Origin of the sequence: Pseudomonas sp. D2002 (genome assembly GCF_013385735.1) — a bacterium.
In the GTDB taxonomy this organism is placed as follows: domain Bacteria; phylum Pseudomonadota; class Gammaproteobacteria; order Pseudomonadales; family Pseudomonadaceae; genus Aquipseudomonas.
In genome coordinates this window covers 1-114507 of the sequence record NZ_JACAPL010000004.1, presented here as the reverse complement: position 1 = coordinate 114507, position 114507 = coordinate 1, and the positions used below count along the sequence as shown (strand labels likewise).

Annotated in this window: 103 protein-coding genes and 2 pseudogenes (1 of these 105 only partly in view); 50 read left to right on the top strand and 55 right to left on the bottom strand. The window is 61.1% G+C overall.

The window, feature by feature from the left end:
* From HX783_RS09370 to tssA, 13 genes and pseudogenes are all read right to left on the bottom strand, one after another.
* Positions 1 to 74, bottom strand: a pseudogene (locus HX783_RS09370) (RHS repeat-associated core domain-containing protein) (its annotated part extends 1393 nt beyond the left edge of the window); the annotation flags it as partial.
* Between the two features lie 153 nt (positions 75 to 227).
* Positions 228 to 893: a hypothetical protein gene (locus HX783_RS09365; RefSeq protein WP_177016715.1), complete on the bottom strand. Its 666-nt coding sequence runs from the start codon at positions 891 to 893 to the stop codon at positions 228 to 230.
* Positions 890 to 5221 carry an RHS repeat-associated core domain-containing protein gene (locus HX783_RS09360; RefSeq protein WP_177016714.1) on the bottom strand — a complete coding sequence of 1444 codons (4332 nt, stop codon included), beginning with the start codon at positions 5219 to 5221 and terminating at the stop codon, positions 890 to 892. The genes HX783_RS09365 and HX783_RS09360 overlap by 4 nt, the downstream gene beginning before the upstream one ends.
* Positions 5222 to 5233: 12 nt before the next feature.
* Positions 5234 to 5668, bottom strand: a complete 435-nt coding sequence (locus HX783_RS09355; protein ID WP_159961080.1) for a DcrB-related protein — start codon at positions 5666 to 5668, stop codon at positions 5234 to 5236.
* A gap of 15 nt (positions 5669 to 5683) precedes the next feature.
* Positions 5684 to 7624, bottom strand: coding sequence for a type VI secretion system Vgr family protein (locus tag HX783_RS09350; RefSeq protein ID WP_177016713.1), 1941 nt, complete (start codon positions 7622 to 7624; stop codon positions 5684 to 5686).
* A gap of 148 nt (positions 7625 to 7772) precedes the next feature.
* Positions 7773 to 10430: a type VI secretion system ATPase TssH gene (gene tssH, locus HX783_RS09345; RefSeq protein ID WP_177016712.1), complete on the bottom strand. Its 2658-nt coding sequence runs from the start codon at positions 10428 to 10430 to the stop codon at positions 7773 to 7775.
* Positions 10423 to 11466, bottom strand: a complete 1044-nt coding sequence (gene tssG, locus HX783_RS09340) for a type VI secretion system baseplate subunit TssG (RefSeq protein ID WP_159961074.1) — start codon at positions 11464 to 11466, stop codon at positions 10423 to 10425. The genes tssH and tssG overlap by 8 nt, the downstream gene beginning before the upstream one ends.
* Positions 11430 to 13289, bottom strand: coding sequence for a type VI secretion system baseplate subunit TssF (tssF, locus tag HX783_RS09335; RefSeq protein WP_159961072.1), 1860 nt, complete (start codon positions 13287 to 13289; stop codon positions 11430 to 11432). The genes tssG and tssF overlap by 37 nt, the downstream gene beginning before the upstream one ends.
* Positions 13286 to 13801, bottom strand: a complete 516-nt coding sequence (gene tssE, locus HX783_RS09330) for a type VI secretion system baseplate subunit TssE (protein ID WP_005792513.1) — start codon at positions 13799 to 13801, stop codon at positions 13286 to 13288. The genes tssF and tssE overlap by 4 nt, the downstream gene beginning before the upstream one ends.
* Positions 13802 to 13894: 93 nt before the next feature.
* Positions 13895 to 14383: a type VI secretion system tube protein Hcp gene (locus HX783_RS09325; protein ID WP_005792512.1), complete on the bottom strand. Its 489-nt coding sequence runs from the start codon at positions 14381 to 14383 to the stop codon at positions 13895 to 13897.
* Positions 14384 to 14535: 152 nt separating this feature from the next.
* The gene (gene tssC, locus HX783_RS09320; protein ID WP_177016711.1) at positions 14536 to 16032 is read right to left on the bottom strand and encodes a type VI secretion system contractile sheath large subunit; all 1497 of its coding nucleotides are present in this window, start codon (positions 16030 to 16032) and stop codon (positions 14536 to 14538) included.
* A gap of 2 nt (positions 16033 to 16034) precedes the next feature.
* A complete protein-coding gene (tssB, locus tag HX783_RS09315; protein ID WP_010207547.1) occupies positions 16035 to 16541 on the bottom strand; it encodes a type VI secretion system contractile sheath small subunit in 507 nt (168 codons plus the stop codon).
* A 54-nt stretch (positions 16542 to 16595) separates the two neighbouring features.
* On the bottom strand, positions 16596 to 17615 hold the full coding sequence (gene tssA, locus HX783_RS09310) for a type VI secretion system protein TssA (RefSeq protein WP_177016710.1): 1020 nt from the start codon (positions 17613 to 17615) through the stop codon (positions 16596 to 16598).
* A 393-nt stretch (positions 17616 to 18008) separates the two neighbouring features.
* Here tssA and tagH point away from each other — a divergent pair, with 393 nt between their 5' ends.
* The 13 genes from tagH (at position 18009) to HX783_RS09245 (ending at position 35524) form a co-directional block, all read left to right on the top strand.
* Positions 18009 to 19352, top strand: a complete 1344-nt coding sequence (gene tagH / locus HX783_RS09305; RefSeq protein WP_177016709.1) for a type VI secretion system-associated FHA domain protein TagH — start codon at positions 18009 to 18011, stop codon at positions 19350 to 19352.
* A gap of 56 nt (positions 19353 to 19408) precedes the next feature.
* Positions 19409 to 19918, top strand: coding sequence for a type VI secretion system lipoprotein TssJ (gene tssJ, locus HX783_RS09300; RefSeq protein WP_177016708.1), 510 nt, complete (start codon positions 19409 to 19411; stop codon positions 19916 to 19918).
* Positions 19919 to 19936: 18 nt separating this feature from the next.
* The gene (tssK, locus tag HX783_RS09295; protein ID WP_159961062.1) at positions 19937 to 21271 is read left to right on the top strand and encodes a type VI secretion system baseplate subunit TssK; all 1335 of its coding nucleotides are present in this window, start codon (positions 19937 to 19939) and stop codon (positions 21269 to 21271) included.
* A gap of 6 nt (positions 21272 to 21277) precedes the next feature.
* Positions 21278 to 22567, top strand: a complete 1290-nt coding sequence (locus HX783_RS09290; protein WP_159961059.1) for a DotU family type VI secretion system protein — start codon at positions 21278 to 21280, stop codon at positions 22565 to 22567.
* Positions 22564 to 26064, top strand: coding sequence for a type VI secretion system membrane subunit TssM (gene tssM, locus HX783_RS09285; protein ID WP_177016707.1), 3501 nt, complete (start codon positions 22564 to 22566; stop codon positions 26062 to 26064). Before HX783_RS09290 ends, tssM begins: the two co-directional genes overlap by 4 nt.
* Complete coding sequence (tagF, locus tag HX783_RS09280) at positions 26061 to 26714, top strand: type VI secretion system-associated protein TagF (RefSeq protein ID WP_177016706.1); 654 nt, start codon at positions 26061 to 26063, stop codon at positions 26712 to 26714. The genes tssM and tagF overlap by 4 nt, the downstream gene beginning before the upstream one ends.
* Complete coding sequence (locus HX783_RS09275; protein WP_159961053.1) at positions 26715 to 27434, top strand: PP2C family serine/threonine-protein phosphatase; 720 nt, start codon at positions 26715 to 26717, stop codon at positions 27432 to 27434.
* Positions 27431 to 30418 (top strand): serine/threonine-protein kinase, encoded by a 2988-nt coding sequence (locus tag HX783_RS09270; RefSeq protein WP_177016705.1) that lies wholly within the window; start codon positions 27431 to 27433, stop codon positions 30416 to 30418. Before HX783_RS09275 ends, HX783_RS09270 begins: the two co-directional genes overlap by 4 nt.
* Entirely contained in the window at positions 30418 to 31122 is a 705-nt protein-coding gene (locus HX783_RS09265; RefSeq protein ID WP_177016704.1) for an ABC transporter ATP-binding protein, read from the top strand. Before HX783_RS09270 ends, HX783_RS09265 begins: the two co-directional genes overlap by 1 nt.
* Complete coding sequence (locus HX783_RS09260) at positions 31122 to 32306, top strand: ABC transporter permease (protein WP_177016703.1); 1185 nt, start codon at positions 31122 to 31124, stop codon at positions 32304 to 32306. The genes HX783_RS09265 and HX783_RS09260 overlap by 1 nt, the downstream gene beginning before the upstream one ends.
* The gene (locus tag HX783_RS09255; RefSeq protein ID WP_177016702.1) at positions 32299 to 34011 is read left to right on the top strand and encodes an SUMF1/EgtB/PvdO family nonheme iron enzyme; all 1713 of its coding nucleotides are present in this window, start codon (positions 32299 to 32301) and stop codon (positions 34009 to 34011) included. Before HX783_RS09260 ends, HX783_RS09255 begins: the two co-directional genes overlap by 8 nt.
* A gap of 84 nt (positions 34012 to 34095) precedes the next feature.
* Positions 34096 to 35019, top strand: coding sequence for a type VI secretion system-associated lipoprotein TagQ (gene tagQ, locus HX783_RS09250; RefSeq protein WP_177016701.1), 924 nt, complete (start codon positions 34096 to 34098; stop codon positions 35017 to 35019).
* Positions 35020 to 35143: 124 nt separating this feature from the next.
* Positions 35144 to 35524 carry a helicase gene (locus tag HX783_RS09245; protein WP_177016700.1) on the top strand — a complete coding sequence of 127 codons (381 nt, stop codon included), beginning with the start codon at positions 35144 to 35146 and terminating at the stop codon, positions 35522 to 35524.
* A gap of 60 nt (positions 35525 to 35584) precedes the next feature.
* On the opposite strand, the gene HX783_RS09240 is transcribed toward HX783_RS09245, so the two are convergent.
* The 8 genes from HX783_RS09240 to exbB form a co-directional block, all read right to left on the bottom strand.
* Positions 35585 to 36352: a hypothetical protein gene (locus HX783_RS09240; protein ID WP_177016699.1), complete on the bottom strand. Its 768-nt coding sequence runs from the start codon at positions 36350 to 36352 to the stop codon at positions 35585 to 35587.
* Positions 36353 to 36540: 188 nt separating this feature from the next.
* The gene (locus HX783_RS09235) at positions 36541 to 37386 is read right to left on the bottom strand and encodes a calcium-binding protein (RefSeq protein ID WP_177016698.1); all 846 of its coding nucleotides are present in this window, start codon (positions 37384 to 37386) and stop codon (positions 36541 to 36543) included.
* A 417-nt stretch (positions 37387 to 37803) separates the two neighbouring features.
* Positions 37804 to 39204 (bottom strand): aminoacyl-tRNA deacylase and HDOD domain-containing protein, encoded by a 1401-nt coding sequence (locus HX783_RS09230; protein ID WP_177016697.1) that lies wholly within the window; start codon positions 39202 to 39204, stop codon positions 37804 to 37806.
* Between the two features lie 77 nt (positions 39205 to 39281).
* A complete protein-coding gene (gene recG, locus HX783_RS09225) occupies positions 39282 to 41357 on the bottom strand; it encodes an ATP-dependent DNA helicase RecG (protein WP_177016696.1) in 2076 nt (691 codons plus the stop codon).
* An 8-nt stretch (positions 41358 to 41365) separates the two neighbouring features.
* Complete coding sequence (locus HX783_RS09220; protein ID WP_015886540.1) at positions 41366 to 42286, bottom strand: hydrogen peroxide-inducible genes activator; 921 nt, start codon at positions 42284 to 42286, stop codon at positions 41366 to 41368.
* Between the two features lie 264 nt (positions 42287 to 42550).
* Entirely contained in the window at positions 42551 to 43300 is a 750-nt protein-coding gene (locus HX783_RS09215; protein WP_159961024.1) for an energy transducer TonB, read from the bottom strand.
* Entirely contained in the window at positions 43297 to 43722 is a 426-nt protein-coding gene (gene exbD / locus HX783_RS09210; RefSeq protein ID WP_083356107.1) for a TonB system transport protein ExbD, read from the bottom strand. Before exbD ends, HX783_RS09215 begins: the two co-directional genes overlap by 4 nt.
* Positions 43723 to 43728: 6 nt before the next feature.
* Entirely contained in the window at positions 43729 to 44709 is a 981-nt protein-coding gene (gene exbB, locus HX783_RS09205; RefSeq protein WP_177016695.1) for a tonB-system energizer ExbB, read from the bottom strand.
* Between the two features lie 189 nt (positions 44710 to 44898).
* Between exbB and HX783_RS09200 the strand changes: the two genes are divergently transcribed.
* Positions 44899 to 45750, top strand: a complete 852-nt coding sequence (locus tag HX783_RS09200; protein ID WP_177016694.1) for an SDR family oxidoreductase — start codon at positions 44899 to 44901, stop codon at positions 45748 to 45750.
* A 66-nt stretch (positions 45751 to 45816) separates the two neighbouring features.
* Here the strand turns inward: HX783_RS09200 and HX783_RS09195 are convergent, their stop codons facing one another.
* The 6 genes from HX783_RS09195 to HX783_RS09170 form a co-directional block, all read right to left on the bottom strand.
* Positions 45817 to 46560: a hypothetical protein gene (locus HX783_RS09195; protein WP_177016693.1), complete on the bottom strand. Its 744-nt coding sequence runs from the start codon at positions 46558 to 46560 to the stop codon at positions 45817 to 45819.
* 56 nt (positions 46561 to 46616) lie between these two features.
* A complete protein-coding gene (locus HX783_RS09190) occupies positions 46617 to 46997 on the bottom strand; it encodes a RidA family protein (RefSeq protein WP_003176922.1) in 381 nt (126 codons plus the stop codon).
* Positions 46998 to 47021: 24 nt separating this feature from the next.
* Positions 47022 to 49127: a bifunctional GTP diphosphokinase/guanosine-3',5'-bis pyrophosphate 3'-pyrophosphohydrolase gene (gene spoT / locus HX783_RS09185; RefSeq protein ID WP_177016692.1), complete on the bottom strand. Its 2106-nt coding sequence runs from the start codon at positions 49125 to 49127 to the stop codon at positions 47022 to 47024.
* A gap of 60 nt (positions 49128 to 49187) precedes the next feature.
* Positions 49188 to 49451: a DNA-directed RNA polymerase subunit omega gene (gene rpoZ / locus HX783_RS09180; protein WP_003176920.1), complete on the bottom strand. Its 264-nt coding sequence runs from the start codon at positions 49449 to 49451 to the stop codon at positions 49188 to 49190.
* 167 nt (positions 49452 to 49618) lie between these two features.
* A complete protein-coding gene (gene gmk / locus HX783_RS09175; RefSeq protein ID WP_010168203.1) occupies positions 49619 to 50239 on the bottom strand; it encodes a guanylate kinase in 621 nt (206 codons plus the stop codon).
* 10 nt (positions 50240 to 50249) lie between these two features.
* The gene (locus tag HX783_RS09170) at positions 50250 to 51113 is read right to left on the bottom strand and encodes a YicC/YloC family endoribonuclease (protein ID WP_159961014.1); all 864 of its coding nucleotides are present in this window, start codon (positions 51111 to 51113) and stop codon (positions 50250 to 50252) included.
* A gap of 217 nt (positions 51114 to 51330) precedes the next feature.
* Between HX783_RS09170 and rph the strand changes: the two genes are divergently transcribed.
* Entirely contained in the window at positions 51331 to 52053 is a 723-nt protein-coding gene (gene rph, locus HX783_RS09165; protein WP_177016691.1) for a ribonuclease PH, read from the top strand.
* 22 nt (positions 52054 to 52075) lie between these two features.
* Positions 52076 to 52444: a DUF4870 domain-containing protein gene (locus HX783_RS09160; RefSeq protein WP_177016690.1), complete on the top strand. Its 369-nt coding sequence runs from the start codon at positions 52076 to 52078 to the stop codon at positions 52442 to 52444.
* Between the two features lie 58 nt (positions 52445 to 52502).
* On the opposite strand, the gene HX783_RS09155 is transcribed toward HX783_RS09160, so the two are convergent.
* On the bottom strand, positions 52503 to 53282 hold the full coding sequence (locus HX783_RS09155; RefSeq protein WP_003176915.1) for an exodeoxyribonuclease III: 780 nt from the start codon (positions 53280 to 53282) through the stop codon (positions 52503 to 52505).
* Between the two features lie 82 nt (positions 53283 to 53364).
* On the opposite strand from HX783_RS09155, the gene pyrE reads away from it, so the two are divergent.
* Entirely contained in the window at positions 53365 to 54009 is a 645-nt protein-coding gene (gene pyrE / locus HX783_RS09150; protein WP_177016689.1) for an orotate phosphoribosyltransferase, read from the top strand.
* A gap of 184 nt (positions 54010 to 54193) precedes the next feature.
* Here the strand turns inward: pyrE and argB are convergent, their stop codons facing one another.
* The 4 genes and pseudogenes from argB to coaBC form a co-directional block, all read right to left on the bottom strand.
* Positions 54194 to 55099, bottom strand: a complete 906-nt coding sequence (argB, locus tag HX783_RS09145; protein WP_015886532.1) for an acetylglutamate kinase — start codon at positions 55097 to 55099, stop codon at positions 54194 to 54196.
* A 19-nt stretch (positions 55100 to 55118) separates the two neighbouring features.
* Positions 55119 to 56516 (bottom strand): annotated as a pseudogene (locus tag HX783_RS09140) (phosphomannomutase/phosphoglucomutase); the annotation flags it as partial.
* A 264-nt stretch (positions 56517 to 56780) separates the two neighbouring features.
* Positions 56781 to 57236 (bottom strand): dUTP diphosphatase, encoded by a 456-nt coding sequence (gene dut, locus HX783_RS09135; RefSeq protein ID WP_110620471.1) that lies wholly within the window; start codon positions 57234 to 57236, stop codon positions 56781 to 56783.
* Between the two features lie 5 nt (positions 57237 to 57241).
* A complete protein-coding gene (gene coaBC / locus HX783_RS09130; protein WP_159961004.1) occupies positions 57242 to 58450 on the bottom strand; it encodes a bifunctional phosphopantothenoylcysteine decarboxylase/phosphopantothenate--cysteine ligase CoaBC in 1209 nt (402 codons plus the stop codon).
* Positions 58451 to 58605: 155 nt separating this feature from the next.
* On the opposite strand from coaBC, the gene radC reads away from it, so the two are divergent.
* The gene (gene radC, locus HX783_RS09125) at positions 58606 to 59280 is read left to right on the top strand and encodes a DNA repair protein RadC (RefSeq protein ID WP_159961002.1); all 675 of its coding nucleotides are present in this window, start codon (positions 58606 to 58608) and stop codon (positions 59278 to 59280) included.
* Positions 59281 to 59308: 28 nt separating this feature from the next.
* Here radC and HX783_RS09120 read toward each other — a convergent pair whose 3' ends face one another.
* Positions 59309 to 60901 (bottom strand): ABC transporter substrate-binding protein, encoded by a 1593-nt coding sequence (locus HX783_RS09120; protein WP_177016688.1) that lies wholly within the window; start codon positions 60899 to 60901, stop codon positions 59309 to 59311.
* 457 nt (positions 60902 to 61358) lie between these two features.
* On the opposite strand from HX783_RS09120, the gene rpmB reads away from it, so the two are divergent.
* Complete coding sequence (gene rpmB / locus HX783_RS09115; protein WP_003176907.1) at positions 61359 to 61592, top strand: 50S ribosomal protein L28; 234 nt, start codon at positions 61359 to 61361, stop codon at positions 61590 to 61592.
* Between the two features lie 11 nt (positions 61593 to 61603).
* Positions 61604 to 61759, top strand: coding sequence for a 50S ribosomal protein L33 (gene rpmG, locus HX783_RS09110; RefSeq protein ID WP_003176906.1), 156 nt, complete (start codon positions 61604 to 61606; stop codon positions 61757 to 61759).
* Positions 61760 to 61941: 182 nt separating this feature from the next.
* Here rpmG and HX783_RS09105 read toward each other — a convergent pair whose 3' ends face one another.
* Positions 61942 to 62304 carry a cupin domain-containing protein gene (locus HX783_RS09105; RefSeq protein ID WP_015886527.1) on the bottom strand — a complete coding sequence of 121 codons (363 nt, stop codon included), beginning with the start codon at positions 62302 to 62304 and terminating at the stop codon, positions 61942 to 61944.
* Between the two features lie 230 nt (positions 62305 to 62534).
* On the opposite strand from HX783_RS09105, the gene HX783_RS09100 reads away from it, so the two are divergent.
* Complete coding sequence (locus HX783_RS09100; protein WP_177016687.1) at positions 62535 to 64028, top strand: aldehyde dehydrogenase; 1494 nt, start codon at positions 62535 to 62537, stop codon at positions 64026 to 64028.
* A 187-nt stretch (positions 64029 to 64215) separates the two neighbouring features.
* The gene (locus HX783_RS09095; protein WP_177016686.1) at positions 64216 to 65358 is read left to right on the top strand and encodes an MFS transporter; all 1143 of its coding nucleotides are present in this window, start codon (positions 64216 to 64218) and stop codon (positions 65356 to 65358) included.
* 125 nt (positions 65359 to 65483) lie between these two features.
* On the opposite strand, the gene HX783_RS09090 is transcribed toward HX783_RS09095, so the two are convergent.
* On the bottom strand, positions 65484 to 67052 hold the full coding sequence (locus HX783_RS09090; protein WP_177016685.1) for a phospholipase D family protein: 1569 nt from the start codon (positions 67050 to 67052) through the stop codon (positions 65484 to 65486).
* 62 nt (positions 67053 to 67114) lie between these two features.
* Entirely contained in the window at positions 67115 to 68539 is a 1425-nt protein-coding gene (locus HX783_RS09085) for a PLP-dependent aminotransferase family protein (protein WP_159960992.1), read from the bottom strand.
* Positions 68540 to 68704: 165 nt separating this feature from the next.
* Here HX783_RS09085 and HX783_RS09080 point away from each other — a divergent pair, with 165 nt between their 5' ends.
* Positions 68705 to 68929 (top strand): DUF1127 domain-containing protein, encoded by a 225-nt coding sequence (locus HX783_RS09080; RefSeq protein WP_177016684.1) that lies wholly within the window; start codon positions 68705 to 68707, stop codon positions 68927 to 68929.
* Here the strand turns inward: HX783_RS09080 and HX783_RS09075 are convergent, their stop codons facing one another.
* Positions 68930 to 70222, bottom strand: coding sequence for an FAD-binding oxidoreductase (locus HX783_RS09075; RefSeq protein ID WP_177016683.1), 1293 nt, complete (start codon positions 70220 to 70222; stop codon positions 68930 to 68932). It lies immediately after the preceding gene.
* Between the two features lie 115 nt (positions 70223 to 70337).
* Between HX783_RS09075 and HX783_RS09070 the strand changes: the two genes are divergently transcribed.
* Positions 70338 to 70691: a YkgJ family cysteine cluster protein gene (locus tag HX783_RS09070; protein WP_003176897.1), complete on the top strand. Its 354-nt coding sequence runs from the start codon at positions 70338 to 70340 to the stop codon at positions 70689 to 70691.
* A gap of 143 nt (positions 70692 to 70834) precedes the next feature.
* Here the strand turns inward: HX783_RS09070 and HX783_RS09065 are convergent, their stop codons facing one another.
* Positions 70835 to 71323 (bottom strand): Lrp/AsnC ligand binding domain-containing protein, encoded by a 489-nt coding sequence (locus tag HX783_RS09065; protein WP_003176896.1) that lies wholly within the window; start codon positions 71321 to 71323, stop codon positions 70835 to 70837.
* Positions 71324 to 71479: 156 nt separating this feature from the next.
* Here HX783_RS09065 and dadA point away from each other — a divergent pair, with 156 nt between their 5' ends.
* The 6 genes from dadA (at position 71480) to HX783_RS09035 (ending at position 77580) form a co-directional block, all read left to right on the top strand.
* Positions 71480 to 72781, top strand: a complete 1302-nt coding sequence (gene dadA, locus HX783_RS09060; protein ID WP_177016682.1) for a D-amino acid dehydrogenase — start codon at positions 71480 to 71482, stop codon at positions 72779 to 72781.
* Positions 72753 to 73106 (top strand): RidA family protein, encoded by a 354-nt coding sequence (locus HX783_RS09055; RefSeq protein WP_177016681.1) that lies wholly within the window; start codon positions 72753 to 72755, stop codon positions 73104 to 73106. The genes dadA and HX783_RS09055 overlap by 29 nt, the downstream gene beginning before the upstream one ends.
* Before the next feature lie 80 nt (positions 73107 to 73186).
* Positions 73187 to 74260, top strand: a complete 1074-nt coding sequence (gene alr / locus HX783_RS09050) for an alanine racemase (RefSeq protein WP_177016680.1) — start codon at positions 73187 to 73189, stop codon at positions 74258 to 74260.
* Between the two features lie 116 nt (positions 74261 to 74376).
* Entirely contained in the window at positions 74377 to 74925 is a 549-nt protein-coding gene (locus tag HX783_RS09045) for a cupin domain-containing protein (RefSeq protein ID WP_017135864.1), read from the top strand.
* Positions 74926 to 75107: 182 nt separating this feature from the next.
* On the top strand, positions 75108 to 75524 hold the full coding sequence (locus tag HX783_RS09040; protein ID WP_099488297.1) for a cytochrome c5 family protein: 417 nt from the start codon (positions 75108 to 75110) through the stop codon (positions 75522 to 75524).
* A gap of 133 nt (positions 75525 to 75657) precedes the next feature.
* Positions 75658 to 77580, top strand: coding sequence for an acetyl-CoA hydrolase/transferase C-terminal domain-containing protein (locus HX783_RS09035; protein ID WP_159960978.1), 1923 nt, complete (start codon positions 75658 to 75660; stop codon positions 77578 to 77580).
* 149 nt (positions 77581 to 77729) lie between these two features.
* Here HX783_RS09035 and HX783_RS09030 read toward each other — a convergent pair whose 3' ends face one another.
* Positions 77730 to 78302 (bottom strand): xanthine phosphoribosyltransferase, encoded by a 573-nt coding sequence (locus tag HX783_RS09030; RefSeq protein WP_010207474.1) that lies wholly within the window; start codon positions 78300 to 78302, stop codon positions 77730 to 77732.
* Positions 78303 to 78360: 58 nt separating this feature from the next.
* A complete protein-coding gene (gene rep / locus HX783_RS09025) occupies positions 78361 to 80370 on the bottom strand; it encodes a DNA helicase Rep (RefSeq protein ID WP_177016679.1) in 2010 nt (669 codons plus the stop codon).
* Positions 80371 to 80638: 268 nt separating this feature from the next.
* On the opposite strand from rep, the gene HX783_RS09020 reads away from it, so the two are divergent.
* The gene (locus HX783_RS09020) at positions 80639 to 82303 is read left to right on the top strand and encodes a bifunctional diguanylate cyclase/phosphodiesterase (protein WP_159960974.1); all 1665 of its coding nucleotides are present in this window, start codon (positions 80639 to 80641) and stop codon (positions 82301 to 82303) included.
* Between the two features lie 129 nt (positions 82304 to 82432).
* On the opposite strand, the gene HX783_RS09015 is transcribed toward HX783_RS09020, so the two are convergent.
* Positions 82433 to 83836 carry a NorM family multidrug efflux MATE transporter gene (locus HX783_RS09015; RefSeq protein WP_177016678.1) on the bottom strand — a complete coding sequence of 468 codons (1404 nt, stop codon included), beginning with the start codon at positions 83834 to 83836 and terminating at the stop codon, positions 82433 to 82435.
* A gap of 137 nt (positions 83837 to 83973) precedes the next feature.
* Here HX783_RS09015 and HX783_RS09010 point away from each other — a divergent pair, with 137 nt between their 5' ends.
* The gene (locus HX783_RS09010) at positions 83974 to 84912 is read left to right on the top strand and encodes a LysR substrate-binding domain-containing protein (RefSeq protein WP_159960970.1); all 939 of its coding nucleotides are present in this window, start codon (positions 83974 to 83976) and stop codon (positions 84910 to 84912) included.
* Between the two features lie 159 nt (positions 84913 to 85071).
* A complete protein-coding gene (locus HX783_RS09005; protein ID WP_159960968.1) occupies positions 85072 to 87048 on the top strand; it encodes a methyl-accepting chemotaxis protein in 1977 nt (658 codons plus the stop codon).
* A gap of 3 nt (positions 87049 to 87051) precedes the next feature.
* On the opposite strand, the gene HX783_RS09000 is transcribed toward HX783_RS09005, so the two are convergent.
* Positions 87052 to 87966, bottom strand: coding sequence for an ABC transporter six-transmembrane domain-containing protein (locus HX783_RS09000; protein ID WP_159960966.1), 915 nt, complete (start codon positions 87964 to 87966; stop codon positions 87052 to 87054).
* 112 nt (positions 87967 to 88078) lie between these two features.
* Between HX783_RS09000 and HX783_RS08995 the strand changes: the two genes are divergently transcribed.
* Positions 88079 to 88657 carry a TetR/AcrR family transcriptional regulator gene (locus HX783_RS08995; protein ID WP_177016677.1) on the top strand — a complete coding sequence of 193 codons (579 nt, stop codon included), beginning with the start codon at positions 88079 to 88081 and terminating at the stop codon, positions 88655 to 88657.
* A gap of 241 nt (positions 88658 to 88898) precedes the next feature.
* Here HX783_RS08995 and HX783_RS08990 read toward each other — a convergent pair whose 3' ends face one another.
* Both HX783_RS08990 and HX783_RS08985 read right to left on the bottom strand, forming a co-directional pair.
* Positions 88899 to 90395 (bottom strand): YifB family Mg chelatase-like AAA ATPase, encoded by a 1497-nt coding sequence (locus HX783_RS08990; RefSeq protein ID WP_177016676.1) that lies wholly within the window; start codon positions 90393 to 90395, stop codon positions 88899 to 88901.
* 225 nt (positions 90396 to 90620) lie between these two features.
* A complete protein-coding gene (locus HX783_RS08985) occupies positions 90621 to 90881 on the bottom strand; it encodes an accessory factor UbiK family protein (RefSeq protein ID WP_177016675.1) in 261 nt (86 codons plus the stop codon).
* A 422-nt stretch (positions 90882 to 91303) separates the two neighbouring features.
* Between HX783_RS08985 and glnK the strand changes: the two genes are divergently transcribed.
* The 4 genes from glnK to sutA all read left to right on the top strand — a co-directional run bounded on the left by glnK (position 91304) and on the right by sutA (position 94084).
* A complete protein-coding gene (glnK, locus tag HX783_RS08980) occupies positions 91304 to 91642 on the top strand; it encodes a P-II family nitrogen regulator (RefSeq protein WP_002555808.1) in 339 nt (112 codons plus the stop codon).
* Between the two features lie 35 nt (positions 91643 to 91677).
* Positions 91678 to 93018 (top strand): ammonium transporter, encoded by a 1341-nt coding sequence (locus HX783_RS08975; protein WP_053258635.1) that lies wholly within the window; start codon positions 91678 to 91680, stop codon positions 93016 to 93018.
* 210 nt (positions 93019 to 93228) lie between these two features.
* Positions 93229 to 93654 carry a secondary thiamine-phosphate synthase enzyme YjbQ gene (locus HX783_RS08970; protein ID WP_159960928.1) on the top strand — a complete coding sequence of 142 codons (426 nt, stop codon included), beginning with the start codon at positions 93229 to 93231 and terminating at the stop codon, positions 93652 to 93654.
* A 100-nt stretch (positions 93655 to 93754) separates the two neighbouring features.
* Positions 93755 to 94084 (top strand): transcriptional regulator SutA, encoded by a 330-nt coding sequence (sutA, locus tag HX783_RS08965; protein WP_159960926.1) that lies wholly within the window; start codon positions 93755 to 93757, stop codon positions 94082 to 94084.
* 206 nt (positions 94085 to 94290) lie between these two features.
* Here sutA and HX783_RS08960 read toward each other — a convergent pair whose 3' ends face one another.
* The 6 genes from HX783_RS08960 to HX783_RS08935 are packed head-to-tail and all read right to left on the bottom strand — an operon-like array spanning position 94291 to position 98876.
* Complete coding sequence (locus HX783_RS08960) at positions 94291 to 94986, bottom strand: HAD family hydrolase (protein ID WP_177016674.1); 696 nt, start codon at positions 94984 to 94986, stop codon at positions 94291 to 94293.
* Positions 94983 to 95882 (bottom strand): tyrosine recombinase XerC, encoded by a 900-nt coding sequence (xerC, locus tag HX783_RS08955; protein WP_177016673.1) that lies wholly within the window; start codon positions 95880 to 95882, stop codon positions 94983 to 94985. Before xerC ends, HX783_RS08960 begins: the two co-directional genes overlap by 4 nt.
* A 2-nt stretch (positions 95883 to 95884) precedes the next feature.
* Complete coding sequence (locus HX783_RS08950) at positions 95885 to 96601, bottom strand: DUF484 family protein (RefSeq protein ID WP_159960920.1); 717 nt, start codon at positions 96599 to 96601, stop codon at positions 95885 to 95887.
* Between the two features lie 13 nt (positions 96602 to 96614).
* Positions 96615 to 97445 carry a diaminopimelate epimerase gene (gene dapF, locus HX783_RS08945; protein ID WP_159960918.1) on the bottom strand — a complete coding sequence of 277 codons (831 nt, stop codon included), beginning with the start codon at positions 97443 to 97445 and terminating at the stop codon, positions 96615 to 96617.
* Positions 97446 to 97448: 3 nt separating this feature from the next.
* The gene (gene lysA, locus HX783_RS08940; protein ID WP_177016672.1) at positions 97449 to 98696 is read right to left on the bottom strand and encodes a diaminopimelate decarboxylase; all 1248 of its coding nucleotides are present in this window, start codon (positions 98694 to 98696) and stop codon (positions 97449 to 97451) included.
* 9 nt (positions 98697 to 98705) lie between these two features.
* Entirely contained in the window at positions 98706 to 98876 is a 171-nt protein-coding gene (locus HX783_RS08935; protein WP_106575828.1) for a lipoprotein, read from the bottom strand.
* Positions 98877 to 99114: 238 nt separating this feature from the next.
* Here HX783_RS08935 and cyaY point away from each other — a divergent pair, with 238 nt between their 5' ends.
* From cyaY to rnk, 3 genes are all read left to right on the top strand, one after another.
* A complete protein-coding gene (gene cyaY / locus HX783_RS08930) occupies positions 99115 to 99447 on the top strand; it encodes an iron donor protein CyaY (protein WP_159960914.1) in 333 nt (110 codons plus the stop codon).
* Positions 99448 to 99449: 2 nt separating this feature from the next.
* Entirely contained in the window at positions 99450 to 99668 is a 219-nt protein-coding gene (locus HX783_RS08925) for a DUF1289 domain-containing protein (RefSeq protein WP_177016671.1), read from the top strand.
* A 131-nt stretch (positions 99669 to 99799) separates the two neighbouring features.
* Complete coding sequence (gene rnk / locus HX783_RS08920; protein WP_159960910.1) at positions 99800 to 100210, top strand: nucleoside diphosphate kinase regulator; 411 nt, start codon at positions 99800 to 99802, stop codon at positions 100208 to 100210.
* Here the strand turns inward: rnk and HX783_RS08915 are convergent.
* From HX783_RS08915 to HX783_RS08905, 3 genes are all read right to left on the bottom strand, one after another.
* The gene (locus tag HX783_RS08915; RefSeq protein ID WP_177016670.1) at positions 100207 to 103047 is read right to left on the bottom strand and encodes a class I adenylate cyclase; all 2841 of its coding nucleotides are present in this window, start codon (positions 103045 to 103047) and stop codon (positions 100207 to 100209) included. The two genes, rnk and HX783_RS08915, sit on opposite strands and share 4 nt — an antisense overlap.
* Positions 103048 to 103215: 168 nt before the next feature.
* Complete coding sequence (locus tag HX783_RS08910) at positions 103216 to 103470, bottom strand: TIGR02647 family protein (RefSeq protein ID WP_010207442.1); 255 nt, start codon at positions 103468 to 103470, stop codon at positions 103216 to 103218.
* Positions 103471 to 103621: 151 nt separating this feature from the next.
* Positions 103622 to 103906, bottom strand: coding sequence for a hypothetical protein (locus HX783_RS08905; protein WP_177016669.1), 285 nt, complete (start codon positions 103904 to 103906; stop codon positions 103622 to 103624).
* 127 nt (positions 103907 to 104033) lie between these two features.
* Here HX783_RS08905 and HX783_RS08900 point away from each other — a divergent pair, with 127 nt between their 5' ends.
* Positions 104034 to 104693 carry a glutathione S-transferase family protein gene (locus HX783_RS08900; protein WP_177016668.1) on the top strand — a complete coding sequence of 220 codons (660 nt, stop codon included), beginning with the start codon at positions 104034 to 104036 and terminating at the stop codon, positions 104691 to 104693.
* A 137-nt stretch (positions 104694 to 104830) separates the two neighbouring features.
* On the opposite strand, the gene argH is transcribed toward HX783_RS08900, so the two are convergent.
* Positions 104831 to 106225: an argininosuccinate lyase gene (gene argH / locus HX783_RS08895; RefSeq protein ID WP_119737267.1), complete on the bottom strand. Its 1395-nt coding sequence runs from the start codon at positions 106223 to 106225 to the stop codon at positions 104831 to 104833.
* A 503-nt stretch (positions 106226 to 106728) separates the two neighbouring features.
* Between argH and HX783_RS08890 the strand changes: the two genes are divergently transcribed.
* The 7 genes from HX783_RS08890 (at position 106729) to rsd (ending at position 113133) form a co-directional block, all read left to right on the top strand.
* Entirely contained in the window at positions 106729 to 107475 is a 747-nt protein-coding gene (locus HX783_RS08890) for a LytTR family DNA-binding domain-containing protein (protein ID WP_177016667.1), read from the top strand.
* 138 nt (positions 107476 to 107613) lie between these two features.
* Positions 107614 to 108555, top strand: a complete 942-nt coding sequence (gene hemC, locus HX783_RS08885; protein WP_177016666.1) for a hydroxymethylbilane synthase — start codon at positions 107614 to 107616, stop codon at positions 108553 to 108555.
* On the top strand, positions 108552 to 109301 hold the full coding sequence (locus tag HX783_RS08880; protein WP_177016665.1) for a uroporphyrinogen-III synthase: 750 nt from the start codon (positions 108552 to 108554) through the stop codon (positions 109299 to 109301). Before hemC ends, HX783_RS08880 begins: the two co-directional genes overlap by 4 nt.
* Before the next feature lie 41 nt (positions 109302 to 109342).
* The gene (locus HX783_RS08875) at positions 109343 to 110458 is read left to right on the top strand and encodes a uroporphyrinogen-III C-methyltransferase (RefSeq protein WP_177016664.1); all 1116 of its coding nucleotides are present in this window, start codon (positions 109343 to 109345) and stop codon (positions 110456 to 110458) included.
* Between the two features lie 5 nt (positions 110459 to 110463).
* Positions 110464 to 111705, top strand: a complete 1242-nt coding sequence (locus HX783_RS08870) for a heme biosynthesis protein HemY (RefSeq protein ID WP_159960896.1) — start codon at positions 110464 to 110466, stop codon at positions 111703 to 111705.
* A 236-nt stretch (positions 111706 to 111941) separates the two neighbouring features.
* Positions 111942 to 112463: a disulfide bond formation protein B gene (locus tag HX783_RS08865; RefSeq protein WP_177016837.1), complete on the top strand. Its 522-nt coding sequence runs from the start codon at positions 111942 to 111944 to the stop codon at positions 112461 to 112463.
* Between the two features lie 211 nt (positions 112464 to 112674).
* Positions 112675 to 113133, top strand: a complete 459-nt coding sequence (gene rsd / locus HX783_RS08860; RefSeq protein ID WP_177016663.1) for a sigma D regulator — start codon at positions 112675 to 112677, stop codon at positions 113131 to 113133.
* A gap of 54 nt (positions 113134 to 113187) precedes the next feature.
* On the opposite strand, the gene HX783_RS08855 is transcribed toward rsd, so the two are convergent.
* Positions 113188 to 113865 carry an FKBP-type peptidyl-prolyl cis-trans isomerase gene (locus tag HX783_RS08855; RefSeq protein ID WP_177016662.1) on the bottom strand — a complete coding sequence of 226 codons (678 nt, stop codon included), beginning with the start codon at positions 113863 to 113865 and terminating at the stop codon, positions 113188 to 113190.
* Between the two features lie 192 nt (positions 113866 to 114057).
* On the opposite strand from HX783_RS08855, the gene HX783_RS08850 reads away from it, so the two are divergent.
* Positions 114058 to 114507 (top strand): AlgP family protein (locus tag HX783_RS08850; RefSeq protein ID WP_218175189.1); only part of this gene is annotated, 450 nt, incomplete at its 3' end.

Below are 114507 nucleotides of genomic sequence, written 5' to 3'. Positions count from 1 at the left end.
CTCCGTTCGGCAAGCAACTGGCCGACAGCGTCGTAGGCCAAACCCAGAGCCTGGGCGTTGCCTTGCAGATCAGTGGACGGAAAAGAAGGCGCTTTTGTTTAGGCGCGAGATGGTAAATAAACTCGTCCCATTTTTCTGCTTGTTTTATTGGGCGAATATCGGTGTGTGCTGACGCTTTAGTGCTTGATCGAGCTCTGAGTTAAACATGATGTTGCCGACTGCGCTCATCATAGCTTATCGAGGCTGGCAGCGGTGGTGGTGTAAAACGCCATACCTGACTTGTCGATGACTTTTATTCTTCCGTTTTCTTCCTTGATATCTTTTAGGTAAGGAAGGAAGACTACTTCATCAGGAGCTGTTCGCAAAATCTCTTTGTCGAGCACACAGGTGTTGTTCTTCAAAACTTTAAAATTCAATAAGAAAACATCGATTGTCAGGCGACATTCAAGTACGCAGGTACACGCAGGGTTTTTTATTTTTTTACTCTTGAAAACCCACTCGTTTTTAAAGTGGTTACGGCGAAACTCATCAAGGGTGTCTTTGAATAGGGCGACAGGAAGCGCTATGTGTTTTATCGCTTTTGCCAACCCATTCAACAACAAGCTTATAAAAAACTCATTGAGTTCGTCTGACGTTACGCAGTTTTTATAGGCGACCTCGTCCATCGTGACCGGCACAATGAGTGCGCCGCTGGAGTTCACGTATATCTCCTGCGTAGTGTGCTTGGTTCCGACAAAGCAAATTTTTTTGAAGCCCTCCGTCTCGAATTTTTGGGCGCTCAAATGGCGCTCCAGAAAATTGCAGACAGATCGGCTTTGATCGCGGAATGGATGAATGATCTCGTCGCTGTATTCGGTCAAGTCCGGGTACAGGTACACTTCTTTTAAAATCATGGCCTTGAATGCCTCGCTGGGTCTAATTCCTGCCTGCGGCGGTTCGCATTTCGTTGCTCCCAACGCTCGATTTTCCACCGAGCGCCGGGGCCCGCCGGCACCTTCTTGATTACTCTGGACTCATACCGTCCTGTATTACCCGGTTCTGCGTTCCAGTCTCTAACCTGTTTTTCGGCTCGCGCCGATTTTCCATTTTTCTTTATTTTGCCGCCGCTCACACCGGTCTTCGCAACTTTTCCGGTGCGCGTGTCTACGACTTCATAGCCGTGTTGTGCCTTGCGGCTTTTTCTCGAGTTGCCGTGGCATGACCAGCCCCAAGGATCTATCCACCCTAAAGGGTTGGGAGCGTACTGGTAAAGGTTGATTCCCCCCAATAGCTCGATGGGGTCTGGTGTGGTGAATCGCCCAATATCCGGATCATAGAAGCGAAAGGTATTGAAGTGCAGGCCAGTCTCGCGATCCAAATATTGGCCCTGGAATCGCAGATTCTGCTCTTCGATGTAGTGAGGCTCACGAACCTCTTCAATGGTATTGCCCCAGACCCGATAACGAGCGTGCCAGACGATATTACCCGTGGCATCCGATAGTTGTTCGGGCAGTCCGTTCTGATCATTGTGGTAATACCGAATTTTTTGTTGGGCGCCCACACCATCCACACGTGAAAGCGGCTCGTGGCTGTCTGTTCCATAGAGGTACAGGCTAATCAGACTGTTCTTTTGCTCTTGAAGCAGCCGCAATCCGTCCCAGATGAAATGTGTTTCGCCTAGTGGAAACCCGCGGATGTCATGTTCAGTTTTTAGTGTCCTTCGACCTAGCGGGTCGTAGCACATTTTGACGACAGTTTCTTGAACTCCGTTGGTGTTGTGAACTTCAATCAAACGATGCTCTGCATCATAAAAGAAGCGTTGTACTCGATGACTACCGGTACGCTTCTCTACCATTCGACCGAAGGCATCGTAGCGATATCGTTTGTCCTGATAGGTCAGTAGTTTGTTATGTACCACCAGTCCTGCACCGGGCTGGGGACCGTCCAGCAAGTTGGCGGCAGCGTCGTAGGCAAACGTTTCGCTCAGCCCCTGAAGGTTGTCTTGGTTGGCGACAATACGTCCCGTCGCATCGTAGTGGAGCAATTGTTGACGACTGGCAACCGGCGTACGGTCAATGCGGGTGATCAGATTGTCGTTGGCGTCGTAATTGAAATGCTTCTGTACTCTAGGCGGTAGCAGTGTTGGCTGGTCGGCATTACGCAGTATGCGCGAACGCAGGCGCCCACCACGGTCATACTCGCTCCGCGTAGTAATGTGTCCTTGAGTACGCAGGACCTCACGGTGCAGCCGGTCCCGCTCGAAATCACTGATCAACTGACCATCGAGGTTCAGTTGATGCAGATGACCACTTCCGTAGTAGAGACGGTTGATATGGCGCCCATCGGGCAATTGCGTTTGTATCAGGTTACCCAGTTCGTCGTAGTGATGACGCAGGCTGCCTGCTGAGCTTTGTTCTTCCAGCAATTGGCCGACAGCATCGTAAGTAAATGACAGGCTTTGCTCGCAGCCTCGGGTATCTGTGAATGTGGCAACGGTAAGTTGGTTGACGCTGTCGTAGGTGTAGTCGGTTCGACCATCGGCCGTTACTTTTCCGATCAATCTGCCAGCGGCGTCCCGTTCCAAATGATGAGTGATGGGATCTACTGGTGTGTCGGGTACAAGTGCCAGTCCAGAACCATAGGGGGCGGGTATATGGGACTCGAGAATGGCATTGTCCAATCCGTCATAGGCATAGCGTCGGGCGCTGCCATCCAAGTCTTGTTGCTCGACGATTCGGTCGACCGCATCCCAGATAAATCGATACTGTTCACCGTTTTCATTGGTCAGTGCCTGGAGACGACCATAGGCATCATAGTTAAATTGAACGTGGCGCCCGTGGGCGTCGATGCGTTGGCGAACTTGCCCACGTCCATCGTATTGATAGGCAGTGGTGTTGCCGGCTGCATCGATGTGTTGGGTGAGCTGGCCACTTGTGTCACGCAGGTATTCTTCAACGCGGCCATCTGGCAGCTGGTAATGCAGCAGACGCCCGCGAGCGTCATGCAGGTAAGTCGTGCGCTCGCCGAGCGCATCGGTGATGGTCTGTAAATAACCGCGATGGTCGTAGCTGAATTTTGTTGAGTAACCTGAGCAGTCGATATGCTCTGACAGCTGCCCGTATTTATTCCAGCGCAAGGTGTTGCTTTTACCTGCGGGGTCGACAATCTCTACGATCTGGCCACCAGCGTTATAACGGTAGCGAGTGACGAGACCCAGCGGATCTGTTTCGCGGACACAATTGCCGCTGGCGTTATATTCGTATTGCCAACTGCTGCCGGCACTATCGGTTTCAACCAGTGGAAGAGACCAATGTTCCAGCCATAAAACGGATTCAATACGACCCAATGGGTCACTGGATGTACTGAGGTTGCCGCTCTCATCGTAGCTATATTCATAGCGCCCACCCAGCGGATCAGTCGCGCTGAGCAACTGACGTTCGTCATTCCACTCAAATAGCCAGGTCTGGCCGAGGTTATCGCTGTATTGAATGATCTGGTGCTGAGTGTTCCAGTACCGCGTACTCACGCGCTGCAGGCCATCGGTGATGCGCGTTAAGCCATCCTGCAGGTCATAGTCGAACTGGTAAGCGTCGCCCTCATCGGTCCAATGCCTGACCACGCGCCATTCCAGGCCTTCAACCAGTGCCCACTCATAGAAACAGCGCAATCCGGTGGGCAATTGATGTTCCACCATTCGGCGCCCGGCATCGTAGACGAAGCGCCGCTGGACTTGATCTGTTGCATCACGCACTTGCGCGAGATTGCCCGCCGCGTCGTAGCCGTAGCTCACGAGCACTTCGCGACGTTGATCCGGGTAGAGGCGCTCAATATGAGCCACATGACCCTGATCACGAATCAGCTCAACCTGAACCAGATCGAACGTATCGCGCAGTCGCACCAAGTGGCCGGTTTCGTCATAGTCGAGGTAGATGCGGTTGTCGTTACGATCACCCAGTTGGGTCAGACGCAGTCGCGACGGGTCTGCTGGAGCAGCTTCGAACAAACGGTACATGCCGTCGTCGCTTTCGATCAGCAATTGCCCGTTGAGGTGTCGCCGCACCGCAAGCCCTTCACCGGCGCTGAACACCGCGCCGCCCAACGGAATCGAGCCCATGTCGATGGGCCGGCCCTGCTCGTCGGTATACACGAGCGTTTCGCCGCCCTCGGGATGCGGCTGAATGTCGACGCACACTTCGTAGGCCACGCTCCAGCCGACGCCAAACAGGCTGCCCTGGCGTTCATCGCGGCTGTTGTAGAAGCGCTGCCAGTCAATCGGGAGGATACCCGGCAGCACAAAATCCAGGTCGTCGACACCGCCCAATACCTTTGCGCCCGTCGCAGCATGCACCGGATTCGACGAGCCCATCGCGGCGTTGGCCGCAGCGTCCATCGCGCTGCTGATGGCCATCGAGGTCGCGCCGCTGACCAACATGCACGGCAACTTGCTGAAGAACTTGCCCTTGCCACCCTTGAGCATCAACAGCGCTGTAACCGCCAGCCCGACTCCGGGCGTCTTGCCGCTGCGAATTTCACGCACCACCACCGAACCGCCACCAATGGTCACGTTGGAGGAAATCAGCCCGGACGACACCACCGTCGCATCGCAGGTACTGCGATCACCACTGCGCACGGCGGGTTGGCCGTTGATAGTGACCTTTTCCGAACCCTCGGCCAGAAACTGCGGCGGCATTGGCGGGTGCTTCATGCACACCACCAGGTCCAGCGGTTTTGGCACGGCGCCCGGCGCGGGCGTCGCGACGGTGGGGCGCCACATCTGCGAGAAGAAACCTGCGGCCATATCCAGGTAACTGGCTTCCGGCTCGGGCTTGGCTTCTTCCAGCTCAGTGCCGGCCGGGGTGACATGGGAGCTGATCGCCCCAGCCGCGCGGGCGGCGGGAATGTTGTTGGTCAGCGTATTGGTGGAACCGGTGAGAATATTCGCCTGCACCGTGGGCGGAAACAGGGCGTTACTGAAGGCATCGCATATCTTGGTCAGCCCTTTGTCCGCGCCACTTTTGCTCATGGCCAGGCCAACAATCGTGCCCACCACCGCACCCAGCAGAAAGCAGCCGAGGCCACCGGTGACCACGGTAATGCCGGTGGCAGCAACCACGGCAGCCGTCGCCACCGCCGTGATCGCGATATTGGCCGCCACTTCCAGCACACCGCCAAGGATGTCCGCCATCATCGAAGTGTGGGAGAGCGCATCGCCCATCCGGGCTGCCCATAACGCGTCAGACATGCAGGCAGCTCATCAAGAAATAGCGTCAAACGACAGCGAATTTTTAATCGTCGCCCAGTGCGCTGCCTCGGCTTCCCCGAGTTTTTCGGCCTTTACATAACTCAAGGCGAGCATCTTGCGCGTACCCGGCAACACCAGCGCCAACTGATACTGGAACACCTTGTCATTGCCCTTGTTGAACTGGCTGCGCAACTCGATACCTTCCACCTCTTGAGCCGCGCCCAAGCGCACGGTAACGCTCGGTTGGCAACGCAAGTCCTGCACCTGTTTTTCCAGACGCTTGAGCTGGTCGTCGAAGTTGCTGTGCAGGGTTTCGCCTTCGGCGAGCAGGCTGCGGCTGATGATCAGGGAGGTGCCCAGTTCCGGGAACTTGAGGATATTGATCGTTGCGTCCTGCAACTCTGCGGCCGGCAGCTGGAACTGAAATTCGTTGATTCGGTACGTCATGGCAAACAGGTCTCGTCAGGAGCTTTTAGGCGTGGGGAACGCGGCTTTGATGTTGGCGTCGATGCTGGCTTTCTGGCCTTGACCATCGGGTGTGGCGCCCGGGCCACCGCCGTTGTTCAGGTGCAGGAGGCCGCCGGTATTAAACTCGGCATCGCCGCTGGCATAGAAACTGATGTTCACACCCGTGAGGTTGATCTGCCCGCTGGCATTCAACTCCAGAATGCTTTCGCCGCAGACCAGCCGCAGGTTCTCGCCCACTTCAATCACGTAGCTCTGGCTGATGCTGTCGGTCTTCCTTAGGCCCACCGAGAGAATGTCCTCCTGCTTGACGATGCGCAGGCGATTATTCCCAATCGTCACCGTCTCGTTGTGCCCAATGCTCTTGTTGCGGTCATGCCCCACCGAGTGGCTTTCATCCACCTCGACCACGATGTCCTGATTCCTCTCGGCATGGATGTACAACTGCTCCAACCCCTTCTTGTCCTCCATGCGGATTTCATTGAAGTTCGCCGGCGTGCCACCCTTGCTCGAGCGGCTTTTCATGCCGCTCTGGGTGGCGTTTTCCGGCAGGTCGTAAGGCACCGTTTGCTCGGCGTTGTAGACGCGGCCGGTAATGATTGGCCGGTCCGGGTCACCCTCAAGGAAGCTCACAATCACTTCCTGGCCGATGCGTGGTATCTGCATCGAGCCCCAATTTTTACCGGCCCAGGATTGCGACACACGAATCCAGCACGAGCTGTTTTCGTTGGATTGGTCGTGGCGGTCCCAGTAGAAGTGCACCTTGACGCGGCCGTACTGGTCGGTCCAGATTTCTTCGCCTTTGGGGCCGACCACCAATGCGGTCTGCGGGCCTTTGACGATGGGCCTGTGTGTGTTCGCCAGCGGGCGGAAGCTCTGTTGGGCGTCGATGCAGGTCAGGCTGCTTTCAAACTGCGCCGAACCCGAACCGCCGCCGCTCTCCAGGCTTTCCTGGGTGATGTAATAGCGGCAGCCGACGATCAGGTATTCGCGGTTCTGGTCCTGGCGACTGAAGCCGGTGAGGCTGAATAAATGACCCGAGCCCAGGCCACGGGCGTTGCCGCTGAACTCGATTTGCTCATGCAGGGTTTGCAAGGCTTCGATGCGCGTGCGCGCGTAGTGTTCGCCGTCTTCACTTTGCACGTAGGTGCCGGGGTAGTCGTACAGCGGGTAGTCGCCAGCGGTGTGCGGGCGTGGCATGGCTGAACGCACATCGATGCTGGCACTGGGGCGTTGGAAGTCGTAGTCATTGAGCTCCAGCGAGCCCGGCTGTACCTCGTGCGCCAGGTGCCAGTTGTGCATATGGTCGCGTTCGCGCTGCTGCTCGTCCTTGGGGTAGTACGGAATCGACGCATAGCCCGGCACCGTGGTGTGGGCGCCATAGGCGTCGGCCAGCACCAGCACATGGCGGTCCTGTTCATGGCGGAAGAAGTAGTAAATGCCTTCCTGTTCCATCAAGCGGCTGACGAAATCGAAGCTGGTCTCGCGGTACTGCACGCAGTATTCCCACTCGCGGTACGGGCGGCTCAGGGCATCTTCGAAGTCGGAAAAGCCCAGGTCGCGGAACACCTGCTTGATGATCTGCGGGATGCTCAGGTTCTGGAAAATCCGGCAATCGGAGGTGCGGCTGAGCAGCCAGAACCACGGGCGCAGCGTCACCTGATAACTGGCGAACTGGCCCTGGTCGATGTTCTGGCTGCAACGGGCGACGATACCGTGGAAGTGCCGCTCGCCACCGTCCGCCAGTTGCAGGCCGACGCTCATGGGCTTGCCGAGCAACTGGTTGAGGTCAATGTTGGCGTCCAGCGAGGTCAGTTGCAGCTCATAGTTGAACAGCCTGCCCAGCTCTTCGCCGCCGCCCATTTCATTGAGCAACAGCACATCCGGCCCGAGCGGGCTGGTGATCTTGGCCAGGCGTGAGGCTTGGTTGAATAGCATCGGTTAACCCTAATAACTGAAGGAACTCAATCCAAATGTGGGAGCGGGCTTGCTCGCGAAGGCGGTGTGTCAGTTGATGCATTCGGTGACTGATTTACCGCCTTCGCGAGCAAGCCCGCTCCCACAGTTTTGACTGTGATCCGTCAGTTCAATCGCTGAAGTCGTAGTGCAATTCATTATCCCGGCTGCTGATCCGCACGCCCGCCAGTGCCTTGCCTTCGAGCATGCGCGTGAGGAATTCACGGCTCATGTCCGGCAGCAGGCTGTTGGTCAGGATGGTGTCGATCATGCGGCCGCCGCTTTCGGTTTCGGTGCAGCGCGAAACGATTAAATCGACCACAGCATCGTCGTAGTCGAAAGCGACTTTGTGGGTATTCTCCACGCGTTTTTTGATGCGGTTCAGTTGCAGGCGCGTGATCGCCTTGAGCATCTCATCGCTGAGCGGGTAGTACGGAATCGTCACCAGGCGACCAAGCAATGCCGGTGGGAAAATCTCCAACAGCGGCTGGCGCAACGCCTTGGCGATTTCTTCCGGCTCGGGAATGTTCGCCGTGTCTTTGCAGACCTGGGAAATCAGCTCGGTGCCGGCGTTGGTGGTCAGCAGAATCAGCGTGTTCTTGAAGTCGATCACCCGGCCTTCGCCGTCTTCCATCACGCCCTTGTCGAACACCTGGAAGAAGATTTCATGCACGTCCGGGTGGGCTTTTTCCACCTCGTCCAGCAGCACCACGCTGTAGGGTTTGCGCCGTACCGCTTCGGTCAGCACACCGCCTTCGCCGTAGCCGATATAGCCCGGTGGTGCGCCCTTGAGCGTCGACACGGTATGGGCTTCCTGGAACTCGCTCATGTTGATGGTGATCACGTTCTGCTCACCGCCGTACATCGCTTCGGCCAGGGCCAGGGCGGTTTCGGTCTTGCCCACACCCGAGGTGCCGGCGAGCATGAACACACCAATCGGCTTGCTCGGGTTGTCGAGGCCTGCACGCGAAGTCTGGATACGCTTGGCGATCATCTGCAGGGCGTGGTCCTGGCCGATGATGCGTTTTTTCAGGTGCTGGTCGAGGTTGAGCACCGTCTCCAGTTCGTTGCGCGCCATGCGGCCCACCGGAATGCCGGTCCAATCGGCGACCACCGAGGCCACGGCCTGGTAATCCACGGTCGGCAGAATCAGTGGGGTTTCGCCTTGCAGGGTGGTGAGGCGTTGTTGCAGGTCCACAAGCTGTGCGCGTAACTCATCGTTGCCGCTGTCCACCACGCCTGCTTTTTCACGCAAGGTTGCGCGAGTGGCCAACAGTTCGTCGACGAGGGTTTTTTCTTCGGCCCAGCGGCTTTCCAAGGTTGCCAGGCGCTCGCGTTCGGCCGTCAGCAAGGCTTCGCTGTTGGTTTGGCGGGCACCAATCGCGATGCCGATGGCATGCTCGCGGGCGATGATTTGCAGCTCGGTTTCCAGCGCTTCGATACGCCGGCGGCTGTCGTCCACTTCGGCTGGCACCGCGTGCAGGCTGATGGCGACGCGGGCGCAGGCGGTGTCCAGCAAACTCACGGATTTATCCGGCAGCTGGCGCGCCGGAATGTAGCGGTGCGACAGCTTCACCGAGGCTTCCAGGGCTTCATCAAGGATCTGCACCTGGTGGTGTTTTTCCATGGTCGAGGCCACGCCGCGCATCATCAGCAGCGCTTTGTCTTCCGACGGTTCGGCAACTTGCACCACCTGGAAGCGGCGAGTCAGGGCCGGGTCTTTTTCGATGTGCTTTTTATACTCGGCCCAGGTGGTCGCGGCCACGGTGCGCAAGGTGCCACGTGCCAGAGCCGGCTTGAGCAAGTTGGCCGCATCCCCCGTCCCGGCGGCGCCACCGGCACCCACCAGCGTGTGGGCCTCGTCGATAAACAGGATGATCGGCTTGGGCGAGGCCTGCACGTCTTCAATGACCTGGCGCAGACGTTGCTCGAACTCGCCTTTCATGCTGGCGCCGGCTTGCAGCAGGCCCACGTCAAGGCTGCGCAGCTCCACGTCTTTGAGCGCAGGCGGCACGTCACCGGCGACGATGCGCAGGGCGAAACCTTCGACCACAGCGGTCTTGCCCACACCGGCTTCACCGGTGAGGATCGGGTTGTTCTGGCGTCGACGCATCAGGATATCCACCAGTTGGCGGATCTCTTCATCACGGCCAACGATGGGGTCGAGCTTGCCGCTGCGCGCCTGTTCGGTCAGGTCGACCGTAAAGCGCTTGAGCGCTTCCTGCTTGCCCATCGCGCTCGGCGCCATCGCCCCGCTGGCTTCGCCTGGAACGGCGCCCGCGTTGAAACCATCGCTGGCACTCAAGGCATTCTCGGGCGAATCACCGACGTATTCATCAAAGCGTTCGCTCAAGGCCTCAGCTTTGATTTTGTCGAACTCGGACGACAATCCCAGCAATGCATGACGCAGGCTTGGGGTCTTCAAAATGCCCAACACCAGATAACCGGTGCGCACCTGGCTCTCGCCAAACATCAGGCTGCCGTAGACCCAGCCGCGTTCCACGGCTTCTTCCACATGGGAGGACAGGTCGGTGATCGAGGTCGAGCCGCGCGGCAGGCGGTCCAGCGCTTCGGTCAGGTCACGGGCCAGGCGTGCGGGCTCGACGTTGAACTGGCGGATGATGCGGTGCAGGTCCGAGTCCTGCAGTTGCAGCAACTGGTGAAACCAGTGGGCCAGTTCCACATACGGGTTGCCCCGCAGTTTGCAGAACACGGTGGCGGCTTCGATGGCCTTGTAGGCCACGCTGTTGAGTTTGCCGAACAGTGCGGCGCGACTGATTTCACCCATGCTCTGGATTCCTTGAGGTGGTGGCGTGATCGGCGTAATGCCGGGCCAGGATTAGGTCGTTGGCGTCGTGCGCAGGTTGGCCGAGCCAGGTGTTGAAGCCCAGGCGGAACTGGCCATTGAGTTGCAGCGCCGGTACTTCGGGTTGTTGCAAAACCAGGTTCAGGTCCCAGTCCAATTCATGGCCCAGGTACTCGGCCACCCACGCCACCAGCTCGTTGAACGGCTGGCTGCCGGGTAGCATGCCCATGTAGTCATCGAGCGTGAGCGGGCCGAGGCGGATGCGGAATTTATGCTGGCGGTCCCACACATGGCTGCCCAGGCAAAAGTCCACGCCCAGCCTGTTGGCGCTGACGCTTACGCGGCTGCGCTCGGGCAGCTCCAGCCATTGGCCGACGTATTCTTCGATCTCCACCGGCAGGCCGAAGTACTCGCTGAGAATCGCCTTCAAGCCGTCCGGGTAGCGGGTTTGCGCCGACAGGTGGCCGCTGTAATGCAGCTTCGCCGTGTCGGGGATCAACCCCTGATTGAGCAGGCTCGGCATGCCCCGGCCACTCAGCGCCGCCAGGCGTGCGGACCAGTAATCGTCGTCCGGGCGGTCGTGGCTGACTGTCGGCCGCGCCTCGGCCCAGGCCCGGTAAAACAGGCTAAGCAGCCGATGGTGGAACACATCCAAAAACTGTTTGCTGGTGCTGTCGGCGTTATTGCGCTGACGCTCGCGCACGTACTCGGTGATGTGCAGCGGCAACGGGCCGTTGGGGCCGCCGAGGCCGAAGAAAAACTGCTCCAGGCGCGCGGGCTTGCCGTCGCCGCCGGGGTCGACCGAAGCCAAGGTCGCCGGCGCGAAGGTGCAATCCGCCTGTTGCCCCAGGCGCAGCGGGTCATCCGCCAGGCGCAGGGAATGGCCCAGGCGCGGCAGTTCCGGCGATTCGCACTCGATACGCCGCAACGCCTGGAAGAAATCGTATTCCCAGGGCTCCTGATGCATCGCATCCAGTGTGTTCACAGGGTCGGACGCCGCCCGGGCTTGGCTTTCCATCGCATGATCTCGCCGCGTTCGGTGGTACGGATCACCGTCTCGGTAAAGCTGTTGATCGACACGTAACGTGCCAGGAAGCGTTCCAGCACCGCACCGAGCAGAAACACGCCGGTGCCACGAAACGCGTTTTCATCGAATTCCAGGGTAATTTCCAAACCACGGCCAAACACGATCGGGCCAGGCATCGGCAGACGCCGGGTTACGGCTTTGCTGCTGACTTCGCGCAGGCCTTCGATCTGCAATTGCAGCGCCGCGTCGTTGCTGTCGCCGTACAGGCGCAGCAGTTCACGCAAGGCGCCGGCGCCCTGGCCCTGTTCGCTCAGCGACAGGTAATTGAGCGACAACTGGCTGATCAGGCGCCAGGCCTTGGCATCATGCGCATGGCTGGCGCGCGGGCGGCTCGGCCCGGCGACGCAGCGCACCGACAACACCGGCGCGCTGTCGGCCAGGGTGAAGTCAGTCTTGCCGTTGCCCACACTCATAAACAACGGCAAATCGCGATTGGTGCACAGCGCGGTCACGCCGAGTTGGCGCAGGTCATGGCGGTACGGCGCTTGCTGGCTGTCGACCAGGCTGACGAAGGTTTCACTGCCCACATACGTAGAGCGCGGGCCGTTGCGGCGCTGGTCGCTGGACAACACGCGCGGCTCGCGGCGCAGCGTGTAGTAAGCCTGGTCGCGGCCATAGCGCGAAGGATCACGCACTGCGTAGAACGGCAGGAACGGCTGCTCCGGCCCGGTGCCATGGCCGGTGATGCCGTTCAGCGAATGAATCTCGAAATCCATCGGCCGCGTGCGGTCGGCGATCACATGGTGTTCGTTGACGCGGTCCGACAGGTGGATACGGTCCACGCGCTTGGGGAACAGGTTGATCGCCGGCGTGCAGAACGGCATGAACTGCGCCGCGCCGACACTGCCTTCCAGGCTCGGCTCATGGCGGTCGAACAGCACGATCAGCTCCAGTTCCTGGCCGTCGCAGCGTTTGACCGCGCGGCTCAGTTCGGCGAATTCGACGAACAGGAAACGGTGGGGCAGGGCGAAGTATTCCTGCAACAGCCGATAGCCCTGAAACGCACGGGCCACCACCGGCATGGCGGCATCGGCGTCGTCAAAACCACGGGAGCGCAACGCGTCTTGCGGCAGGCGCTCGACCCAATCGCCACCGGGCTTGCGTGCAAACACCGCGCAGGCATTGCCGAGCAATTGTTCGTAAAGACGGAACGGCTGCTCGTCGGCGCCGCTGAGGTACAGCGGCAGGCTGTCGAGGTCGAGGCTGTTGAACGGCAATTCGGCGCCGGTGCGCAAGGTCAGGCGCAAACCGGCCTTGGCTTTCGGCTCGCTGGCGGCCAGGCGCCCGAGCACGGCGGCGGGGTTGCCGAAGTACTCGGCGCCACTGACCTGCAACGGCCACAGCGTCACCGGGTGCGCGGTGCGGTACTCGCAGCAGGTTTGGGTTTCGCGGCCCAGGGCGGCGCGCAACACGGTGTCGCGCGGCAGCGCAAAACCGCTGGCCAGTGAGCCTTCGTCGGGGTCGGTCTGCAGTTGCACCACGGTCATCGACGGCGTTGGTGCCAGGTAGTGCGGGTAGGCGATTTCCAGCAGGTTGTGGGTGAAGGTCGGGTACTCGGCGTCGAGCTTGAGCTGCACGCGGGCAGTCAGGTAGGCAAAACCTTCGAGCAAGCGTTCGACGTACGGGTCGGCGCAGTCCATACCGGACAGGGTCAGCCGACTGGCGATCTTCGGGTATTCCTTGGCGAACTCGGCAGCGCTTTCGCGCACGTGGTGCAGTTCCTGGTTGTACAGCTCCAGCAGGCGCGGGTTCATGGGCGCCTCCGCTGGTCGGCATTTACCACACGAACGTGGCCGGATTCCAGGTCGAGGTCGGTTTGCAGCAACAGGCGCAACGGCACCGGCTGCGCCCACAGGTCGCCTTCGATCTCGAAACTCAGCGCGTTGTGGTTCATCTCGCCATGGCCGACGCGGGCTTTGACGCGCAAGGTGTGGCGCAAAATGCGTGGCTCAAAGGTGGCGATAGCCTGGTAGATCAACGCTTCCAGCGCCTTGATATCGACACTGGAAACACTGTTGCCCGCCAGTGCCGGCAGGCCGTAATTGACCACCGACGTACCGGCCGGGGTGTGCAGCGTGGCATCGGCATCCAGCAACGACGTGGTGTTGAGCAGCCACGCCAGGTCGCGCAGAACCGAGGCTTTCAATTGGGTCAGGGACAGCACGCGTTTGTCGGCGCTTTCCTTGGGGTTGGTTGGGTCGTCGTCGGTCAACCGGTCCAACAGGGACGGTTGCAGACGGTCGCGGGAAGCGATTTCAGTTACCACCAAAGCAGCTCCACGGACGGGTTGTGAGGGGGACGGTTTTTGCGAGGGGCCGATACCTGGGGCCGTGGCGGAGAGCCACGGCCACCGGGTTTATCAGCGCTTGGTGTTGGAACGGATGTTCCAGCCAAACTTGATCGCGCCGCCGTCTTTGGTGCCGTCGGCTTTCTGCGGCTGGTAGTCGACCATCACTTGGGCAAAGTTCAGGGTGACGTTTTCGGTCAGGCGATCATCAGTGCCCGAGCCGCCGGTGCTCAGGGACGTGACCAGCACTTCTTCCAGGTTGATCACCATGTACTCGACCTGGCTTTCGCCACCGGCCTTGCGCACGGTCAGCTTGACCTTGTCGATGTGCTTGCCGCTGGCGCAGTGCATCATCAGGTTCGGCGAGGCTTTGTCGACGTACTTGGTCAGCGACAGGTCCTGGATATTCACCTTGCCCGCGCCGCCACCACCGCCAACGTGCATGTTGCCGGACTGAGCCATGCCCCAGCTCCAGTTCAGCACGTCGATTTCGTCCTTGTGGGCCTTGTCCATGGACTCGCCCTTGATGTCGCCGATCTTGATGAAAATATCAACAGCCATGTTTTCTCCCTGTGTGGACTCAGCCACAGAATTTATTAACGCTGATCGTTCCCACGCGGAGCAAAGGAACGCATCCTGTGACGCTCTGCGTCACTGGGACGCGGAGCGTCCCGGGCGGCATCCCACGCGGAGCGTGGGAACGAGCTACGGTGTTATGCGCTTTTCGCCGAAGGCAGCTTCGATACCAGGCGCAGCGACACGGTCAGCCCTTCGAGCTGATAGTGCGGGCGCAGGTAGAACTTGGAGTTGTAGTAACCCGGGTTGCCTTCGACGTCTTCCACGATCACTTCGGCAGCCGCCAACGGGTGCTGGGCCTTGGTGGTTTCGGTGGAGTGCGCCGGGTCGCCGTCGACGTAGTTGAGGATCCAGTCCTGCAACCAGCGCTGCATCTCGTCCTTCTCTTTGAAGGAACCGATCTTGTCGCGCACGATGCACTTCAAGTAATGCGCGAAACGGCAGGTGGCGAACAGGTACGGCAGGCGTGCGGCCAGGTTGGCGTTGGCGGTGGCGTCCGGGTCGTCGTATTCGGCCGGTTTCTGCAACGACTGGGCGCCGATGAAGGCCGCGAAGTCGGTGTTTTTCTTGTGCAGCAGCGGCATGAAGCCGTTTTTCGCCAGCTCCGCTTCACGGCGGTCGCTGATGGCGATTTCGGTCGGGCACTTCATGTCCACGCCGCCGTCATCGGTCGGGAACGTGTGGGCAGGCAGGTTTTCCACTTCACCGCCGGATTCCACGCCACGGATGCGCGAGCACCAGCCGTAGTGTTTGAACGAACGGTTGATGTTCACCGCCATCGCGTACGCGGCGTTGGCCCAGGTGTACTTGGAGCTGTCGGCACCGTCGGTGTTTTCTTCGAAGGCGAAGGCTTCCACCGGGTCGGTCTTGGCGCCATACGGCAGGCGCGCCAGGAAGCGCGGCATGGTCAGGCCGATGTAGCGCGAGTCTTCCGATTCACGCAGCGAACGCCAGCCGGCGTATTCCGGGGTGGTGAAGATCTTGGTCAGGTCGCGCGGGTTCGACAGTTCCTGCCACGAGCCCATGCCCATCACGGTCGGCGAGGCCGCAGCGATGAATGGGGAGTGCATGGCGGCGCAGACTTTCGACAGCTCGCCCAGCAGCTCCACGTCGGGTGGCGACTGGTCGAAGTAGTAATCGCCGACCAGGCAGCCGTACGGTTCGCCGCCGAACTGGCCGTATTCTTCTTCGTACATCTTCTTGAAGATCGGGCTCTGATCCCACGCGGTGCCCTTGAATTTCTTCAGGGTCTTGTGCAGGTCCGGCTTGGAGATGTTGAGCACGCGAATCTTCAGCTGCTCATCGCTCTCGGTGTTGTTGACCAGGTAGTGCAGGCCACGCCAGGCGCTTTCCAGCTGCTGGAAATCCTGGTGATGGATGATCTGGTTGACCTGGGCGGTGAGCTTGGCGTCGATGGCGGCGATGATCGATTCAATCGACTTGATCGCGTCATTCGAGACCAGATCCGTCTGTGCCAAAGCCTGTTCGGCCAGGGTGCGCACGGCGGTTTCCACGGCTTCGCGGGCACGCTCGGTCTTGGGTTTGAATTCTTGCAGCAGCAGGTTCGCGAACTCGCTGGCTTCTTGGGTGGCACCCAGGTTCTGTGCGCCTTCGCGGGCGGTATTGTCGGTCATGATTATTGATCCCCAGCAGGCTTCGGCGCGCTCGCAAGGGCCTGCAGCAGTGCCGGGTCCTTGATCGCTTTCATGATGATTTCTTCAGCGCCGGTCTTGCCGTCCATGTAGGTCAGCAGGTTGGCCAGCTGGGTGCGGGCTTCGAGCAGCTGGTTCAGCGAGTCGACCTTGCGGGCCACGGCGGCCGGGCTGAAGTCGTCCATGCTTTCGAAGGTGATGTCCAGGCTCAGGTTGCCTTCGCCGGTCAGCTCGTTCGGTACGTGGAAGGCCACGCGCGGCTGCATGGCCTTGAGGCGCGAGTCGAAGTTGTCGACGTCCACTTCAAGGAACTTGCGGTCGGCCACGGGCGCCAGAGGCTCGGCAGGCTTACCGGCGAGGTCGGCCATCACACCCATTACGAAGGGCAGCTGGACCTTTTTCTCGGCGCCGTAAAGCTCGACGTCGTACTCGATCTGCACTCGAGGCGCACGGTTGCGCGCGATGAATTTCTGAGAACTTTGCTTCGCCACGTTGCTGCTCCTGGTCGCTTGAGCGACGGTGTTGTTACTGCACAGTCCGGCGGCTTACTCGTCGTCCGGGCCGCGCAGGTTTTCAAATTGGGACATGCCGTCGGGAATCAGATTGCGCACGATGGCCGCGAAGTCGGCGTGCACCAGATTCTTCGCCCGGTTCAACAGCACCGGCAGCGGGCTCGAAGGCTCGTGCCGGGTGTAGTACGCAAGGATTTTGTCGAGGCTGCGCAGCACGTCATCGCGACTGGCGATGTCGCCCGTCGGGCGTGGTGCGGCAGGGGCAGCAGCGTATTCAACCGAGGGGGCATTGTCGTCACTGACGGCCTCGGGCTCGCTGCTGGTATCGCTGTTCGGTACGCATTGGTTGAGGACTTGCAGCGCCTGCTTGAGCGGTTGCTTCAACAGGCTGAGGTCCACGCCCTGGGCCGAGCCGACCTGGTCGCTGACCTGTTGTTCGATGGCTTCGCAGGCGGCACGCGCGGCGCTCAAGGCGTCGCGGGTGGCTTGCAGTTGTTCGGAGTCGCTGTCGAGGAACGCGGCGTTGAGTTGCTGGGCGCCGAGCTGTTCATCGGGGAAACTCATCAAGCCGCTGGCGTTCAGCGCGGCGCGCAGGCTCACCGGCCCGAACGTGCGCGAGCGCGTAAGAATACTTTCGCGCAGCAGGCGAATGGTCGCGTCGCTGGTCAGGCCGGACAGGGCATTGATGCGTACGGTAGGGTCGTTATCGTCGTCGGCATCCAGGCGCGGGTGCAGGTCGGCCCAGTATTCGCGCAGCAGCGCGTTGATCAGCGTCAGAACTTCGGCCAGCCCGGCCACGCCTTGCAGGGCGAGGGAGCTTTGCAACAGGAAATGGGTGATGCGCAGGTCTTTGCTGCGCTGCAACAGGTCGAGGCTCTGCTGCTGGATGCTGCGCCATTCCGGCGGTTCAGCGGGCAAGATCGAGTCGCCCATGCTGCGCTCGGGTTGGCCTTTGGCGTCACGCTCCAATTGGAGAAATTGCGCGTCATATTCCATATCTTCGCCACACGGCGAAGTCGCGGAAACGGCGGCGAGCAGCAACGGCACATCCACTTGATTTGATCTCCCTATCCGCCCGTTAGATACCGGGCAATGCATGCATTAGTTGCGCAATGAACTTTGCATGTTTTCTTGGTCATATAGTCAGAGTGCCACTAATGTGACATCACTGATGTTCAAGAAGTTGTGCATTTTTGGTGTAGTAGTTACGCGTTGTCAAGGTAAGCTATTCGCCCTCTGTGACAGATGTGCGGTGCTTAACAACCTGCGCGACTGGTGGGTCGAGTGGCGCACCGGGACAGGATTTTTGTCATGGAGCCCCGTTAAGATCAGCGATCATGCTGACAAAAGCAGGTTGTGAAGGTCGATTGCACGACCTGGTGGGGATCTCTCGGGCACTGTCGTCCCGGGAGTCGACTGCGCGCGAAGTATCAGCAAGGAGGCAAGATGTCGCTGTGTTTGACTATCACTAGTTATCACAAGATTACCCCTGGGCAGTGCCCCGAAAAGTCCATGAATCAGGGCTCGATGGCTATCGGCCGCAGCTCGGATAATGACTGGGTGTTGCCTGATCCGGAGCGCCTGGTTTCTTCGCAACACTGTGTTATTCAATACAAAGATGGCCGTTATTATTTAACCGATAACAGCACCAACGGCGTGGAACTGGTTAACGCCGGCATTCGTATGCGCCGAGGCAACAGCGAGCTGCTGCAAGATGGCGAGCTGATCCGCATCGGCGATTACGAAATCCAGGCGCGCATCGACTTCAACGTGCAAGCCGTTGATAGCCAGCCGTTTACCGGTGATTCGCCGAACAGTTTTGAAGCGCTGATGGGCGCAGTGGCGAACACGCCAGCGCCAGCGCCTGTGCCGGTGATCGCGCCGCAGTTTCAGGGTGCTTCGTCGATGGACACGCTGCCCGACCTGTTCGACTTCCTCACGCCGACAGCCGTGCCACCACCGACCGTGGCAGACCACGTGCCCTCCGAGCAGCACGACTTCCGCCCGCCAACCCCGGTCGCCGTGCCCGTAGTCGAGAATCCGGTGGTGTCGGGCTCAGTCATTCCTGAAGACTGGGACCTGTTTGGCGACACGCCTGCGCCCGTTGTCAGCATTCCGACACCCGTCGCACCGCCGCCTGCGCCGCCCGTCGTCCAGCCGCCACCGGTGGTCGAGCCCGTGCCCCCCGTGGTCGACAGCCAACAGCCCGACCTCTTGCAAGCCTTCCTGCGCGGCGCCGGCCTCGACCAACTGCGCCTCGACAAAGCCGACGCTTGCGCGCAGATGGAAAGCATCGGCCGCAGCTACCGGCTGATGGTCGAAGGCCTGATCGACGTATTGCGTGCCCGCGCCAGCCTCAAGGGCGAGTTCCGCATGCAGCAGACGATGATCCAGCCTGCCGAAAACAACCCGTTGAAATTCGCACCGAATGCCGACGAAGCCTTACTGCTGTTGCTTCGTCATGGAAACCAAGCGTTTATGGCGCCGGACATCGCCGTGCGCGACAGTTTCGACGACCTGCGCGCCCATCAGTTGGCGGTAATGGCTGGTGTGGAGGCGGCGATCAAACACCTGCTCACGCGCTTTGAGCCGGCACAGTTGGAAGAGCGCATGGGCAAGCCCGCCGGGCTGTCGAGCCTGTTCAACGGCTCGCGCCAGGCCCAGTATTGGCAGCAGTTCACCGAGCTTTACAGCAATATTTCCCGCGAAGCCCAAGAGGACTTCCAGGACTTGTTTGGTCGCGAATTCAGTCGCGCCTACGAAGAACACAGCGCACGACAGCGTCGTTAAAGCGCGACGCAGTAATGGATAAAACGGATAGCTAAGTACGTCATTGAGGACGCAGGATGATTCCCAGGTTTTTACTCGCAGCCGCCACCGCGCTGCTGCTGACGGCGTGTGCCAAGGATGCCGTCAAACCCGAGGCCGCCGCGCAAGCCGAGGCGGACACCGCCGCCGTCGAGCTGCACTTTCACGCCATTGCCGGGCTCAACCCCGGCGCCAACGGCCAGGCCGCCCCGGTGCGGGTGCGCATCTTCGAGCTGAAAAACGCCGCCACCTTCAGCCGCTCCGACTACTTCGCACTGGCTGATCGCGCGCAATCCACCCTCGGCCTGGACCTGCTCGACCAGGACGAAGTGATGGTCCAGCCCGGCCAGCAACTGAGTATCAAACGCGACCTCGACCCGTCCACGCGCCAAATCGGCTTGCTGGTGGGCTACCGCGAGCTGGACCGCGCGCAATGGCGCACGGTGCTCACCGTACCGGCGCGCCAATACACCGAATACCAGATCAGCCTCGATGTGCGCGCGGTGCGCGCTGACGTCGTGGTTCCCCCATCCAGCCCTGCCCAATAAGAAGCAATCGGAGCCCCCATGTCCTGGAACAATCGCGTGGTCTGGTCGGAAGGCATGTTCATCGGAACGCAGCACTTCCAGCAGCATGACCGTTACCTGGAAAACCTGATCGACGCCCGCAGCCGCCCGTTGTCTGCCGGCGCGTGGGGTTTTTCCGAGCTGTTGATTGACCAGGGCCTGCTGGCCCAGGGCAAGCTGGCCATCGTGTCGGCGCGCGGCCTGTTGCCGGATGGCACGCCGTTCAATATTCCCCAGGATGACCTGGCGCCGAGCCCGCTGAATATCGACGACAACCTGCGCGACGGCCTGGTCTACCTGGCCTTGCCGCTCAAGCGTGCAGGCGCGCGTGACACGGTAGACGACGGCGAAGACCTCGGCGCCGCACGTTATGTCAGCCAGGTGCGCGAAGTCCGTGATGACAATGCCCCCTTCGAAAACCGCGCGCCGGTAGCCGTGGGCTCGCGCGCGCTGCGCCTGTTGACGGCACAAGATGGCATCAGCGATTACGCCGCCATTGGCCTGGTGCGCATCAAGGAAAAACGCGCCGACCGCGCGCTGGTGCTCGACGACACTTACATTCCACCGGTACTCGACGTGGCCGCCAGCAAACCGCTGACCGCCTTTCGCAGCGAACTGCTCGGCCTGCTGCACCAGCGTGGCGAAGCCCTGGCCGGTCGTGTGGTCGCCTCGGGTGCCGGTGGTGCGTCGGAGATTGCCGACTTCATGCTGCTGCAACTGGTCAACCGCGCGCAGCCGCTGCTCCAGCATTTCAGCCAGTTGAGCCCGCTGCACCCGGAGCGTTTCTTCAGTGAGCTGGTGAGCCTGGCCGGCGAGTTTTCCACCTTCTCGACTTCGGGTCGGCGCCCCCAGGAATACCCGCACTACCAGCACGACGACCTGGCCTTGAGTTTCGCCCCGGTGATGGCGGCCTTGCGTGAAGCGCTGTCGATGCTGATCGACAGCAAAGCCACGCCGATCCCGATTGTGGAGAAAGCCTACGGCATCCACGTGGCGATGCTCGCCGACAAAACCCTGCTCGACAGCGCCAGTTTCATCCTCGTGGTGCGCGCCGATGTGCCCGGCGAAACCCTGCGCGCGCGCTTCGGCCAACAGAGCAAAGTCGGTTCGGTGGAACACATCCGCGACATGGTCAACCTGCAACTGCCGGGTATTGGCCTGTTGCCGTTGCCGGTGGCGCCACGCCAGATCCCGTACCACGCGGGCAGCACCTATTACGAACTGGACCGTGGCAGCGAGTACTGGCAACAGCTGAACAACTCCGGTGGCTTTGCCTTCCACATCGCCGGGCAGTTCCCGGGCTTGAACCTGGCCTTCTGGGCGATCCGAGGATAATCCGCGATGCATCCCAATGATGATGACCGCACCCAGTTCATGCCGCGCCCGGGTGGCCGTGCGCCGGAACCTGCGCGTGCAGAACCGGCGCCTTTATCGATGCCGGCCGCGCCGATCCTGACCGGCAAAAGCCAAGGCCTCAACCCGTTGGAAAGCGCCGCCGGCCCGCTGTTGGCACTGTTGACGCGCCTGCGCAACACCATCGCGCACCCGGCACCGGCCAGCCTGCGCGCGCAGTTGCTGGCTTACTTGCGCCAGTTCGAAGAGCGCGCCGAAGCCGCTGGCGTGGCGCGCAATGAAGTGCTGCTGGCGCGTTACGCGCTGTGCACCGCGCTCGATGAAGCGGTGCTCAGTACGCCGTGGGGCAGCACCAGCGACTGGGGCAAGCAGAGCCTGTTGATCACCGTGCACAACGAAGCCTGGGGCGGCGAAAAAGTCTTCCAGTTGCTCGACCACTGCCTGCAAAGCCCGCGCGAGCGTTTGTATTTGCTGGAGCTGTTGTACCTGTGCATGTGCCTGGGTTTCGAGGGCCGTTACCGCGTGATGAATGACGGTCGCAGCCAGTTGGAAGCCTTGCGTGAACGCACCGCCGCCGCCATTCGCAGTGCGCGTGGCGAACACGAGCGCGAGCTGTCGCCGCACTGGCGCGGCGTGACCGTGGCGCGTGATCGCCTGGCGCAATTCATGCCGCCGTGGATCGCCGTGGCCATCGGCCTGGCGTTGCTGCTGGCGTTGCTGTTCGGCTTGCGCATGAAGCTGGCCTCGGACGCCGAGCCGGTGTTCAAGAACATCCATGCCCTGGGCGAGATTCCGGTGCAGGCCATCGACCGGCCGGTGGCGCAGCCGAAAGTCATAGAGCGGCCACGCCTGGCCGGTTTCCTGGTGGAAGACATCAAGGCAGGCCGCGTGGCCGTGGAAGACAAGGTCGACCGCTCTGTGGTGACGATCCGCGGCGATGAGCTGTTCGCGTCCGCCAGCTCCAGCATCGTCGATGACTACCAGCCGTTGATGCTGCGCATCGCTGACGCCATCCGCAAGGTCAAGGGCCAGGTGCGCGTCACTGGGCACAGTGACAACCGCCCGATTGCCACGCTGCGCTTCCCGTCCAACTGGGCGCTGTCCGAAGCCCGCGCCAAGTCGGTTCTGGAGATTCTGGCAGCCAAGACCGGCCAGGCGGAGCGCTTCAGCGCCGAAGGCCGAAGCGACACCGAGCCTGTGGCCACCAACGCCACTGCCGAAGGCCGTGCCCGCAATCGTCGGGTTGAAATCACCGTATTGGCGGAGGGCGTCGAGTGAAGGCGTTTTTCAGTTTCATGATTCGCTGGGTGATCCCCGTGCTGGGCCTGATTGCCCTGAGCCTGATCATCTGGTTTGTCGGGCCGTTGCTCGACTTTCTGGTGCCGGAAGGGCGCCGTTGGGCGCTGATCATCCTGGTATTTGCGGTGTGGATCGCTTACCGCGTGTTCCGCATTATCCAGGCCCGGCGCCAGGCTGCCGAAGTGATGCGCAGCCTGGCGGCCGAAACCCCGGTCGATCCCAACAGCGTCGCCACTGCCGAAGAGTTATCGACCCTGCGCCAGCGCATGGACGAAGCCCTGGCATTGCTGAAAAAGGCCAAGCTCGGCGGTGATGAGCGTCGCAACCTCTACGAGCTGCCGTGGTACGTGATCATCGGCCCGCCGGGTTCGGGCAAGACCACCGCGCTGGTCAATTCCGGCCTGCACTTCCCACTGGCCGCGCAGCTGGGCGCCGGTGCGGTGCGCGGCGTCGGCGGCACGCGCAACTGCGATTGGTGGTTTACCGACCAAGCCGTTTTGCTCGACACCGCGGGCCGCTATACCACGCAAGACAGCAACTCCACGGTGGATAAAGCCGCGTGGCTGGGCTTCCTTGACCTGCTGAAAAAGCAGCGTTCGCGCCGCCCGATCGATGGCGCGTTTATCGCCATTAGCCTGTCGGATCTGCTGCTCGGCACGGATGCCGAGCGCGCCGCCCATGCCGCTGCGATTCGCCTGCGTATCCAGGAGCTGTACACCCAGCTGGGCGTGCGTTTCCCGATCTACCTGATGCTGACCAAGCTCGACCTGGTGCCGGGCTTCATGGAGTACTTCGACAACCTGAGCAAGGAAGACCGCGCCCAGGTATGGGGCATGACCTTTGCCCTGGACGACGGCAAAAACAGCGACAGCCCGTTGGCGACGCTGCAAAGCGAATTCGCCGGCCTGGAGCAGCGCCTCAACGAACGCTTGGTGGAGCGCCTGCAACAGGAGCGCGACCCGGCCCGGCGCGACCTGATCTACGGTTTCCCGCAGCAATTCGGCGCCTTGAAGGATTGCCTGCAAGGCTTCCTCGAAGGTGTGTTCAAACCCAACGCCTTTGAAGAGCGCGTGTTGCTGCGCGGCGTGTACTTCACCAGTGGCACCCAGGAAGGCAGCCCGATTGATCGCCTGATCGGCGCCATGGCCCAGAGCATGAATCTGGACCGCCAGCACCTGGCGCGCCAGAGCGGCACCGGGCGCAGTTATTTCATCGAAAAACTGTTCACCGCCGTGGCCTTTGCCGAACGTGGGCTGGTGGGTGTGAACCCGAAGGTCGAGCGTCGGCGCAAATGGATCGCACGCGGCGTGCTGGCCGCGACCGTGGCGTTGGTGGTGGTGGTCAGCGGTTTATGGTGGGTGAGTTACCGCGCCAACCAGGCGTACATCGCCCAGGTCGATCAGAAGGTCGCGCCGCTGGGCCAGACCGTGCAGAACCTCAGCCCGGCGCAGCGCGAAGTACTGGCTGTGCTGCCGTTGCTGAATGCGGTGAAGAACCTCGCGGGTGATTCGCCGAGCTGGTCAGAAGGCCTGGGCCTGTACCAAGGCGACATGCTTGAAGCCGAGTCCGCCAGCGTCTACCGCAAGCTGTTGATCGCCGTATTCGCGCCACGCCTGGTGACGCGCATCGAGGAACAACTGCACGGCGGCGGCAATTCCGACTTCCTGTACGAAGGTCTCAAGGCCTACCTGATGCTCGCCGACGCCGAGCATTACGACCCGGACTTCATCAAGGCCTGGATCGCCCTGGACTGGGACCGCAACCTGCCGCGCGACCTGCCGGCCGATCAGCGCCAGGCGTTGAGCGGGCACTTGCAGGCGCTGTTCGAACGCCACCCGCCGAACGCACGCCTCGACCCACGGCTGATCGACGACCTGCGTCGGCAGCTGCAACAACTGCCGGTGGCCCAGCGCGTCTACGACCGGGTAAAACGCCAGAAACTGCCCGAAGGTGTCCCGGACTTCCGCATTAACGAAGCTGCCGGCCGCGACGCTGCGCTGGTGTTCAGCCGCAAAAGTGGCAAGCCGTTGGGCGAGCCACTGAGTGGGTTCTTCACCGCCAAGGGTTATCGCCAGGCATTCCTGCTCAGCAGCCTGAACCAGACCGGCACCCTCGCCGAAGAGCAATGGGTGCTGGGCCGTGAGCAGGCCGACCAGCAGAACGTGGTCAGCCTCGCCGCCGATGTGCGCCGCCTGTACTTCCAGGATTACCAGCGCCAGTGGGACGCGCTGCTTGCCGACATCGACTTCGTGCCGATCACCAGCGTGGCTCAGGCGGCGGATGTGCTGCGGGTGATTTCCGGACCTACGTCGCCGCTGAAAAAGCTGCTGGTGGCCGTCTCCAAGGAAACCGATCTGCAAGCCGAAGAACGCCAATTGGCCGCCAAAGGTGTGCCGGTGGAAGGGGGTGTCGACAAACTCAAGGAGCGCCTTGGCAGCCTGCTTGGCCAGGAGCAACCGACCGCCAACGCACCGCAGGCGGCAGACGATCCGGTGACCGCGCACTTCGCCGAACTCAACAGCATCGTCAGCAAGAATGAAGGCGAACCGGCTGCCATCGATGGCCTGCTGGCGGACATGAACGCGCTGTATGTGCAGGTCAGCGCCATGGTCGGCGCCAGTGGCGATGCCTTGCTCGGCGAGGCGAAGAACCAGGCAGCGGCGGCGGCCACGCGGGTCAGCCTGAACGCCGAACGCCAGCCGCCGCTGGTGCAGGGCATGGTCAAGTCGGTGGTCAATTCCACCACCAACAGCATGATGGGCGGCGTGCGCAACCAACTCAACGCGGCGTGGGTCAGCGAAGTGGTCAACGTGTACCGTCAGTCCCTGGCCGGGCGTTACCCGATGGCGCCGGGCAGCGCGCGTGACGCCACGCTGGACGACTTTGGTCAGTTCTTCGGCGTCGGCGGGGTGATGGACAACTACTTCCGCAAGTACTTGCAGCCTTACGTCGACACCTCCGCGCAGACCTGGCGCTGGCAGCCGGGCGCTGCGCAGAAGCTCGGGATTGCGCCGGGCGTGTTGCAAACCTTTCAGCGCGCGGCGGCGATTCGTGACGCGTTCTTTCGATCGGGCGGGACTCAGCCGATTGTGCGTTTCGAGCTTAAACCGGTGTCGATGGACCCGACCATCACCCAGTTCCTGCTCGACCTGGACGGCCAGCAAATCAGCTACGACCACGGCCCAAGCCGCCCGGTGGCCATGCAATGGCCGAACCCCGGCAGCATCGGCGTGGTGCGCATTTCGATCATGCCGCCATCGGCCAGTGGCCGTTCCGGCGTGACCCTGGACGGCCCGTGGGCCTGGTTCCGCTTGCTGGAACAGTCGGACCTCACCGCCGGCAACTCGCCGGACCGCTTCAACCTGCGCCTGCGGGTCGACGGCGCGAGCATCGCCTACGAGTTGCGCGCCAACAGCGCCTTCAACCCGTTCAAGAGCCGTGTGCTCAGCGGCTTCAGCCTGCCGGAGCGGTTATGACCACGCTGGGTTTCTACGGCAAGTTGGCCAGCCGCGGTGACTTTGTCAGCCGCGCCTTGCCCCAGAGCTTTATCGGCCCGTGGGACAGCTGGCTGGCGGCGGGCTTGCTTGCCAGCCAGAACAGCCTCGGCGGTGACTGGCTCAACGTGTATTTGGTCAGCCCGTTGTGGCGCTTCGTGCTGGCGCCGGGTGTGTGCGGGCCGGATGCGGCGGCGGGTGTGGTGATGCCGAGCATTGACCGGGTCGGGCGGTATTTCCCGCTGGCGGTGGTGGCGTTGCTCGATCACGACACCAACCCGGCGTCGCTGGTCGGCGGGCCGGACACTTGGTTCGAGCAGGCCGAAGAGCTGCTGCTCAGCACCCTGGATGCCGGCGCGACCTTTGAAGGCTTCAACGATGGCGTCGACAAACTCGGCATTCCGGCCAGTGAGCAACGCGCGGTGGACAGCCGTTTTGCTGGCCTGCAGCGGGTGGCCGCCACCGTGCCCCACAGCCGCATGACCGCGCTCGCCGAACAGGCCTGCGAGGGCGCGAGCCTGTGGTGGGGCCGTGGCTCGCAGGTGATTTCCCCTGGTTTATTGCGGTGTCAGGGCTTGCCTGCCGCCGGCGATTTTGCGCAGTTTTTGCTCGGACAAGAAGGTATGATGTAGATGGGGTCGACGTTCAAATCCGCGAGCAAAAGCCATGTGGGCATGGTCCGTCAGGTCAATGAAGACGCGTGCCTGGACCTGCCGGAGAACCGCCTGTGGGTGGTGGCCGACGGCATGGGCGGGCATGCGGCGGGGGACTACGTCAGCAGTTTGATCGTCGACAGCCTGCGCAATGTGCCGGTGGGGCGTTCCCTCGACGAATACTCGGCGGCCTTGCGCAATGACCTGTTGCGCATCAACGCGGCCGTGCGCGAAGAAACCGCCAACCGTGGCGTGACCATGATGGGCAGTACGGTTGTGGTATTGGCCGCACGCGGCCTGCGTGGCGTGTGTTTGTGGGCTGGCGACAGCCGCCTGTACCGCCTGCGCGACGGCGTGCTCGAAGGCATTTCCCGCGACCACAGCTACGTGCAGGACCTGCAAGACAGCGGCCTGCTCAGCGAGGCCGATGCCCGCGTGCACCCGCGCGCCAATATCGTCACCCGCGCGATAGGCGTGGAAGCCCAGTTGGAACTGTCGGTGGTCGATTTGCTGATCGCCCCCGGTGACAGCTATCTGCTGTGCAGCGATGGCCTGAACAAAACCGTCGAAGACCATGAAATCCGCGAGGTGCTGGGCCATGACGCGCCGGACGAAATCGTGCGCAGCCTGGTGCACCTGGGCCTCAACCGAGGTGCGCCGGACAACATCACCGCCATTGTCGTGAAGGTTTCGCCATGAACATCGTGATTCCGGGTTATGACATCGAAGGCGAGATCGGCGAAGGCGCCATGGCCAGCGTGTACCTGGCGACCCAGCGCTCGCTGGAGCGCAAGGTGGCCTTGAAAGTGATGGCTGCCGCGCTGGCGGCCGACCCGAGTTTTTGCGAGCGCTTCCTGCGTGAGGGCAAGACCCTGGCGCGCTTGTCGCACCCGCACACGGTGACCATCCATGACATCGGCAATGTCGGTGAGCTGTATTACATGGCCATGGAATACCTGCCCAACGGCACGCTCAAAGAGCGCATTGCCGCCGGGCTGACGCCGGAGCAGGGCGTGACGCTGATCCGCCAGATCGCTTCGGCCCTGGGCTATGCGCATGCCCAAGGCTTGGTGCACCGTGACGTCAAGCCGGCGAACATTCTGTTCCGCGCCGACGGCACCGCCGTGTTGTCGGACTTCGGCATCGCCAAGTCCCTGGATGACCGCACCCAGTTCACCCAGGCCGGATTTGCCGTGGGCACGCCGAGCTACATGAGCCCGGAACAGGCGCGGGGCCAGGAGATTGATGGCCGCGCCGACCTCTACGCATTGGGCGTGGTGCTGTATGAAATTCTCGTCGGCAAGCTGCCTTACACCGGCACCGATGCGCTTTCCACGGCGCTTGCGCACTTGACCGAACCCCTGCCCGAATTGCCGGTGCACCACGGCCGTTATCAGGACGTGCTGCGCAAGCTGTTGGCCAAAGACCCGGCGGAACGTTTCCCGGATGCGGCGGCGTTGCTGCGCGCGCTGGACCAACTGCCGGCGGAGTCGCCGGAAGCTACGCTGGTGCGGCCGTTGCCGATTCCGCTGAGTTTTGACCTGGCGGGCATGACGCCGGTGTCTATCGAGATTCCGACCGATAAGCCCCAGCCGCAACCGGTGCGCCAGCCGGTGGTGACGCCAACCCAACACAACGCCGTATCGGAGCAGCGTCGTGGGCCGGTGTTGGCTCTGGCTGCGGTCGCGGTGGCTGTCGCGCTGGCCATTGGTGGTGCGAGTTATTGGTGGCTGAGCGGTAGCGATACGCCGGCGGCACCGCCCGCTGCGGTGGTGCCAAAAACGCCCGCGCCCCCTGAAGTAAAAACGGCTGTGGCCGATGCGGACGGCGGCCAGCGGCCCTTGCTGATGGCGGGCAAGAAAACTCTGTTCCAGCGCGTGCTCAGCAAGCCGGGCGCCAAGCTGTCCCATGACGCCGGTGGTGCCTCCGGCGAAGCGCTGCCAGCGTTTTCGGTGCTCTACGTGTACCAGCGCAAAGACGTCGATGGCAGCCCCTGGGTGCGTGTCGGCGCCGCCACCGATGGGCGCAGTGATGGCTGGCTGCCGGCCGCCCAGGTCAGCGACTGGAAGCAGAGTTTGGTGCTCAAGTTCACCGAGCGCTCGGGCCGCGCGCCGGTGATGTTCCTGCGCCAATCCAGCGAGGTGGAAAAGCTGTTGGCTGATCCTGCGGCGGCCAAAGGCGTGCTGGCCAAGGCGCAGAAGAACAGCGAAGACAATCAGCAAGTGCTGGCGCTGGAACCGACGGCCAGCGCCGTGCCGCAGAACCAGTTTTACCTGCTGCCGATCTTCGACTCCAAAGAGAGCTTCGACGAAAACGGCCAACCGGTGCAGTTGCTGAATGTGGCCTCTATCGATCCCGGCAGCAGCGCTGCTGCGAAGCCGACTGCCCGCGCGACCAACACCAGCGCCGACGCCTTCCGCACTGCCGTGGTGCTGGTGGTCGACACCACCGTGTCGATGCAGCCTTACATCGACCAGGTCCGCGATGTGGTGCACGAGTTGCAGACCCGCATCGCCGAGCGCGGCGAGTTGGACAGCGTCAGTTTCGGCCTGGTGGGCTTTCGCAACAGCATCAAGAAAACCCCCGGCCTGGAATACGTCGCCAAGACGCTGATCACCCTGGATCAAGGCCGCGATCCGCAACGCTTCCTCGACATGGCACGCCAGGTCAAAGCCTCCACCGTGTCCAGCCACTCGTTCAACGAAGACGCGTTTGCCGGGGTGATGCAGGCGGTGGATGGCATGGATTGGTCCGGCTACGGCGGGCGCATTATTCTGCTGGTCACCGACGCGGGGGCGCTGCGCAAGAACGACCCGTTCGCCGCCACGCAAATGAACGAAGCCGAAGTGCGCCAAGCCGCCTTGGGCAAGCAGATCAAGATCTACGCCTTGCACCTGCGCACCGACGCCGGCAAGAAAACCCACGCCGGTGCCGAAACCCAGTACCGCGTGCTGACTGCCGACACCAACCCGCAGATCGGCGACCTCTACACGCCGGTGCCGGGTGGCGACGTGCGCAAGCTGGGTGAGCGTGTCGACGAGATCGGCAGCGTGTTCGCCAACCTCGTGCACCAGGTGCGCAGCAACACGCCACAGCCGGTGCCGCTGTTGAGCGCCGCGCCGACCTTGGCCGACAAGTCCGCCGCCGTCGGTTACGCCATGCACATGGACTTCCTCGGCCGCAAAACCGCCAGCCAGGCGCCGCAACTGGTCAGCGCCTGGACCGCCGACCGCGACCTGACCAACCCGGCACTGCCGGCGTTTCAGGTGTGCGTGATGCTGACTAAATTGCAGCTCAACGATCTGCAGCAGTCGCTGAAGCTGATCGTCGACGCCGCACGCAAAACCCAGACCTCGCCCAAGGACTTCTTCCAGGAAATCGCCAGCGCCTCGGCGTACATGAGCCGCGACCCGCAAGCACTGCGCAAGGGCGGCAACCTCGCCGATGGCGGCATCCTCGGCGAATACCTGGAAGGCCTGCCGTACCGCAGCAAGTCGCTGAACATGACCCAGGACTTGTGGTTGTCGTTGAGCGTGGCCGAGCAGGAAGACTTTATCGACGAGCTGGATTCGAAAATTCGTCTCTACGAAACCTTCCACAATGACGTGGCCAACTGGGTCCGATTCGGCGATGCCGAGCCGGGCGATGCGTTGTACCGCGTGCCTTTGTCGACGCTGCCGTAATGCTGAACCTGAGCGCAGTGCACAAAAGCCGCGGCGTCGGCGGCCAGCGCTACAGCCTGGTGATTCCGGCGCTGCAACTGCGCGCGGGTGAACAATTGGCGATTGTCGGGCCCAGTGGCTGCGGCAAAAGTACTTTGCTCGATGTGCTGGCGCTGGTGCTGGCGCCGGATCAGGTTGGCCAGTTTGAGTTTGATCAGGTTGATATCGGCGGGCTGTGGCGTGCTGATCGGCAATCCACCTTGGCCGAGTTGCGCAGCAAAAACCTGGGCTATGTGCTGCAAACCGGCGGCCTGCTGGGGTTTCTTGATGTGCGCAGCAATATCGCATTGTCCCGGCAGTTGTTGGGTTTGAAGGACGACGGCAGCGTGGCGCGCCTGGCCGAGCAGTTGGAAATCAGCGATCAGTTGGCCAAGAAACCGGCGGCGCTGTCGGTGGGCCAACGCCAACGCGTGAGCTGCGCCCGCGCCTTGGCCCATGCGCCGCAATTGGTATTGGCGGATGAACCGACCGCGTCGCTGGACCCGCTGAATGCTGAGCGCGTGATGCAGGCGCTGTTGGCCCAGGCCCGTGAGCACCGCGCGGCCTGTGTGATCGCCACCCATGACGAACCCTTGGCCCGCGCCAGTGGCTTGCAGGTGCGGCGCATCAGTTGCCGGCGCGACGCCGATGGCGGCGTCACCGCTACGCTCGGGGAGGTGTGCTGATGCGTATCGGCCTGGTGGCGTCGCTGGCCTGGCAGGATTACCGCAACGATGCGTGGCTGTCGGCCTGTTCGGTGCTGGCGCTGGTGGCCGTCATCGCGCCATTGCTGGTGTTATTCGGGCTGAAATTTGGACTGGTTAGCAGTTTGACCGAACGCTTGGAGACCGACCCGGCCACCCGTGAAATTATTCCGTTGGGCGGTGGTCGATTCAACGCGGCGTTTATCGAGCAGCTTGCCCAGCGTAGCGATGTAGCCTTTGCCGTGCCGCGTACACGGCAAATTGCGGCGACGGCGCAAGTGGGCACGCTGACTCTGGAAATGCTACCAACGGCGCCGGGTGATCCGTTGCTCGTGGATTTGCCGATGCCTCGCGGCCTGGACCAGATCGTGCTGAGCCACACCGCCGCGGAAAAGCTCGCGGCGCGGCCGGGCGATTGGCTGGAGACCCACTTTGCGCGGCAAGTGGCGGGGCGCGTCGAAGCCCAGCGCACGCGGTTGCAGGTGATGGCGGTGCTGCCACTGGAAGCGTTTGCGCGTGACGGTTTGTTTGCTGATTTGGGCTTGCTGGAAGCGGCGGAAGATTATCGCGATGGCCGTGCAGTGCCGGCGTTGGGTTGGGAAGGTGAGGCGGTCGGCGCGACAGAGCAGCGGGTGTACCCGGCGTTTCGTCTGTACGCCCGCAGCCTCGCCGATGTGGAACCGTTGCGGGTGTTTTTTGCCGGGCAGAACCTGTTGGTGTCGACCCAGGCCAACACCATCGCCCAGGTGCAGTCGTTGAGCCGCAACCTGTCGATCGTGTTCTGGATCATCGCCGGGTTGGCCTTGGCGGGCGCGTTTGCGGCGATCTTCGCGGGGGCGTTGGCGGCCGTGGCGCGCAAGCGCCGAGAGTTGTCGGTGTTGCGGTTGTTGGGGTTTTCCACCGCCGGGCTGTTGCTGTTTGTGGTGCTGCAAGCGCTTTACAGCGCAGGCGTTGCCGCCGTGCTCAGTGCCGGGTTGTATGGCGTGGCCGAGGCGGGTTTGAATAAATTATTTGTGCAGGTGCCGGGTGAATACGCCAGCCACCTGCTGGCACGTCACTACGGCCTGGCCCTGGTTGCAATCCTTGGCGTCAGCGCCGTGGCGGCGGCTTGTGGCGGTTGGCGAGTGGCGCGTATCCAGGCTTCTGAAGGAATCAGAGATGTATAAGTTACTGGGCGCCTGCGTGGCGCTGAGCTTGGCTTCGCTGGCGTGGGCGGATGAGGCGAGCGACAAACTCGACAACCCCAAACCGTTGCCGGATGACGTGAGCCTGCCGCTGCCGTGCGACGGCAACATGGTGTTCCGCTACGCTTACGTGCTGGCTCAAGGCACCCTGGATGACCGCGAGATCAGCCTCGGCTACCCGTTCAGCGAAGGCGAGGCCGGTTATCAGCAGTCGTTTATTTCCGGCTACCGCCGCGACTTTATCAACGGCCAGTTCACCCTCAAGGATTTGCCCAAAGACTGGAACACCGTCATCGCGCCCTTGATGCCGAAGACCGACGCCAAAACCCCGCTCAAGCCGATGCTGTATTTCATCGGCAAGTACGAAGTGACCGCACGCCAGTACGCCCAGGTGATGTCCCAGGCGCAGTCGCTGGCCAGTGGCGAGCCGGCGCCGGCGTGCGATGCGCCCACCGGCATGGCCGCGCGTTTGCCCAAGGTGAAACTGTCGCGCTTTGAGGCCGAGCGCTTCTCGGCGGTGTACAGCGCCTGGTTGATGAAATATCACCGCGACTTGCTGCCAGTGAGTGGTCGCGGTTCTTCGGCGGAAGACGGCGGCCTGGGCTTTGTGCGCTTGCCGACGGAAGTGGAATGGGAGTTCGCCGCGCGCGGTGGCCAGGCGGTGAGCCGTCAGGACCTCGAAGGGCGGCTGTTTCCACGCCGCGTCGAAGGCAGCGAAAGCGACGGCCCGTTGAGTGATTACGCGGTGTTCAACCAGGTCGCTGGCGGCACCGGACAGGCGGCACGGCTGATGCCGATTGGTACCAAACTGCCCAACCCGATTGGCATGTTCGACGTGATCGGAAACGCGGCGGAAATGGTTCAGGAGTCGTTCCAACTGGTGCACGCCGGGCGTCGCCAGGGCACCTATGGCGGCTTTGTGGTCAAGGGCGGCAACTACCTGGAAGGCGAGGGCACGCTGTTTACCGGCATGCGCCGTGAGTACCCGTTGTTCGCCGCCGACGGCACCGAGCAAAGCAACGAGACCACCGGTTTTCGCGTGGCGATTGGCGCGCTGTCGGCGCCGCGCTCGCGCTACAAGGAATTGTTCGCGCAGTGGCAGAAAGAAGGCCGCCTGGCCTCGCTGACCGACGCCATCGACGACGCCCAGGACCCGACCAAGCGCCTGGACAGCATCATCGCCGCCAGTGTCGATCCCAAGTTGCAAGCCGAGCTGGGGCTGGTCAACGAAGAGCTCAAGCGCAACGTTTCGCTGATCGCCCAGCAACGCGAAGAAGCGGCGGGCAACCTGATTCAGTCGGCCGCGTTGGTGGCCGAGACCATCGCCAACTACAACATCCGCCTGGCCAACTTGCAGAAAAGTCGTCAGCAAGCCCTGGACAACAAGGACGCGGCCAGCGCGCAGCTGTTTGACATGGCCATCGCCAATGGCCGTAGCGCGCTGGATGGCGCGGTGGCGATCTATATCGACAACCTGGCCACCGGCACGCGCTACACCGATGCGGTGATCCAGGCGCAGTTTCAACGAATCAAGGAAGAGTTGGATCGCAAGCCTGTGCTCGGCAAGAGCCTGGTGACGCGCGCAACACTGTTCGTTCGCCATGTCGGCAACTACCGCAAGCAACAGCGGGCCGACCCGGCAACGATCTTGAAGGAATTGCTCGCAGCGAGCGGTCAGCGGTCTTGATCGCTGGTTGTATAGCGAGCTTGGAAGGGACTCAGGCGGCGGTGGGCCGTGCTGGGCAAGTCAAACTTAAAAGAGAACACACCTATGCTTTTTTCCCGTAAGACGGTTTCCAAGCGTCACCTGCTGCTGATCGCGGCCGGTTTCAGCACCGTGTTGACCGGTTGCGCCACGTCGCCGTCCTCCAAGGTCGCGTCGAGCACCAAGGTCGAGTACTACCCGAACTGCTACGAGCCGGTGCAGCACCTGCGCGCGACGGATTCGGACATGACCAAGTCGGTCGTCACCGGCGCGGCCCTCGGCGCTGCCGGCGGTGCACTGCTGGGCGCGCTGACCGGCGACTCCGACAAGCGCGGCCGTAACGCCGCCATCGGTGCTGCGGGCGGTGCCCTGGCCGGCGGCGCGGCGGGTTACTACACCGAGCGTCAAAAGCAGATCACCGATGACAACCAGCGCATCGCGTCGTACTCCACCGACTTCAACAAAAGCGCCGCCGACATCGACCGCAGCACCGCGTACGCCAAGGCGTCCCAGCAGTGCTACCAGAGCGCATTCACCAAGCTGGTGAATGATCGCAAGGCCAAGACCGTCAACGACACCGAAGGCCGCAAGCGCCTGGCGGAAATCGTAGCGGGCTTGAAGGAGTCGAATGACCTGATCGTCGCGGTCAACGGCAAAGCCAGCGAAGACCTGAACAACTACACCCAGGCTTACGAGAAAGACCTGCAACAAGTGGGTGTGCAGCGCAACGACGTGGTGACGGTAGCGACCGCCGACACGACGTCGCCAGTGGTGCCGGCCAAAGGCAAGAAAGCCGTGAAACCGGCGAAGAAGCCCGTGTTGCCAACCGTGCCGAAAGAAGCGGTGACCACCGAGAAGAGCATCCAGACCGTGCAGGCCAAGCAAGCTGAAAGCAAGCAGGTCGCCAGCGCCGGTAAGGCGCAGATCGAAGGCACTTGCCGCGATCCAAACCTCGCCGACTGGGCGCCGGTACCTTGCCCTAACGTTTAAGTAACATGTTGCTATAAGCGTTAAACGCCAGCCGATCTCCTGCTAAAGCGCGAGATCGGTGGCGTTCTTTAAGCAAATCGTTACACTGCTGCGGCCACTTAATAATTACACCGAGGCCGTGTGCATGAAATTTCGTCTTCTGCTGTGGGTGCTGGGCCTGATGATGGGCAAAGCCAGCCGCACCAATCCTGCCTTTCAGCAACAGCTGGGTGACAAAGACCTGGCGTTCCAGTTGCAGACCCTCGACGGCAAGGTTGCCCGTCACTTCATCGTCAAAGACCAGCGCATCACCAGCCGCTCGGGTATTCACCCAGCGCCCGCATTTGCTATCGCCTTCAAGGATGCCGCCTACGGCTTCGCCACGATGCAGGCGAAAAACAAGCAACTGGCGTTCATGACGGGGATTCAGGACAAGTCGATCCAGATCAAGGGCAACCCGGCGCTGGTGATCTGGTTTCAGGGGCTGACCAAGTATTTGAAGCCGCGCAAGAAGAAGGTGGGTTAGTTGTTCTCGGTGCTCGGGGCATCGCGTGCCCCGGGCGCCTGATATCAAGGAAGTGCATTTTTATTTATAAATCATATTAGCGTTGTTCCATTCTCCCTGGACTCTGACCTTTTTCTCTTCAGGCTGGCTCTCGATGGTGATGTTGCTACGCTTAGAGCTTCCATGAAGGCGAACGCTGGCCCATACAGTTTTATCTACTTGAATGTTGGTCTTGCCAGTGTAAACCGTAATATCCACGTCGCCAGCGGCAGCACGTATCGTGTCCTCGGTTCCTGATGAGTATATTACAGTCCGTTTGGGGGAGTATTTGGGGATGTCGGTGGAAAAAAAGTTATTTCCGTCGCCGCCATGAAGCGTGCTCTCGCCAGTGCCTCCGAACATTTTATCGTTGCCGAGTCCGCCGCGTACGAGCCCTCCACCCGTGCCGAGTTGTACGTGGTCATCACCAGGGCCTGCTTCCACATTAGCCGCGCCGCCTCCCGTTTGTACAAAATCGTCACCGGGTCCTGTTTCTATGCTGGCAAAGACTTTAACGTTGTCATCAATCCTTACATCATCCCGGTAGCGGCCTGTAGTGATCTCGAGCGTACTCAGCTCGGAGTTTGGGATATTTAACGGATACGGTTTGCCGTTAATAAACGCGACTACGTTGTTATTATCGTCTTTTTTAATCCTGATGTCGGCCCGTTGATGGATAACGCTAATGCTGACGACAGGGCCTTTTAAATTACGACCGTGGACAATCTTAACGGCAGGTTTCTGCTTGGGTGTAGGCGGGTTGTACGGTGTAGGAACAGGTGCGGGAATCGAAGGCGAAATAAGCGTCATACGAGGGCTCCAAGTAGGAAAAGGGTAAGTACCCAGTGAAGAAAGGGTTTGGCAATGAGCGACTGAAGTCATACGCACTCTGTGTGTCTGAGTGCAGGGCGGTAGTTCCGGTTTATTCATTTCCGGATGTTGTATTTCTTGTAATCTCGGGGCAGTGAAGGCCCCGAGGGTCTGTCGCGCCGGGGTGTTTAGCCTGGTGCGTTTGCGCGTATTCGACGGTCCTTAGTGGGGTCCTTCCGAAGTGCGTAATCCACATATCCAGTGGAACCCTTGTCCTCGATGAGTTCAGTATTGCCGGCACTTTCATAAATTTCGAGTCGGACATCTAACTCGCGGTGTAACCGTATTGATGTAAATTGGGCCTTGATCTGAATCCACGTTTCGCTGGAGCGAACCTCGATATTGTCCCTTGTTCCATCGGCGGCTATCCCGGTATGAGTTGAATCGCTTGGTGTACCGCCTTTTATAGTATTGGTCCCCGCGCCACCTAGAAGATAGTTAAGGCCAGTCCCGCCCTCTATCGTGTCGTCACCGTCTTCACCGTATAAGACACCCCCGCCGGGGCCCAGACTGCCTTTATCGTTTCCTTCGCCTAGATGTACCTCAGTGTAGCCACCTCCCGTATTAACGGTGTCTTGACCGGGCCCGGTATCAACATTTACAGCCACTTTTACGTTAGGGGCTATCGTTACTTTATCATTGCCGCCGCCGGTTTCTATATGCAGTTTACCCAGGGAAGACGCATCCATGTCCAACTTGACCGAGATGCCATTGATGACGGCAACAACTCGGTTGTTTATAACTTTTATGTCGATCGTATCATCCGCGTGCCCTGTATAAATTTTTATGTCGGAAGCAGGATGGTAATCACGCCCTTCAGCGTTAACTGGCGCTTTCGGATCCGGAGTCGTTATCACCAGTACAGACCAATATTCGTCTCTTCTAGGGGTGAGGGTGCCGTTCACATTTATAGACGGTGCGGTGGCTGTTGGTGGCGGATATATACTTACGCCTAAGTTGGAAATAGAGTTCATTTTAGCGATTCCGGAACTGTGTTAGTAGGAAAGTTTACTTGCATTCCTTATGTGGGTAGATAACTTCCGAGCGTTCCGCGCTATATGCTTCTCATTGTTTCAAAGGTATGTAGGTTTAATGACTTTCATTGCAGTATGTGTGTCAAAGTTGCTTTCGCCTACCTTGTAGGCGACTAATAATTAGCGGGTGTTCTTGGTGCGATTCAGGACAAATCGATCCAGCTCCAAGGCAGCCCGGTGCTGACCACGTATCTGAAGTCGGAGAAAAAGAAGAAGGTTTGAGGGGGTTATTCAGGTGTACCGAGTTGAATTCATCGCAGGCAAGCCAGCTCCCACATATGACTGCATTCCAAAGGCGGAACTCGGTCGAATGTGGGAGCTGGTTTGCCTGCGATAACGGTTTATCAGGCGAAACAGTTAGCCCTGGCTGAACTGCGAGGCCAGCTCACGCAACAGCACCTCGGCATCCAACACCTTGCCGACCACTTCGTCAGCCTTGTCACGGCTCAAGCCCAAACGCTCAAGCAGTGCGTCCGGGATCGCTTCATCCGGCCCGGAGCCGATGCCACGGCTGCGCAGCAGGCGCACGGCCAGGCACACCAGGTTCGGGTACTCGGCATATTGCCCGTCGTAGGTCGGATCGTGCTGGAAGCGCAGGGCGGTGGACAGTTCGTCCGGCATGTCCCAGTAGCGCATCAGCCAGGCGCCGATCTGTTCGCGGCTGATGCCCAGCAAGTGTTGCTCGACATAGCTGTGGCACAGGTGCGGGTTGACCTCCAGGTGGCGGCAGATCAGCGAGAAGTGCGGCGGGAACACGTGGGCCAGCAGCAGGTAACCGAAGTTGTGCAGCAGGCCGGCCAGGTAAGTCAGGCCGGCTTCCGGGCGCTGGGCGCGCGGCATGGCGCGGGTCAGGCCTTCGATCACGGCGGCGGTGTAGATCGACTGGTGCCAGTAAGGCGTGGACTGGTGCGGATGGTCTTTGGGCAGGCTCAGGGTTTTACCCAGGGCCAGGCCCAGCGCCAAATTGATCACCAGGTCAAAGCCCAGCACACGCACGATGGCGTCTTCCACTGAACGAATTTTGCCGGGCGAGGCGTAGTACGGCGACGCGGCCCAACTCACCACCTGGGCGGCCAGGGCCGGGTCGGTTTCCACCACGCCGGTGATGTCATCGATGGTGGCGTTGGGGTCGACGCGCAGCTTAATGATCTTCTGCGCGGTGTCGGCCAGCGGCGGAATCTCGATGGTCGCTTCCAGACGTTGCTGGATGCGGCGGGCGGTAAAGGCCTGCATCGCCTGGGTGATTTCCTCGCGGTCATCATTCGGGCGGTCGAGGTTGGGACGGATGTTGCTCAAGGGCTCGCCGAAGTGACCGGCGCTGGCCTTGGTGAGCATGGTCTTGAAGTCGTCGCTGGCGATTTCGAGCAGCAGCCCGGCTTCACCCGAATGCACCAGCAGGCTCGGCTCGCTGAGCAGGCTGCCTTCGTACAGGCACGGCGAGCTGGTCAGCGCGGGCAGGCCCGGCAGCAGGCTCAGGTCATGCTTGGCCAGCATGCGCTCGACGCGGTCCGGTGACACCGCTGTGAGGCGGCGGCCGGTCAGTTCGGCGAGGCGGTTGAGGTCGAGCAACTGGCTCTGCGGGAACAGCACCATGAGTGCGCCAACGGCATCTTCCAGCAGCACCGCCTGGACCTTTTGCGCGGGATTCAGGCCAGCCTGTTCGGCGACTTCCGTGTAGGGGATGGCGAGCTTTGCGAGCAGAGCCCGAATGACCGGCGGGGCGGTCAGTGGGGCTGTGGCGAGGGCTACTTCTGACATGGCCTGATCCAATTGCGTACAGTCAACGAAGTATAACCAGCTTGATACAACTGTTGGTCGACTAAGTGAGTCAGGCGTCACACTTGGCCGTATTGCTGCCCATGCCGTAGCCAGCGATCCAGTAACGGGCTGACATGTTCCGGCCAGCGTTCGAGCAGTGCTTGCGCCGCGTCACGCACGGCGGGCAACAGGTCGGCGTCGCGCATCAGGTCGGCAACCTTGAACTGCAGCAGCCCGGTCTGGCGAGTGCCGAGCATTTCGCCGGGGCCGCGCAGCTCCAGGTCCTTTTCGGCGATGACAAAACCGTCGTTGGTTTCACGCATGATGCCCAGGCGCTGACGGCCAATCTGTGACAGCGGCGGGTGGTAGAGCAGCACGCAGTGGCTGGCGGCACTGCCCCGGCCGACGCGGCCGCGCAATTGGTGCAGCTGGGCGAGGCCCAGGCGCTCGGGGTTTTCGATAATCATCAGGCTGGCATTCGGCACGTCCACGCCGACTTCGATCACCGTGGTGGCCACCAGCAGCTGCAAGTTGCCGGCCTTGAACTCGGCCATGACGGCGGCTTTTTCTGCGGGCTTCATGCGGCCGTGGATCAGCCCTACCTTGAGCTCACCCAGCGCACTGGTGAGGTCTTCAAAGGTGGTTTCGGCGGCCTGGCAGGTCAGCTCTTCGGACTCTTCAATCAGCGTGCACACCCAGTAGGCCTGGCGGCCTTCCGCGCAGGCGCCACGCACGCGCTCGATCACTTCCACGCGCCGGGTGTCGGTGACCAGCACGGTGTTGACCGGGGTACGACCCGGCGGCAGTTCATCGAGGATCGAGGTATCGAGGTCGGCATAGGCGCTCATCGCCAGGGTGCGCGGGATCGGCGTGGCGGTCATGATCAACTGGTGCGGGTTCATCCGGCCGCCTACGCCTTTCTGGCGCAGGGCCAAACGTTGCTGCACGCCGAAACGGTGCTGTTCGTCGATGATCACGAGTGCGAGGTTCTTGAACTGCACTTCGTCCTGGAACAGTGCGTGGGTGCCGACCACCATCGGTGCGCCACCGGCGATTTGTTCCAGCGCTGCCGCGCGGACCTTGCCCTTGAGCTTGCCGGCCAGCCACGCCACTTCCAGGCCCAAGGGTTCGAGCCAGCGCTTGAAGGTGATGAAGTGCTGTTCGGCAAGAATCTCGGTGGGCGCCATCAGCGCCACTTGGTAGCCGGCTTCCAGTGCTTGCAAGGCGGCGAGGGCGGCGACCACGGTCTTGCCCGCGCCCACGTCGCCCTGGATCAGGCGCAGCATCGGTTCGTGCTGGCTCAGGTCATAGGCGATTTCATTGCCAACCCGCTGCTGGGCGCCGGTCGGCGCGAAGCCGAGGTTGGCCAGGTATTGCGCAGGCAGGCGCGTGGCCTTGGGCATCGCCGGTGCGCGCAGGGAGCGCATGCTTTCACGCAGGCGCTGTTGGGACAGTTGATGTGTCAGCAGTTCTTCGAAGGCCAGGCGATGCTGTGCCCAGTGATGACCCAGTGCGAGTTCGTCGACATCGGCGTCGGCGGGCGGGTGATGCAGGTAGCGGATTGCATCGTCCAGCGGCGCCAGCTGGTAGTCGCGGGCCAGTTCCACCGGCAGCCAGTCGGGCAGGCTTTTCGGGCCGAGCATCGTCAGGGTCTGCATGCACAATTGGCGCAGGCGTTGTTGGGTCAGGCCTTCGGTCAGCGGGTAGATCGGTGTGAGGGTGGTGTCCACCGGCGGCGGCTCGTCGCCGGTAATGGCGCGGTATTCCGGGTGGTAAATCTCCAGGCCCGACGCGCCAGGCCGGGCCTCACCGTAGCAGCGCACGCGAGTGCCGCGCTTGAGGCCTTCCTTTTGTGCGTTGCTGAAATGATAGAAGCGCAGGCTCAGGCCTCCGGTGCCGTCCTGCAGGCGCACGACCAGGCTGCGGCGCTTGCCCATCACTACGTCAGCGCCACTGACGGTGCCTTCGACCACCGCGTCTTGCCCAGGGCGCAACTGGCCGATGGGCACTACGCGGGTGCGGTCCTGATAGCGCAGGGGCAGGTGAAACAGTACATCCTGGAGGTTCTCCAGGCCGACCTTGGCCAATTTCTCGGCCATGGCCTCACCGACACCCTTGAGTGCGGTTACCGACACCTGCGACAACTCGGTCATACGTTTACTTAGCTCGCAGCAGGCGGCTTGGCCACCGAACACAGGCGGATCGAGTCGGCCAGGATTTCAATGGCTTTCGGGCGTGGGAAGCTGGCGCGCCAGGCGATGGCCACGGTGCGGAACGGCACCGGTGGCGTGAGTGGGCGCACTTCGATCACGCCGGGGGCGTAGTGATGGCTGTCCACTGCCGACAGCGGCAGTATCGAAATACCCAGGCCGGAAGCCACCATGTGGCGAATGGTTTCCAGGGAGCTGGATTCCACGGTGGTGTGCTTGGCGCCGTCATTGCCCTTGGTCAGCGTCGGGCAGGCTTCGAGTACCTGGTCGCGGAAGCAATGGCCTTCGCCGAGCAGCAGCAGGCTCTTGTCGTTGAGCAGGCCGGCGTCGATGGTGTCTTTTTGCGTCCACGGGTGGGAGGCCGGCATCAACACGTAGAACGGCTCGTCGTAGAGCGGCAGGGTCAGCACGTCCGCCTCGTTGAACGGCAGGGCGATGATGATCGCGTCCAGCTCACCGTTGCGCAGTTTGTCGCGCAGTACGTGGGTGAAGTTTTCTTCGATATACAGCGGCATCTGCGGCGCGACGCGGTGCAGTTGCGGAATCAAGTGCGGGAACAGGTACGGGCCGACGGTGTAGATGGCGCCGACTTTGAGCGGTGCGGTCAGCTGGTTCTTGCCGGCCTGGGCCAGCTCGCGAATGCTTTGGGCTTGTTCCAGCACCTTTTGGGCCTGGGCGACAATGCCTTCGCCCACTGGCGTGAGGCGCACGGCGCTCTTGCTGCGCTCGAAAATCAGCACACCGAGTTCGTCTTCAAGCTTTTTCACACCCACCGACAGCGTCGGCTGGCTGACGTGGCAACGCTCGGCCGCGTGGCCGAAGTGCTGCTCTTGGGCGAGGGTCACGATGTAGCGTAATTCTGTAAGAGTCATAGCGGGCGTCCATGAGGTTGCGAGCCAAGCATACCGGCTGCAATCGATAGACGCACGTTATCAGAACTTTGGTGGGGATTGAGCGGGGAGTGCGGAGGATTTAGCTGAAAGATGGGTTTTTAGAGGCAATTAAATCAAATGTGGGAGCGGGCTTGCCCGCGATACAGACACCTCGATCTATCCATCAGACCGTGGTGATGCTATCGCAGGCAAGCCAGCTCCCACACAATCCAGCTGCTACACGAGCCAGCTCCCGTTTGCCGCTTAGCGGCGGCGCTTCTCGATGTTGTAAACGAATGGCGCGACGATTTCGACGCTGCCGCCTTTCAACATGTCGGCCGGTGGCTTGGGCAGTGGCTGGGCACGACGAATCATGTCCAGGGTTGCACGGTCCAGGTCGGCGTTGCCGGAGCGGCCCACCAGCTCGTAGGACAGCACGTTGCCTTCAGCATCGACCACAAAGCGCAGGCGGTTCAAGCCTTCCTTGCCACGCTGTTGGGCGCCTGGCGGGTACTTTTTGTACTTCTGCAAGTGCGCCAGCAAGGTGCCTTCCCAGGACGCTTTGGCTGCGACCTGTGCTGGCGACGGGCCGGGCACCGGTTGAGCGGATTTTTCTGCTGGTGCGTTGGTCTGCGGGGTTTCGCTCGGCGGGTCCTCGGAAGGTTTTTCCTTGGGCGGCTCGGGCTTTTTCTCCACAGGCTTTGGCGGCTGAGGTTTGGGCTTGGGCTTGACCGGCTTGGGCACCTGGATCGTTGGCTTGGGCGCCTCGGCCAGTTTCGGCAGGGGCAGCTCTTCCACCGGGGCAGGCGGCTGCGGCGGCGTGACCACCTTTGGCGGCGCCGGAGGCGGCGGTGCCGGCAGCGGCGCCAGGTCGATGACCATGGCGGCCGGTGGCAACGTCACCTGGTGCGGCGCGGACCATTGAAGCGCGATGATGATCGCGACGGCATGCACGCCCAGCACGACGGCGAGGCTGGTGCCATAACGCGTCAGTTTGTGGCGCGTCGTGATCATTTCTTGGCTGCCGTCTCAAGTCCGACCAGGCCGACCTTGAGGTAGCCGGCTGCCCGCAGGGCATCCATCACGCTCATCAGGTCGCCGTAGTCCACGCCTTTATCGGCCTGGAAGAAGATCGTCGTGTCTTTCTTGCCTTGGGTCTTGGCATCGAGCACCGGCCCCAGGGTTTCAGCTTTGACTTCTTCTTCGCCCAGGAACAGGCGTTGGTCCGCCTTGACGCTGAGGAAGATCGGTTTCTCTGGCCGCGGCGCAGGCTTGGCGCTGGACGCGGGCAGGTCGACCTTGATGTCCACGGTCGCCAGCGGTGCCGCCACCATGAAGATGATCAGCAGCACCAGCATCACGTCGATAAACGGCGTGACGTTGATTTCGTGGTTCTCGACGAGGTCGTCGTCGCCTTGATTCAAATGCAGGCCCATGGCCGATTACCCCACTTTCACCATGTGCGGTTGCGAGCTGCGCTCGGTAGGCAGGTGATCGAGGTCGCGGCTGACCAGCAGCAGGACTTCTGCCGACGCGTCCGATACCTGAGCCTTGTAGCCGGCAATCGAACGGGCGAAGACGTTGTAGATCACCACCGCAGGAATGGCGGCAACCAGGCCCAGGGCGGTTGCCAGCAGGGCTTCGGCGATGCCTGGGGCAACGACGGCGAGGTTGGTGGTCTGGGTTTTGGCGATGCCGATGAAGCTGTTCATGATGCCCCACACGGTGCCGAACAGGCCGACGAAAGGCGCGGTGGAACCGATAGTGGCGAGTACGCCGGTGCCGCTGCTCATGTTACGACCGCAGGCCGCAACCAGGCGCTCCAGGCGGAAGCTGACACGTTCCTTGATGCCTTCTTTTTCGCGGGTGTTGACCGACAGGCGCATTTCTTCCAGCGCGTCGTGTACCAGCAGGTTGGCCAGGGTGCCCTTCTTGGTCGCAGTGTCGCTGGCTTCCTTGAGGGTGGTGGCTTTTTTCAGATGGACGATTTCAGTGCGCAGGCGACGCTTGGCGCCCAGCAGCTCGAAGCCCTTGGCGATCCAGATGGTCCAGGTGATGATCGAGGCGATGGCCAGGCCGATCATCACGGCTTTCACCACCACGTCAGCATTCTGGTACATGCCCCACGGCGACAGGTCATGGGCCATGCCCAGGCTGTTGTCTTCTTCCAGCACCACGCCGGAGTCGTCGGCAGGTGCTGGCGTTGCAGCCTGGGCCGGGTCGGTAGCGACGGGCGCGGCAGCAGGCGCAGCGGGGGTTGCTGCATTGTGCTCGGCGGCAGCCGGAGCGGCTGGGGCAGTAGCGTCAGCGAACGCAGCGGTCGGTGCCAGCATTACGCTGAACAGCAACGCAGCAATCGCACGCCAGGCGCGGGATGGGCTGTGAGGCTTGGTTGGCGAAGCGGGGTTTGTATTACGTGTCATGCTGGCCGGACCTGAGAGAAAAAAATGAGTGATCGTCCTGCCAGACCCTGATGGGTCGAGGACAAATGGGCGGTTATTATTGCAAGTAATTCTTGTTAACAAAAGTAATACAGTTACTTAATTTGTCCTTTTGCTGGTCGCTGGTCCTCTTCGGCGGCTAATCTGCGCCTTTAAGAATGGAGTTTTATGATGTCTGCGCCTTCTGTTGTGATTGCCGGTTGCGGCGATGTGGGTAGTCGGCTGGCTAGCCAATTGCTGGCCTCGGGCTGGGAGGTTCATGGCCTGCGCCGCGACGTTTCGCGGCTTCCCGAGGGTGTCATCGGCATCGCCGGCGACCTGTTCAAAAAGGATTGCCCGGACACCTGGCCGATCGGCGGGGTGGATTACCTGGTGTATTGCGCCGCTGCCACCGACCACGATGAGGCCGGCTATCGCGCGGCGTACGTGCAAGGGTTGCAGCATGTGTTGGAGTGGCTGGGCGACTACGGTCAGGCGCCCAAGCATTTACTGTTTGTGTCCAGCAGCAGCGTGTATGGCCAGCAAAACGGTGAGTGGGTCGACGAAACGTCCGACACGCAGGCGAAGGGCTATTCCGGCCTAGTCATGCTGGAAGCCGAGCAAGTGGCGCTTAATAGTGGCATCCCGGCAAGTATCGTGCGGTTGACCGGAATCTACGGCCCCGGCCGCGAAAGGCTGCTGACCCAAGTGCGCCAAGGCTATCGCGTGGCGGTTGATCCACCTTTATATGGCAACCGGATTCATGCGGATGACGCGGCGGGCCTGTTGGCGTTTTTGTTGCGGCATGTGGAGCAGGGCGGCTCGTTGGATAAGATCTACATCGGTGTAGACGACGCGCCCGCGCCATTGGCGGAGGTCGTGGCTTGGTTACACGATTATCTGGGCGTGACCGAGTGGGACGACGACGCCAGTGTGCGTCGTGCGGGCAGCAAGCAATGCAGCAATGCCCGAGCCAAGGCGCTGGGCTGGGTGCCGACGTATCCGAGTTATCGCGAAGGGTATGCAGCGATTCTGAAGGGCTGAAGCGCGGCCAAAAAAAATGTGGGAGCTGGCTTGCCAGCTCCCACATTCAGTTTAGCGTGAGGCTGTTTATTTCTTTTCCAGCAGCCACTGACGTGGGCCAGGCGTAAACGAAGGCACTTCATCCGTTTGCGCCGTGTTCACTGCCTGGAAAATTTCCAGCTGCTTGCCCTTGCGCACAAAGATCCACGGGTTGCCCTGGCCGTTCAGTTGCAGCCAGATGCTGTCGTAGCCGCCGCTCATGGAGGCGCAGTCACCCGCCAGGCACAGCGAGTACCGATCGACGCCTGGCAAACCGGCGACCTTGCCGTCAGCCTGGAACTGTACCGTGGCGCCATCACCATTGCCGTCGGTGATTTTCCAGTCGCCGCCCATGTAGGCTGCGTACAGTGCGCGCTCGAAGTTGGCACCCAGTGGCGCACCTTCGGGGGCTGGGTCTTTGGCGCGGGCGAAGAGTTGCTCAGGCTCGTTGTCGTTGGCCACTTGCAGCAGTTGTTTGCCTTTACGCTTGAGTTCGGTGGCGGAGCTGCCGTAAAAATCGACACTCCAGGCGCCGGGCTTTTCACTCAGCAGCTTGCCTTCGGCGACTTCAAAACCATTGTAGTAGCGCGCCTGCGAAGCCTTGGTGTTGACCTCCCATTCGAGGTTCGGGCCATAGGTTTGCAGGGCTTCACGCAAAGGGCCGCCCTTGGCTGCCGCATTGATGGCGGCCTGGTTGATCCAGGTGCCGCTCACGTCCAGGTCGGCGGGGTTGCTGGCACAGCCGCCGAGCAACAGGGCAAGCGTTGATAAGGCAACTAGCGCTTTGCGCATTACGAAATCCTTCTGAAACGAAGTCGACGCAGCCTGTGAAGGCTGCGCCGGGTGTTTTACTCGATGACCAGAATCGCGTCCATCTCAACCTGTGCGCCCTTTGGCAGGGCGGCCACGCCGATGGCGGCGCGGGCTGGGTACGGCTGTTCGAAGTACTTGCCCATGATCTCGTTGACCTTGGCGAAGTGGCTCAGGTCGGTGAGGAAGATGTTCAGCTTGACGATGTCCTTGAACGAACCGCCGGCCGCTTCGGCAACCGACTTGAGGTTTTCGAAGACCTGGACGGTTTGTGCTTCAAAGCCTTCAACCAGTTCCATGGTCTTTGGGTCGAGCGGGATCTGGCCGGACATGTAGACGGTATTGCCCGCCTTGATCGCCTGGGAGTAAGTACCGATGGCGGCAGGGGCCTTGTCGCTGGTGATAACAGTCTTGGTCATGAGTGACTCCTTGTAAGAGATCGGCTATGCACGCATGCGGGTGATGCGAATCACCCCGGTCAGGGCGCGCAGTTTCTTGATCACGCGAGCCAGGTGCACGCGGTCGTGCACGCTGACGACCAGCTGGACCACGCTGATGCGGCCATCGCGCTCATCCATGCTGATCTTCTCGATATTGCCGTCGGCCGCGTTGACGCTGCTGGCCAGCAGGGCGATCAGGCCGCGCTGGTGCTCCAGCTCGACGCGCAGCTCGACGTTGAATTCGCCGGTCACATCCTTGGCCCAGGAGAGCTGGATGCATTTCTCGGGGTTGTGACGGATTTCAGTGATATTGCGGCAGTTGTCCAAGTGCACAACCATGCCCTTGCCGGCAGACAGGTGCCCAACAATCGGGTCGCCCGGGATCGGCGTGCAGCACTTGGCGTAGCTGAGCACCAGGCCCTCGGTGCCGCGAATTGCCAGCGGGCCTTCGGGGCTTGGCAATTGTTCGCCTTCGCCGAGCAGGCGACGGGCGACCACGTAGGCCATGCGGTTGCCCAGGCCGATATCTTCCAGCAGGTCTTCGATGGTTTCCTGGCGATACTCGTGGAGCATCGCTTGCACGCGCTCGGCCGGGATTTTCTCCAGGGCGCTGTCGAAACCGTTGAGCACCTTGTTCAGCAGGCGTTCGCCGAGGCTGATGGATTCGGAGCGACGTTGCAATTTGAGCGCATGGCGGATGTGTGTGCGCGCCTTGCCGGTGACCACAAAGTTGAGCCAGGCCGGGTTGGGGCGTGCGCCGGGCGCGCTGACGATCTCGACCGTGGACCCGCTTTGCAGCGGTTCGGACAGCGGCGCGAGACGACGGTTGATCCGGCAGGCAATGCAGCTGTTGCCGACGTCGGTGTGTACCGCGTAGGCAAAGTCGACCGCCGTGGAGCCCTTGGGCAACTCCATGATCCGGCCTTTGGGCGTGAACACATAGACCTCGTCCGGGAACAGGTCGATCTTCACGCTTTCGATAAATTCCAGGGAGTTGCCGGCACGTTGCTGCATTTCCAGCACGCCTTTGACCCACTGACGGGCGCGGGCATGCGTGCCCTTCGGCTGTTCGTCGCTGCTGGATTTGTACAGCCAATGGGCGGCAATGCCGTTGTTGGCCATCTCTTCCATTTCGCGAGTACGAATCTGGATCTCGATCGGCACCCCGTGCATACCGAACAGCGTGGTATGCAGCGACTGATAGCCGTTGGCCTTGGGAATCGCGATGTAGTCCTTGAAGCGGCCGGGCAGGGGTTTGTACAAATTATGTACAGCGCCCAGCACGCGGTAGCAGGTGTCGACCTTGTCGACGATGATGCGGAACGCGTACACGTCCATGATCTCGTTGAAGGCGCGACGCTTGCCGCGCATCTTCTTGTAGATGCCATAGATGTGTTTTTGCCGGCCACTGACTTCGCCTTCAATCTCGTCGATCGCCAGGCAATGGCTCAGCGACTCTTCGATCTTGTTGACGATTTCCTTGCGGTTGCCCCGCGCACGCTTGACCGCCTGGTAGATGCGCGCCGAACGCATCGGGTGCATGGCCTTGAAGCCGAGGTCTTCGAATTCGATACGAATGGCATGCATGCCCAGCCGGTTGGCGATGGGCGCGTAGATTTCCAGGGTTTCCTTGGCGATGCGCCGACGTTTTTCGCCGGACAGCACTTCCAGCGTACGCATGTTGTGCAGCCGGTCGGCCAGTTTGACCAGGATCACCCGAATGTCTCGGGCCATGGCCATGGCCATCTTCTGGAAGTTTTCCGCCTGGGCTTCGGCCTTGGTCTCGAAGTTCATCTGGGTCAGTTTGCTGACCCCATCGACCAGTTCGGCCACGGTTTCGCCAAATTGTGCGCTGAGCGCTTCCTTGGCAATGCCGGTGTCTTCGATCACGTCATGCAGCATCGCGGCCATCAAGCTCTGATGGTCCATGTGCATGTCGGCAAGAATATTTGCCACGGCAAGAGGATGCGTGACATACGCCTCGCCGCTGCGGCGGCGTTGACCGTCGTGGGCTTGTTCGGCGTAGAAATACGCTCGGCGGACCAGGTTGACCTGGTCTGGGCCGAGGTAGGTCGATAAGCGATCGGCGAGGGCGTCTATGCTCGGCAAAGTGTTAACTCCTGCCGTTGGCTGTGACCCCGCGCCGTGCTACGTCGACCAGGCATAGGCTTAGACGGCCTCGTTGGACTCGTCCTCGAACGCTGCAAACAGCGGTTCGTCTTCAACGATTTCGGCGTTGGCGATGAACTCGTAGCTCATCAGGCCTTCAGCGATTTCACGCAGGGCGACAACGGTAGGCTTGTCGTTTTCCCACTGGACCAGGGGCTCTTTGCCGCCAGTGGCCAGTTGACGGGCACGCTTGGTAGAGAGCATGACCAGCTCAAAGCGGTTATCCACGTGTTCTAGGCAGTCTTCAACGGTTACGCGGGCCATGGTATTCCTCGGAGCGAATGCAAGATGCGCGCTGCCCGGTTGGGCGAGCGGACTGAACAGTTTAAAAAATCACCAGCGTTTAGGGAAGCGCTGATTTTTCCCGCGCCCTCGCAAAACTGCTACAAGTGCCAATGTAAAGCCCTTGCAGCGGTTTTGGGAAGGGCCAATCAGCCAAGCAGTTCGGCGAGTAATTTGCCAAAACGCTGCTGTTGGCGCTTTTGCTGGAGCTGATTGGTGCGGAAAATCGCCTTCAAATCGTCCAGGGCGTGGGCGAAATCGTCGTTGATGATCAGGTAGTCGTAGTCGACGTAGTGGCTCATCTCGCTGACGGCTTCACGCATGCGGCCTTCGATGATTTCGTCGCTGTCCTGGCCGCGATTGGTCAGGCGCTGGTGCAAGGCTTCAAGCGAAGGCGGCAGGATGAAGATCGAGCGCGCTTTGGGCATCAGCTGACGCACTTGCTCGGCGCCCTGCCAGTCGATTTCCAGGATCAGGTCGTGGCCTTCGTCCAGGGTCTGCTGCAGGTGGCTTTGCGAGGTGCCGTAAAGGTTGCCGAACACTTCGGCACGCTCCAGGAAGTCGCCGTGTTCGATCATCTTCACGAACTCGGTGCGCTCGACGAAGTGATAGTGCACGCCGTTCACCTCGCCCGGGCGCATGGCGCGGGTGGTGTGCGAGACCGAGATGCGGATCTGCTCGTCAGCGTCGGTCAACGCCTTGACCAGGCTGCTCTTGCCCGCGCCCGAGGGGGCGGAAATGATGTAAAGGGTGCCGGTGCTGTGGGTCATGAAAGTTGCCTTACTCTATATTCTGTACTTGTTCGCGCATCTGCTCGATCAACACTTTGAGGTTGACCGCAGCCGTGGTGCTGCGCGGGTCAAATGCCTTGGAGCCGAGTGTATTGGCTTCGCGGTTGAGTTCCTGCATCAGGAAGTCCAGGCGCCGACCAGCGGCACCGGCGGACTTGAGCACGCGGCGCACTTCGAGGATGTGGGTACTCAGGCGGTCGAGCTCTTCGGCCACGTCGCTCTTCTGCGCCAGCAGGACCATTTCCTGCTCCAGGCGCGTCGGGTCGAGGTCGGCCTTCATGTCGGTGAAGCGATCGAGGACCTTTTGACGTTGGGTAGCGAGCATCTGCGGCACCAACTCGCGCAGAGTGACCACGTCGGCTTCGATCGACGTCAGGCGTTCATTGATCAGGCGCGCCAGTTCGGCGCCTTCACGTTCGCGGCCGGCCTTTAGCTCCTTCAAACCCTGGGTGAACAGGGCCAGGGCTTCGGCATTCAGCGCTTGCGGGTCGGTGGCGTCGGCCACCAGCACGCCGGGCCAGGCCAGCACTTCCAGCGGGTTCAGCGCGGCAGGTTGTTTGATCAGGCCGGCGATGGTTTCGGCGGCGGCGACCAGTTGCGCGGCGCGGTCGCGGTCGACCTGCAGCGGCTTGCCGGTGGTTTCCTCGGTAAAACGCAGGGTGCATTCCAGCTTGCCGCGGGAAATGCCCTGGCGCAGTGCTTCACGCACGGCGCCTTCGAGGTCGCGGAAGGATTCCGGCAAGCGCAGGTGCGGCTCCAGGTAGCGGCTGTTGACCGAGCGCAGTTCCCAGCTCAGGGTGCCTTGGGCGCCGGCTTTTTCGACGCGGGCGAAGGCGGTCATGCTGTGCACCATGGAGGTACCTCGCGATGCAGTCCCGTAAATACGGGCTGATGGGTAAATTGAAGCCGACAGGCTGCGAAGGCGCAGGATTGTAGCGCAGTGAGACGAGCGCGCCCAAACAATGGGCGCCAGGCTAGTCATTCGTAACCGAATTTTTTAGAAGTGCCCCGAATCGGTTCACGGCTCTATAATGCTCGGCAGTTTTTCGTCCTCCGTACAGGTATCCCCTATGAAACGTCCAAGTGGTCGCGCTGCCGATCAGCTCCGCTCGATCCGCATCACCCGCAACTACACCAAACACGCCGAGGGATCTGTACTGGTCGAGTTTGGCGATACCAAGGTGATCTGCACCGTCAGCGTCGAAAACGGCGTGCCGCGCTTCCTCAAGGGCCAGGGCCAGGGTTGGTTGACCGCCGAATACGGCATGCTGCCGCGCGCCACCGGCGAGCGTAACCAGCGTGAAGCCAGCCGCGGCAAACAAGGCGGCCGCACCCTGGAAATCCAGCGCCTGATCGGTCGTTCCCTGCGCGCAGCGCTGGACATGTCCAAGCTGGGCGACGTGACCCTGTATGTCGACTGCGACGTGATCCAGGCTGACGGCGGCACCCGCACCGCTTCCATCACCGGCGCCATGGTGGCCCTGGTGGACGCACTCAAAGTGATCAAGAAACGCGGCGGCCTTAAAGCCGGCGACCCGCTCAAGCAGATGATTGCTGCCGTGTCGGTCGGCATGTACCAGGGCGAGCCTGTGCTGGACCTGGACTACCTGGAAGACTCGGCTGCCGAGACCGACCTGAACGTGGTAATGACCAACACCGGCGGTTTCATCGAAGTGCAGGGCACCGCTGAAGGCGCGCCATTCCAGCCGGCCGACCTGAACGCTATGCTGGCCCTGGCTCAGAAAGGCATGACCGAAATCTTTGAACTGCAGAAGGCCGCATTGGCTGACTGAACCCGCCTCAAGGAGAAACGCCATGAATGACAGCCAGCAACCCGTGCCGACGCCTTCCTACGAAGTGCGTCAAGGCGCAATGTTGTGCCATCTCGCGGCGTTTCTGGGGTTTGTGTTCCCCTTCGGCAGTGTCATCGGGCCGCTGATCCTGTGGCAAATGAAGAGGGAAGTGGACCCGTTCATTGACGATCAGGGCAAGGAAGCCTTGAACTTCCAGATCACCGTGGCCATTGCCTGGATGGTGTGCTTCGTGCTGGCCTTCGCGATTATGGGTCTTTTCCTGATGACTGCTTTGGTAATCGCGACAGTGGTGCTGACCATCATCGGTTCGGTCAAGGCCAACAAGGGCATCGCTTATCGCTATCCCTTTGCCTGGCGGCTGGTCAAATAATGAGCGCCCACAAAAAAACCGACAGCGATGTCGGTTTTTTTGTGCCTGGAAAAAGACCTTAGATGGTCAGTGTCCAGTCGTAGTCCACGATCAGCGGCGCATGCTGCGAGAAGCGCGGCTGACGTGGCAGGCGTGCGCTGCGAACAAAGCGGCGCAGGCCCGGCGTCAGCAGCTGGTAGTCGAAACGCCAGCCCAGGTTGAGCATCTCAGCCTGTTCGTTATCCGGCCACCAGCTGTACTGGTCGCCTTCACGGCTGACTTCGCGCAAGGCATCGACATAACCCATGTTGCCGACAATCTCGTCCATCCAGGCCCGTTCCGGCGCCAGGAAGCCCGGGGATTGCTGGCTGTCGCGCCAGTTCTTGATATCCAGCTTCTGTTGCGCCACGTACAGCGAGCCACAGTAAATGTACTCGCGACGTTTACGCCGCTGTTTATCCAGATAACGGGCGAAGTCGTCCATTAGCTTGAACTTCTGGTTCAAGTCTTCATCGCCGTTCTGCCCCGAAGGGAGCAGCAAGGTCGCGATGCTGACCTTGTCGAAATCGGCTTGCAGGTAGCGCCCGTAGCGGTCGGCTGTCTCGAAGCCGAGGCCGCTGATGACCGCCTTGGGTTGCAACCGTGAGTACAGAGCCACGCCACCTTGGGCAGGGACTTCGGCATCACAGGCATAAAGGAAGTAGCCATCCAGTTGGAAGGCTGGGTCGTCCAGTTCAAAGGCGGAGGCGCGGGTGTCCTGCAGGCAGATGACGTCGGCATTCTGTGCTTGCAGCCAACTGAGCAAACCACGCTCGACTGCAGCCTGAATACCATTGACGTTCACACTGATGATCCGCATAAATGGCCCCAAAAATCGCGTGCGTGTATGATACACGCCGTCTACCTAATTAGCTAAATCCGTGGTATCTGAGGCTTTTTTCATGCAGGCGTATCAACGCGATTTCATTCGTTTTGCCATCGATCGCGGCGTTTTACGCTTCGGTGAGTTCACCTTGAAGTCCGGGCGCACCAGCCCGTACTTCTTCAATGCTGGCTTGTTCAACTCGGGTTCGGCCCTGGCTCAGCTGGGTCGTTTCTACGCGGCAGCCATCGTCGAAAGCGGCATTTCCTTCGACGTGCTGTTCGGCCCGGCCTATAAGGGCATCCCTTTGGCGGCCGCTACCGCCGTGGCCCTGGCTGAACATCATGAGCTGGACTTGCCATGGTGCTTCAACCGCAAAGAGGCCAAGGCCCATGGCGAAGGCGGCAGCCTGGTGGGGGCTCCGCTCAAAGGTGACGTGCTGATCATCGACGACGTGATCACCGCCGGCACTGCTATCCGCGAAGTGATGCAGATCATCGCTTCCCAGGACGGCGCCAAGGCCGCCGGCGTGCTGATCGCCCTGAACCGCCAGGAGCGCGGCAACGGTGAGTTGTCGGCGATCCAGGAAGTGGAGCGTGATTTCGGCATTCCGGTGGTGAGCATTGTTTCGTTGAACCAGGTGTTGCAGTTCCTGGAAGATGACCCGCAGCTCAAGCAGCATTTGCCAGCGGTGCGTGCTTACCGTGAGCAGTTCGGCGTCTGACACGCAAATTCATCTGGGACGTGGACCAATGTGGGAGCTGGCTTGCCTGCGATAGCATCACCTCGGTACAACTGATTTACCGAGGTGTCAGCATCGCAGGCAAGCCAGCTCCCACATTTGGATCGAGTTCAAATAAAAAGGCCCCGCTCAATTGGATTGAGCGGGGCCTTTTTATTGACAGCGATTAAGGACGCTTGCGGTTACTGATCAGCGTGCCCACACCGGTATCGGTGAAGATTTCCAACAGGATCGCATTCGGCACGCGACCATCCAGGATCAGCGAACTACCCACGCCGCCTTGCACTGCTTCCAGTGCGCAACGGATCTTGGGCAGCATGCCGCCGTAGATGGTGCCGTCGGCGATCAGCTCGTCCACTTGCTGGGTGGTCAGGCCGGTCAACACCTTGCCTTCCTTGTCCATCAAGCCGGCGATGTTGGTCAGCAGCATCAGCTTTTCAGCTTTCAGTGCCTCGGCCACCTTGCCGGCTACCAAGTCAGCGTTGATGTTGTAGGACTCACCATTGGCACCCACACCAATTGGCGCGATCACCGGGATGAAATCACCCTTGACCAGCAGGTTCAGCAGGTCGGTGTTGATGCCGATCACTTCGCCTACCTGGCCGATGTCGATGATTTCCGGCTGGGTCATCTCCGGCGTCTGACGGGTAACGGTCAGTTTTTTCGCGCGGATCAGCTCCGCGTCCTTGCCGGTCAGGCCGATGGCGCTGCCGCCATGACGGTTGATCAGGTTGACGATGTCTTTGTTGACCTGGCCGCCGAGGACCATCTCCACCACGTCCATGGTCTGCGCGTCAGTGACGCGCATGCCATCGATGAAGTGACTCTCGATCGACAAACGCTTGAGCAGGTCGCCGATTTGCGGGCCGCCACCGTGCACCACCACCGGGTTGATCCCGACGGCTTTCATCAACACGATGTCGCGGGCAAAGCCGGTTTTCAGCTCGTCGCTTTCCATGGCATTGCCGCCGTACTTGATCACCAGCGTCTTGCCGACGTAGCGTCGAATGTAAGGCAACGCTTCGGACAGGACCTTGGCAGTATTGGCAGCGGCTTCGCGTTCGAGGGTCATTCAGGGCTCCGGTAAAAAATCAGAACGGTAATTGGAGATCAGGGGCAACACGTTTCAACTGGGCGTGGAACACGTCCTTGATGCGCTGCAACTCAGCCTCGGTATCCGCCTCGAAACGCAGGACCAGCACCGGTGTGGTATTGGACGCGCGAACCAGGCCCCAGCCTTTGGCGTAATCGACTCGCACACCATCAATGGTGGTCAGGTTGGCGCCTTCGCCCCATTGCGCATCGTGCAGTGCGTCAATGATGCTGAATTTGCTCTCCTCGGTCACATGGATATTGATCTCTGGCGTAGAAATATCATTCGGGAAGGTCTGAAACAGCTCCTGCGCCGTCGATTTTTCCTTGCTGAGGATCTCCAGCAGACGAGCGGCACTGTAAATGCCGTCGTCAAACCCGAACCAGCGCTCTTTGAAAAACACATGGCCGCTCATTTCGCCGGCCAACAGCGCGCCGGTTTCTTTCATTTTCTTTTTGATCAACGAGTGACCGGTCTTCCACATTAGTGGGCGACCGCCGTATTCCTTGATCAGCGGCGTGAGGCGGCGGGTGCATTTCACGTCGAAGATGATTTCGGCGTTGGCGTTGCGTGCCACCACGTCGCGGGCAAACAGCATCAGCAGACGGTCGGCGAATACGTTCTCGCCGGTGTCTGTCACCACACCAACGCGGTCGCCGTCACCGTCGAAGGCCAGGCCCACGTCGGCGCCGGTTTCCTTGACCTTGGCGATCAGGTCTACCAGGTTTTCAGGCTTGCCCGGGTCCGGATGGTGGTTGGGGAAGTTGCCATCGACGTCGCAGAACAGCGGGATCACTTCGCAGTTCAGCGCTTCGAGCAGTTGCGGGGCGATCACGCCGGCCGCGCCGTTGCCACAGTCCACAACCACTTTGAGGCGGCGGGCAAGTTTGACGTCGCCGGTGATCTGGTCGGAGTAGCGCTGAAGAATGTCGACCTTGGTGACGCTGCCGGTGCCGCTGGTCAAGTCGTTGGTCTTCAGGCGGTCGTGCAGGGCCTGGATCTGTTCGTTGGCCAGGGTGTCGCCGGCGATAACGATCTTGAAACCGTTGTAGTCCGAAGGGTTGTGGCTGCCGGTGAGCATCACCCCGGACTTGCCGGCCAGTACGTTGGCGGCGTAGTACAGCGCAGGCGTCGGCACCAGGCCGACATCACTGACGTGGCAGCCGCTGTCGGCCAGGCCCTGGATCAGTTGCTCGACCAGCTCGGGGCCGGACAAGCGGCCATCACGGCCGACCGAGACGTTGGGTTCGCCCTGGGCCAGGCTCTGGGAGCCGATGGCGCGGCCGATCCAGTAGGCGGTTTCGGCAGTCAGGGTTTTGGGCACCACGCCACGAATGTCGTAGGCGCGAAAAATGCTGTCGGGGAATGTCGGGGCTACTCGGGCTGCGGTACTCATCGCGTGGGGAAACTCCATCTGAAAGGGGCAAAGCTGGCCTGAATGTGGCTGACCGGCGGGCGCAAACTGAAGGGTATGACGGCTTTTTCGGCAGAGAGTTCGTGGTGCAAAAGTGCCACCGGAGTCGGTACTCCATGTTTGTGGTCGCGTAATGCATTGATTTCAATGGTGAAATCTCGCTGAATAAATCCGCGCATTCTCCGTCCTGAAAAGCCCTGCGGTGGCATGGGGCCGGGCAAGCGTGCCCGGCCTGATTCAGCTTAGTCAGTGGCTGCCGGAATGCCCGAAACCGCCAGCACCGCGTTGGGTCTCGTCGAATTCCTGTACCAGTTCGAAGTGCGCCTGCACCACCGGCACCAGTACCAGCTGGGCGATGCGCTCGCCGACGGCAATGTTGAAGGCGGTTTGGCCACGGTTCCAGCACGACACCATCAGCTCGCCCTGGTAATCGGAGTCGATCAGACCTACCAGGTTGCCCAGCACGATGCCGTGCTTATGGCCGAGGCCCGAGCGTGGCAGGATCAATGCGGCCAGGCCCGGGTCGCCGACATAGATCGACAGGCCGGTCGGAATCAGAAGGGTCTGGCCCGGCTCAAGGACAGTGTCCTCTTTGAGCATGGCGCGCAGGTCCAGCCCGGCGGAGCCTGGGGTGGCGTAGGCCGGCAGTGGGAATTCGTTGCCGATGCGTGGGTCGAGGATCTTGGCTTGCAAAGCGTGCATGTAAATTAAACCTGGTTCAGCCGTTGGGCGATAAATGAGATCAGTTGGCGGGCAATCTTGCCTTTGCTGGTCTGGGCGAAAACGGTGGCGTGCAACTCGCGGTCGATCACGCTGATGGCATTTTCCTCACTGTTGAAGCCAATGCTCGGGTTGGCGACATCATTGGCAACGATCAGGTCGAGGTTTTTGTCTTTCAATTTGCGTGCGGCGTAGTCCAGCAGGTGTTCGGTCTCGGCGGCAAAACCGACGCTGAACGGGCGGTCTGCGCGCGTGGCGATGGATGCCAGAATGTCCGGGTTGCGCACCATTTGCAGGAGCAGGCCATCGCCACTTGTAGGGTCTTTCTTGAGTTTTTGCGGGGCGACGACTTCAGGGCGGTAGTCCGCAACCGCAGCCGAGGCGATAAAGAGGTCGCAGGGAATCGCGGCCTCACAGGCCGCCAACATGTCCCGGGCGCTGACTACGTCGATGCGCGTGACCCGATCAGGGGTCGGCAAATGCACCGGGCCGGTGATCAAGGTGACGCGCGCGCCTGCCTCAACCGCCGCTTCCGCCAAGGCAAAGCCCATTTTCCCTGAGCTATGGTTGGTGATGTAGCGCACCGGGTCGATGTTTTCCTGGGTCGGGCCGGCGGTGATCAGCACGTGCTTGCCGGTCAGGGCCAGGTGCTGGAAGCACTCGGCGGCGCACAGTGCCAGGTCGGTGGCTTCGAGCATGCGGCCCATGCCGACGTCGCCGCAGGCCTGGCTGCCGGACGCCGGGCCGAACACCTTGAGGCCACGGCTTTGCAGGAGCTGGGTGTTGGCTTGGGTGGCCGGGTCGCGCCACATGGCCTGGTTCATGGCCGGGGCAATGGCGACGGTGGCGTCGGTGGCCAGTACCAAAGTGGTCAGCAGGTCATCGGCGATGCCTTGGGCCAGGCGGGCGATCAGGTCGGCAGTTGCCGGGGCGATCAGCACCAGGTCAGCCCACTTGGCCAGCTCGATATGGCCCATGGCGGCCTCGGCTGCCGGGTCCAGCAGGTCGAGGTGAACCGGGTGGCCGGACAAGGCTTGCATGGTCAGTGGGGTGATGAACTCACTGCCACCGCGGGTCATGACCACGCGCACTTCGGCGCCTTGGTCCAGGAGCCTGCGAACCAGCTCTGCGCTCTTGTAGGCGGCAATGCCGCCGCCGACGCCGAGAACGATGCGTTTCCGATACAGACGCTGCATTGGTTTGCCTTTCCAGTTCAGTGATGCCAGTTCAGTGACGCCTGCGATGCCCCCTCCCCAGGAGAAATCGCACGCAAAAAAGAGGGCTTAAGATAACACAGCGTCCGCTGGGCAACAGCGGCGCACCTGGCCCATATCAATGGAAGGGAGATGGGATGAGTATTCGCGATTGGCCTGTGGCGGAACGTCCACGGGAAAAGCTGTTGGAATGGGGCGCGGCGAGCCTGTCGGATGCCGAGCTGTTGGCGATCTTCCTGCGCACCGGTGTGTCTGGCCGCAGCGCGGTCGACCTGGCGCGGTATTTGTTGGCGCAATTCGGTGGCCTTCGACCGTTGCTGGAGGCCAGCCAGACGGTGTTCAGCCAGCATTTGGGGTTGGGCCCGGCGAAATTTGCCCAGTTGCAGGCGGTGCTGGAAATGTCCCGGCGCCATTTGGCCGAGCGCCTGCGCGCTGACTCGGTGCTGGAGAGCCCGTTGGCCGTGCGCGATTACCTCAAGGCGTTGTTGCGGCATGAGCCCCACGAGATCTTCGGTTGCCTGTTTCTCGACTCAAAACATCGCGTTCTGGGCTTTGAGGCGTTGTTCCACGGCACCATCGACGCCGCCATCGTTTACCCCCGGCAAGTGGTCAAGCGCGCCCTGGCGTACAACGCGGCGGCTTTGATTTTGTGTCACAACCATCCTTCCGGGAGCGTCGAGCCGAGTGCGGCTGATCGAAAATTGACCAAGTTGCTGCAAAAGGCGCTGGAAGTGGTGGATGTGCGGGTGTTGGATCACATCATCGTGGGCGATGGCGACCCGCTGTCGATGGCGGAATACGGGTGGATGTAGCCCCGCCCCAGTGGGGCGGGGCCGTTTGTCAGGGCTTGACGCTGACTTTGGAAAAGTCCTGCCGCCCGAACGGGCTCACTTGATAGCCCTCGACATTCTTGCGAGCCAAGGCAAAGGCGGTTGGGTGCGCCAGTGGCAGCCACAGTGCCTGCTGCTGGATCTGCGCCTGGGCCTGTTGATACAGCTTGCTGCGCACGCCTTGCTCACTGGTGGTCTTGCCGGCGCTGATCAGTTTGTCCAGCGCGGGGTCGCAGTAGCGGGCGAAGTTGGTGCCGGATTTCACCGCCGCGCAGGAGAATTGCGGGGTCAGGAAGTTGTCCGGGTCGCCATTGTCGCCGGCCCAGCCCATGAACAGCAGGTCGTGTTCACCGGCCTTGGCGCGGCGAATCAGCTCGCCCCACTCGATCACGCGGATCTCAGCCTGGATGCCGATCTTGGCCAGGTCGGCCTGCAACAGCTGTGCGCCGAGGTTAGGGTTGGGGTTCAGCAGGCTGCCGGTGGGGCGCGTCCAAATAGTGGTCTTGAAACCGTCCTTGAGCCCGGCGCGGTCGAGCAGCGTCTTGGCCTTGGCGATGTCCTGTGGATAACCTGGCAAGTCCTTGGCATAGCTCCAGGTATTGGGCGGATAAATGCCATTCGCTGCCTCGGCGGTGCCCTCAAACACGGCCTTGAGGTAGCTGTTCTTGTCGAAGGCCAAGTTGATCGCCTGGCGCACTTCCGGCTTGTCCAGCGGCGGGTGCTGGCTGTTGATGGCTACGAATGCGGTCATGAACGCGGCGGTTTTTTCCACCTTCAACGCCGGGTCTTTTTCGGCTTCGCCCACGTCCAGCGGCTTGGGTGACAGGGCAATCTGGCATTCGTCGCGATGCAGTTTCTGCAGGCGCACGTTGGCGTCCGGGGTAATGGCGAAGAGCAAGTTATCCACAGCCGGTTTGCCGGCGAAGTAATCCGGGTTGGCTTTGTAGCGAACCACGGCATCTTTCTGGAAGCGCACAAAAACGAACGGCCCGGTGCCGATCGGTTGGCTGTTGAGTTTCTCCGGTGTGCCGGCTTTCAACAGTTTGTCGGCGTACTCAGCCGGGTAGATCGAGGCAAAGCCCATGCTCAGGGCGGCGAGGAAGGTCGAGTCGGCGTGGTCGAGGGTGAAGCGTACGGTCAGCGGGTCGAGCGCATCGATCTTCTTCACCAGTGTCGGCAATTGCAGCGACTGCGCATGCGGGAAGCCGCTCTGGGCGATCTTGTGCCATGGGTTGGCCGGGTCGAGCATGCGTTCGAAGCTGAAACGCACGTCTTCGGCCGTCAGGGTGCGGCTTGGAGTGAAGTAGTCGGTGCGGTGGAATTTCACCTGCGGGTGCAGCTTGAAGGTGTAGGTCAGGCCGTCCGGCGAAACGTCCCAGCTGTCCGCGAGGCTCGGCACCAGCTTGCCGCTGGTGGCGTCGTAGTCCACCAGGCGGTTCATCAATACGTCTGCAGAGGCGTTGGTGGTGGTCAGCGAGTTGTATTGCACCACGTCGAACCCTTCTGGGCTGGCTTCGGTGCAAACGCTCAAGCTGGTGGCAGCCAGGGCCGCGGGCGCGATAAATAGAGGGGCTAGCAATAGCGGTAGGGCAGCGAGGCGCATATTCGGTTTCCTTTGCAGATCGAAGGCCCATCTGCGAGTGCAGTCTGGAAAAAGCCTACCGTAGTGGGCCGACGGATAAATGACCAGTCCATTTTTGCCTGTGCTTTTGGCGCAAATGCTGTTTTGATGGCGCCTCAGCGCGTTTCGCCGTGCACTTCATCGTGCGGGCGGGCGCTGTAAATCATTCTGTGCGACGAGCGGTCGGCCGTGACAGCGGCCCCTCCTGGCAACGGTTCAGGCGTCTGTCGCCGAGATTTATGCCGGTAAAAATACACGGGCTGTTGTTGCACTGGGGTCTTTCTGGTATAAAGCAGCGCTCTTTTCTAGGGGCCCGGTTCCTTCACTGTAGGTGTAGCCGGTAAGACCCTAAAGAAACGCGGCGCCTGGCGCCAAATGACTGAGAGATTAAGCGGCCAACCCATGCCGGGTTGGGCATGTGGTTTTAGAGGGCTGAGGCATGTCGAGAGTCTGTCAAGTTACCGGTAAGGGTCCGGTGACTGGGAATAACATTTCCCACGCAAATAACAAAACCCGTCGTCGTTTCCTGCCGAACCTGCAGCATCACCGCTTCTGGGTTGAAGAAGAGAAACGTTTTGTTCGCCTGCGTGTATCTGCTAAAGGCATGCGTATCATCGACAAGCGTGGCATCACTGTCGTGCTGGCCGAAATCCGTGCCGCTGGCAAGATCTAAGGAGCTCTATCATGCGTGAATTGATTCGAATGATCTCTAGCGCCGGTACTGGTCACTTCTACACTACCGACAAGAACAAGCGTACTACCCCGGACAAGCTCGAAAAGAAAATGTTCGACCCGCGCGTTCGCAAGCACGTGATCTACAAAGAAGGCAAAATCAAGTAATTGATTTTCTTCCTTGTGAAAAAAAGCCCGTCTCTCACGAGTCGGGCTTTTTTTTGCCTGAAATGATCGTTCCCACGCTCTGCGTGGTAACGCCTCCTGTGACGCTCCGCGTCACGCGTTCAAGAGCAGGCGCGGAGCGCCTTGGGCTGCATTCCCACGCGGAGCATGGGTACGATCGCTGATCAGGCTTTCTGTTCGAACACCACGTAGATCTTGCGGCAGGGCTCCAGCACTTCCCAGGTGCCGCTGAACCCGGCCGGGATGACAAAGCGGTCGCCGGCACGCAGAGTCTTGGCGTTGCCGTCGGCATCGCGCAATACCGACACACCTTGCACAATCTCGCAGTACTCATGCTCGGTGTAATTGACCTTCCACTGCCCGACTTCACCTTCCCAGACCCCGGCGCTCATCTGGCCGCATGGGCTGTTGTAGTGGTTGTAAATGGTTTGCTCGGGGTCGCCCTTGAGGATTTTTTCGGCAGCCGGGCGGTAGCGGTCTGGGGCGGTGCTGGCTTGGCTGAAGTCGACGATGTCCTGGATGCTCATGTGCGTGTCCCGTCTGGCCTGCGGTTGGAGAGCCCAAAGTCTATGTTTATTAAAATGAACATCGCAAGGGCGTTTACCGGGCTTGTGTCAAATATATTGAAACACCCCCAGCCGCTGGTTTAGGGTGGCAGCTGCCTTGAGCCGAACAGCAGGCTGGCCGGGCAAGAATTCTTTGAGGCTGCCGGGGGACATCACCTGGCCCTTGTATTCAACAAGAGGAGGACACTCGCATGACCACCCTGACCCGTGCCGACTGGGAACAACGCGCCAAGGATCTGAAGATCGAAGGCCGCGCCTATATCAATGGTGAATACACCGCTGCTGTTTCCGGCGACACGTTCGAATGCATCAGCCCGGTCGATGGCCGCTTGCTGGCCACGGTTGCCAGCTGTGACGCCGCCGACGCCCAGCGCGCCGTCGAAAATGCCCGCGCCACGTTCAATTCCGGTGTCTGGTCGCGCCTGGCGCCGGCCAAACGCAAGTCCGCCATGATCCGTTTCGCCGCGCTGCTCAAGGCCAATGCCGAAGAGCTGGCGCTGCTTGAAACCCTGGACATGGGCAAGCCGATCAGCGATTCCCTGGGCATTGACGTGCCTGGCGCAGCCAATGCGCTGAGCTGGAGCGGTGAAGCGATCGACAAAATTTACGACGAAGTCGCAGCCACGCCACACGATCAGTTGGGCCTGGTGACCCGCGAGCCGGTCGGCGTTGTCGGCGCGATCGTGCCGTGGAACTTCCCGTTGATGATGGCCTGCTGGAAGCTGGGGCCGGCGCTGTCCACCGGTAACTCGGTGATCCTCAAACCGTCCGAAAAATCCCCGCTGACCGCTATCCGCATCGCCGCCCTGGCGGTTGAAGCCGGTATTCCAAAAGGCGTGTTCAACGTGCTGCCGGGCTACGGCCACACCGTGGGCAACGCGCTGGCGCTGCACATGGACGTCGACACGCTGGTGTTCACCGGTTCCACCAAGATCGCCAAGCAGCTGTTGATCCGCTCCGGCGAGTCGAACATGAAGCGTGTATGGCTGGAAGCCGGCGGCAAGAGCCCGAACATCGTGTTTGCCGATGCCCCGGACCTGCAAGCTGCCGCCGAATCCGCTGCGGGCGCCATCGCTTTCAACCAGGGCGAAGTTTGCACCGCCGGTTCGCGCCTGCTCGTCGAGCGTTCCATCAAGGATAAATTCCTGCCGCTGGTGATCGAGGCCCTTAAAGGCTGGAAGCCAGGCAACCCGCTGGACCCGGCAACCAACGTCGGCGCAATGGTGGACACCCAGCAGATGAACACCGTGCTGTCATACATCGAAGCCGGCCACGCCGACGGCGCCAAACTGGTGGCGGGCGGCAAGCGCACCCTGGAAGAAACGGGCGGTACTTATGTTGAACCGACGATTTTCGACGGTGTGACCAACGCCATGAAGATCGCCCAGGAAGAGATCTTTGGCCCTGTGCTGTCGGTGATCACCTTCGACAGCGCTGAAGAAGCCATCGCCATCGCCAACGACACCGTTTATGGCCTGGCCGCAGCCGTATGGACCGCCGATATCTCCAAGGCACACCTGACGGCCAAGGCTTTGCGCGCCGGTAGCGTGTGGGTCAACCAATACGACGGCGGCGACATGACGGCACCGTTTGGTGGTTTCAAACAGTCGGGTAACGGTCGCGACAAGTCGCTGCACGCATTCGACAAGTACACCGAGTTGAAATCGACCTGGATCAAGCTGTAACCCTGTAGGAAACACCGCAGGCCAAATGTGGGAGCGGGCTTTTGTGGGAGCTGGCTTGCCTGCGATAGCATCACCTCGGTGTGACTGACACACCGAGGTGCTTGCATCGCGGGCAAGCCCGGCTCCCACACAAGCCCGCTCCCACACTGTTTTGTGTGTTCTCAAAATTATCCACAGGAGCGTGGAAATGCGTTGGGCGACTTATTTCGCCGTCCTGGCCTCGGTACTCAGCGTTGGCCTGGCCCTGGGCGTCAGCATGCCGCTGGTGTCCCTGCGCCTGGAAGGCTGGGGCTATGGCAGTTTCGCTATCGGCGTCATGGCGGCAATGCCGGCTTTCGGCGTGCTGCTGGGCGCCAAGGTTTCCAGCCGGATGGCCTCATGGCTGGGCACCGCCAACCTGATGCGCCTGTGTTTGTGGGCGGGTGCCGTCTCCATCGGTTTGCTCGCAATCTTGCCCAGCTACCCGGTCTGGCTGGTGTTGCGGCTGATGATTGGGGTGATCCTGACCATCGTGTTTATCCTCGGCGAAAGCTGGATCAACCAGTTGGTGGTGGAGCAGTGGCGTGGCCGCCTGGTGGCGCTGTATGGCTGCAGTTATGCCTTGAGCCAACTGTCGGGGCCGTTGCTGCTGGGCGTGCTCGGCACCGACCATGATTACGGTTTCTGGGTCGGCGTTGGCTTGCTGATGGTCGCGCCGCTGCTGTTGCTCGGTCGTTCCGGCGCGCCGACCGCTGAATCCTTCAGCGTGACGTTCAGTGATCTATGGCGCTTTTGCCTGAGCCTGCCGGCGATTGCCTGGGCGGTGGCGTTATTCGCTGCGTTCGAAGCGATGATCCTGACGCTGCTGCCGGTGTATTGCCTGCAACAAGGGTTTACGGCCGAGGTTGCCTTGGCCATGGTCAGCACGGTGGTGATCGGCGACGCATTGCTGCAATTGCCCATCGGCGCTTTGGCTGATTACCTGCCGCGTCGCACGCTGTTCTTGAGCTGTGCGGTGTTGCTGCTGATGTCGAGCCTGGCGATTCCGCTGTTGTTGCACACGCCACTGATCTGGCCGGTGTGGGTGATCTTCGGCGCCAGCGCCGGTGGGTTGTTCACCTTGTCGCTGATTTTGATCGGCGAGCGTTACCGCGACGATGCGCTGGTACGCGCGAATGCCCACGTGGCGCAGCTGTGGGGCATCGGCTGCCTGATTGGGCCGCTGGTGGCGGGCGCGGGCAGCCAGTGGATCAGCGGGCATGCATTGCCGTGGCTGATGGCGGCGGGAGCGTTGGGGCTGGTGGTGTTGTTGCTGCGCCAAGGGGCATTCGGTGCCGCCCAGCCTGCTTGATTTGAAATGCAATTAACTGTGGGAGCGGGCTTGCTCGCGAATGCGGTGGATCAGTCAATACTTCCATCAACTGACACACCGTCTTCGCGAGCAAGCCCGCTCCCACATTTGCTCTGCATTGGCCCCTAGAGCATCCGTTCCAGGCCGACTGAAGTAGCAAACCAGGCATTAAACCGGCGCCACCAACTGCCGGGCTCATGGCTCAGCGTGTGCAGTTGGCCGTTATCCTCGGTAACCCACACCACCTGGCCGTCCTGCAATTTCGCCTCATAGCTCAACGCTGGCGCCATGCCTTGCAGCGCCAGGTTGCGCACGTGTTCCGCCAGCTCGGGGCTGTCCACCAGCACGCCGACCTCGGTGTTCCACAGCACCGAACGCGGGTCGAAGTTGAACGAGCCGATAAACGATTTCTCCCGATCAAAGATCATCGCCTTGCTGTGCAGGCTGGAGTCCGAGCCGTGGAACGCGCCCCGGCGAAACAGGTGCGGGCCGCTGCCTGCACTCGGGTCGCCGGGCTGGCGGCGCAGTTCATAGAGTTTTACGCCATGTTCCAGCAATGCCTTGCGATACGGCGCATAGCCGCCGTGCACCGCCGGTACATCCGTGGCTTCGAGGGAGTTGGTCAGCAAACTCACCGACACGCCCGCATCGGCGCGGCCGGTCAGGTACACCAGCCCAGGCTGCCCCGGCACGAAGTACGCTGAAATCATGATCAGTTCATGGTTGACGCCTTCCAGCTCCGGCGCCAGTTGGGTGGTGAGCAGCAATCGCGGGTCCGGGTCGGCCTTGGCCAGCACCTTGCTCGGCGCATCCCACAACGCCTGGTTCCAGGCCCAAATAAGCTCGCGCCGCCAGATGTCCATGCGCGGCTGGGTTTGGTAGGTGCGCAAGCGGTTATACAGGGCGTGGTTCTGTTGGCGTGATTCGGCCAGCGAGTCTTGCAGGCGTACGCGTGCGGCGGCCAGGTCTCGTTTGGATGGGGCGGTGGAGACGAAGTCATCAATCGGCTTGCTCAGCGCGCTGTTCCAGTACTGATCAAAACTGTGGCCGAGCTGTTCAGCCACCGGCCCCACGCTGAGCATGTCGATATCGGTGAAATTCAAGTTGGGCTCGGCATCGAAATACTCATCGCCCAGGTTACGCCCGCCGACGATGGCCACGCTGTTATCCGCCAGCCACAGCTTGTTGTGCATGCGCCGATGTTGCAGCGACAGGTTGAACAAGCGGCCCATGGCCCGCGTCACGCCGGTGCTGCGGCCCAGATGCAGCGGGTTGAACAGGCGAATTTCGATTTGCGGGTGGGCGGCGAGGGTGGCGATGACTTGGTCGAGGCCGTCACTGGTGGTGTCGTCCAGCAGGATGCGGATGCGCACGCCACGGTCGGCGGCCTTGAGCAGTTCGTCCACAAGCATGCGCGTGCTGATCCCGTCGTGCACGATGTAGTACTGCAGGTCGAGGCTGCTCTGGGCGTTGCGGATCAGCTCGGCGCGGGCCATGAAGGCTTCGCTGCTGTTGGGCAGCAGGCGAAAGCCCGAGCGACCTTGATAGGGCGCCGCCTGGGCCTGGATCGAACGGCCGAACGCAGATTGCGCGGCGGGCAACGCATCGCTGGGGACGCGCGGACTGTCGACCGTAGCGCAGCCGCCCAGCGCCAGGGCGCCCAACAGGAAAAACGGTAAAAGCCGTCGAATCATCAAGGGCGCTGCTTCCAGGTCAGGGCAATTGTGGGCATATGACGGCTAAAACCGGCGAAAGGTCAGTCTGCCGCCTCTGCGAGCATCTTGATGGCTGCGGCCCCGACCTTGCGTACCGCTTCCTCGATCTGTGGGGTTGGCTTGGCAGCGTAGTTCATGCGCAGGCAGTTGCGGTACTTGCCGGAGGCCGAAAAAATGCTGCCCACCGCCACCTGAACGCCTTGCTCCACCAGTACACGATTGAGCTTGAGGGTGTCGAAGCCTTCCGGCAGTTCGACCCACAGCATAAAGCTGCCTTGAGGTCGGCTGGCACGTGTGCCGGCCGGGAAGTAGCGGCTGACCCAGTCGAGCATCAAGTCGCGATTACGCTGGTATTGAGTGCGCATCCGCCGCAAATGCGGTTCGAAGTGGCCGTTCTTGAGGAATTCGGCGATGGCAATCTGTGGTTGGGTCGCAGTGGAGCCGGTGCTGATGTATTTCATGTGCAGCACCCGCTCCAGGTAGCGACCGGGCGCTACCCAACCAATGCGTAAACCGGGCGCGAGGGTTTTCGAGAACGAGCTGCACAACAGTACGCGGCCGTCTTCGTCGAAGGATTTGATCGTGCGCGGGCGTGGGTAGCTGTAGGCCAATTCTCCATACACATCGTCTTCGATGATCGCCACGTCAAAGCGCTGCGCCAGCGTCAGCAATGCACGTTTGCGTGCCTCCGGCATGATGTAGCCCAAGGGGTTATTGCAGTTGGGCGTCAGCTGGATGACCTTGATCGGCCACTGCTCCAGGGCCAGCTCAAGCGCTTCGAGGCTGATGCCGGTGAGCGGGTCGGTCGGGATTTCCAAAGCCTTCATGCCCAGGCCTTTGAGGGTCTGCATGGCGCCGTGAAAGCTTGGCGAGTCCACGGCGACAATATCGCCCGGCTCGCAAATCGCGTGGATGCTGGCGGACAGCGCCTCGTGGCAACCCGTGGTGATCACAATGTCTTCGGCCGTCAGCTGGCAGCCGGAATCCAATGACAGTCGCGCAATTTGTTCGCGCAACTCCATACAGCCGAGGATGTTGTCGTAATACAGCCCCGGCAAGTCCTGGCGGCGACTCACCCGTGCAAGGCTGCGCAGCAAGGGTTTCAGGGTCGGCGACAATACATCCGGCATGCCTCGGCCCATCTGTATGACGTCTTTGCGCGGCACGGCGCGTATCAGTTCCAGCACCTGGTCCCATTGCGAAATTTCCACTGGCCGCTGGGCCGGGCGGCCTACCTCGGGCAGCGCCGGCAGCTCGCGCCCGACCGGCACAAAGTAACCGGACTTGGGCTTGGGCATCGCTAGGCCGTTGTCTTCCAGCAAACGATAGGCCTGTTGCACGGTGCTCAGGCTGACCCCGTGTTCCACGCTCAAGGCGCGCACCGAGGGCAGTCGATCGCCGGGGCGATAAAAGCCCTGTTCGATGCGCGTGCCCAGCAATTCGGCGAGGTTGACGTAAAGGGTCATGGCGGTCGCTCCCGAGGACCAGTACAGATAAGGCGAAAATACAGGATTCAGGCGTCCATGGGCAGCATCTGTATGGACTTAATAAAAGTAGGTTGAATCTGTAATGGTTTGGCGTGCGCGCTCACTCTAGTCACTCATGGCAACAGGCAAATGAGGGGCAGCAAAATGAGCGGCATAAGCGATGTGCGTCTGATGTTACACAGTCAGGAATTGCAGGCAGGGCAGGAGCGGGCGACGGCGCCGCGGGATATCAGCCGCTGGAGCCTGTTCTGGCATCGCCGCCACACGCGCAAGGCTTTGCTGCATTTGACCCACGAGCAACTGCGCGACGTTGGGCTGACCGCCGAACAAGCGCGCCAGGAAGGCCTGAAGCCGTTCTGGCGCGACTGATCACACCAGCTCTTTGAACCGATGCCAGAGCATCCCCAGCGCCAACAGCGGCGAGCGCAGGTGCTTGCCGCCGGGGAAGGTGATGTGCGGCACTTGGGCGAACAGGTCGAAACGGCCCTGCTGCTGGCCGCTGATGGCTTCGGCCAGCAGCTTGCCGGCCAGGTGCGTGGCATTGAGGCCGTGGCCGGCGTAGGCCTGGGCGTAATACACATTGGGTTGATCGGCCAGCCGGCCAATCTGTGGCAAGCGGTTGGCGCCGATGCCGATCATGCCGCCCCACTGATAGTCGATTTTCACCTCGGCCAGTTGCGGGAACACCTTGAGCATTTTCGGACGCATGTAGGCGCCAATATCCTGTGGGTCACGTCCTGAATAATGGCAGGCACCGCCGAACAACAGTCGTCGGTCAGCGGACAGCCGGAAGTAATCCACCGTCACCCGTTGATCACACACGGCCATGTTCTGCGGCAGCAGGTTGGCGGCCTGGGCTTGGCTCAACGGTTCGGTGGCGATGATGTAGCTGCCGGCGGGCAGTACTTTGCCGCTTAACTGCGGATTCAAACCCTTGAGGTAGGCATTGCAGGCCAGCACCAGGGTTTTGGCGCGCACGTTGCCGAGGGCGGTGTGCACGTTGACCTCGGGGCCGTAGTCGATGCGCGTGACCTCGGACTGTTCGAACAGCTTCACGCCCAACTGCTGTGCGGCGGCGGCCTCGCCGAGGGCCAGGTTCAGCGGGTGCAAATGCCCGGAACCCATGTCGATCATGCCGCCCACATAACGGTCGGATCCGATTACGCTGCTCATCTCGTTGGCTTGCAGCAGGCGTACTTCATGGCGATAGCCGAGGCTACGCAGTTCTTCGGCGTCTTCAGCCAGGCCTTGCAGGTGCCGGGGCTTGTTCGCCAGGTCGCAATAACCCCAGGTCAGGTCGCAGGGGATCTGATAGCGCTCGACGCGTTCGCGCACGATCTCCACGGCTTCCAGGCCCATCAGCTTCATCTGGCGTACACCGTCGGCGCCGATCACATTGGCGAACTGGTCCAGGCCATGGCCGACACCGCGAATCAGCTGGCCGCCGTTACGCCCACTGGCGCCCCAACCCATCTTGCGCGCCTCCAGCAGCACCACGCTGAAACCGCGCTCCGCCAGTTCCAGCGCCGTGTTCAGCCCGGAATAGCCGCCGCCAATCACGCACACATCGGCGCTGACTTCGCCCGTCAGCGCCGGGTATTCGGGCTGTGGGACGCTGCTGGCGGCGTAGTAGGAAGCGGTGTGCCGGGCGCTGGCGATCATGGGGAGCATCCCTGTTTGGAAAATTTGACGCAGGATACAGCGGTCGGACGACGCTGTCTGCGCAGGGCGTTTTGCGTCAGAATCCACGCTTATTCGCTGTTCGGTATGGGTTTCGATGAGTTGCAACAGTCAGAAAATCAGCGCGCTGCGCAGGCAAATTCCTTCGTTCGAGTGCGTGCCAGGTTGCCACGACTGCTGTGGGCCGGTGACCACCTCGCCCGAGGAAATGTCACGCCTGCCGCGTAAGACCGCTGCCGAGCAGGACGCCGCAATGGACGAGCTGAACTGTGTGCACCTTGGGCCGAATGGCTGCACGGTGTATGACGAGCGGCCGCTGATCTGCCGATTGTTCGGCACCACCAAGACCCTGCCGTGCCCCAATGGGCGGGGGCCGGTGGAGTTGATTCATCCACGGGTGGAGAAACAGATCCACGAATACATGGCCAGCACCCGGCAGGTGCTGGTCTAGCGACTGTACTCGGTCAAAATGTGGGAGCGGGCTTGCTCGCGAAGGCGGTGAATCAGTCGATGAGTCTGGTGACTGACACTCCGCTTTCGCGAGCAAGCCCGCTCCCACACAAGCCAGCTCCCACATTGACCGTAATGTATCGGTCAATCCGGGATTGGCAGGTTCAGGCTCTCCTTCACCTCTTCCATCACGATATAGCTCTTGGACTCGCGCACATGTGGCAGTTTGAGCAGGATATCGCCAAGCAATTTGCGGTACGACGCCATCTCCGAAATCCGTGCTTTCACCAGGTAGTCGAAATCGCCTGAGACCAAGTGGCATTCCAGCACGTGCGGCAGTTTCAACACCGCGCGGCGGAATTCTTCGAAGGTGTCGCCGGACTTGTAATCGAGGCTGATCTCGACAAATACCAGCAAACTCCCCTTCAAATGCTGCGGGTTGAGCCGCGCGTTGTAGCCCATGATGATGCCTTCACGCTCCAGGCGGCGAACCCGCTCAGTGCACGGCGTGGTCGACAGCCCGACTTTTTCACCCAGCTCCGTGAATGAAATTCGCCCGTCGGTTTGCAGGATGCGCAGGATGTTGCGGTCGATCTTGTCCAGCTCCCGCTTGGTCTGGGTGTTGGTACGCATAGGGGATACGCCTCTGTGAAAAGGGTTTTTGCCGAGAATTGTCGCCAAATATAGGTGCTTATATAGTGAAATGCACTGGCAATAGTTTTTTACACTGCGCTCATCATTGCTCGAATAACACACGTCAGCGGCCAAGCCCGCGATGAGGATATAAAAATGCGCGTTCTGGTCTTGGGTAGCGGCGTCATTGGGGTGACCAGTGCCTACTATTTGGCGCGGGCCGGCTTTGAAGTCGTGGTGGTTGACCGCCAGCCTGCTGCTGCCATGGAAACCAGTTTCGCCAACGCCGGCCAGGTGTCCCCGGGTTATGCCTCGCCCTGGGCCGCGCCGGGCGTGCCGCTCAAGGCGATCAAGTGGCTGCTGCAACGCCACGCACCGCTGGCAATCAAGGCCACCGCCGATATCGATCAATACCTGTGGATGGCGCAGATGCTGCGCAACTGCACGGCCAGCCGCTATGCGGTGAACAAAGAGCGCATGGTGCGCCTGTCCGAGTACAGCCGCGACTGCCTCGACGAACTGCGCGCTGAAACCGGCATTGCCTACGAAGGCCGTAGCCTCGGTACTACCCAGCTTTTCCGCACTCAGGCTCAGCTGGATGGCGCGGCCAAAGATATCGCCGTGCTGAAAGAGTCCGGCGTGCCCTTCGAATTGCTCGACCGCGACGGCATTGCCCGCGTGGAACCGGCCCTGGCCAGCGTCACTGATATCCTCGCCGGTGCACTGCGTCTGCCGAATGACCAGACCGGCGATTGCCAGATGTTCACCACGCGGCTGGTCGAGATGTGCAAACAGCTGGGCGTGGAGTTCCGCTTCGAACAGGACATCCAGCGCCTCGATTACGCGGGCGACCGCATCAACGGCGTGTGGATCGACGGCAAGCTGGAAACCGCCGACCGCTACGTGCTGGCCCTCGGCAGCTATTCGCCGAAGCTGCTCAAGCCGCTGGGGATCAAGGCGCCGGTGTACCCGCTCAAGGGTTACTCGTTGACCGTGCCGATCACCAACCCCGTGATGGCGCCCACCTCGACCATTCTGGACGAGACCTACAAGGTCGCGATCACCCGTTTCGACAACCGCATCCGCGTTGGCGGCATGGCTGAGATAGCCGGTTTTGACCTGTCGCTGAACCCGCGCCGACGCGAAACCCTGGAGATGATCGTCAACGACCTTTATCCTCAGGGCGGCGATTTGACCGAAGCCAGTTTCTGGACCGGTTTACGCCCGACCACACCCGACGGCACGCCGATTGTCGGTGCCACCCCATTCAAGAACCTGTTCCTGAATACCGGCCACGGCACACTCGGCTGGACCATGGCCTGTGGTTCCGGCCGCTTGCTGGCCGACCTGATGGCGAAGAAAACGCCGCAGATCAGCGCCGCAGGCCTCGATATTTCCCGTTACGGTAACCACCAGGAGTCCGCACGACATGTCAATCCAGCGCCAGCTCACCAATGAGCGCATGAGCCAGATCGTTGTTCACAGCGGTACCGTCTATCTGGCCGGGCAAGTCGGCGACGACATGAGTGCCGGAATCGAACAGCAGACCCGTGAAACCCTGGCCAATATCGAGCGTTTGCTGGACTTGGCCGGCACCGACAAAACCAAGTTGCTGTCGGTGACGATCTACTTGAAAGACATCGACGCCGATTTCGCCGGCATGAACTCGGTATGGGACAAGTGGCTGCCTAAAGGCGTCGCCCCGACCCGTGCCACGGTCGAAGCCAAGCTGTGCGAACCGGAAATTCTGGTAGAGCTGTCCGTCGTGGCCGCGCTGCCTTAAACCAAGATCCCTCTCCCGGTGCCGATGCTGCCTGTCGGTGCCGGTTTTTTCTTCACTCTGCCGCCTAGAAGCCTGCCGCCATGCGTCCTGCCCGTGCCCTGATCGACCTCCAAGCCCTGCGCCATAACTATCAACTGGCCCGTGAAGTCACGGGGGCCAAGGCCCTCGCCGTGGTCAAGGCCGATGCTTACGGCCATGGTGCCGTGCGTGTGGCCCAGGCGCTGGAAGCTGAGGCGGATGGCTTTGCCGTGGCGTGCATCGAAGAAGCGCTGGAGCTGCGTACCGCCGGGATTCGCGCGCCGGTGCTGTTGCTGGAAGGGTTCTTCGAAGCTGACGAGCTGCCGCTGATCATCGAGCATGATTTCTGGTGCGTGGTGCATTCGCTGTGGCAGTTGGAAGCCATTGAGCAAGCGCGGTTGACCACGCCCCTGACGATCTGGCTCAAGCTGGATTCCGGCATGCACCGTGTCGGCCTGCATCCCAAGGATTATCACGAGGCGTACCAGCGTCTGCTGGCCAGCGGCAACGTGGCGAAAATCGTATTGATGAGCCACTTCGCCCGCGCCGACGAACTCGACTGTGTACGCAGCAATGAACAAGTCGCGGTGTTTGAGGCGGCGCGCCAAGGTTTGTCGGCTGAAGTCAGCCTGCGCAATTCGCCTTCGGTGATGGGCTGGCCGAGCGTGTCCAGCGACTGGGTGCGCCCGGGCATCATGCTCTACGGCGCCACGCCGTTTGGCGAAGACCAGGCCATTGCCGCGCGTTTGCAGCCGGTGATGACCCTGGAGTCCAAGGTCATCTGCGTGCGCGAACTGCCGGCCGGTGAGCCGGTGGGTTACGGCGCCAAGTTCATCACGCCAAAGCCGATGCGTATCGGCGTGGTTGCCATGGGTTACGCCGACGGCTACCCGCGTCATGCGCCTACCGGCACGCCGGTGCTGGTGGCGGGGCAGCGCAGCCAACTGCTGGGCCGCGTGTCCATGGACATGCTGTGTGTCGACCTCACCGACGTGCCCCAGGCCGGGCTTGGTTCCACGGTGGAGTTGTGGGGCAAAAATATCCTCGCCAGTGACGTCGCGGCCGCCGCCGAGACCATTCCCTACCAGATCTTCTGCAACCTGCGTCGCGTGCCAAGGCTCTATTCCGGGGCTTGACCGCCGCCTACGAGTGGAGCCGGCCGGGATTTAGGCCCAAGTGTTGTAAATACTGAACGCTGTCGCCATGATAACGCTCAATTACAACAAAGCCTGAATCCTAGGAGGCTCCTGCATTGGACGTCGGCGAACGACTGCAATCCATCCGTAAACTGAAGGGTCTTTCCCAGCGTGAGCTCGCCAAGCGCGCGGGTGTCACCAACAGCACCATTTCGATGATCGAAAAAAACAGTGTCAGCCCCTCGATCAGCTCCTTGCGCAAGGTGCTGGGCGGCATCCCCATGTCCATGGTCGAGTTCTTTTCCGAGGAGATCCTCCAGGAAAAACCGACGCAGATCGTCTATAAAGCCAATGAGCTGATCGACATCTCGGACGGCGCCGTCACCATGAAACTGGTGGGCCGCGCGCACCCGAGCCGGGCGATTGCGTTTCTCAACGAGATCTACCCGCCGGGCGCTGATACCGGCGAAGAAATGCTCACCCACGAAGGCGAGGAAACCGGGATTCTGGTGGAAGGCCGACTGGAATTGGTGGTCGGTCTTGAAACTTTTGTGCTCGAAGCCGGCGATAGCTACTACTTTGAAAGCACCAAGCCGCATCGTTTTCGCAACCCGTTCGACGTGCCGGCGCGACTAATCAGCGCAGCCACACCCGCGAACTTTTGACAGAAGAGGCGTGCTGCCAGCGTTGCAGACACTCCCGCAGCTGTATTCCGCACGGCCGAATCTCCCTTTAGTTAATAGGGTTGTTTCGGCCGGTCGGGCTAACCGTTATACTTTCGCCGCCTGCGAAACCGTGGCCGCAGGCGTGAATAGCCACCATTGAGGGTGAACGCGTGAACCTAATTATGAAAATGCTGGCTGCACCAGCAACCGTACTGGCCCTATGGGCTGTCAGCGCTCAAGCTGCGACCAATGATGAAATTGCCAAGCGCCTGGAGCCTGTTGGCCAGGTCTGTGTTCAGGGCCAAGAATGCAAAGGGATGGAAGTTGCAGTGGCAGCGGGCGGCGGCGGCGGTGCAAAAACGCCGGACGACGTAATCGCCAAACACTGCAACGCATGCCACGGCACCGGCCTGCTGGGCGCACCGAAAATCGGTGACACCGCTGCCTGGAAAGACCGCGCCGATCACCAGGGCGGCCTCGACGGCCTGCTGGCCAAGGCGATCACCGGCCTCAACGCCATGCCGCCAAAAGGCACCTGCGCCGACTGCTCGGATGCTGAGCTAAAAGGTGCGATCGAGAAGATGTCGGGGCTTAAATAAACCGATCTTCGCCAAAAAGCCGCTGCCCAGCGGCTTTTTTGTGCCCGCGATTTGTACTTCATCGCTGTTCATTGCAGCAAAGACCCGGCAAGCTCGGTCCAACCCCTAATCATGGAATGTTCAGGAGGGTCGGATGGTGCAGTTGTGTTCAATCGAGCAAGCAGTTGACGACGTACTGGCGCGCTTGCCCGCGCATATCCACATGGGCATGCCCCTGGGTTTGGGCAAGCCCAACCTGTTCGTCAACGCGCTGTACCGGCGCATCGCCAAGTTGCCGGAGCGGGCGCTGACGATCTATACCGCGCTGGCCCTGGGCCGCCCGACGATGGGCGATGGTTTGCAGAAACGCTTCCTCGAGCCTTTTATCGAGCGCGTATTCGGTGATTATCCCGAGCTGGATTTCCTTGCCGACCTGCACACAGACAGCCTGCCCGCGAATATCCGCGTACAGCAGTTCTTCATGCAGCCCGGCAGCCTGCTCCACAGCGCGTCGGCGCAGCAGGATTACGTCAGCAGCAACTACAGCCACGCCGCCCGCGACATCAACGCTGCGGGCCTTAATCTGGTGGCGCAGCTGGTGGCCAGCAGTACGGAACATCCGGATCGCCTGAGCCTGAGCTGCAACCCCGACATCACCCTCGACCTGCTGCCGATGATCGAGAAGCGCCGCGAGGCCGGGGAAACCATCCTGGTCGTAGGCCAGGTTCACGCCGATTTGCCCTACATGCCAGGTGACGCCGAGTTGGGCATGGACGCGTTCGATTACCTGATCGACGCAAAGGACAGCACCACGCTGTTCTCCACGCCGAACATGCCCGTGGGTTTCCAGGACCATTTTATCGGCCTGCACGCCAGCACCCTGGTGCGCGATGGCGGCACCTTGCAGATCGGTATTGGTTCGATGGGCGATGCGCTGACCGCCGCCTTGCTGGCGCGCCAGGCAGACAACGAAGCCTATCGCCTGTTACTCACCGACCTCGACGTGTATCAGTGGGCGCCCTTAATCAGCCACGAAGGCGGCGTCGCGCCCTTTGCCCGTGGCCTGTATGGCTGCAGTGAGATGTTCGTCAACGGCCTGCTGGTGTTGGCCGACGCCGGCATCATCCGCCGCAAGGTCTACCCGGATGTGGCGACCCAGGCGCAGGCCAACGCCGGCACTCTGGACGACGCCGCGCAGCCCGATGGCGTGTCGATCCATGGCGGTTTCTTCCTCGGACCGCGCAGTTTTTACCAGCGCTTGCAGGAAATGACTCACACCAAGCGCCTTGAATTCAACATGACCCGCATCAGTTACATCAACGAGCTGTACGGCCAGGAAGAACTCAAACGTTTGCAGCGCCTGGATGCGCGGTTTATCAACAGTGCGATCACCGTGACGTTGCTCGGCGCGGGCGTGGCGGACCAGTTGGAAGATGGGCGTGTGCTCAGTGGTGTCGGCGGGCAGTACAACTTCGTCGCTCAGGGCCACGCGCTGGAAGGCGCGCGTTCGATCCTGATCCTGCGCAGCTGGCGCGAGTCGGCGGGCGAGGTCAGTTCCAATATCGTCTGGGAGTACGGGCACTGCACCATCCCACGGCACCTGCGCGATATCGTCATCACCGAGTACGGGATTGCCGATTTGCGTGGGCAGACGGATGCGAAGGTGATCGAGGCGCTGCTGAATATCACCGACTCGCGCTTCCAGAATGACTTGATCGAACAAGCGCAAAAGGCTGGCAAGCTGCCCAAGGATTTCCAACTGGACCCGCGCTTTGCCGACAATACGCCGCAGCGGCTCAAGGCCATTCAGGCGCGGCATCACCGGTTGTTCCCGGAGTATCCGCTGGGCACTGATTTCACGGATGAGGAAAGGGATCTGTTACGAGCGCTGAACTGGCTCAAGAGCAAATTCAAGCTGACCGAGATTCTGGAGCTGGGCAAAGCAGCCCTGGATGCACCGGAGCCGGAGGCGTTTCCCAAGCACCTGGAGCGGATGCGCCTGGATAAGCCGGAGGGGTTGAAAGAGGATCTGTATCAGCGCTTATTGCTCGCGGGCCTGCAGGCCACCGCGCACTAACCGCCCCACACAAAACCAAATGTGGGAGCGGGCTTGCTCGCGAATGCGGTGTATCAGTCGACTGATATATTGACTGTTACACCGCTTTCGCGAGCAAGCCCGCTCCCACATTTTGATCTCTGTTCACATGTGATTTGCAGTGCTGCAAATTACTCGATGAACGTCACCACACCACCCGCCAACGACTTCACCCGCGCCAGCGACTCAACCCGATAACCCTGCGCGTCCAGCTCGGCACGGCCGCCCTGGAACGATTTCTCGATCACAATCCCCAAACCGGCAACGGTTGCGCCCGCTTGCTTGATGATCGAGATCAGCGCCTGGGAGGCTTTGCCGTTGGCCAGGAAGTCATCGATCACCAGCACGCGGTCGCTGCTGGTCAGGTGGCGCGGCGAGATCGCCACAGTGCTTTCGACTTTCTTGGTGAAGGAATACACCGTCGCCGACAGCAGGTTTTCGGTCAGCGTCAGGGATTGCTGTTTGCGCGCGAAGATCACCGGCACGCCGAGGTTCAGGCCGGTCATGATCGCCGGCGCAATGCCCGATGCTTCGATGGTGACGATCTTGGTGATGCCCGAGTCCTTGAACAGCGCGGCGAATTCGTCGCCGATCAGTTTCATCAGCGCCGGGTCGATCTGGTGGTTCAGAAAAGCGTCGACCTTGAGTACCTGATCGGAAAGCACGATGCCTTCTTCGCGAATTTTCTTGTGCAGTGCTTCCACGGAAAGCTTCCTCTAATGGCGCGGTGTGCGCCGAAAGTAGATTAAAAAGTAGTCGATTCTAGCGCTTTAACATCGCGCGTATATCCGCCAAGGCGGTGTTGCCGCGAACGGCCTTCACCTCGGTCGGTGTGTCGTCATTGCCTTCCCAGGCCAAATCGTCCGGCGGTAGCTCGTCGAGGAACCGGCTGGGGGCACAATCGATGATTTCGCCGTATTGCTTGCGCTTGGCGGCAAAGGTGAAGGCCAGCGTCTGACGCGCGCGGGTAATGCCCACGTAGGCCAGACGCCGTTCTTCCTCGATGGTGTCGGCTTCGATGCTGGAACGGTGCGGGAGGATTTCCTCTTCCATGCCCATGATGAACACGTAGGGGAATTCCAGGCCCTTGGAAGCATGCAAGGTCATCATTTGCACACCTTCGGCGCCGTCTTCCTCTTCCTGCTGGCGCTCGAGCATGTCGCGCAGCACCAGCTTGCCGATGGCGTCTTCGACGGTCATCTCGCCGTCTTCGTCTTTTTCCAGGGTGTTTTTCAGCGCTTCGATCAGGAACCAGACGTTGCCCATGCGGTAATCCGCGGCTTTGTCGCTGGAACTGTTGGTGCGCAGCCAGTTTTCATAGTCGATGTCCATGACCATGCTACGCAGGGCACTGATCGGGTCTTCGCCGGCGCACTGCTCGCGCACCTTGTCCATGAAGCGCTTGAAGCGCGACAGGCGGTCGGTAAAGCGAGTGTCCAGATGCTCGCCCAGGCCGATTTCATCGGTGGCGGCGTACATCGAGATCTTGCGTTCGGTGGCGTAGTTGCCGAGTTTTTCCAGGGTCGTGGAGCCGATTTCCCGGCGCGGCACGTTGATCACGCGCAGGAAGGCGTTGTCGTCGTCCGGGTTCACGATCAGGCGGAAGTAGGCCATCAGGTCTTTTACTTCCTGGCGTCCGAAAAAGCTGTTGCCGCCGGACAGGCGATACGGCACCTGGTGGTGCTGCAGTTTCAACTCGATCAGCTTGGCCTGGTAGTTGCCGCGATACAGGATCGCAAAGTCGCTGTACGGGCGGTCGGTGCGCAAGTGCAGGCTGAGGATTTCCACGGCCACGCGCTCGGCTTCGGCGTCTTCGTTGCGGCAGCGGATCACGCGGATTTCATCGCCGTGACCCATCTCACTCCACAGTTGTTTTTCGAACTCGTGGGGGTTGTTGGAGATGAGCACGTTGGCGCAACGCAGGATGCGGCTGGTGGAGCGGTAGTTCTGCTCCAGCATCACCACTTTCAGGGACGGGTAGTCGTCCTTGAGCAGCATCAGGTTTTCCGGGCGGGCGCCGCGCCAGGCGTAGATCGACTGGTCGTCGTCGCCGACCACGGTGAACTGGTTGCGCGTGCCGATCAGCATTTTCACCAGCAGGTATTGGCTGGCGTTGGTGTCCTGGTATTCGTCCACCAGCAGGTAGCGGACCTTGTTCTGCCATTTTTCGAGGATGTCGGCATGGTCCTCGAACAGCTTCACCGGCAGCAGGATCAGGTCGTCGAAGTCCACCGCGTTGAACGCCTTGAGCGTGCGCTGGTAGTGGGTGTAGACGATGGCCGCGGTCTGTTCCTTGGGGTTACGCGCGTTTTCCAGGGCCTGGGGCGGCAGGATCAGGTCGTTTTTCCAGGCGCCGATCATGTTCTTGATCTCATCCACGCCGTCGTCGCCTGCGTATTCCTTTTGCATGATGTCGGTCATCAGCGACTTCACATCGGTTTCGTCGAAGATCGAGAAACCCGGCTTGTAGCCCAGCCGCGCATGCTCCTTGCGGATGATATTCAGGCCCAGGTTGTGGAATGTACACACCGTGAGCCCACGGCCTTCGCCGCCTTTGAGCAGCGTGCCGACACGCTCTTTCATCTCGCGCGCCGCCTTGTTGGTAAAGGTCATGGCGACGATGTACTGGGCGCGGATGCCGCAGTTCTGGATCAGGTGCGCGATCTTGCGGGTGATCACGCTGGTCTTGCCGGAGCCAGCACCGGCGAGCACCAATAGAGGGCCGCCGACGTAGTTCACGGCTTCTTGCTGCCGGGGATTGAGTCGGGACATACAGAATTCAGGGAGTCGTTGTTCAAAAGGGCGGGCATTTTAACAGGCTCGCAGGATTCTGCTCTCACAGAACGACAGTGTGACGTACCACTCGATCTAAATTTGCCGCTTTTGATACTTTGCCGCAGGATGTGGGAGGCTTTTAGGGCTAAGGTTGCGACTAATCCTTACAGCCAGCGTATTTGATAACCCTTATCATTGGTGATTATCAGGCCGCGCGTCATAATGCCCGCCGCCAACACACTTTTGCAGAGTCTAGGGAGCTAGCTTGTCTACGCCTGTCGAACCCTTGCGTTTGCTGCTACTGGCCGATGAGCCAGCGTGGGCAGCGTTGTTGCGCGAGTGCCTGGCGCCGATGGGCGAAGGGGCTGTGCTGATCAGTGCGCCCAACTGGGACTCGGTGAGTCGTCTGTTCGATGACGACCACAGTGCCGTGTTATTGACCACGCCCAGCCTGCAACCCGGCCCTGGCCGCTGCAACCTGCCGTGCGTATTGCTGTTGGAGCAGGAACCGCTGGTTTCGCCGCTCGGTGTGAGCGATTGGTTGATCCTTGATGTTCTGGATGCCGATACATTGCGCCGTTGCTTGCGCCATGTCCGCGAGCGCGGCGTGCTGGAAACCACCTTGCAGCGCCTGGCCGAACAAGACCCGCTCACCGGCATCGCCAACCGCCAAGGGTTTCAGACCTTGCTGACGGCGCGCCTGGCCGAAAACGAAGGCCGTGGCCTGGCCCTCGGCCATCTCGACCTCGACAACTTCCGGCATGCCAACGACGCGTTAGGCCACCAGGCCGGCGACCGGCTGATCCTGCAAGTGGTCTCGCGCCTCAAGAGCCAGCTTGAAGCGGGCGACCAACTGGCACGCCTGGGCAGCGACGAATTCGCCCTGCTGATTGACACCCGCCGTGCGCCGCAACGCGCCGAATGGATGGCCGAACGCATCACTGAAGCCATGGCCGAACCCTATTGGGTGGATGGCGAAAGCCTGCTGATCGGCTGCAGCCTGGGCGTGGCACATGCCCGCGCACGCGCCGGCGCCGACCCGTTGATGTGGCACGCACACATCGCCATGCAGCAAGCCAAAAGCACCCAAGGCTGCACCTTTCATATCTTCAACGAACGCATCAACCGCAACGCGCGCAGCCTGGCCGACCTGGAAAGTGAACTGCGCCGCGCGTTGCGCCGTGATGAGTTGGAACTGCATTACCAGCCGCGCCTGGACCTGGACGACGGGCATATCGTCGGCCTGGAAGCCTTGGTGCGCTGGCGCCACGGCGAACGCGGCCTGCTGCCGCCCAGCGAATTCGTACCGCTGGCCGAACAGAGCGGCCTGATTGTGCCGCTGGGTTACTGGGTAATCTCCCGCGCCCTGCGCGACATGCAAGACTTGCGCGAACGCGGCCTGCCGCCGCTGCACATGGCGGTCAACCTATCGTTTCGCCAGTTCCAGGACAGCCAGTTGCTCTCGACACTTAGCCGGCTGATTGCCGAGCGCGGCGTGGAGGCGCAGTGGCTGGAGTTCGAATTGACCGAAACCGCCGTGATGCGCCGCAGTGACCTGGTCAAGCAGACCATGGACGCCCTCGGCCGCCTGGGTGTGCGGTTTTCCCTGGACGACTTCGGCACCGGTTTTTCCTCGTTCGTGCACCTCAACAGCCTGCCGATTGCCTTGTTGAAGATCGACAAGAGCTTCGTCGGCGGCATGGAAGAGCGCGAAGAAAACCGCAAGCTGGTGCACGCGATGATCAACCTGGCCCACAACCTCAACCTGGAAGTGGTGGCTGAAGGTGTGGAAACGCCTGAGCAACTGGCGCTGTTGCGGTTGTTTGGTTGCGATCAGGCGCAGGGTTATTTGATCAGCAAGCCGTTACCGTTGGCGGAGTTGGTGGAGTACCTGACATTCGGCAAAAGCCAGCAGGCGCTGCTGGGTTGAATTGCGAACCCAATAAAAACTGTGGGAGCGGGCTTGCTCGCGAATACGGAGTGTCAGTCTCCGAATCTATCGGCTGAACCACCGCATTCGCGAGTAAGCCCGCTCCCACATGTTGATCGAGTAAGGCTTTTACTCTGTCTGTGCGGCATGAAATGCAGGCCGAATTTCCGGCTCCCGCCGAATCATCCTTTTCATCTTCGCCTCAAACGCCCAGGTCAAACTCACGGCCGCACACGCCAGCCCCAGCGCCAAGCCCCACCACACACCGGTCGGCCCCCAGCCCAAGGTGAACGCCATCAGCCACGCCGCCGGCGCGCCGATCAGCCAGTAGCAGCCCAGCCCGACCAGAAAGGTCGTCTTGGCGTCTTTCAGCCCACGAATGCAGCCCATGGCGATGGTCTGCACGCCGTCGAACAGTTCAAACCATGCGGCCACGGCCAGCAGGCTGACGGCCAGCACGATGACGTCGTGGAAGGCCGGGTCGTTGTGGTCGAGGAACAGCCCGATCAGCGCATCGGAAAACAGCCACAACACCGCCGCAAACCCCAGCATCACCGCCGCGCCAAAGCCGATACCGACTCGCCCGGCCATGCGCGCCGCCAGCAACTGCCCGGCGCCGTAATGCTGGCCGATGCGCATGGTGATCGCGTACGACATCCCCGCCGGCACCATAAAGGCCACCGAGACAATCTGCAGGGCAATCTGATGCGCCGCCAACTGCGTACTGCCCATGGTGCCCATGCACAGCGCTGCGAAGGCAAACAAGCCGACTTCCACTGCATAGGTGCCGCCAATTGGCAGGCCCAGGCGCCACAGCTCGCGCAGGTATTGGGTGTTGAGGCGCAGCAGGCCGTTGCTTAGCGGGTAGGCCGCGTATGCGCGGTTGCTGCGGATGTACCACATCAGCGCCAGGGCCATGCAGTTGGCGACGATCGCGGTGACCAGGCCGATGCCCATCAAGCCGAGTTTGGGCAGGCCGAACATGCCCTCGATCAGCGCGTGGTTGAGGACGTAGTTGAGCACGGTGCCGCACAGGCTGATCACCATCACCGGGGTGGCCTTGCCGATGGCGCTGGTAAAACCGCGCAAGGCCATGAAGCTCAGGTAGCCGGGCAGGGCGAATGGCAGGATGGTCAGGAATTGCCCCGCCGCGTGCACGTTGGTTTCGGTCTGGCCGAACATCAACAGCACGGGCTTGAGGTTCCACAGCAGCAAGCCCGCGACCAAGGCCATCAGCCAGGCCAGCCAAAGCCCGGCTTGGGTCAGGCGGGTGGCGCCTTCAATGTCGCCCGCGCCATGCCGGATGGCCACGAGGGTGCCGACGGCGGCAATCACGCCAATGCAGAAAATCGCCACGAACGAATAGCTCGCCGCGCCCAAGCCGCCACCGGCGAGGGCTTCGGGGCTCAGGCGGGCCATCATCAGGGTGTCGGTCAGCACCATCAACATGTGCGCCAACTGTGAGGCAATCAACGGCCCCGACAGCCGCAGAATGGCCCAGAGTTCAGTACGCACCGGATGCTGCATGATCATCACGCTCAGAAAGTCAGAGGGTTGGGGAAGGGTTGATTCTCGGCGCTCTCGACGCATTACACAAAAGGATAAAAGCGATCGTTCGCATGATTAAAACTCATGCTAGGGTTAAGCATCGCTCTGTAGGAATGCCATCCATGTCACGTCGTCTCCCTCCGCTGTATGCCTTGCGCGCATTCGAGGCGGCTTCGCGGCACAACTCCTTTACCCGGGCGGCGGAGGAGCTGTCGATTACGCAAAGTGCCGTCAGCCGGCACATCCGTACACTCGAAGAGCATTTCGCCTGCCGCCTGTTCCAGCGCAGCGGCCGCAACCTGCAACTTACCGAAGCGGCGCGCCTGTTACTGCCCGGCGTGCGTGAGGGTTTCGCCGCGCTTGAGCGGGCCTGCCATACCCTGAATGCCGAAGACGACATCCTGCGCATGAAGGCGCCGTCCACCTTGACCATGCGCTGGTTGCTGGCGCGGCTCAGCCGCTTCCGGGCGTTGCAGCCGGGTAACGAAGTGCAACTGACCAGTGCATGGATGAGCGTGGATGAAGTCGACTTCAATCAGGAACCGTTCGATTGCGCGGTGTTGTTGAGTTACGGGCATTTCCCGGCGGACTGGGAAGCCAGCTACCTGTTCCCCGAATTGCTGATCCCGGTGGGTGCGCCGAACTTGCTGGAAGACGGGCCTTGGGACGTCACGCGGTTGGCGTCCGCCGAATTGCTGCACCCCACCCCCGACCGCCGCGACTGGCGCAATTGGCTGGAGCGCATGGGGTTGTCGTCCCAGGTGTCGCTCAAGGGCGGGCAGGTGTTCGATACGCTTGAACTGGGCATGATCGCCGCCGCGCGGGGTTATGGCGTGTCCATGGGCGACCTGCTGATGGTCGCCGAAGACGTGGCCCAGGGCCGGCTGAGCCTGCCGTGGCCGACGGCGGTGGCCAGTGGGGAAAACTACTACCTGGTGTGGCCAAAAACCCGCCCCGGTGGCGAGCGTCTGCGCCGTTTGGCGGAGTTTCTCCAAGGTGAGGTCAAGGCCATGGAATTGCCTCAGGTCGAGCGCCTCGACTGGCACGCGGCGGGCCGTTAATGCAATCGTTTGCGCGATACCCCTGTGAATCGCTCAAGTATTGCCCGCGCCCGCCGAATAAGGTGTGTTGGAACTATCGTGCGCCAACGTTTCCCACTAGATAATTCGCCGAGCAGCGCTATGAGATCAGGATGATCCTGGCCTCGGCCAGGAGCTGTCATGTCCCAACCGCGCGCTCGGATCGCCTCACAATTAGGTCTCGCACTCGCCGTTATTCTGGCTGTCGTCATCAGCGGCAGTACGGTTTTCGCCCTGCGTTCCCTCGACTCCGCCAACCTCGACACGCGCGAGGAACACCTGGCCAGCGAGGCGCGCTTGCTCGCCGACCAACTCAACACCTTCCACAGCACCTTGCGCGAAAGTACCCAGCGTTTGAGCGGGCTGTTTGAAAAACGCTTCGTCGCCGGGTTGAGTGTGCGTGCAGATCAACCGGTCACCGTGGCCGGCGTGCAGACCCCGAGCCTGCTGCTGGGCGATGATGTGCTGAACAACAACTTCGATGAAGTCGATGAGTTCAAGCAGATGTCCGGTGGCGTGGCCACGGTGTTTGTGCGCAGCGGCGAAGACTTCATCCGCATCAGCACCTCCCTGACCAAGCAGGACGGCAACCGTGCCATCGGTACGGTGCTCGATCACCAGCATCCGGCCTATCAGCGCCTGTTGGCCGGGCAGAATTACATCGGGCGGGCGGTGTTGTTCGATCGTTCCTACATGACCCAATACAGCCCGGTGCGTGATGCCAGCGGCAAAGTGATCGCCGTGTTGTTTATCGGCTTTGATTACACCGATGAGCAGAAAGCCCAGTTCGACAACCTCAAACGCTTCCGTATCGGCCAGACCGGTTCCCTGGCGTTGCTGGATGAACAGAAACACTGGCTGGTGCCTCCCGCGGGCGTGCAGGCGTTGGATCAGGCGATTCCGGTGATGCTCGACCTGGCGAAAAAACCCGGCGAAGGCCGCTTCTGGAGCGACAAGAACGAAGATTTCTACAGCGTCTCGGTGCCGTTTGAAGGCGGCCCATGGTCGGTGGTGGCGAGCATGCCGAAGTCCGAGATCCGCGCAGTCACCTGGGCTGTGGGGATTCGCCTGGTGATCGGCAGCATGCTGGCGATGTTGCTGGCGGTGGGCGCGGCGGTTTGGCTGCTGCGCAGCAAGTTGCAGCCGCTGAGTGACTTGGTGCGCCAGGCCGAAGCCTTGGGCGCGGGTGATTTGAGCGCGCGCTTGAATGTGTCCAGCCATGACGAAATCGGTCAACTGGCGCGCAGCTTCAACCAGATGGGTGAGGCGCTGTCGACGATGGTCTCGCACATCCGCAAAGCCGCGGAAGACGTCAACAGCCGTGCCCAGGCTTTGTCCGGCTTGTCTGGCGGTGCCTATGAAGGCATGGAGCAGCAGTCCGGCGAGATCACCAGCATGGCCGGCGCGGTGGAAGAATTCAGCGCCACCTCGCTGAACATCGCCGACAACATGGGCAATACCGAGCGCCTTGCCCAGGAGAACGCCCAGCAGACCCGCATCGGTCGCACCTCGATGCAAGAGGCGTCGTCGTCGCTGGAACATATCGCGGCGGCCCTGAACAGCACGGCCACCGTGATCAATACCTTGGGGCAGCGCTCCCAGGAAATCGGCGGGATCGTCGGCGTGATCACCTCGATTGCCGAACAGACCAACTTGCTGGCGCTCAACGCCGCTATTGAAGCCGCCCGTGCCGGTGAACAAGGCCGTGGTTTTGCCGTGGTCGCCGACGAAGTGCGCAACCTGGCGTCGCGTACGCGCCAGGCCACCGATGAAATCTCCGGGATGATCCAGAGCATTCAGCAGGAAACCGGCAACGCCATCAGCACCATGGAGCAGGGCAATGTGTTGATGCAGGAAGGCCTGTCGCGTAATGCCGACGTGGCCTCGGCGCTGGCGCGGATCGACGAGCAGAGCCGCTCGGCCGGTCAGCAATTTGCCGCGATCACCACGGCGACCCAGGAGCAGAGCAGCACCGCGACCTTGCTCAGCAGCAACCTGCAGAGCATTGCCCTGGCCAACAGCGAGCAGCGTGAAGTGGTGTCCAACCTGGCCGTTACCGCCAAGGAATTGGAAACCCTGGCGGCCGGCTTGCGCCATGAGGTGGACCGCTTTCGTTGAGGCTTAGCGCTCGCCCAGGCCTGGGTCTACGCGTTTGCCGATGTCCTTCAGGCGCGCCAGTTGATCGACCATGCCCGGTGCTTCGTCCAGGCTGCTGACGAAGGTCCACAGGTAGGTCATCACCGCGTACACATGGCCGGCCTTGACCGCCGGCGACAACGCCAACTGGCTGATCGCGACCACAAACAGCAAGGCTGCCAGCGTACCGATAAACAGGAACGCGGCGGCCTCGCGGTCGGAGAGCCAGATGCGCAGGCGCGACAGCACTTGGTAGTGACGCTGCAAGGTCTGCGCGCCGACTTTTTCCACCAGGCCGATTTCCTTCTCCAGACGGTCATTCAAGCGCTCGTGCAACTGCTGGTTACGCCGGGCAAAGCGTGGCAGCAAGGTGGTGCACAACAGCAACGCCGTCAGGCACGCCAGGCCGATCCACGGTTCGATCACCAACAACATCACTGCCGCACCGACGATGGACACCAGCGCCGTAGCGATGATCGGCACGTGTTTTTCGAAGAAGTCGACAAAGTCCCGCGCCAACACCACACGCGCCGCCGCCCGTGAGGTGCTGTGGTTTTGCAGGCGCTGGTTGAGGATCACCGGCACCGCGAGGTCGGCGTAAATACGTGTGAAGGTGCGCGTGTCCAGCGCTCGGCGTGCGGCCCCGACGACCCAGAATGCCAAGACCACGGCGGCGTAGAACAAGGCGCTGCCGGCATCGCCGCGGATGATCGAGTCCACTGCGAACCCGGCAAACAGCGGATACGCCAACAGCAGTGCGTTCTCCAGCGCGACCAACGACAGTGTGCAAAACAGCTTGCCGGGATACGCGCGGGCGATCGCCTTGAGAGTCTGGCTGGCGGATTGCTGGCCGATTTTCTTGCTTTCTTCGATCAGAATTTGCGGGGTGACGGATGACATGGGGTGCACCAAAGGAGTGATAGACGCTATTATTGAGCGACTGCTCAAGTATTCTTGAGCGATCGCTCAAAAGCAAGCGCCGCTCATCTACCGGCGCCCGAAGGAATTGCCCATGTCGCGTATCGACCGTAAAGACCAGATCATCGCCGCCGCCCTGGAGCTGTTTCGCAGCAAGGGCTTTGCCGATGTGTCCACCCGCGACTTGGCCGAACACGCCGGCCTGTCGCGCAGCCACGTCTACCACTACTTCAGTGACTGGAATGAACTGCGCCGCGAAGCCTTTGTGCGCTTTGCCAATGAACAGCTGGAGGAAGTACGCGCGCCGCTGGTGGGCGTGCCGCCGCTGGAGGCGCTGGTGGGGTTCTTGCGCGACTGCCTGCCGTGCACCGCCGACGCCGGCTGGGCGCTGTGGCTGGATGCCTGGGACGAGGCGATGCACGACCCGCAAATGGCCGAGGCGTACCTGGTGATCAATGCCCAGTGGCAAGGCATGCTCGCCGAGGTGATTGAGCAGGGTGTTGCTGAAGGGGTTTTTCGAAGCGATTCTCCCCAACGCGCTGCCCGGCAGATTTTCGCGTTGGCGATGGGGTATGCCGATGACCTGATGCTCAAGCCGTCAACTGAATCGGCAGAAGCGGCGTTGGATGAAGTGATGGAAGTGGCGAGGCTGTTGCTGGACTTTCCCGCATAGGCCGCCACACCACTTTTGGCGGCCAGCATATTCCTCCGTGGCGAGCGGGCTTGCCCCGCGTTGGGCTGCGCAGCAGCCCCTGGACCTGGCGACCGGGTTTATCAGTAGAACCGCGGCGGTTGGACTGGGAGCGCTCCGCACTCCAACGCGGGGCAAGCCCGCTCGCCACGACAAGCCCGCTCGCCGCGACAAACCCGGTCGTCATGAAAGCCCACTGGCCATAGGTTTCGGGGTTTTCAGGCTAGCCCACCGACGCAGGCCGGTACTGCAACGCCTCCGCCAAGTGATGCCGAGCGATGTTTTCAACCCGTTCAAGGTCGGCCAATGTGCGCGCTACCTTGAGCAAACGATGAGCTGCTCGCAGCGACAGCGTCAGCCGCTCGCAGGCGCTTTCCAGCCAGCCTTCATCGGCTTTCGCCAGCTGGCAGTGTTTGCGTAACCCTGGCAAATCCAGAAAGGCATTCGCGCAGCCCTGGCGCTTTTGCTGGCGCTCGCGGGCGTCGGCCACCTGCGCCGAGGCCTTCGCCGTGTTATCCCCGGCCTGTTGGGTCGGGTTAAGTGCCGTGGTTTCCCGCGCGACGGTGAGGTGCAGGTCGATCCGGTCCAGCAGCGGGCCCGAGAGTTTGTTGCGATAGCGCTGAATCTGCTCCGGCGTGCACCGACAGCGCCCACTCGGCTCGCCTAAATAGCCGCAAGGGCAGGGGTTCATGGCCGCGACCAGTTGAAAGCGTGCCGGGAAACTCACCCGGTCACGCGCACGGGAAATCACGATGTGCCCGGATTCGAGCGGCTCACGCAGCACCTCCAGCACCTTGCGATCAAACTCCGGCAACTCATCCAGAAACAGCACGCCATGGTGGGCGAGGGTGATTTCCCCCGGCTGCGGTTTCGAACCGCCGCCCACCAACGCCGGCCCCGACGCCGAATGGTGCGGCTGACGAAACGGGCGGTGCGGCCAATGGCTCAGCGGTGCGAGGCTGACCACCGACTGAATCGCCGCCACTTCCAGGGCTTCCTGTTCACTCAGCGGCGGCAGCAAACCAGGCAGGCGGCTGGCGAGCAAGGTCTTGCCGGTGCCGGGCGGCCCGCTGAACAGCAGGTTATGCGCACCCGCTGCCGCAATCAGCAGCGCGCGTTTGGCGGCCAGTTGGCCTTGCACCTCACTCAAGTCCGGGTAAGGCTTGTTCAAGTACAGCAAACCATCAGATTTATACGGCTCAATCGGCACAACCCCATTCAGGTGCGCCACCACTTGCAGCAAGTGGTCCACCGCAATCACCTTCAACCCCGACGCCAGGCACGCCTCCTCGGCATTTGCGCGAGGCACTATCACGGTGCGTCCAGCCTTGCGTGCCGCCAGGGCTGCCGGCAATACACCTTTCACTGCGCGTACTTCGCCGGACAGCGCTAATTCCCCCAAGCATTCCACGTCATCGAGCATCAACGCCGGCACCTGCACGCTGGCGGCGAGAATCCCCAAGGCAATCGCCAAATCAAAACGCCCGCCGTCCTTGGGCAGGTCGGCGGGCGCGAGGTTGAGGGTGATGCGGCGTGCCGGGTATTGCAGCGCAGAGTTGAGGATGGCGCTGCGCACGCGGTCCTTGCTTTCCTTGACGGCGGTTTCCGGCAGGCCCACCAGTGTCAGGGACGGCAGACCATTGGCCATATGCACTTCAACGGTGACGGCAGGGGCTTCGACGCCAATTTGGGCGCGGCTGTGGACGATGGCGAGGGACATGCTCGTTCCTTGAAAGAGAGGCCGCTTCCTGCGGGTTTTTCAAGGGTAGACGAGGTGGGGAAGAGCGAGGCGGGGGAGGTTTTACAGAACGTATCCAAAGAACAACGCCGAGCAAATGTGGGAGCGGGCTTGCTCGCGAATGCGGTGTATCAGTCAGCACATCAGTCACTGATAGACCGCATTCGCGAGCAAGCCCGCTCCCACATTTTTAGCGAGTTGTGACAGTCACTCAGCGCTGGGCGTCAGGCGCGCTTCCAGCTCGGCGACTTTCGCCTCCAAACTCTCCAACCGTGCACGCGTACGGGCCAGCACCACCATCTGGCTATCAAACTCTTCCCGGCTGACCAGGTCGAGTTTGCTGAAGCCGCTTTGCAGCAGCGCCTTGAACTGGCTTTCGATTTCGTTGCGGGGCAGCGGGGTGTCGCCGCTGAACAGGCGAGAGGCGTGGCCGCTCAGGGCGTCGAGGAGGTCTTTGGGCGCGAGCATGGGAAACATTCCGGAAAACTGTTGGCCGGCAGTGTATCACGCAGCGTCTATAGTCATTTTCACGGCCGTGAGCGCACGCTTTTCGCGCAGAGGGCCGGGCGGCTGCGCACTGTTTTTGTGCGCATTGCGGCCGCCAATTCGCCCCGCAGGTGGGCATAAGTGGGCAAAGGACTGATTTCAGTGATTTTTACGGAGCTGGCAAGGTTTCTGCTTAGACGATCATGACCCATGCACTGATGCAGTCGCTGTGACGAATGCAGTGCGCCGACGGATCAGGGGTACAGGTTTCGTCACCAGTGGTTCGCTGGCGTCGCAACGGTAAATGCCGAGGCGACGACGCGTTACAAAGCCAGGCACTGCGCTTAGACTTGAGACGGGTTTGTTTTCCTGGGGCAAGTCCACCAATTCGGGAGAGAGTTTTCATGAAGCTAGTCACTGCCATCATCAAGCCGTTCAAGTTGGACGATGTACGCGAGTCGTTGTCCGAGATCGGCGTGCAGGGCATTACCGTTACTGAGGTCAAAGGCTTCGGTCGGCAGAAGGGTCACACCGAGCTGTATCGCGGCGCGGAATACGTGGTCGATTTCCTGCCGAAGGTGAAGATTGATGTCGCCATTGACGACAAGGATCTTGACCGGGTTATCGAGGCGATAACCAAGGCGGCCAACACCGGCAAGATCGGTGACGGCAAGATCTTCGTGGTCAATCTGGAACAGGCTATTCGCATCCGTACCGGCGAAACCGATACCGACGCAATCTAAGCCGCCAAACCCCCAACGCCCCAGGAGAAAACAATATGACTCTGCGTAAATTCGCAGGGCTAGGAGCCCTGTTGTCCCTCGTAATGCCAGCCTTGGCATTGGCGGCGGACCCAGCCCCTGCTCCAGTCCTCAATTCCGGCGACACCGCGTGGATGCTCACGTCCACCGCGCTGGTGCTGTTCATGACTATTCCGGGCCTGGCGCTGTTCTACGGCGGCATGGTTCGCTCCAAAAACATTCTTTCCGTGATGATGCAGTGCTTCGCCATCACCGGCTTGATCACTATCTTGTGGTTCGTTTACGGCTACAGCATGGCGTTCGACACCACCGGTATGGAAGCAGGCGTCGTCAACCTCAACTCGTTCGTGGGCGGCCTGTCCAAACTGTTCCTGTCGGGTGTGACCCCGGCGAGCATCACCGGCCCTGCGGCGCTGTTCCCTGAGGCGGTGTTCGTCACCTTCCAGATGACGTTCGCCATCATTACTCCTGCGCTGATCGTCGGTGCTTTCGCCGAGCGTATGAAGTTCTCCGCGATGCTGATCTTCATGGGCGTCTGGTTCACCCTGGTCTACGCACCGATTGCGCACATGGTGTGGGGCGGTCCGGGTTCGCTGCTGGGTGACTGGGGCGTGCTGGACTTCGCCGGCGGCACCGTGGTGCACATCAACGCCGGTGTGGCCGGCCTGGTGGCGTGCCTGGTACTCGGCAAGCGTAAAGGTTTCCCAACCACCCCGATGGCACCTCACAACCTGGGTTACACCCTGGTCGGTGCGGCCATGCTGTGGGTCGGCTGGTTCGGCTTCAACGCCGGTTCCGCGGCTGCGGCCAACGGCACTGCCGGTATGGCGATGCTGGTCACCCAGATCGCTACCGCTGCTGCGGCGCTGGGCTGGATGTTCGCCGAGTGGGTCACCCACGGTAAGCCAAGCGCACTGGGCATCGCCTCGGGCGTAGTTGCTGGCCTGGTGGCAATCACCCCGGCTGCCGGCACCGTGGGCCCAATGGGCGCCCTGGTCATCGGCCTGGCGGCGGGCGTGGTGTGCTTCTTCTGCGCCACTACCCTGAAACGCAAACTGGGCTACGACGACTCCCTGGACGCCTTCGGCGTGCACGGTATCGGCGGTATCCTCGGCGCGATCCTGACCGGCGTGTTCGCTGCGCCTTCCCTGGGCGGCTTCAACGCAGCCACCACTGACATCGCGGCGCAAGTCTGGATCCAGTGCAAAGGCGTCGGTTTCACCGTGATCTACACGGCTATCGTGACCTTCATCATCCTCAAGGTGCTGGATGCAGTCATGGGCCTGCGGGTTACCGACGAAGAAGAGGCCGTGGGCCTCGACCTGGCGCAACACAACGAACGCGGCTACAACTTGTAAGTACGCGAAAAAAAGATGCCCGGCTTGCCGGGCATTTTTTTGCCTGGCGTTTGTCAGTGATAGGACCTGTACCGGTTTTTACGCAGAGTTTGTGATGGCGCGCACACGGTACTTTTCAGCGTGCAAAAGTCTTACATGCATGTAGGCGTATTCGGTACTTTGTTTTTTCCCTGAGCGCGCTAGAATGCGCGCCGATGGGCGGAGAACTGTATGTGGCAACAGACCCTGATAACCCTGCGGGCCAAGCCCCGGGGCTTTCACCTGGTAACGGATGAGTTGCTCGCCGGCTTGCCTGAATTGAAGGCTTGTCGCGTGGGCTTGTTGCATTTGTGGCTGCAGCACACCTCGGCCTCGTTGACCGTCAACGAGAATGCCGACCCGGCGGTTCGCCGTGACTTCGAGCGTTTTTTCAATGCGCTGGTGCCGCAAGGCATGGCGGGATATGAACACAACGACGAAGGTCCGGATGATCTGCCGGCGCACTTCAAGGCCAGTCTCCTGGGCTGCCAGCTGAGTTTGCCGGTCAAGGCCGGCCGCTTGGCGATGGGGACCTGGCAAGGTGTTTATCTGGGCGAGCACCGTGATCATGGCGGTGCTCGTAAAGTCCTCGCCACCTTGCACGGTGATGGGGCATAAGCCACGGGTAATCCTGTGGATGTGATTTTTTCCGGCAAACTCGACAGAGGGTGAAGCTGGGCTATAACTAATCTGCTTTTCGCAAGTCATGAGGTAGAACATGAGCGACGATGATCTGGAAAACGACGAACTTGAAGTAGGCGACGACGAGACCGAAGAGGGTCTTGAAGCGGCCGTTGAAGACGTTGCTGACGATGGCGACGAAATCAGCGATGACGCGCCCGCCAAAGCCGCCAAAGGCAAAGCCAAGGCCGCTGTATCGGTAGACGAGCTGCCGAGCGTTGAAGCCAAGAACAAAGAGCGCGATGCGCTGGCCCGTGCGATGGAAGAATTCCTCGCTAAAGGCGGCAAAGTGCAGGAAGTCGAGGCCAACGTGGTGGCAGACCCGCCGAAGAAGCCGGATAACAAGTACGGCAGCCGTCCTATCTAAGGTCAGCAGTTCGCTTGTAAGAAAAAGCCCGCCGTCGCTGCGGGCTTTTTCATGGCTGTAACAATTCTACCGGCCACTACTGGTCAAATGTGGGAGCGGGCTTGCTCGCGAATGCGGTGTATCAGTCACCACACCAGTCACTGACAGACCGTATTCGCGAGCAAGCCCGCTCCCACATTTTGATCTTCAGTGTTGCGGCTATAGCGTCAGTTCCAGCTACGCAGCAGCGCTGGCAGCTCCGCCAGGTTACGAATTTCCGCATCCGGGCGCTTATCCGCCTCCCACGCCTTACCCGTCGGGTTAAACCACACCGCACGCAGCCCCGCCTGCTGCGCCCCGGCGATGTCATCACCGGGGTGATCGCCGATATGCACCGCCTGACTGGCGTCCACGCCACCGCGTTGCAACGCTTCTTGAAACAACCGCGCATCCGGCTTGGCGATGCCGATATCTTCGGCGCGCAGGGCAAAGTGGAAATAGTCCGCCAGGCCGACGCGCTGCACATCGGCATTACCGTTGGTGATCACCCCCAGCAAGAAGTGCTGGCGCAGCGCCTGCAACATCGGCTCGGCTTCGGGAAATGGCGTGAGTTGGTGCCGCGCATGAATAAACGCTTCGTAGCACACATCTGCCATGTCCGTGGCTTCAGGCTGTGGATAACCGGCCTCTTCAAACGCGTGCATCAACACCCGATGGCGCAGGGTGCTGATGCGGTATTTGAGCTCGGGATGGCGCTCCAGCACCTGCTGGCGCAGGCGGGCGAAATGCTCCAGGGGCAATTCGCCGACTTTGGTGGCGTTGATCGCCAGCCACTCGCGCATTGACGCTTCGGCGCCGATGATGACGGGTACGTTGTCCCAGAGTGTGTCGTCCAGGTCGAAGGTGATCAGCTTGATACTCATGAGTCGCCGCCCTTGATGCGTTTGGCCCGTGGATGGGCGCTGTCGTACACCGTCGCCAGGTGTTGGAAGTCGAGGTGGGTGTAGATCTGCGTGGTCTTGATGTCGGAGTGGCCGAGCAGTTCCTGCACCGCGCGCAGGTCCTGGGACGATTCCAACATATGGCTGGCAAAAGAGTGTCGCAGCATATGTGGGTGCAGGTTCTGCCCCAGCTCGCGTTCACCGGCGAGCTTGACCCGCACCTGAATCGCCCGTGGCCCGAGGCGCCGGCCTTGCTGGCTGACAAACACCGCATCGTCTGCGGGGTTGGTCAACAGACGCAGCGGCAGCCATAGTTGCAAGGCTTCCCGCGCCTTGCGGCCGACTGGCAACACGCGGGTCTTGCTGCCCTTGCCGAGCACTTGCACCAGGCCGTCCGCCAGGTCCAGTTGGTCGAGGTTCAGGCCCGTCAGCTCCGACAGGCGCAGGCCCGAGGAATAGAACAGCTCAAGAATCGCCTGGTCGCGGTGCGCGAGGAAGTCATCTTCGACGGCGCCGTCGAGCAATTGCAGGGCGCGATCGGTGTCGAGGGTCTTGGGCAGCCGCCGCTCGCCTTTGGGTGGGGACAGGCCGTTGGCCGGGTCGTGATCACACAGGCCTTCGCGGTTCAAGTAGTGATAGAGGCCGCGCACCGCCGAGAGCAGACGCGACAGGCTGCGCGAGGATTGGCCTTGCTGGTGCAGCCGCGCGATCAAGCTGCGCAGGCTCTGGATATCCAGGGCTTTCCAGCTGGCGATCTGTTGTTTTTCGCAATACGCCAGGACCTTGTTCAAGTCCCGTCGATAGGCTTCCAGCGTGTGGGGCGACACCTGGCGCTCGTTGCGCAGGTGAGCGCAGTAAGCGTTCAGTTGCCGTTCCATGGCTAGCGCACCGCGCGCAGGGCGGTGGTGAAGCGCGGCAGTACCCGGCCGAGCACTTCGGCGATGTAGGTCAGGAACAGCGTGCCCACCGAGCTTTTGTAGTGTTGCGGATCACGGCTGGCGATCGCCAATACGCCGTGCAGGCCCTGATAGCTGAGGGCGACCACGGCAGTCGAGCCGATCTGCTTGCGCTGTTCGGCACCAAACAGGAAGTCCAGCTCATGCTCGCGCAAGGTGCCACTGATGGTCTTGCCTTCAGAGAGCAGGCCGCCAATCGCGGTTTGCGCTTCGCCACCGCTGACCCAGCGACCCACCGGCATTGGGTTGTCGCTGAACAGGATCAGGCTGACAAAGGGCACCTGGAAGTCCTGGCGCAGGCTGTCTTCCACGGCGATCACCGTTTCTTCCAGGCTGGTAGCGTCCATCAGGGTAAGAATCAGGCGACGGGTTTTCTCGAACAGGCGGTCATTGTCGCGGGCGACGTCCATCAGGTGCGAGAGCTTGTGGCGCATTTCGATATTGCGCTCACGCAGGATCTTCATCTGCCGCTCCACCAGCGACACGGTGTCGCCGCGCTGGTGGGGAATGCGCAGGGCCGGCAGCAGCTCTTCGTGTTCGACGAAGAAGTCCGGGTTAGCCTCAAGGTACGCCGCGACTGCAGCGGCCTCCAGACTTTCGCTTGGGTTTGCTTGGGCGGGTACTTGAGGCTTATCGGTCATTAGCTTGGCTCACTCATAGACGGACCTGTCCTTCGTATACACGCGAGGCCGGCCCGGTCATCATCACCGGGTGGCCAGGGCCTGCCCATTCGATGGACAAGCGTCCACCGGGCAGGTCGATCAACAGCGGCGAATCCATCCACCCCTGGCTGATCGCGGCCACGGCCGCAGCGCAAGCGCCGGTGCCGCAGGCCTGGGTTTCGCCGGCGCCGCGTTCCCACACGCGCAGTTGCGCGCGGGTACGGTCGATCACCTGCAGGAAGCCCACATTGACCCGTGCCGGAAAGCGCGGGTGATGTTCGATTTTCGGCCCCAGTTCATGCACGGGCGCGTTATTGATGTCGTTGACCCGCAGAACGGCGTGGGGGTTGCCCATCGACACGGCGGCGATATCCACCGTCTTGCCATCAACCTCCAGCGCGTAATGGGTCGCCTGCTCGGTGGCCTGGAACGGAATATCCGCCGGCACCAGGCGTGGCGCGCCCATGTTCACGCTGATCTGGCCATCGCTGCGGATGTCCAGTTCGATCACGCCGCTTTTGGTTTCGACGCGAATCTGGCGTTTGGCGGTCAGGCGTTTGTCCAGCACAAAGCGTGCGAAGCAGCGCGCACCGTTGCCGCACTGTTCCACTTCGGAACCATCGGAGTTGAAGATCCGGTAACGGAAATCCACCTCCGGGTTGCTCGGCGCCTCGACGATCAGCAACTGGTCAAAACCGATGCCAGTGTGACGGTCGCCCCACTGTTTGGCGTGCTTGGGCAGGATGTGCGCGTGCTGGCTGACCAGGTCGAGGACCATAAAGTCATTGCCCAGCCCGTGCATCTTGGTAAAACGCAGCAGCATGGCTTACTCCGGCAGCAGGCTTTCGCCAGCATACAACTCGGCTACCGTCTCGCGGCGACGCACTTCAAACGCTTGATCACCGTCCACCAGCACCTCGGCGGCACGGCCGCGGGTGTTGTAGTTGGAACTCATGACAAACCCGTAGGCACCGGCCGAATGCACGGCCAGCAGGTCGCCTTCTTCCAGGGCCAGCTGACGCTCCTTGGCCAGGAAGTCGCCGGTCTCGCAGATCGGGCCGACGATGTCGTAGGCGCGGCCTTCGCCTTCGCGAGGCGTCACGGCGGTGACGTTCATCCAGGCCTGGTACAGCGCCGGGCGGATCAGGTCGTTCATCGCCGCATCGACGATGGCGAAATCCTTGTGCTCGGTGTGCTTGAGGTACTCGACCTGAGTCAGCAGCACGCCGGCGTTGGCGACGACATAACGGCCGGGCTCGAACATCAGCGTCAGGTCACGGCCTTCGGTGCGCTCGCGCACGGCCTTGATGTAGTCAGCCACCAGCGGCGGCTCTTCATCGCGATAGCGCACGCCTACGCCGCCGCCGAGGTCGATGTGGTGCAGGTAAATGCCGCATTCGCCCAAGCGGTCGATCAACGCCAGCAGGCGGTCGAGTGCATCGAGGAAAGGTGGCAGGCTGGTCAGTTGCGAGCCGATATGGCAGTCGACACCCAGCACTTCCAGGTTCGGCAACTGCGCGGCGCGGATGTACACGTCCTCGGCATCGGCAATGGCGATGCCGAACTTGTTCTCTTTAAGGCCGGTGGAAATGTACGGATGGGTGCCGGCATCGACGTCCGGGTTGACGCGCAGGGAGATCGGCGCGCGAACGCCCATCTCGGCGGCGACCACTTGCAGGCGCTCCAGCTCATCGGTGGATTCTACGTTGAAACAATGCACGCCCACTTCAAGGGCGCGGCGCATGTCTTCGCGGCTCTTGCCGACGCCGGAGAATACGATCTTGTCAGGTTGGCCGCCGGCCGCCAGCACGCGCTCCAGTTCACCACGGGAAACGATGTCGAAACCAGCGCCGAGACGCGCCAGGACATTCAGTACACCCAGGTTGGAGTTGGCCTTGACGGCGTAGCACACCAGGCTCGGCGTGCCTTCCAGCGCGTCGGCAAAGGTGCGGTATTGGGCTTCGATGTGCGCACGTGAGTACACGTAAGTCGGGGTGCCAAAGCGCTCGGCAATTGCGGACAGCGCCACGCCTTCCGCGAACAGCTCGCCGTCCCGGTAGTTAAAAGCGTCCATGGGTTTCCCTTATTGATAGGTGTCGTGCTTGTGCGCCTTTGACGGCTTTTGTGACGACTGCGCCTGATCATTTGGGTCTTTGCTGTCATCGGGCAGGTACAGCGGGCCTTTTTGACCACAGGCACTAACGAGGCAAGCGACCGCGACGAGCGCAGCAAGGGAAGAGATCAGGCGCTTCATGGCGAAATCCTTGAATATGCATTAATTGCGCCCGAGTATACCGACCACCCGCCAGCTTGCCTATGCGCCGGAATACCCGTCCGGCGGGGGTTTGCCGAGATGGTTGGGAAGCAGGCTACGCTGGCCGTGGATATTTCATACCGCCATCGGTAATGAACTCGGTATCCTTTGCAATAAGCGGGGCTCGCCCGTATCGTGCGGCGCTTGAGCAAAACCAGACACTTTTGAGGTTGCCACAATGAGTTTGACCGAAGCCCGTTTTCACGACCTGGTGGATTCGACCCAGCAGGCGCTGGAAGATATTTTCGACGACAGCGGCCTGGACGTGGACCTGGAAAACTCGGCCGGCGTGCTGACCGTCAAGTTTGAAAACGGCACCCAACTGATCTTCAGCCGCCAGGAGCCGCTGCGTCAGTTGTGGCTGGCGGCGCGTTCGGGTGGTTTTCACTTCGACTTCAACGAAGAAGACAACAATTGGCAGTGCGATACCAGCGATGAGCTGTTGAGCGAAATGCTCGCACGCCTGGTTCAAGAACAAGCCGGCGTCGAGCTGGACTTCGACGAGATTTGATCGTGACCCAGCCTGCACCTGTACGCCCACCCAAGCCGCTGTTCAGCAATGTCAGCCCGGCGGTGCCGTCACCTTGTATCAGTTTGTGTCGCCTGGACGAGCAAAAAGTCTGCCTCGGCTGCTTCCGCCACGTGGAAGACATCCGTGAATGGCGCTCCGCCGACGATGCCCGGCGCCGGGTGATCTGCGCCGAGGCCGAACAGCGTCGGAGCCTCGCCTGAGGTCGTCTTGTTTATTTGTGACGCTGTGGTAGTGTCCGGGTACACCTCAACTCATCGAGGTCCGTGAGAACCCCGCCTTTTCCTGGCGGGGTTTTGCTTTTTTGTGCAGAAAAAAGGAGTCTGCCTGAATCATGACCACCGCACCTTCCATCATCCTCACCCGTCTTGACGTGCAGCGTCTGGAGCAACTGATCGACCGCTTGGGCGACGAGTTTCCCGGCGTCGAAGCATTGCAAGCCGAGCTCGACCGTGCCGATCAAGTTGGCCACGATGAAGTGCCTGCAAGTGTCGTGACCATGAACTCCCGCGTGCATTGCCGTGAGCAAGGCAGCGGCAAGGACTATCACCTGACCCTGGTTTACCCCAAGGACGCGAATGCCGACGAAGGCAAGATCTCGATCCTGGCGCCGGTGGGCAGCGCGTTGCTCGGCCTGCAAGTGGGCCAGCACATCGACTGGCCGGCGCCGGGCGGCAAGACCCTCAAGCTGGAATTGCTCAGTGTTGAAGGCCAGCCCAAAGATGGCGGCGCCTTCCTGCTCTAAATCTGGCTCAGCGCCGCATTCAGTGACAACTCCAGCTCGGCCTTGTAGCGCAGGTACAAGTTGCTCGGGCTTTGCACGTCACCGAGCAGGCCGGACAGGTCCAGGTCGGTGATGTAGCAGCGGTAGCGCTCGGTTTCCCGGCGCTGCCCGACGATTTCCTGGGCGACCACTGCAAACAGTTGGTCGCCGAACTCCAACTCCGAAAACTCCCGTTGATTACAGTACAACGTGATGCCGACCTGGCCGGGCGCGGCCTTGCCGATAATCGCCTGCACGTCATAAAACGGCTTGTTGGCGGGATTCTGAGGGGCTGGCCGTGGCTCGATGCCACGTGCGCGATGGCTGCCAGACGGCAACAGTTGGTAATACAAGGTTTGCACTTCGCCCAACGGCTGGTGCGTGTCCAGCGGCGAGAGCGCTTCGCGGCGATAGATGATCGACTGCAGAAAACGCTGCAACGGCGCCAACAGGCTTTGTTCGTCATGGTACGGCAAGCGTTGCTGCCACAGCGCGTTGAATTCATCCAGCACATACAACTCGGCGAAGCCTTCATTGACCCGGTAGAACACCTGCACACAATCGGCCAGGCCCATGGGCAACAGCAGCGCGAGGTCGTGGTCTTCCAGGGCCATGGCGTCCAGGTGCAGCGGGCTGTAGCTGGCCAGTTCTTCACTGAGGTAGGCGATCAGCGCATCCTGGGTCGGCAGTGACACATGGGTGGCCTGGCCCGGCATCAGTTCCATCACGTGGTAGTGCTGCTGCACCTGCAGCAAGTAGCGGTGATTGCCCTGACCCAGCAACAGGTTCTGCGCGGTGTCGAAGATTTCCTCTACGCGCTGGGCAATGAACTGCGCACGGTTGTGACAGAAACAACGCACCCGCAGGCGTGGCAAGTGGTCCGGCGGTAGCTGGTTGAGGTAGTCGCGCAGGCAATCGAGCAGCGCGTGGGGGCCGTCGTAGCGGCTGACCAGCACTTCGTTCCAACTGTTGAGCGTGACCTGATCCAGGGTCAATACCAGGTTGTCGCGCACACCGGCATAGCTCAAGGAGTCGGTGCGCTCGGTGGTCATCAGGATATTCAGGTCACGGTGATGCTTGAGCGGGTCGACGCCGACGTTGATCAGTAGCAGCACTTCTTCCGGCACCGCCGAGCGCAATAAACGCTCTTCATCGACGCTGGCCAAGGGCAGGGCGATGGTCTGTTGCAGGCTGCCCAGCAGGTTGAACAGTTCGAATTCGGTCATGTCGCTGACGCCCGGGTGCAGCGCCAGGCGAGTGCTGCTGTCGATCACGCCGTTGCGGTGGCACCAGGTGAGCATTTCCAACAGGTCGCGGCTGCGCTTGATCGGTGCGAAGTGCTCCCATTCCAGCGCCGTGAGGTTGCCGTTGTACAGGCCCCAATGGTGTTGGCCGGGCTCTTTGCGGTTGGGCGATTGCACCAGGGTCAGGGTGTCTTCGGCCAAATCCGGGGCGATGCCGGGGTTGATGAACTCGACCTTGCCGGCCTTGCGTTCGAACGCCGCATACAGGCGACGGCCGAGCACGTTGAGATCGCGTTTGTTGATCAGGCTGACGGTCTGCTCGGTGCGGGCGAACTGAGTGAGGAAGCGATAGCTGTAATTGAGCTCATTGACCAGTGCGCGGCGCTCGGAGGCGACCTGGCGCACTTTCCACTGGCTGCGGCTGTCCAGCAAGGCCAGTTGGCGTTGGTCCCAGCCCCATTCATGGGCCAGGCGTTCCAGCAACAATCGCTGCCAGCTTGTGCCGCGTTGGCCGGCGCTGAGCTTGCGGTTGACCTTCAGGTACAGCGCGCGCCTTACAAGTTCCAGGCGTTCCGGCTCGTTGCGCGCCTTGAGGTATTCCTCGATGCGGCGGTAGACCACGATGTACGGGTCCAGCTCATCCAGGTCCATCTGGTTGGCAAACACCGCACGCTTGAAGCGCAGGCTCAGGCAATGCACGTTCGGATGTTCGCTGGCGTAGACCTCAGTCAGCAGCAGCTTGAGCACCGATTTGTAAGGCGACTCGATGCCCTTGAACAGTTGCCACAGCCCGGCGCCGATGAACTCGCCTGGCGGAATGTGAGCCAGGTGGCCCAGGTCCAGGGTTTCATCAGCGCGGATAAAACGCTTGGAAATCAGCGTGTGGGTGAATTCGGCGTAGCGGGTTTCTTCGTACACCGGTACCAGCCACCAAATCGGCGTGCGCCCGGCCAGCCAGATGGCGGTGCGGTAGAACTCATCCAGTAACAAATAATGCTGGGTGGTGCCGCAGTCGTCGGAGCTCAGTTGCGTGTCGCGCTCACCGAGTACAAAGCGCGTCGGCTCGATCAGGAAAAAGTGCGCCTCGGCGCCCATGGTCAAGGCCCAGGCTTCCAGCAACTGGCACTTTTTGCGCAGCTCGGCCAGTTCGGTGTCGCCAAGGTCCGGCGCATGGCACACCCACACGTCCATGTCGCTCTGATCCGCTTGGGCCAGGGTGCCGAGGCTGCCCATCAGGAACAGGCCGTGGATCGGCCGGGGCGGGTTGCCATGACGTGGCTTGTAGGAGAACGAGCGGGTCAAGCGCTGGGCTTCGGTAAGCGCCTGGGCGTCGGGCTCGAAGTTCGACAGGCCTGCTGGCGTACTGCCCGAGACATAGCCTGGCAGCAACGGATGATTGACGTGGAAAAACAGCGGCAACAGGGTCAGCACGCTTTGCTGGCGAGGCGTCAGCCCCTCGACGGCCCGGGCCATGCGGCCTGCATTGAGGGCCATGAACCGCGCGCGCAGCTGGGCCAGCACCTTGCGGTCGATGCCTTCGTCCAGGTCGGGGCGGATTTCGTGGGTGCGGGTCATTTCTAGGTCGTTGGCTCGCAGAGCCCGACGTGGGCGGCCGTGTAGGAGTTTACAGCCAGAAGCGTAGGAGGTTTAGAGGGAAAGGGTTATTGACGTCAGAATTTTGTGTCTTCCACAGCAGCGCCCTCGGAATCCGCAGAAGGCGGACTCCATGGGCGGGATCAGGTGTCAGGCAGCTTCTTTGGTGGTGGCGGTGGTCAGGATGGTCAGCAGGGTTTGGGCTTGCTCGGCAGCGTCACGGCCAAGGCTGGTCAGGTAGCCCCCGTCTGGCTGGTCGATAAGGCCTTTCGCATGGAGGCGCTTGGCAGCGGCGATGGCAGTGGGGGCGGCGGTCTGGTGGACTTTCAGACCTTCCTTGGTGCTGTCCAAGGGAAAGAGTACAAGGATTTCCAGTTCGGCAACCAACTCAGGGGTATACGACATAAGGACTCCAGACTTTCTAAAATTTATTAGAGGCTAGCAGGGCATAAGGTGAACGCACTTTGCCGGGCTGTCCAGTGAGAAAGTCGTGGGTCTTGATATGGCGCAGGTTTGTGGCGAGGAAGCAGGCTTCCAGGCCACAAAGGTACTGGATTCAGTCGTTTTCGGGCGGCAGCTCGGGCAGTGCCCGCAGTGCGGTTTCGTACCATTCGGTATTGAATGCGCGATCGTCTTCGAGCATCTTGTCGATCTCCACGGCCAGCACGTGGGCCATGAGGTTCAAGATGTCATCACGCTCATAACCGACCAGGGTCAGCTTGTTGAAGGTGGCCTTGGCCGCAGGCGGGTTGTCGCTTTCGATCTGGTTTTCGATGGCCTGGGTCAGCGTACTTTCAGTGAACTCTTCTTCGTCGTTGTCGATATCGGTTGGCTCGCTCATGGCGGGGCTCCTCAAGGAAAGGGCGCCAGTCTACGCCCATTCAGGCGGGTGATGCTGCTGGTCAGGTCGGGTTCGACGCTCTATAACTTCTGCAGCCAACCCCACACCCGGCCTGGAGGCATTCGCGATGCTCAAGCTTTACGGATTTTCGGTCAGCAACTACTACAACATGGTCAAACTGGCGCTGCTGGAGAAAGGTTTGCCGTTTGAAGAGGTGCCGTTTTATGCGGGCCAGACCCCGGAAGCCCTGGCCGTTAGCCCGCGCGGCAAAGTGCCGGTGCTGGGCGTCAAACAAGGGTTTATCAACGAAACCAGCGTGATCCTTGAGTACCTCGAACACACCCAGGAAGGCCCGTCACTGCTGCCCGCCGAGCCTTTCCAGCGTGCGCAGGTGCTGGCGCTGTGCAGGGAGATCGAGCTGTACATCGAATTGCCCGCCCGCGCGTGTTTCGCCGAGGCGTTCTTCGCAATGCCGGTGCCGGAGGCGATCAAGGAAAAATCCAGGGCCGAGTTGCTGTTGGGGATCGGTTCTTTGGGGCGACACGGCAAGTTTGCGCCGTACGTGGCGGGGGATAACTTTACGATTGCCGATCTGTATTTCATGTACAGCGTGAACCTCGCCTGTGCAGTGGGCGAGAAGCTGTTTGGCCTGGATTTGCTGGCAGATTTGCCGAAGGCCAAAGCGTTGCTGGAGCGCTTGCACGAGATGCCTAACGCCAAGAGGGTTGCGGCGGACAGGGAGTCAGCGATGCCGGCGTTTATGGCGATGATTGCGGCCAAGAAATAATCAGCCGTGCACAAATCAAATGTGGGAGCGGGCTTGCTCGCGAAAGCGGTGTGTCAGTCAATACATATGGCGACTGGTCTACCGTATTCGCGAGCAAGCCCGCTCCTACATTCTTGACCGCGCGGGTCTGAGGCTTTTTAGCGGCTGGCGAGCAGTTCCTGGCCACGCACCACGGCGGCCTTGACCTGCGCCGGCGCAGTGCCGCCCACGTGGTTGCGGGCATTCACCGAGCCTTCCAGGGTCAGCACGGCGAATACGTCCTGCTCAATCTGGTCGCTGAACTGGCGCAGTTCTTCCAGGCTCATTTCCGCCAGGTCCTTGCCGGTATCTACGCCGTACTTCACGGCATGGCCGACGATTTCGTGGCAGTCACGGAACGGCAGGCCACGGCGCACCAGGTAGTCCGCCAAATCGGTCGCGGTGGAGAACCCGCGCAGCGCTGCTTCACGCATGATCGCGTGCTTGGGCTTGATCGCCGGGATCATGTCGGCAAACGCACGCAGCGAATCACGCAGCGTGTCGGCGGCGTCGAACAGCGGCTCTTTGTCTTCCTGGTTGTCCTTGTTGTAGGCCAGCGGTTGGCCCTTCATCAAGGTCAGCAGGCCCATCAGCGCGCCGAACACGCGGCCGCTTTTGCCACGTACCAGCTCGGGCACGTCGGGGTTTTTCTTTTGCGGCATGATCGAGCTGCCGGTGCAGAAGCGGTCCGGCAGGTCGATGAACTGGAACTGCGCACTGGTCCACAGCACCAGCTCTTCGGAGAAGCGCGACAAGTGCATCATCGCGATGCTGGCCGCGGCGCAGAATTCGATGGCGAAGTCACGGTCCGACACGCCGTCCAGGGAGTTGCCGCCCACCGCGTCGAAACCCAGCAGTTGTGCGGTGTACTCGCGGTCGATCGGGTAAGTGGTGCCGGCCAGCGCAGCGCTGCCCAGCGGCATGCGGTTGGCGCGCTTGCGGCAATCCACCAGGCGCTCGTAGTCGCGGCTGAGCATTTCGAACCAGGCCAGCAGGTGGTGGCCGAACGTCACAGGCTGTGCGGTTTGCAGGTGGGTGAAGCCGGGCATGATGGTGCCGGACTCACGCTCGGCCTGCTCCAGCAAACCTTTTTGCAGGCGCGTGATTTCGCCCAGGATCAAGTCGATTTCGTCACGCAGCCACAGGCGGATATCGGTGGCCACCTGGTCGTTACGGCTGCGACCGGTGTGCAGTTTCTTGCCGGTCACACCGATGCGGTCGGTGAGGCGCGCCTCGATGTTCATGTGCACGTCTTCCAGATCGACGCGCCAGTCGAACGTGCCGGCCTCGATCTCACCGCGAATGGTGGTCAGGCCATCGATGATGCTGTCGCGCTCGGCGTCGGTCAGTACGCCGACCTTGGCCAGCATCGTGGCGTGGGCGATCGAGCCCATGATGTCGTGGCGGTACAGGCGCTGGTCGAAAGTGACGGAGGCGGTGAAGCGCGCGACGAAGGCGTCGACGGGTTCACTGAAGCGGCCGCCCCAGGACTGGTTGGTCTTGTCGGTGCTCATGGATTCGCTCGTGATCTGCTTAAAAGAGGCGTGGAGGTGTGCCGCCGATAATAACAGGGTTGCCCGTGGAGGCGGTGCTGCGGGTGGTCGGCATTTTTATTTGTGCGAAGGATGGCTAAGTGCCTTGCCGCCGAACGCGTCCAGGACGAGACTGGAGGCAGGGGCTTATTGAAACGATATTTGTCGATTGAGCAATGTCGTCTCAGCCAGCGTCTACAGTTGGACTGATAGTGTGGGAATGCACCAAAGTCGGGTGATGCGGTCATAGCCCAGACTATCCATTAAAAAAGGGGGGTATTCGGATTGTGTATCAGCAAACCCTACGACGATGCCCGCAGGCAGCAGGTCTTGGGCGCTATTGAACAGGTCCGGGTAAATATGGGTGCCGCTCTCAGGGCACTTTTTGCCGCTCGCGCTAGTCTTAGCGTGGATCGCTGTGACGCAAGTCACCGCACCTGTCTACGCTATCCTTGTGCGAGACTCACGCAGGAATCCAGCGCAATATGAATGTCCTGATCGTTGATGACGAACCCCAAGCCCGCGAGCGACTGAGCCGTCTGGTCAGTGAACTCGAGGGTTATACAGTCCTTGAACCGAGCGCCACCAACGGCGAGGAGGCGTTGACGCTGATCGACAGCCTCAAGCCGGACTTGGTGTTGCTCGATATTCGCCTGCCAGGCCTTGATGGCTTGCAAGTGGCCGCCCGCCTGAGCGAGCGAGAATCGCCGCCTGCCGTGGTGTTATGCGCAGCTCAAGAAGAGTTTTCTGCGCAGACGCTCGAAGACAGCGGTGTCAGCTTTGTCGCCAAGCCGGTGACCGCCGAGGCGTTGCTCAAGGCCCTGAAAAAAGCCGAGCGCCCCAACCGCGTCCAGCTCGCCGCGCTGACCCAGCCGGCGGCGCAAAGTGGCAACGGGCCGCGTAGCCATATCAGCGCGCGGACCCGCAAAGGTATCGAGCTGATTCCCCTGAGCCAGGTGGTCTATTTTATCGCTGACCACAAGTACGTGACCCTGCGTCACGAGACTGGCGAAGTCTTGCTCGATGAGCCGCTCAAGGCCCTTGAAGATGAATTCGGCGACCGCTTTGTGCGCATCCACCGCAACGCGCTGGTGGCTCGCGAGCGAATAGAGCGTCTGCAGCGCACGCCCCTGGGGCACTTTCAGTTGTTCCTGAAAGGGCTCAATGGCGACGCCTTGATCGTCAGCCGCCGCCACGTCGCCGGTGTGCGCAAGATGATGCAGCAGCTTTAGCCCAAGGGCTTTGGTGAGGCCTGCATGCTTTATCCCGGTGCGATGCGGCCAGGGAGGCCCCGCACTTGCTGATTCAAATCAAAGCGTATTTGCCTGAGCTGTTATTATCTGCCGTATCTATTCAGTACGGATTGATCCATGTCCTCTCGCGAAATCCGCATCGCCACCCGTAAAAGCGCTTTGGCCTTGTGGCAGGCCGAATACGTAAAAGCACGTCTTGAGCAGGCCCATCCGGGTCTCAAAGTGTCTCTTGTGCCCATGGTCAGTCGCGGCGACAAGCTGCTGGACTCGCCATTGTCGAAGATTGGCGGCAAGGGCCTGTTCGTCAAGGAACTGGAAACCGCGCTGCTCGAAAACGAAGCCGACATCGCCGTGCATTCGATGAAAGACGTGCCGATGGACTTCCCCGAAGGCCTGGGCCTGTATTGCATCTGCGAGCGCGAAGACCCGCGCGATGCGTTCGTTTCCAACGCTTACGCGTCGCTGGATGAGCTGCCGTTGGGCAGTATCGTCGGCACCTCGAGCCTGCGCCGCCAGGCGCAGTTGCTGACCCGGCGCCCAGACCTGCAAATCCGCTTTCTGCGTGGCAACGTCAACACTCGCCTGGCCAAGCTGGATGCTGGCGAATATGACGCGATTATCCTCGCAGCAGCCGGTTTGATTCGCCTCGGTTTCGAAGACCGGATCACCTCGGCCATCAGCGTCGAAGACAGCTTGCCCGCAGGCGGGCAGGGCGCAGTGGGCATTGAATGCCGCACCGCCGACAGTGAAATCCACGCCCTGCTCAAACCCCTTGATCACCAAGACACCGAGATTCGTGTGACGGCCGAACGCGCCTTGAACAAACACCTCAACGGTGGCTGTCAGGTGCCGATTGCCTGTTACGCCGTGCTCGAAGGTGAAAACCTTTGGCTGCGTGGCCTGGTCGGCGATCCGGCTGGCGGCACGCTGCTCACCGCCGAGGTGCGCGGGCCACAGCGTGACGCGACTGCCCTGGGTATCCAGGTGGCAGAGGAGCTATTGGAAAAAGGCGCTGGCGCCATTCTCCAGAAAGTCTACGGCGAGGCCGGCCCGCAGTGACCGACTGGCGTGTGCTGCTGACGCGGCCTGCCGAGGAGTCATCGGCCCTGGCCGCGACGTTATCCGAAGCCGGCATTTTCAGCAGCAGCTTGCCTCTGCTGGACATCGAAGCCTTGCCGGTGACGGCCGAGCAACACGCGGTTTTTCGTGACCTGGGCCGTTATAGCGCGGTCATTGTGGTCAGCAAACCGGCGGCGCGACTTGCTTTGCACCTGTTGGATCAGCCCTGGCCGCAGTTGCCGTGGTTCAGCGTCGGTGCCGCCACTGCGCAGGTTCTGGCCGACCACGGCCTTAACGTTCACTATCCGCCCAGTGGCGACGACAGCGAGGCCTTGCTTGCATTACCGGCCTTGCGCGAGGCTATCGCACGCCCCGGTGCCCGTGTGCTGATCCTGCGTGGCGAGGGTGGGCGGGAGCTGCTGGCTGAGCGTTTACGCGAGCAAGGTGCTAGTGTCGACTATCTGGAGTTGTATCGTCGTCTCCTTCCGGTATACGACGCCGGGGCGTTGATGCAACGCATCCAGTTGGAACGCTTGAATGGCGTAGTGGTCAGCAGTGGGCAGGGTTTTTTGCACCTGCAAGCCCTGGCCGGCGAAGATTGGCCTGAGGTGGCGCAGCTGCCGTTGTTCGTGCCCAGCCCGCGGGTCTATGAAATGGCGCGGGCCGCTGGCGCAGAAAAAGTTGTGGATTGTCGCGGCGCGAGTGCCGCGGCTTTGTTAGTGGCGTTACGCAGCAGTGCCCTATGAGGCATGCCGCGCCCACTCTCTGATACGCAAAGGACGGATACGTGAGCGAAACAGCCTTGCCTAAAGATGAAGCCCAGCCCGTACTTGATGCGCCCGCTGAGTCACCGGTCACCGCGCCACGCCGTGGCAATGGCCTGGCAATCGTCGCCTTGCTGCTCGGCGCCGCTGGTGTTGCCGCCGGCGGTTGGGGCATCTGGCAGGTCCGCGCCCTGCAAGCCAGCAGCCAGCAGCAGCTGGGCCAGGTGCAGACCCTCGATGACCAAGCCCAATCACTCAAACAGAACCAGCAGCAGTTGACCGCTCGCCTGGCGCAGTTGCCTGCGGCGGATGAACTGGAAGACCGTCGCCGTCTGGTCGCGCAGTTACAGGGTGATCAGCAGCGCCTCAGCCAACGTCTGGAAACGGTGCTGGGTGCCAGCCGTCAGGACTGGCGACTGGCTGAAGCCGAGCACCTGATCCGTCTGGCCAGCTTGCGCCTCTCGGCCCTGCAGGACATCAACAGCGCTCAGGCACTGGTCCAGGGCGCCGACGAAATTCTGCGCGAGCAGAGTGATCCGGGCGCCTACGCCGCGCGTGAGCAATTGGCCAAGAGCCTCGCCGCGCTGCGCAGTACCGAGCAGCCGGACCGCACCGGGCTGTACCTGCAACTGGCGGCATTGCGTGATCAGGTCGTGCAATTGGCGGCCATCGCGCCCGAATACCAGCTCACCGAGCCGGCTGCCCAAGGTCGCCCGACATCGGATAACGACAGCCGCTGGAGCCAGTGGTGGGAGCAGATCTCCCGCTACTTCCGCATCGACTTCAACCCTGACGACAACATTCGCCCGCTGCTCGCCGGCCAAGGCTTGAACCAGGTGCGCCTGGCCCTGAGCCTGGCCTTGGAGCAAGCCCAATGGGCTGCGCTCAATGGCGAAACGGCGGTGTATAGCCGCGCCTTGGGTGAGGCGCGCGGTGTGCTGCAGGACAATTTCAATCAGGACAACCCGCAGAGCAAGGCGATGCTGGCGCGTATTGCCGAGCTTGAGCCCAAGGCTGTCTCTGTGGCCACGCCGGACCTGGCTGCCAGTTTGGCCGCCGTGCAGGCCTACCTTGAGCGCCGTCATCTGTCTGCCGATGAAGCCAAGGCGTCGGCGGGCACGCCGGCGACCAAGGAGTAGAGCCGATGAAGCGTTTCTATGTGATCCTGGTGCTGGCGATTGCCATCGCCCTGGCATTGGCCGTGGGCATTTCCAAGCACACCGGCTACGTGCTGATTACCTATCCGCATGTGCTGCATTACGAGTCGAGCCTGTGGGCGACGTTGGCGGCCGTGTTCATCGTCATCCTGGCGATCTACCTGATCCGCGTGCTGCTCGGCCTGGTGACCGCCTCCGGTGGCGTGGTCAACCCGTGGTCGCGGCGCAACCGCAGCCGGCGGGTACAGATCGCGATCGAGCAAGGCCAGATGGACCTCGCCGAAGGCCGCTGGGCCAGCGCCGAACGCCACCTGCACCGCGCCGCCGAGGCCGAGCGCCAGCCATTGCTGTACTACCTCGGCGCAGCACGCGCGGCCAATGAACAGGGCCGTTACGAAGAGTCTGACGGCTTGCTGGAGCGCGCACTTGAGCGCCAACCGCAGGCGGAACTGGCTGTCGCCTTGAGCCATGCGCAGTTGCAGATGGACCGTGGCGATACTGAAGGCGCCTTGGTCACCCTGCAGGCGATGCATGAGCGTCATCCCCATAACCCACAAGTCTTGCGTCAGTTGCAGCGCCTGTATCAGCAGCGGGGCGACTGGTCGTCAGTGATTCGCCTGTTGCCGGAGCTGCGAAAGGACAAAGTCCTGCCGGCCAGTGAGCTGGCCGAGCTGGAGCGCCGTGCCTGGGGTGAAAACCTGGGCTTGGCTGCCCTGCGCGAAGAACAAGGCGAAGCGGGTTTGCAGGCGCTGGACCGGGCTTGGGAGCAACTGACTTCCGCTCAACGCCAGCAACCGCAACTGGTGCTGGCGTACGCCGAGCAACTGCGTCGATTGGGCGCCGATACCAAAGCCGAGGAAGTGCTGCGCGGCGCCATCAAGCGCGGTTATGACAGCCACCTGATCCGGCTGTACGGTTTGCTGCGTGGCGCAGACCCGGCCCGGCAGTTGAAGTTTGCCGAGGGCTGGCTCAAGGATCATCCGGGGGATGCCAGCTTGCTGCTGACCCTGGGCCGCCTGTGCCTGCAAAACAGTCTGTGGGGCAAGGCGCGTGATTACCTGGAAAGCAGCCTGCAGGTGCAGCGCAATCCCGAAGCCTGTGCCGAGCTGGCGCGTCTACTGGCCCAGCTGGGTGACACCGAGCGCAGTAACCAGTTGTTCCAGGAAGGCCTGGGGCTTTTGGACAGCCGTTTGCTGGCGTCACCGTTACCGGTACCTGCACGAGTTTGAAGTAGGAAAGAGTGCGAAGGTTGGCTCAGACGTATCTGAGGGCCAACCCTCCATTGCCGTGTAAATACTCGGTCTAAAGCGCTACGTAATGAATTCCTACTGGTAGCTGCTCAAAGTCATCCAGGTTCTGACGGCATATCCTCATGCTCTCGCGGAATAGTCTGCGCTAGCGCGTATTGAAAGGAGTCGGGCCTTTCCTCTACCGTAACGGCCTATCTCTTGCGGTACGGATAACAATGTCTTTGGCCCCTTCACGCTCCTTGTTTCTCCTGGCGTTCATGGCTGGTGCGCTGACGTTGGGTGCGTCTTTTTATCTTGAGTATGGCGCGCTGCTCCGTCCGTGTTTCCTTTGCCAGGTGCAACGCCTCTTTCTGGCAATTTTCACGTTGCTCAATCTGGTGGCTGTGTTTCATAGCCCAAAGCGCTCCATGGCCTACTTTTACGGTCTGGCGAGCATGGGCTGTGCGTTACTCGGCGCTATCACTGCAGTGCGTCAGGTGCTGTTACAAAGTGTCGCACCTGAGCAGGCCGCCAATTGCTGGCCGAGCCTGCAATACATGATTGAAAACCTGTCGCTGTGGCAGGCCTTGCAGTCGACAGTCAAAGGCACTGTCGACTGCGTGGAGCTCAACTGGACACTGTTTGACCTGAGCCTCCCGGAGTGGAGCCTGTTGTTCTTCGTGGCGATGTTGATCCTGGGCGTTATGCAGTTTTCACCGCTGCTTTTCGCCCGCCGCTTGGGCCTGGCGAGGCAATAGAAGTACGTCGCAGTGTGTAGGACAGGATTAAACACTTGTATGAACTTTCTCTCCTGCGTACCTTGAAGCCATAGTCATGCGGGCATAATCTGGCCCGCACGCATTATCGAAACCGATTGTCAGATGCGGCCTTGTCCGGCTGCCGCTTTTATCCTTGAAGTGTTGCGCGGGCACAGAGCGGCAGCGCCCCCTATAGGGAAGAGAGATCATCATGCTGGAAAGTTGTCAGAATGCTCAGGAACGCTGGGGTGGGGTGCACAAGCTGATCGACAGCTGGTTGAAGGCACGTCACGAACTGGTTCGGGCCTTTGATGCTCTCGGCGCCAAGCCTGAGGCACTGGCTGAGAATCGTGAACCGTTGCAGGAGTTCTGTGGTGTGTTGGTGGACTACGTGTCTGCCGGACATTTCGGTGTCTACGAGCAGCTGACAAAGGAAGCGCAAGCCTTTGATGATCAGCGAGGTCTGGACCTGGCAGAGACTATTTACCCGCGCATCGATGTCATCACGGAGAAGCTGCTGGAGTTCACAGACCTGTGTGATGCCGGCAAATGCGTTGCCGAAAAATTCAAAGAGCTGGGTGGCCTGTTACACGAGCGTTTCGAACTGGAAGACTGCCTGATCGAAGTGCTGCACAACGCCCACAAGGAAGAGGCCGCCACCCAGGCCTGACCCTCAGCGGTGAGATAAAAAAACGGTGCGCATTGCGCGCCGTTTTTTATTGGCTCAGTGCCGGGTGCCGAGCAATTCAATCTCGAACACCAGCGGCGTATACGGCGGGATCAACTCGCCCGCACCGTCGGCGCCATAGGCTTGGGCCGATGGAATCACCAGTCGCCATTTCGCGCCTACGGGCATTTGTTGCAGGGCACTGCTCCAGCCGCTGATTACGCTGCCCAGGCGAAACCATTGCGGCTGAGTGCTCTTATCGAAGACGGTCCCATCGGGTAAACGACCCACGTAGTTCACTTGTACTTCATCACTGGCCAGCGGCTTGCTGCCACTGCCAGGCTTCAGCTCTGTGAGCAGGATGCCATCCGCGAGTTCACGCACGCCATCTGCGGCTTTTTCCCTGGCCAAAAATTGCTGCTCTGCAGCCAGTGCTTTTTCGCTTTGCGGCGCCTGCGCGTCGGCTGCATTTTCTGCCTCGTGCTCGGCGAGAATTTGCTCGATGCGTGCGTTATCCAATGCCAGTGGCTTGCCCTGATAGGCTTGTTTGAGTCCGTCGATCAGGGCCTGGATCTGCAGGTCCGGGACCTCTTGGCGCAAGCGTTCGCCGAGGCTCGCCCCCAGGCTATAAGCGAGATCATGTGGGTCTTGGGCAGTGGTTTTTGGCGGCGATTGTTCACCCGCATTGGCCGCGCAAACCGCCAAGCCGAGCACTAGAAAAAGGTAACGCGACATAAGCATTCTCCCGCCGAAAGTGCGACGGATTATGCCAGTGTGAGTGCGCAAAAAGTGCCGCAGTTTTTTGTTATATCGATAAGAATTTACTCACGGTGCAACGCAAGGCAAACGATACTGTCAACATGCCCTAGCGGCGGTAAGAGCAGAGGGCTAGTATGAGCCGCACCCACGTCAGCCAGGAGGTAAACCATGTCGGCCAAACAGAAGCCTGTAAATACCCCGTTGCATTTACTCCAACAACTTTCGGGCAGCTTGCTCGAACATCTGGAAAACGCGTGTTCCCAAGCCTTGGCCGATGCAGAAAAACTGCTCGCCAAACTGGAAAAACAACGCGGTAAAGCGCAAGAAAAGCTGCACAAATCCCGCACCAAACTGCAAGACGCCGCGACTGCCGGCAAGGCCAAGGCTCAAGCCAAAGCCAAAGACGCTGTCAAAGAACTTGAGGACTTGCTCGACGCTCTCAAGGATCGCCAAGCTGAAACCCGCACCTACATTTCCCAACTCAAAAAAGATGCTCAGGAAAGCCTGAAACTGGCCCAGGGCGTTGGTCGTGTGAAAGAGGCCGTGGCTAAAGTGTTGGGCTCGCGTACGCCAGCTAAAGCTGCTGCCAAGCCAGCTGCTAAAACCGCTGCTGCAAAA

Excerpts from the sequence above, each read along its gene's own strand:
- HX783_RS09365 (WP_177016715.1), bottom strand. The coding sequence starts at position 893 with ATGATTTTAAAAGAAGTGTACCTGTACCCGGACTTGACCGAATACAGC.
- HX783_RS09360 (WP_177016714.1), bottom strand. The coding sequence starts at position 5,221 with ATGTCTGACGCGTTATGGGCAGCCCGGATGGGCGATGCGCTCTCCCAC.
- HX783_RS09355 (WP_159961080.1), bottom strand. The coding sequence starts at position 5,668 with ATGACGTACCGAATCAACGAATTTCAGTTCCAGCTGCCGGCCGCAGAG.
- HX783_RS09350 (WP_177016713.1), bottom strand. The coding sequence starts at position 7,624 with ATGCTATTCAACCAAGCCTCACGCCTGGCCAAGATCACCAGCCCGCTC.
- tssH (WP_177016712.1), bottom strand. The coding sequence starts at position 10,430 with ATGGGTGAAATCAGTCGCGCCGCACTGTTCGGCAAACTCAACAGCGTG.
- tssG (WP_159961074.1), bottom strand. The coding sequence starts at position 11,466 with ATGGAAAGCCAAGCCCGGGCGGCGTCCGACCCTGTGAACACACTGGAT.
- tssF (WP_159961072.1), bottom strand. The coding sequence starts at position 13,289 with ATGAACCCGCGCCTGCTGGAGCTGTACAACCAGGAACTGCACCACGTG.
- HX783_RS09325 (WP_005792512.1), bottom strand. The coding sequence starts at position 14,383 with ATGGCTGTTGATATTTTCATCAAGATCGGCGACATCAAGGGCGAGTCC.
- tssC (WP_177016711.1), bottom strand. The coding sequence starts at position 16,032 with ATGACCGACAATACCGCCCGCGAAGGCGCACAGAACCTGGGTGCCACC.
- tagH (WP_177016709.1), top strand. The coding sequence starts at position 18,009 with ATGTCGCTGTGTTTGACTATCACTAGTTATCACAAGATTACCCCTGGG.
- tssJ (WP_177016708.1), top strand. The coding sequence starts at position 19,409 with ATGATTCCCAGGTTTTTACTCGCAGCCGCCACCGCGCTGCTGCTGACG.
- tssK (WP_159961062.1), top strand. The coding sequence starts at position 19,937 with ATGTCCTGGAACAATCGCGTGGTCTGGTCGGAAGGCATGTTCATCGGA.
- HX783_RS09290 (WP_159961059.1), top strand. The coding sequence starts at position 21,278 with ATGCATCCCAATGATGATGACCGCACCCAGTTCATGCCGCGCCCGGGT.
- tagF (WP_177016706.1), top strand. The coding sequence starts at position 26,061 with ATGACCACGCTGGGTTTCTACGGCAAGTTGGCCAGCCGCGGTGACTTT.
- HX783_RS09275 (WP_159961053.1), top strand. The coding sequence starts at position 26,715 with ATGGGGTCGACGTTCAAATCCGCGAGCAAAAGCCATGTGGGCATGGTC.
- HX783_RS09270 (WP_177016705.1), top strand. The coding sequence starts at position 27,431 with ATGAACATCGTGATTCCGGGTTATGACATCGAAGGCGAGATCGGCGAA.
- HX783_RS09265 (WP_177016704.1), top strand. The coding sequence starts at position 30,418 with ATGCTGAACCTGAGCGCAGTGCACAAAAGCCGCGGCGTCGGCGGCCAG.
- HX783_RS09260 (WP_177016703.1), top strand. The coding sequence starts at position 31,122 with ATGCGTATCGGCCTGGTGGCGTCGCTGGCCTGGCAGGATTACCGCAAC.
- HX783_RS09255 (WP_177016702.1), top strand. The coding sequence starts at position 32,299 with ATGTATAAGTTACTGGGCGCCTGCGTGGCGCTGAGCTTGGCTTCGCTG.
- tagQ (WP_177016701.1), top strand. The coding sequence starts at position 34,096 with ATGCTTTTTTCCCGTAAGACGGTTTCCAAGCGTCACCTGCTGCTGATC.
- HX783_RS09245 (WP_177016700.1), top strand. The coding sequence starts at position 35,144 with ATGAAATTTCGTCTTCTGCTGTGGGTGCTGGGCCTGATGATGGGCAAA.
- HX783_RS09240 (WP_177016699.1), bottom strand. The coding sequence starts at position 36,352 with ATGACGCTTATTTCGCCTTCGATTCCCGCACCTGTTCCTACACCGTAC.
- HX783_RS09235 (WP_177016698.1), bottom strand. The coding sequence starts at position 37,386 with ATGAACTCTATTTCCAACTTAGGCGTAAGTATATATCCGCCACCAACA.
- HX783_RS09230 (WP_177016697.1), bottom strand. The coding sequence starts at position 39,204 with ATGTCAGAAGTAGCCCTCGCCACAGCCCCACTGACCGCCCCGCCGGTC.
- recG (WP_177016696.1), bottom strand. The coding sequence starts at position 41,357 with ATGACCGAGTTGTCGCAGGTGTCGGTAACCGCACTCAAGGGTGTCGGT.
- HX783_RS09220 (WP_015886540.1), bottom strand. The coding sequence starts at position 42,286 with ATGACTCTTACAGAATTACGCTACATCGTGACCCTCGCCCAAGAGCAG.
- HX783_RS09215 (WP_159961024.1), bottom strand. The coding sequence starts at position 43,300 with ATGATCACGACGCGCCACAAACTGACGCGTTATGGCACCAGCCTCGCC.
- exbD (WP_083356107.1), bottom strand. The coding sequence starts at position 43,722 with ATGGGCCTGCATTTGAATCAAGGCGACGACGACCTCGTCGAGAACCAC.
- exbB (WP_177016695.1), bottom strand. The coding sequence starts at position 44,709 with ATGACACGTAATACAAACCCCGCTTCGCCAACCAAGCCTCACAGCCCA.
- HX783_RS09200 (WP_177016694.1), top strand. The coding sequence starts at position 44,899 with ATGTCTGCGCCTTCTGTTGTGATTGCCGGTTGCGGCGATGTGGGTAGT.
- HX783_RS09195 (WP_177016693.1), bottom strand. The coding sequence starts at position 46,560 with ATGCGCAAAGCGCTAGTTGCCTTATCAACGCTTGCCCTGTTGCTCGGC.
- HX783_RS09190 (WP_003176922.1), bottom strand. The coding sequence starts at position 46,997 with ATGACCAAGACTGTTATCACCAGCGACAAGGCCCCTGCCGCCATCGGT.
- rpoZ (WP_003176920.1), bottom strand. The coding sequence starts at position 49,451 with ATGGCCCGCGTAACCGTTGAAGACTGCCTAGAACACGTGGATAACCGC.
- gmk (WP_010168203.1), bottom strand. The coding sequence starts at position 50,239 with ATGACCCACAGCACCGGCACCCTTTACATCATTTCCGCCCCCTCGGGC.
- HX783_RS09170 (WP_159961014.1), bottom strand. The coding sequence starts at position 51,113 with ATGGTGCACAGCATGACCGCCTTCGCCCGCGTCGAAAAAGCCGGCGCC.
- rph (WP_177016691.1), top strand. The coding sequence starts at position 51,331 with ATGAAACGTCCAAGTGGTCGCGCTGCCGATCAGCTCCGCTCGATCCGC.
- HX783_RS09160 (WP_177016690.1), top strand. The coding sequence starts at position 52,076 with ATGAATGACAGCCAGCAACCCGTGCCGACGCCTTCCTACGAAGTGCGT.
- HX783_RS09155 (WP_003176915.1), bottom strand. The coding sequence starts at position 53,282 with ATGCGGATCATCAGTGTGAACGTCAATGGTATTCAGGCTGCAGTCGAG.
- pyrE (WP_177016689.1), top strand. The coding sequence starts at position 53,365 with ATGCAGGCGTATCAACGCGATTTCATTCGTTTTGCCATCGATCGCGGC.
- argB (WP_015886532.1), bottom strand. The coding sequence starts at position 55,099 with ATGACCCTCGAACGCGAAGCCGCTGCCAATACTGCCAAGGTCCTGTCC.
- dut (WP_110620471.1), bottom strand. The coding sequence starts at position 57,236 with ATGCACGCTTTGCAAGCCAAGATCCTCGACCCACGCATCGGCAACGAA.
- coaBC (WP_159961004.1), bottom strand. The coding sequence starts at position 58,450 with ATGCAGCGTCTGTATCGGAAACGCATCGTTCTCGGCGTCGGCGGCGGC.
- radC (WP_159961002.1), top strand. The coding sequence starts at position 58,606 with ATGAGTATTCGCGATTGGCCTGTGGCGGAACGTCCACGGGAAAAGCTG.
- HX783_RS09120 (WP_177016688.1), bottom strand. The coding sequence starts at position 60,901 with ATGCGCCTCGCTGCCCTACCGCTATTGCTAGCCCCTCTATTTATCGCG.
- rpmB (WP_003176907.1), top strand. The coding sequence starts at position 61,359 with ATGTCGAGAGTCTGTCAAGTTACCGGTAAGGGTCCGGTGACTGGGAAT.
- rpmG (WP_003176906.1), top strand. The coding sequence starts at position 61,604 with ATGCGTGAATTGATTCGAATGATCTCTAGCGCCGGTACTGGTCACTTC.
- HX783_RS09105 (WP_015886527.1), bottom strand. The coding sequence starts at position 62,304 with ATGAGCATCCAGGACATCGTCGACTTCAGCCAAGCCAGCACCGCCCCA.
- HX783_RS09100 (WP_177016687.1), top strand. The coding sequence starts at position 62,535 with ATGACCACCCTGACCCGTGCCGACTGGGAACAACGCGCCAAGGATCTG.
- HX783_RS09095 (WP_177016686.1), top strand. The coding sequence starts at position 64,216 with ATGCGTTGGGCGACTTATTTCGCCGTCCTGGCCTCGGTACTCAGCGTT.
- HX783_RS09090 (WP_177016685.1), bottom strand. The coding sequence starts at position 67,052 with ATGATTCGACGGCTTTTACCGTTTTTCCTGTTGGGCGCCCTGGCGCTG.
- HX783_RS09085 (WP_159960992.1), bottom strand. The coding sequence starts at position 68,539 with ATGACCCTTTACGTCAACCTCGCCGAATTGCTGGGCACGCGCATCGAA.
- HX783_RS09080 (WP_177016684.1), top strand. The coding sequence starts at position 68,705 with ATGAGCGGCATAAGCGATGTGCGTCTGATGTTACACAGTCAGGAATTG.
- HX783_RS09075 (WP_177016683.1), bottom strand. The coding sequence starts at position 70,222 with ATGATCGCCAGCGCCCGGCACACCGCTTCCTACTACGCCGCCAGCAGC.
- HX783_RS09070 (WP_003176897.1), top strand. The coding sequence starts at position 70,338 with ATGAGTTGCAACAGTCAGAAAATCAGCGCGCTGCGCAGGCAAATTCCT.
- HX783_RS09065 (WP_003176896.1), bottom strand. The coding sequence starts at position 71,323 with ATGCGTACCAACACCCAGACCAAGCGGGAGCTGGACAAGATCGACCGC.
- dadA (WP_177016682.1), top strand. The coding sequence starts at position 71,480 with ATGCGCGTTCTGGTCTTGGGTAGCGGCGTCATTGGGGTGACCAGTGCC.
- HX783_RS09055 (WP_177016681.1), top strand. The coding sequence starts at position 72,753 with ATGTCAATCCAGCGCCAGCTCACCAATGAGCGCATGAGCCAGATCGTT.
- alr (WP_177016680.1), top strand. The coding sequence starts at position 73,187 with ATGCGTCCTGCCCGTGCCCTGATCGACCTCCAAGCCCTGCGCCATAAC.
- HX783_RS09040 (WP_099488297.1), top strand. The coding sequence starts at position 75,108 with ATGAAAATGCTGGCTGCACCAGCAACCGTACTGGCCCTATGGGCTGTC.
- HX783_RS09035 (WP_159960978.1), top strand. The coding sequence starts at position 75,658 with ATGGTGCAGTTGTGTTCAATCGAGCAAGCAGTTGACGACGTACTGGCG.
- rep (WP_177016679.1), bottom strand. The coding sequence starts at position 80,370 with ATGTCCCGACTCAATCCCCGGCAGCAAGAAGCCGTGAACTACGTCGGC.
- HX783_RS09015 (WP_177016678.1), bottom strand. The coding sequence starts at position 83,836 with ATGATCATGCAGCATCCGGTGCGTACTGAACTCTGGGCCATTCTGCGG.
- HX783_RS09010 (WP_159960970.1), top strand. The coding sequence starts at position 83,974 with ATGTCACGTCGTCTCCCTCCGCTGTATGCCTTGCGCGCATTCGAGGCG.
- HX783_RS09005 (WP_159960968.1), top strand. The coding sequence starts at position 85,072 with ATGTCCCAACCGCGCGCTCGGATCGCCTCACAATTAGGTCTCGCACTC.
- HX783_RS09000 (WP_159960966.1), bottom strand. The coding sequence starts at position 87,966 with ATGTCATCCGTCACCCCGCAAATTCTGATCGAAGAAAGCAAGAAAATC.
- HX783_RS08995 (WP_177016677.1), top strand. The coding sequence starts at position 88,079 with ATGTCGCGTATCGACCGTAAAGACCAGATCATCGCCGCCGCCCTGGAG.
- HX783_RS08990 (WP_177016676.1), bottom strand. The coding sequence starts at position 90,395 with ATGTCCCTCGCCATCGTCCACAGCCGCGCCCAAATTGGCGTCGAAGCC.
- HX783_RS08985 (WP_177016675.1), bottom strand. The coding sequence starts at position 90,881 with ATGCTCGCGCCCAAAGACCTCCTCGACGCCCTGAGCGGCCACGCCTCT.
- glnK (WP_002555808.1), top strand. The coding sequence starts at position 91,304 with ATGAAGCTAGTCACTGCCATCATCAAGCCGTTCAAGTTGGACGATGTA.
- HX783_RS08975 (WP_053258635.1), top strand. The coding sequence starts at position 91,678 with ATGACTCTGCGTAAATTCGCAGGGCTAGGAGCCCTGTTGTCCCTCGTA.
- HX783_RS08970 (WP_159960928.1), top strand. The coding sequence starts at position 93,229 with ATGTGGCAACAGACCCTGATAACCCTGCGGGCCAAGCCCCGGGGCTTT.
- sutA (WP_159960926.1), top strand. The coding sequence starts at position 93,755 with ATGAGCGACGATGATCTGGAAAACGACGAACTTGAAGTAGGCGACGAC.
- HX783_RS08960 (WP_177016674.1), bottom strand. The coding sequence starts at position 94,986 with ATGAGTATCAAGCTGATCACCTTCGACCTGGACGACACACTCTGGGAC.
- xerC (WP_177016673.1), bottom strand. The coding sequence starts at position 95,882 with ATGGAACGGCAACTGAACGCTTACTGCGCTCACCTGCGCAACGAGCGC.
- HX783_RS08950 (WP_159960920.1), bottom strand. The coding sequence starts at position 96,601 with ATGACCGATAAGCCTCAAGTACCCGCCCAAGCAAACCCAAGCGAAAGT.
- dapF (WP_159960918.1), bottom strand. The coding sequence starts at position 97,445 with ATGCTGCTGCGTTTTACCAAGATGCACGGGCTGGGCAATGACTTTATG.
- lysA (WP_177016672.1), bottom strand. The coding sequence starts at position 98,696 with ATGGACGCTTTTAACTACCGGGACGGCGAGCTGTTCGCGGAAGGCGTG.
- HX783_RS08935 (WP_106575828.1), bottom strand. The coding sequence starts at position 98,876 with ATGAAGCGCCTGATCTCTTCCCTTGCTGCGCTCGTCGCGGTCGCTTGC.
- cyaY (WP_159960914.1), top strand. The coding sequence starts at position 99,115 with ATGAGTTTGACCGAAGCCCGTTTTCACGACCTGGTGGATTCGACCCAG.
- rnk (WP_159960910.1), top strand. The coding sequence starts at position 99,800 with ATGACCACCGCACCTTCCATCATCCTCACCCGTCTTGACGTGCAGCGT.
- HX783_RS08915 (WP_177016670.1), bottom strand. The coding sequence starts at position 103,047 with ATGACCCGCACCCACGAAATCCGCCCCGACCTGGACGAAGGCATCGAC.
- HX783_RS08910 (WP_010207442.1), bottom strand. The coding sequence starts at position 103,470 with ATGTCGTATACCCCTGAGTTGGTTGCCGAACTGGAAATCCTTGTACTC.
- HX783_RS08905 (WP_177016669.1), bottom strand. The coding sequence starts at position 103,906 with ATGAGCGAGCCAACCGATATCGACAACGACGAAGAAGAGTTCACTGAA.
- HX783_RS08900 (WP_177016668.1), top strand. The coding sequence starts at position 104,034 with ATGCTCAAGCTTTACGGATTTTCGGTCAGCAACTACTACAACATGGTC.
- argH (WP_119737267.1), bottom strand. The coding sequence starts at position 106,225 with ATGAGCACCGACAAGACCAACCAGTCCTGGGGCGGCCGCTTCAGTGAA.
- HX783_RS08890 (WP_177016667.1), top strand. The coding sequence starts at position 106,729 with ATGAATGTCCTGATCGTTGATGACGAACCCCAAGCCCGCGAGCGACTG.
- hemC (WP_177016666.1), top strand. The coding sequence starts at position 107,614 with ATGTCCTCTCGCGAAATCCGCATCGCCACCCGTAAAAGCGCTTTGGCC.
- HX783_RS08870 (WP_159960896.1), top strand. The coding sequence starts at position 110,464 with ATGAAGCGTTTCTATGTGATCCTGGTGCTGGCGATTGCCATCGCCCTG.
- HX783_RS08865 (WP_177016837.1), top strand. The coding sequence starts at position 111,942 with ATGTCTTTGGCCCCTTCACGCTCCTTGTTTCTCCTGGCGTTCATGGCT.
- rsd (WP_177016663.1), top strand. The coding sequence starts at position 112,675 with ATGCTGGAAAGTTGTCAGAATGCTCAGGAACGCTGGGGTGGGGTGCAC.
- HX783_RS08855 (WP_177016662.1), bottom strand. The coding sequence starts at position 113,865 with ATGTCGCGTTACCTTTTTCTAGTGCTCGGCTTGGCGGTTTGCGCGGCC.